Origin of the sequence: Muricoccus harenae (assembly GCF_009848505.1) — a bacterium.
In the GTDB taxonomy this organism is placed as follows: Bacteria; Pseudomonadota; Alphaproteobacteria; order Acetobacterales; family Acetobacteraceae; genus Roseomonas; species Roseomonas harenae.
Genome location: NZ_WWDL01000003.1, coordinates 54243 through 166233 on the forward strand (window position 1 = coordinate 54243; position 111991 = coordinate 166233).

The window sequence follows — 111991 nt, forward strand, 5'->3', positions numbered from 1 at the left end:
GGTGGTTGAGCATTGGCCGGCCGGCGATCGGATGCAGCGCCTTGGGCAGCGCCGAGCGCATCCGGGTGCCGAGTCCGGCGGCGAGGAGGATGGCGGCCCTTTGCATGGGGGGGATAAGCCCCAGGGTGGCCCCGTTCCGCAAGGGCAGGCCGCCTCAACTCGCATTGCGGGCTGTAATCCGGGGTGGCATGGGGGGCGCCATGGACCGCATCGCCCTCTTTGACCTCGACGGCACGCTGCTGGACAGCGCGCCCGACCTCCATTCCGCGCTGGACCGGCTGATGACCGGCCAGGGGCGGCCGGGCTTCAGCCGGGACGAGGTGCGGCGGATGATCGGGGATGGGGTGACGGTGCTGGTCCAGCGGGCCTGCGCCGCGCGGAACCTGGCCTTCTCGCCGGAGCTGGTGGCGGTGTTCCTCGAGGATTACGAGGCGCATGCGGCGGATGAGACGCGGCCCTTCGCGGGGATTCCGGAGGCGCTGGCGGCGCTGAAGGCGGCCGGGTGGAGGTTGGCGGTCTGCACCAACAAGCCGGAGAAGGCGGCGCGAATCATCCTGGACGACCAGGGGCTTTCGCCGCTGCTTGAGGCGGTGGGGGGCGGCGACAGCTTTCCCGTGCGCAAGCCGCATCCGGGGCATCCGCTCGGCATCCTGGCGCGAATGGGGGCGGAGGCGTCCCGCGCCGTGCTGATCGGGGACCATCACAACGACACGCGGGCGGCGAAGGCCGCGGGAATCGCGGCGGTCTTCGCCTCCTGGGGCTATGGCGAGCCGGAGATGGCCGAGGGCGCGCCGGTGGCGGCCGCACCGGGCGACCTGCCGGGGCTGCTGGCGGGGCTGGGGATCGGATAGCTTCCCCCGTCCGCGGGCGGCGATGCTGGGTGACCGGGCCGGAGACCTCGCCCGCGCGTTGAAGACCCGCGCGTTGAAGACAGGACGGCGATCGCCATCTGTAACTCGGTCGATACCAAGCGGGTCGGGAGCGACGATGGCGAACGGATGGGCTCCGGACGGAGCCGTGCAGGATCAGATCGACGATACCGTCACCGATGGGGTGATGAGGGCGCGTGCCCGCCTTCCGACGGGGGAAGCAGGACTGCATTGTCTGGAATGCGGCGATGATATCCCGGAAGCGCGCCGCCTTGCACTGCCCGGCGCGCGAACCTGCATAACGTGTCAGTCGGTGCTTGATCGCCGTCCGGCGAATTTCGGGTTCAACCGCAGGGGCAGCAAGGACAGCCAGCTCAAGTAACGAGCGGACTGGGACCGGGATCAGTTGCTCGCGGCGCGGAGCTGTCCGGGTGGGCCGTAGCTGGCCAGGCGGGCAGTGACGGTGCCGAACCAGCGGTTGGCGGATTCGATGCGGACCGGCAGGGGCGGCAGGCCGGGCTGGAGTTCGGCGAGCCAGGCGACGCCGGATTGCGGACGGCGGGCCGCTTCCAGATCCTCGCCCTTGCGGAAGCCGGCGAGGAAGCGGCCCTCGAAGGCGCATTTCAGGGCGACGCCGGACCAGTCGTCCCGGGCCGGTGGGAAGCGGTCGCGGCCCTGGGGGGCGGCGGCCATCTCGCTCAGGCGGCGGCCATCGAAGACGCGGGCCGTGCCGTTGCAGGTGCCCTCCCGCCGGACCTGGCGGATGAGTTGGGCGATGGCGGAGAGGTTGTCGATGGTGTCGCGCCGCGCGGTCTCTGGAACCGGTTCGCGCTCCTCGTCATTGGGTGGGACCATGGTGCGGATGACGGGCTGGCCGCCGGGCCATTCGACCACGGTGCGCCGGGGTTCTCCGCGCCAGACGCCTTCGGAGACGTAGCGGCGGGGCCGGGCCGTGTTGCCTTCCCAAACGCCTTCGACGCGGGTGGTGCTCTGGCCGCCGCCGAAGGCGGAGACCACGCCGCGGAGGCGGGAGCGGAACTCGACGGAATAGCCCTGCTCGGTGATGTCGATCGTGGTGTTCAGCTCCATGATCGTCAGGCCGGCGGCATGGACCGTGTAGGTGGCGGCGATGGGTTCCGCTTGGGCGCCCATGGTCGGCACCAGCAAGGCGCAGGCCAGGAGGGCGGTTCGGCCGTGCCGTCGGGGGGTCATGCCATGCCTTGCATCGGGATTCGTGGAAGATCGGATCTGGGCGGAAGTTTCGCCAGAGGTCGCCTTGACAGGGTCCGCACCGCAGGGATATCCCCCGCCCACTCCGGGCGCGTAGCTCAGCGGGAGAGCATTCGCTTCACACGCGAAGGGTCACAGGTTCAATCCCTGTCGCGCCCACCACCGCCCCTCACCGGGCTGGTATCCGCCGGAAAATTCCCCTTCCAAACGACGCCGCCGCCACCCCGCCCCCGGGATGGCGACAACAGTTCTGCGCGCGCTTTCTCGAAGAAAAAGAAAGGGGGTCCGGGGGAATTCCTTCCCCCGGCCTTCCTGTTACTGCTGCTGCGCCGGCTGCTGCTGGGTCCTGTCCGGGCGATGCCCGCGGGCGTGCTGCGGCCGGATCTCGTCCCGGCTCAGCGCATTGTCCGCATTGGCATCGCGGGCGCGGAACATGGCGTCCGCGAAGGGGCGGAGCTCCGTGAGGGTGACCTTGCCGTCGCGGTCCGCATCGATGGCGCGGAAGAAGCCCTGGCTGCGCTGCTCCATCCGGGCCAGGCGGCCGGCCGGCGGGGCCGGGCGGTCACCGCGGCGGCTGGCCATCTGGCCTTGGGCGTAGCTGTGGAACTCCTCCCAGCTCACGCCGCCATCCTTGTTGGCATCGGCCGCGGCGAAGCGGGCGGAGAGGCCGGTCCAGGCCTCGTCGGCGGTGACGCGGCCATCGTTGTTGGTGTCGGCCTGCTGGAAGAGCTGGCCGCCGCCGCGGCGGGCGGGCTCCTGGGAAAAGGCGGGAGCGGTGGCGCCAAGGGCGCCGACGCCGAGGGTGACGACGAGGGCGGCGAGGGTGATCTTGCGGTTCACTTGGGTGTCCCTCCTTGAGACAGGAGGAAGATGGCGCACGAATGTAACAGGCAGAGGCCGGGCGCGTGAGGAAGGGTGACCCGGCTGTGGCGTCTTTGGGGCAGCCGCTTCCGCGGTGCTTTCCAGAGGGTGGAGCATGGTCCGGCCGGGCGGTTGCCCGGCCGGTTTCATGCGGTCAGCGCGCGGGCGTGCCGGGCTCGCCCAGGTCCCACCAGATGCCGGCGAAAGCGGTGAGGCCTTCGCGCATCATAGCGGGGATGACGTGCTCATCCGGACCGTGCTGCTTGCAGCCGTTGTAGGAGTGGGGAACCCAGACAAGCGGCGTGCCGAGCAGGTCGATGAAGACGTCTCCGGGGAGGCCGCCCGATGCGTTGGGCGTGACCTGGACGCGGGTGTTCAGGGACTTCTCCATGCTCGCCTTGGTCCAGAGCACCCAGGGATTGTCGGGCGGGGTGCGGCTGGCGGGCATGCGGATGCCGGACTTCTCGATGGCGACCATCTGGAAGCCATGCGCGTCGAGATGGGCGCGCAGGGCGGGGACGAATTTCTCCGGGTCGGAATCGCCCGTGTAGCGGATCTGGCAGGCGGCGCGGGCATCGGGGGCGACGGCGTTCACCGGTGCCTCCGGGCGGCCGCTGAGCATGGCGAGGACGATGAAGGAGGCCCAGCCATAGATCTTCTCGGCGGAGGTGAGGCCGGGCTCGCCCCAGCCTTCGTCGATGGTGGCGGCGCCCTCCCCGCCCCCGACCGGGCAGCCTTCGAGGGCGGCGCGGATGGCGGGGGGAACGGATTCCCCCGGGAGCCAGTCGCGGACGAGGATCTTGCCGTTCTTGTCCGTGATGCTGGCGATGGCGTGGGAGAGGATGATGGCCGGGTCTATCGTCAGCCCGCCCCAATGGCCGGAATGCACGCCGCCCTGGCGCAGCTTCACCACAAGGTCGAACATGAAGCTGCCGCGGGAGCCGGCTGCGATGGTGGGAAGCGCGGGCTCCACGCGGGGGCCGTCGGAGGCGATGAGGGCGTCCGCGGCCAGCGCATCCGCCTTGGAGGCGATGAATTCGCGCAAGCCCTTGGAGCCCAGCTCCTCGGACATCTCCAGCACGAGCTTGATGTTGGCGCCGAGCTTGCCGCCGCGCTCTGCGAGCACCGCCTCAAGGGCGGCGAGGTTGATGATGTGCTGGCCTTTGTTGTCGGCGGTGCCGCGGCCGTACCAGAGGCCGTCCTTCTCGGTGAGGGTCCAGGGGTCGAGGCCCTCGGACCACTGGTCGGCGAGGCCGCGCACCGTGTCGCCATGGCCGTAGAGGAGGGCCGTGGGGCGGGAGGGGTCCTCGACGCGGCTGGCGATCAGAATGGGGCCGCAGCCCTCGACCGGGTTCGGGTGGATGCTGGATTCGAAGCCCATGCGGGCCAGCCAGGGCTGGATGCCCTCCTCCAGGTAACGCATGCAGTCCGGAACATGCCCGGGATCCTGGGAGGTGGAGGGATAGGCGATCAGCTTGGCGAGGCGGGCGCGGAAGGCCCCGCTGTCGAACTCTGACTGGGCGCGGGCGATGGCGGCTTCGCGGCTGGGCATGGGCGGGTCCTTGGTTCTCGTTGCCAGTTCCGGTGCGGGCCGCCCGGCCCTTCTGCTGGGGCTTGCGGGTGGCGCTCGCCAGAGGGAATAGGGCGGATCGCGGCGCGGCGCAGCCCCAGGGGCAGCGCCGCATTGCATTCCGCGCCCCGTTCCCGGGGCCGGCGCCGGACAGGCGAAGCATTCGGTATGGGAGTTTTCCCGGCTTGGACGTTCCCGTGATTCCCATTGCCACCGGGCCGGCCCGGCCATTCTCACAGCGGGGCGCCTGATGGCGAAGCGACGGAAGGGCCCGCTTTCGCGCGGGCTCAAGGCGGTGGGGAAGAGCCGGGCTCTGTGGGGCGTGGTGGGCTGGTATCTCGGCCTCTGCCATCGCACTGCGCGTTGGGAGCTGCATGGAACGGAGCCGCTGCGGGAGCTGGCCAGGCGGCCGGAGGGCTTCGTCATGGCCTTCTGGCATGAATGCCTGCCGATCATGCCGCTGGCCTGGGCGCGGTTCTGGGAAGGGCTGGATGCGTCCGTTCCGCGCAAGCCGGGGCTGGTGCTGGTATCGCGCAGCCGGGACGGGACGATGATTTCCTCGGCGCTCGGGAAATACGGGCTGACGGTGGTGGCGGGCAGTTCCTCGCGTGGCGGGCGTGAGGCGGGGCTGAACCTGCTGCGCGGGGTTCGCGCGGGCGGAATCGCAGTGGTGGTGCCGGATGGGCCGCGCGGGCCGCGGCGCGAGGTTTCCGAGGGGCCGGTGCGGCTGGCTGCCATGGCGGGGGTGCCGATCGTGCCCTGCGGGGCCTATGCGGTGCCGTCCCGGCGGATGGGGTCCTGGGACCGGATGATCCTTCCCCTGCCCTTCGCGCGCTGCGTGGCGGTGGTGGGGGCGCCGATCCTGCCGGAGGCGCGGGAGCCCGGGGCGCTGGCCGCTGCGCTGGCGGAATCGCTGAATGGGTGCATGGCGCGGGCCGAGGCGCTGTGCGGGGTGGGCGGCGCTCCCGAGGGGTGACCTGCCGTCGGGATCAGACCTCGCCGCCAAGGCGTGCCTCGCCGTCCCGGCGGGCGGCGGGGCGGAAGGGGATTTTGCGCAGGCCCTGCCCGCCTTCGCGGTGTGCGGGTGGCTCAGGGCTGGCGGGGAGCAGGCAACGGCCGGGACCGAGCGCGGCAAGCAGCCGCTCCGGCGCCATGCCGCAGCCGCCATCCGCGGGTGGGTCCTCCGCACAATGCCAGGCGGGCGGCTCGGCGGGGCCGCATGTGTGCGGCGGCGCTTCGGCGGGCATGGCGGCGAGAAGCGCGAGGCGGATGGCGCCCGTGATGGTCAGCCGCAGCTTCTGGCGCTGATCGAAGGCCTGTTGCTGGGCTGCGCTCCGCAGGACCGGCAGGTGGTTCCAGAAGGCACGTGACACGGCGACGCTCCGTTGAAGCAGACCACTTTCGGGCCGGCGTAACAGCGGTGGGCGCGGGACGGGTGTGCCGGGCGGAACAGCTCGTTGATGGTACGTGACGAACCGGGGCGGGCCGTGCCCGGCGGCCGGATGGACCGCCGGGAGGCCTTGTGATCAGCCCTCGAGGAAGCGGCGGGCGCCTTCGGCCAGGACCTTCATGCCGAGGGCCAGGTCGTCGCGATCGGTGTCCTCGGTCCAATGGTGGCTGATTCCGCCCTTGGATGGGACGAAGAGCATGGCGACCGGCAGCTTGCGGGCGAGGTGCTGGCTATCGTGGATGGCGCCGCTCGGCATCGCCTGGGCGCAGCCGGGAACGATGTCCTGCGCGGCGGAGGCCAGGGCCGATTGCATGGCGGGATCGCAGGGGGCGGGTTCGGCGCGGCTCAGCTGCGTAAGGGTGGCGGGGCAGCGGTCGCGGCGGTTGCTCTCCTGGACGATGGCGCGGAGGCAGGCTTCCAGCCGGTCCATCACCGCAGTGTCGACGTCGCGGAACTGGAAGGTGACCTCGGCACGGGCGGGAATGACGTGGGGCGCGTTCGGGTCGAGCACGATGCGGCCGGTGGTCCAGGTGGTGCGCTCGCCGCAGACGCGGGGGAATTCGGTGTCGATGGCGTGGAGGACGCGCATGGCGGCCACGCCGGCATCGCGGCGCTCGGCCATGGTGGTGCCGCCGGTGTGGTCCTGCTTGCCCTCGAAGGACATCAGCCATTGGCGAACGCCGACGATGCCGGTGACGACGCCGATGCGCATTCCGGCATTCTCGAGCTGCGTGCCCTGCTCGATATGCATCTCGAAGGCGCCCTTGTAGCGGGTAGCGTCGAGGCTGAGGCGTGGCAGGCCGGCGAGGCCTGCGGCGGCGAGGGCGTCGCGCAGGGGCGTGCCGTCGAAGCGGTTGCGGCTTTCGTCGATCTCCTGCTCGGGCAGCGCACCGATCAGGGAGCGGCTGCCGAGGAAGCCGCTGCCGAAATGCGCCTCCTCATCGGCATAGGCGCAGACATCGACGGGGAGGCCGGCGCGGGCGAGCGCGAGCGCGGAGATGACGCCGAGCGCGCCGTCCAGCCAGCCGGCGTGATTTTGCGTCTCGAGATGGCTGCCGGCGAGGATGTGCGGGCCTTCGCCCTTGTGGCGGCCGAGGACGTTGCCGATGCCGTCGATGACGGGTTCGAGGCCGACCTCCGCCATCTGCCGCATCAGCCAGCGGCGGCTTTCCATGTCACCGGGGGAATAGGTCGGGCGGTGGACGCCGGTCCTGTAGGCGCCGATGCGGCGCAGCGTGTCGAGGTCCTGAAGGAAGCGGTCGGTATCGATGAACATGCGGCACTCCAGCCCCCATGGGCGCGGCAGGGTGCAAGCAATGGGTGGGCCAGGGAAGGCCGGCTATCGCCCGGCGCGCTGTCAGCGCGTGCGTGCCGGTCCCGAGGTGCCGCCGCCCTGGGAGCCTGCGATGCTGCCGCCGAGCAGGGCGCCGGCGATGGCCGGCAGGATCAGCCCGGCGATAGGGGCGGCGAGGCCAGTGCCGGTGGCGGGCAGCGTCACCGGTGCGCCGGATGCGGCGGGCAGAGGAACGCTTGCAGGGCGGGCCGCGAGGCGTGGGGCGCCGCGGGGCGGAACGACAATGCTACGGAGCTGTCCCTGGGCGAAGCTGGGCTGGGCCGCAGCGAGAAGGGCGAGAGCCGCAAGGGCCGGAAGGAGTGCGGGCCGGCGCGGCATGATGTCTCCTTCACGGCCGCGCCAGCCCCTGGCGGGTGCGGCGCTGGATTTCGTTCCGCGAGAGTGCTGGGGGATCACGAAACTGTCAACGCGGTGCGTCAGCGGCGTCCGAGCAGGTGCCGGGCGGTGATGACGCGCATGATCTCGTTGGTGCCCTCAAGGATGCGGTGGACGCGGAGGTCGCGAACGATCTTCTCCACGCCGTAGTCGTGCAGGTAGCCGTAGCCGCCAAGGAGCTGGAGGGCTTCGTCCGCGACGCGGTGGCCGGTGTCGGTCGCGAAGCGCTTGGCCATGGCGCAGAAAGGTCCGGCATCGGGGGATTTCGCATCCAGCTTCGCGCAGGCGCGCCAGAGGAGGGAGCGGGCGGCTTCCAACTCGGTCGCCATGTCGGCGAGACGGAATTGCGTGGCCTGGAAATCCGCGATGGGCTTGCCGAAGGCGCGGCGCTCGCGCGTGTAGTCGAGGGCGATGTCGAGGGCGCGCTGGGCGCCGCCGAGGGAGCAGGCGGCGATGTTCAGCCGGCCGCCGTCCAACCCAGCCATGGCCATGCGGAAGCCCTGGCCTTCCTCACCGAGCAGGGCGTCGGCGGTGACGCGGGCGTCCTGGAAATCCATGGCGCGAGTGGGCTGGGCGTTCCAGCCCATCTTCTTCTCATTCGCGCCGAAGGAGAGACCCGGCGTGTCCTTCGGGATGAGGAGGGCGGAGATGCCATCGGGCCCCTCCCCGCCTGTACGGACCATGGTGAGGTAGAGGTCGGAGGTGCCGGCGCCGGAGATGAACTGCTTGGAGCCGTTGAGGACATAGCCCTCGTTGTCGCGGGCGGCGCGGGTGCGCAGCGCGGCGGCGTCGCTGCCCGATCCCGGCTCGGTCAGGCAGTAGGAGGCGATGCGTTCCATGGTGACGAGGGAGGGCAGGTGCTCGGCGCGCTGGGCGTCCGTGCCCCAGCGGTCGATCATCCAGGCGACCATGTTGTGGATGGATAGAAAGGCGCTGGTCGTGGGGCAGCCGGTGGCCAGGGCTTCGAAGACCACCGCCGCATCCAGGCGGGTGAGGCCGGCGCCGCCCGATTCCTCGCGGACATAGAGGGCGGCCATGCCGAGGGCGGCGGCCTGGCGCATCTCCTCCACCGGGAAGTGGCGGGCGGCGTCCCATTCCAGCGCCTTCGGGGCCAGGACATCCCGGGCGAAGTCCTGGGCGGTTTCGCGCAGGGCCTTCGTGTCCTCCGGCAGGTCGAAGGCGCTGGGAGTGTCGAGCGGCATGGCGGTTCCTCGGTGCACTTCGCGGGACAGGTACTGGCGCCCCCGGCTTGTCCGGAGCCTAGCGGGCCTCCATTGGAAGGGCATGTCCCTTCTTGACCGGTTCCGGCTTTCCCTGGCCGCCCGCCTGCTTCCCGCTTTGCTGCTGGTTCTGCCAGCCCTCCCCGCCCGCGCGGCGGGACCGCTGACGGATGAGACGGCAGCGGCGATGGGCAGCTTCCTGCAGATCTGCGCGCGGGTGCTGACGGGTGGCGACAGCGCGGCGGCGGCGCGGGAGGCGGGGTTCACCGCGGTGCCCGCGGCACGCGCCGCGCCGCTGCTGCATGGTGCGACGGGGCAGGTGATGGTGGCGCGCGGGGGTTCGGTTCAGGGAATCGTGCTGATCCTCACCTCGCGCCCCCTCGCCTGCTCGATGCGGCTGCAACGGATGGATGTGGAAACGGCGGAGGCGCTGTTCGTGCGGCTGGCCGAAGGCGTCGCGCGGCCGGGGCTGACGGTGACGCGCGCCTTCGACGGCACGGTGCCGGCGCCGGGCGCGGGGGTGGCGCGGCAGATCACCTATCGCCTGTCCACCGGGGTGGCGGGGCGGCCGGATTTCGCCATGGCCTTCACGGGGGATGCGGATCCGGCAGCGGGGACGCAGGGGGTGCTGACCTTCGGGACCACGGCGCCGCGCCGGTAGAACATCTTTCCGGGAGAGCCGGGTGATGATGGCCCGGTTCAAAGGCCAGGCGCCGCGGATGCCAAGATGATCCTGCCGGTTTTGCCGCCCGGCACCGGGTCCGCCATGCTGGCGGCACGGGGGGAGGTGCGCGAATCCGTCCAGCGCGCCGCCTGACGATATCGAGAATGGAGCCAAGAATGAGCACGAAAGCCCGCAAGACCGCGCTGATCACCGGCGCAGGGCGTAACATCGGCCGCGCCGTTGCCCTTGGGCTCGCCAAGGATGGGTTCGACGTCGTCATCAACGGATCGACGGATCGTGCCGCGGCGGAGTCGGTGGCGGCGGAGGCGCGCGGCTTTGGCGGGCAGGCGCTGGTCCTCATGGGCGATGTCGGGCGGCGGGACGAATGTGCCCGCATCGCATCCGAGGCGCTGGCCGCCTTCGGCACGGTGGAGGTGCTGGTGAACAACGCCGCGCTGCGTCCGCAGAAGCCCTTCCTGGAAATCCAGCCCGAGGATTGGAGCCGGGTGATGGCGGTGGACCTGGAGGCGGCCGTGTGGCTGTCGCAGGCGCTGCTGCCGGGTATGGCCGGGCAAGGCTGGGGCCGCATCGTGAACTTCACCGGCATGAACGCCATCCATGGCTATGCCGGCCGCGCGCCGGTTTCCGTAGCGAAGCACGGGCTCTGGGGCCTGACCAAGGCGCTGGCAAAGGAATTCGCGCCGAAGGGCGTGACGGTGAACGCCATTTCCCCGGGGCCGATCGCCGCAGATGACGACAAGCCCGGCGTCGAGACGCATCGCCACAGCTATGTCTCGAAGGTTCCGGCTGGGCGGATGGGCACGCCGGCCGAGGTCGCGGCCGTGGTGCGAATGCTGGTGAGCGATGGCGGCGCCTATGTGACCGGCCAGATGCTCCAGGTGAACGGCGGCGCTGAGACCTGACGCCGGCACGCGCCACGGGTTGACGGCACCCTCCCCGCCGCCGCGCGGGGAGGCACGGCTCAGTTCGCGGCGGGTGCGGAGGTTTCCAGCAGGGGCTTCCAGCGGGCGATCTCGGCGCGCCAGAAGGCCTGCGCGCCCGCCGGGGTCGTACGCTCGCCGCTGGCGGGGATGCTGCCGAGCTCGACCATACGCCGCTGCACGTTCTCGTCCCGCAGCGTTGCCAGCAGCGCGCGGTTTAGCCGCTCGATTACCGGGCGCGGCGTTCCGGCGGAAGCGAAGAGCATGTTCCAGCCGGACATGCGCATTTCCGGCAGGCCGGCCTCCGCCGTGGTCGGCACATCGGGCAGCGCGGCGGCACGCGCGGGGGTGGTGATCGCATAGCCGCGGACCGCGCCGGCCCGGATCTGCTCGGCGTTATTGGTCGTCTGGTCGCAGCCCATGTCGAGGGTTCCGGCCATCAGGTCGTTCATCACCAGCGCATTGCCGCGATAGGGCACCAGCGTCACCGGCGTGCCGATCGAGGCGAGCAGCAACAGGCTGCAAAGATGACTGGTGGAGCCCACGCCGGCATTGCCCAGGTTCAGGCGCATCCCCTCGCGGCGGACCGTCGCCGCGAGTTCCACCAGGTTCGCCGCAGGAAAGCCGCGGCGCGCGATGATGGACATCGGCACCTCGTTCACCATGCCGATCGCCTCGAGCGCCAGCGGATCGAAGCTGAGGTTACGGAGGAGGGTGGGGATCGTCGCCTGGGCGAGGCTGCCGAAGAGGAAAGTATAGCCATCGGGGCGGGCGGCGGCGACGCGGCCCTGGCCCATCGAGCCGCCGGCGCCGCCCAGGTTCTCCACCACCACGGGCTGGCCGAGATCCGCGCCCAGGGCGGGGGCGATGAGGCGGGCGATGACATCGGCCGGGCCGCCGGGCGCGAAGCCGACGGCCATGGTGATCGGACGCGTCGGGTAGGAAGGCGGCGTTCCCTGTGCGGCCGCGCCGCTTACGAGGCTGGTGGCCAGCGCGACCCCGAGCAGGCTGCGGCGAGCAATCCCGAGCATTGTTTCCCTCCCGGTCTATTCCCGCGAGGTTCGCAGCATCCACCCTGACTGCAAAGGCCCGCTGAAGAAACGACCGCGCAGTCCGGGTGGCCGTCGCCACCCCGGCGGAGATCCGGAAGCAGAGCCTCCGGCGTCACTCGGCCGCCATGGCCGGAACTGGCGCGTCCAGCCGTGCGGCGATGGCGGCAAGGCGCGGGCGGGTCTTCTCGATATTGCGCTCCTTGATCGGCCCGAAGCCGCGGATGCCGCCCCAGGCTTCGACCCATTCGGGGATGGTCGCGTGGGTGGTCGTGTCCAGGCGCTGGAGCATGGCGTCCAGGCCCTGGCGGAACTCGGCGATGAGGGCGCGCTCGGTGCGGCGTTCGGCGGTGCGGCCGAAAGGATCAAGGGCGGTGCCGCGGAGGATCTTGCCGTGCCGCAGGAGCGACATGGCGCGGAACATCCAGGGGCCGAAGTCGCGCTTCACGGGACGGCCGGTGCCGGAATCGGTGCGGGAGAGGATGGGTGGGGCGAGGTGCAGGACCTTGCGCCGCGTGCCGGTGAAATGGCGGTCGAGCGAGGCCTGCCAGGCGGGGTCGGATTGGAGGCGGGCGACTTCGTACTCGTCCTTATAGGCCATCAGGCGATGGAGCTGGATGGCGACGGCGCGGGCGAGGGTTTCGTCGGTGCGGGCGCGGATCCGCGCGACATAGTCAGCGTAGTCCTTCGCATAGGCGGCGCTCTGGTAGGCGGTGAGGTCCGCGACGCGGCGGGCGATGAGGGCGTCGAGGGTCTCCGGCGCGCGGGCTTCAGCGGGGGCTTCGAGGGCGGCGGCACGCCCGAGGGCGAAGGCCTGCTTGTTGCGCTCGATGGCAGTGCCATTCAGCTCCAGCGCGCGCGTGATGGCGGATTCCGAGAGCGGGAGCAGGCCGCGCTGGAAGGCGAGGCCGAGCAGGAAGACGTTGAGGAATATGGCGTCGCCGAGGGTTTCCTCGACGCGATGCGCGGCGGGGAAGGCGATGACGTCGCGCGAGACGGCGCGGAGGTTGTCGAGGATGGCGCCAGCATCGGCGCGCGGGGTTCCGAGGAGGAAGCCGGCGGTGGCGGCGAGCTCGGCGTTGACGACGGTGGCCGTCCGGTCGGGCGAGAGAAGCGGGCGGACGGCGAGGCCATGCGCGCCGATGGCGTCGGCGGCGATGAGCAGATCGGCCTGGCCGGCGCCGATGCGGGGACCTGCCAGGGTTTCCGGCGCGGCGCCCTCCGCGCCGATGCGGAGCTGGGCCTGCACGCCACCGCCCTTCTGGGCGAGGCCGAGCTGATCCATGGTCCGGACGGGGCGGCCGTCGATATGCGCGGCCATAGCGAGGATGGCGGAAAGAGCCGTGACGCCCTGGCCGCCGATGCCGGCGAGGACGATGTTCCAGGCTTCGCCGCGCAATGCGGGCGGCACGGGCTCGGGGAGGTTCGCGGGTGCCGCGGCCGCTTCGGGATGGGCGGCGACCTCCGCGCCTTCGAGGCTGACGAAGGAGGGGCAGAAGCCCTTGAGGCAGGAGAAGTCCTGGTTGCAGGCGCTCTGGTCGATGGTGCGCTTCTGGCCGAATTCCGTCTGCACGGGCTGCACGGCGAGGCAGTTGGATTGCACGCCGCAATCGCCGCAATCCTCGCAGACGCGTGGGTTGATGACGACGCGCCGCGTGGCGGCGGGGGCGGTGCCGCGCTTGCGGTGGCGGCGGCGTTCGGTGGCGCATTCCTGATCGTAGATCAGGACGGTCACGCCCTTGGTTTCGCGCAGCTGCTTTTGCACGGCATCGAGTTGGTCGCGATGGTGGAAGGCGACGGCCTTCGGCACCATCGGGTCGTGCTGGTGGCGCGTGGGATCGTCGGAGACGACGGCGATGGCGGCGACACCCTCCGCCTCCATCTGCGCCGCGATGCGCGATACCGTCATCTCCGCTTCTGGCGTCTGGCCGCCAGTCATGGCGACGGCGCCGTTCACCAGGATCTTGTAGGTGATGTTGGCCTTGGCCGCGATTGCCGCGCGGATCGCGAGGCTGCCGGAATGCGAATAGGTGCCGTCGCCGAGATTGGCGAAGACGTGGGGAGATTCCACGAAGTGCATCTGGCCGAGCCAGGGCGCGCCCTCCCCGCCCATTTGGGTGAACACCTCGGTGGAGCGGTCCATCCAGGTGGCCATGTAGTGGCAGCCGATGCCCGCCATGGCGCGGGAGCCCTCGGGCACCTTGGTGGAGGTGTTGTGCGGGCAGCCCGGGCAGAACCAGGGCTGGCGGAGGGTGATAGGCGGGCGGGCAGCCGCCGCCAGCGCCGCAAGCGTGGCGAGGCGGGCGGCCATGGACTCGGGGCGGGGCTCGGGCGGCAGGCGGGCGTCGAGGGCGCGGGCGACGGCGGCGGCGTCCAGCTCCGTCAGTTCGGATAGGAGGGGAGCGCCGTCCGCGTTGCGCTTGCCAGTGATGCGGGGGGCGTTCGGCTGGCCGTAGAGTGCATCGCGCAGCTGGGCCTCGAGGAAGCTGCGGCGATCCTCGACGACGAGGATTTCCTCCAGCCCATCGGTGAAGGCGCGGGCACCGACGGCATCGAGCGGCCAGGCAAGGCCGACCTTCCAGATGCGGATGCCGAGCAGGCGGGCGGCGGTGTCATCCAGGCCGAGGTCGAGCATGGCTTGGCGCAGGGTGGCATAGGCCTTGCCGCGAGCGGCGATGCCGAAGCGGGCACGCGGGGAATCCAGCACGACCCGGTCCAGGCCGTTCGCCCGCGCGAAGGCGATCGCGGCCGGGAGGCGCGTCAGGCGCAGGCGGCGCTCCTGGGCGAGCACGACGTCGCGCAGGCGGATATGGCGCCCGTCCTCGCCTTCAAAATGTCCTTCCGGGATGACGGGGGTCCAGGCGGGATCGATGCGGAAGGTGGCGCTGGCATCCATGGTGTCGGCGACGCATTTCATCCCGGCCCAAGTGCCAGCGAAGCGCGAGAGGGCGAGGCCCTTCAGGCCGAATTCGAGGATGTCGCCGACGCCGGAGGGATCGAGGAAGGGGATTTCCAGATCCATGAAGGCGTGGTCCGAGGCATTGGCCACGGTGGAGGATTTGGCGGAGGGGTCATCGCCGGCGAGGGCGAGCACGCCGCCAAGGGGCGAGGTGCCGGCCATGTTGGCATGGCGCAGGGCGTCGCCGCTGCGGTCCACGCCCGGGCCCTTGCCGTACCAGATGGCGAAGACGCCGTCCTTCTTGCCGTCATTGAACAGGCTGGCCTGCTGGCTGCCCCAGGCGGCGGTGGCGGCGAGATCCTCGTTCAGCCCGGGCAGGAAGACGACGCCGGCCTCGAGCAGGCGCTTGGATTGCTTCTGCAGTTCCTTGTCATAGGTGCCGAGCGGGCTGCCGCGGTAGCCGGTGACGAAGCCCGCGGTGTCATGACCGGCGGCGCGGTCGAGGGCACGCTGTTCCAGCGGCAGGCGGACCAGGGCCTGCACGCCCGTCATCAGCACGGGTTCTGCGCTGGTTTCCCAACGGTCCTCCAGCCTCAGTGACGTCCGTTGCACGCTTCCCATCGACGGCTCCTTGAGCGCCTTCTGTCCGGGGCTCGTTCTCGGTCTTGATATGGGAGAGGATGGACCGGATTTCGCGGCGGTTTCCTTCCGTTTTCTATTGTGCACCGCCGAAGAGACGGAAGATGCTTCTGCCAGAAGGGGGAAACATGGACGCCACGGACCGGCGCATCCTGCGCGCGCTTTCGCGGCGTGGGCGGCTTTCGAATACGGAGCTGGCGGAGGAGGTGGGGCTTTCCCCCTCCCCCTGCTGGACGCGGGTGCGGCGGCTGGAGGCGGCGGGGGTGATCAAGGGCTATGCCGCGCTGCTGGACCAGGCGGCGCTTGGGCTGCCGGACACCGTGTTCCTGGAAGTGATGATGGAGAAGCATGACGAGGCGGCGCTCCGCCGCTTCGAGGAGGCAGTGCACCAGATCCCCGAGATCCTGGAATGCCACCTGGTAACCGGGGAATACGACTACATCATCAAGGCGGCGGTGGGCGGCACGGCGGGGTACGAGAGCCTGCTGCGCGAGAAGATCTACCGGCTGCCGGGGGTGCGGCACACGCGAAGCGCCTTCACCCTGCGTTGCCTGAAGCGGGAGATCTCGGCGGTGCCATAGGGTGGCGCCTCAGAGCAGGTCGATGCTGGAGACTGTGTAGTGGGAGAGATCAGGGAGCGGCTGGAGCTCGCCGATGGCCATGGCCATGTCCCGGTAGGAGACCGCGCCGCTCACCAGCAGCGCCGTCGAATGCGCCAGTTCTGCGGGTGATGCGTCCCGTTCAAAGGCGGCACGATAATGGCCGGCGGTCCAGGCTTCTTCGCTGAAGCCGGCGTAGAGCGCCTCGTGCATCTCGGTGTTCATCAACGTCTCATAGAGAAGAGCGAGCGCGCCGGGCTGCGTCACCGCGGATTTCCAGATCAGCAGGCTCGCGGCATCCGGCGTGGTGTCGAGCATGGCGTCATAGGCGCGGACCACGGCGGCCGCAGCAAGGTCGGGAACCCAGACGCCGGTCGGGCGGCTGGCTTCGAAGGCCGTGACGGATTCCGGGACCTGGGCGAGGCAACTGGCGATATAGCCCAGCCCGAAGCCGTGGGGCATGATCGCCGTCAGATAGGCCAGGGCCTCGGGTGCCGGAGCCTGGCCAATCAGGCTTGTGTAGACGGCGCTCACTTGCGCCGCCGGTGCCAGGCCCGCCAGCCGGGCCTGCGCCTCCGACGTGGAGAGGAACATCTCGGCCATGGCTTCCAGCGGGATGCCGCTGTTGAGCATGCTGACAAAGGTCGCGACATGCCATCCCCCGGGGCTGAAGCCGATTGTCGCCTCATAGAGGCGGGTCAGGACAGAGGCGGGGGATGCGCCATCCAGTTCCAGGCGGCCATCAGCCAGGGTGAGGCTTTCCACCGGCCTCATCCGGACGGTCGAACCATCGAGCCAGTGGAGGACCATCCCGTCCGGCGCCACATCGATCCGCGCGAGCTCCGCAGCCGAGCGGGTCGTTACGGCCTGACCGCCCGCCGAGACCGCCGTTTCGGCCAGGGATTGCCCCGGGCGCAGGATCTGGCCCGCAGGCTGGGTTGATGCATAGGTGGTGGCCTGCGCGTGGCCTGCCCCGTTGGGGCCCTGGCCGATTTCCGCCTGCGCCTCGCCGAGCGAGTGCATGATTTCGATCCGGGACGCCCTGCCCTGGTCCAGCAACTGCGTACTCCAGCTGAGTTCGGCCGTGGTTGCCGGGCGCTCCAGCGCATGCCGGTAAGCGCTCGCCACGAATTCGGCATTGGACTGTCCGCCGTGCCGGGCCTGGAAGAGGTCGGTGGCGGCGAGGTAGTGGTAGATTCCGCCCAGGGTCACCGCGCCGATGTCGAGCAGCAGGGACCAGCGCGCCAGCGCCGCAGCGTCGGGTGCCGAGTCGAGCACGGCGTCATAGGCGCGCACGATGCTGCGCTGGGTCAGGTTCATCATCCAGACGCCCGAGGGGTTCTGCTGGTCGCTGAAGGCCGCGGCTTCCGGCGTGTCGATCAGCATGGCGGCAAGCTCCGCAAGGGAGGCTCCGCTATTGGCGGCCCCGGTGAGCCAGTCCAGCGCTCCTTGCGGAGGCGAATAGCCGATGACGGATTTATAAATCAGCTGGATTTGCTGCTGCAGGGACAAGCCGCTGGCACGCGAGGCCCAGGTTTTCATGTCCAGCAGCGAGGCGGTCACGGCGAGCATTGGCACGCCCTGCTCCAGTAGCGTTGCCGTATGAGCCACCGACTCGTCGGCGGGGTTGGCGCCCTGGAGCGCCTGATAGGCGCGCAGCGCCCGTGCGGCGGCGGAGGCACCTCCGAACATGAGCTGGCCATCCGGGAAGGCGATGGTCGTCGCACCGCTGAGCAGCGCGCTGCTGCCGTCGTGCCAGGTGACGAGAAGCCCGTTCGCCGTGAAGCCAATGCTTGCCAGTTCGGCGGAGGAGCGCGTGAAGACGGCATCGCCAGTAACGGACATGGCGCCCCAGCTATCCTTCATGCCAGGCATCAGGACGGGCGGCGCATGCGGCGGCTGGGAGGGCGGCGAGCTCGGTGGGCTCACCTGGCCGTCCAGGACCACGACCGGAAGGGACGACACGAAGAGGCCGTTATAGGCCGGATCAGCACTGCTCAGCGTGAAGGAGATGGCGGCGAGATCGGTTCCTTCCAAAACGCCGTCATCCACGGCGGTGACGATGATGGCCCGGGCGGAGTTCCAGTCCTCTACCGTGAAGACAATGCTGCGAGACGGTGCAGCACCGCTGCCGCCGAGGGACAGGAGGAGGTCGGCCCCGCCAGACAGGGTCAGGGTGACAGATGCCTCCGGGCGGCGCGCCAGCGCGACGGTCAGGCTGTCGCCCGCGCCGCCTTCGGCGACGGAGGTGGAGCCGCCCGTCTGCACCAGGGCGAGGCCGGGTGGTGGGCTGGGAGGCGGCGGCGGGGGTGGCGGCGTGTCGTTGTCATGGACAGCGACGTTCAAGCCGACGCCGGTCAGTGAGGCGAAAGCCGGGTCGGCGCTGGTGACGGTGAAGGTGATCCGCGCGATCTCCGTTCCCTCGGCCAGGGCATCATCCAAGGCTGCCACGATGACGCTGCGCGCAGTGTTCCAATCCTGCGGCTGGATCGTGAAGGTGAGGGTCTTGCCGAAGCTGGCGCCGACGATGCCGCCGCGGGCGAGGAGCAGGTCTGTGCCTGCGCTCAGGGTGATGGTGACGGCGGCCGTGGGCATGCGGGACAGGCTGAAGGTGAAGCCTTCATTCGCGCCGCCCTCCGCCACGGCGGTTGTGCTTCCGGTGTGGGTGATGACGACCTGCGCCGCGGGCGGGGGGGGAGGCGGCGTGGATGCAGGCGGCGACGCCGGGGGGGATTCCGGGGGGGATTCCGGGGGTGATTCGGGCGGCGAAGGCGGAGGAGGAGGTGGCGGCGATTCTGGCGGCGATTCTGGCGGCGACGCCGGGGGCGAGGCGGGTGGCGAAGCTGGTGGGGAAGCGGGCGGCCCGTCTTCGTCCGTCGCGTTCACCACGGTGACGCCGATGGTGAAGGCGGCCTCGTTCAGGCCGTCGGAGACGGCGATCATCACTTCGCGCACCGTGCCGCCCTGCCGCAGCAGGTCCACGCCCTCTCGCAGCTTCAGCGTGGTGCCGACGATTTCGAATTCGGCGGAATCCGGCCAGAGAACGCGGTACTCGAGATTGCCCTGCGGGCTGTCGGGATCTTCGGCGAGCAGGCTGCCGACGGCACCGCCGATATCCGTCTCGAGCACCGCGCCGCCGGTGGAGAAGCGAAGGCCCGAGGGGGCGGTGTCGTCCAGGCCGCGAAGGGTGACGGACCAGTCGCCCTCCACCGTCTGCCATGTGCCGCCCGAGAGGACGGTCAGGTCGAAGGAGAGGACAGGATCCGCGCCGGGCGCATAGGCCTCACGGTCCAGCGCCCCCATGGGAGTGATGAGGATCTTGCCCGATGAATCGAGCCGTGCCTGGAACAGGCCGGCAGCCGAGCCGGTTAGGCCGACATCGGTGACTCCGGCGGCGCCGGACAGGGAGAGAGTGGCGGACCAGTCGCTGGCCCGCCCATTCTCCAGGATGGTAGCGGGCATCGTGCCCGCGGCCATGATGGCCATCGGTGGTTCCGCTCACGTCGTTTTGACGAGGACGGAAGGTCCACGGAGGGGTGAAGGCCGGCTTAACGCGCCGGCAGGGCGCCCCTTTCGGGGCGGCGCTGAATCAGGCGGCGGCGGCGCCCGGAAGCTGGGCGTCCATTGCGGCGCGCATGGCGCGAGCCCAGCGCGGGGCGGCGCCGAGCAGGCCGTCGAGCACGCGGATCGGCAGCATCTCGGCGAATTCCAGCGCGGTCAGCGCGCGGGGATCCCAGGAGGCTGCGAGGGTGTCGACGAAATGCTCGCCGGTGTGGTGGCGCTGGACGCGGTCCTCGTTGACCAGCATGCGGATGCGGCGCGCGGCGGTGATGATCCGCGCGGCGGCTTCGTGGCGCAGGCGTTCGGCGAGGTTGTCGTTCGCGATCTCTGCCAGGACCGCGAGCGCGGGATCCTGCTGTCTCATGTGCTCCGGTCCCGTCTGGTCGGGCATCGGCTTTCCTTCCTTCTGTGGCCTGGCTTTCCGGCGGTGGGCGGGGATTTCCGGCTGGCGGATGCGGAACGACAGGGTTGCAAACGCGTCTACCCCGTCCCCCGTTGCAGTTGATGCGCTATATGGCGAGCCATGACCCGCGCCATCCGCATCGCCGTGCTTGTCCTCATCCTTGCCCTCGGGGCTGTATGGGGAGCGGCCTTCTTGGCCCGTCGCCCTGGCGAGGGGGTGGGGGCATCCTTCGCGCGGCTGCTGGGCAATGCGCCGGCGCCCAGTGCGGGCGGAGTGGCGACGGGGATGGGGGTCGCGATCGGCGGGCCGTTCACCCTGGTGGACCAGGATGGGCGGACGGTGACGCAGGACGACCTACGCGGAAAGCTGGCGCTGGTGTTCTTCGGCTTCACCTTCTGCCCGGATGTCTGCCCGACGGAACTTCAGGCGATCGGCCAGGCGATGGACCTGTTGGGACCGCAGGCGGCGCAGGTGCGGCCGGTCTTCATCACCGTGGACCCGGCGCGGGACACGCCAGCGAAGATGAAGGAGTATGTGGGGCTGTTCCATCCCTCCATCACCGGGCTGACGGGAACGCCGGAGCAGGTGTCAGCCGCCGCGCGGGCCTGGCGGGTCTACTACAACAAGGTGACCCCGCCCGGTTCCTCGGACTACCTGATGGACCACTCGTCCTACACCTACCTGATGGGACGCGACGGGTCGCTGCGGGCCTTGTTCCGGCCGGGGATCACGCCGGAGGAGATGGTGACGGCGATTCGGGCAAATCTGGGCTAGCGGCGCGAGTCCCCTTCCGGACGCGGCTCGTCTGAAGGCGGGGGCGGGATCGCGGTATGCGCGATCCCGCTGCTGCGCCTGCGGCCGGGCTCGGTGCCCGCGGCCGGTGCGGCCGGCTATCGCGCCGTGCCGCCGAGGGTGCCGGCGGTGCCGGACGGAGTCGGGGTTGTCGGGGCGCCGCCACGGCCATCCAGCCGCATGCCGGTCGAGCCGCCGGTGGTGACGGTGCCCTGGGTGGTGGGGGTCATCGGGGCGCCGACGCGGTCCCGCTCAAAGACGCCCGGCGTGCTGCCCGTGGTCACGGCGCCCGAACCGGCGCTCGGCAGCGGTGCGCCGCGATCGCGCTCGGACCGGAGGCCCGGCGCGGGATCCGGCGTGCGGTCAGGGGTGCAGGCGGGGAGCAGACCAAGGCTGGTGACCAGAAGAGCGCCGAACAGTACCGGGCGAGCCGTCATCATCTGAACATGTCCTCTCATTGGGCGGCCGCACGACGCGGCAGCCTGGCGACTAGACACAACATACCAGCGCCGGTAACATTAAGTCTTGTTAATATTCCAAACCGGTCATTTGCGGGGTTCCTTCTAAGCGGCCCAGCCCCGCGCGCGACACTGTTGCACGGACGGGGGCGAATGCGGCATGGCACGCGCCATGCCCGACGCCCTCCCCTCCCCCGCCCCCATCTCGCTGGCCAAGGACAAGATCCGAATCCTGCTGTTGGAAGGCATTTCCGACAGCGCGGTCGCGACCTTGCAGGCCGCCGGCTACACCAACATCCGCCGCGAGAAGAAGGCGCTGGACGAGGCGACGCTGAAGGAGGCTATCAAAGGCATCCACATGCTCGGCATCCGTTCCCGCACGCGGGTGACGGAGGCGGTGCTGGACGAGGCCGACCGGCTGATGGCGATCGGCTGCTTCTGCATCGGCACCGACCAGGTGGACCTGGCCGCAGCGCGGAGGCGCGGCATTCCCGTTTTCAACGCACCCTTCTCCAACACGCGGTCGGTGGCCGAGCTGGTGATGGGGGAGATCGTGATGCTGTTGCGCGGCATTCCCGGGCGCTCCAACAGCGCGCATGTCGGCGTGTGGGACAAATCCGCGGCGGATAGCCGCGAAGTGCGCGGCAAGACGCTGGGCATTGTCGGCTACGGCAATATCGGCGCGCAGATCTCGGTGCTCGCCGAGGCCTTCGGCATGCGCGTGATCTATTATGACACCATCCCGAAGCTGCCGCATGGCAACGCCCTGTCGATGCCGTCCCTGCGGGCGCTGCTGGAAAGCGCCGATGTGGTGACGCTGCACATCCCGGAGACCCCGGCGACGCATGGGCTGATCGGGGCGGATGAGATCGCGTTGATGAAGCCGGGCGCGATCCTGATCAACAACGCCCGCGGCGGCGTGCTGGACCTGGATGCGCTGAAGGCGGCGATGGAATCCGGCCATCTCAGCGGGGCGGCGGTGGATGTGTTCCCCGAGGAGCCGGAGAAGAACACGGATCCCTTCACCTCCCCGCTGCAGGGGCTGCGGAACGTGATCCTGACGCCGCATATCGGTGGCAGCACGGCGGAGGCGCAGCTCCGTATCGGCGAGGAGACGGGGCGCAAGCTGTCCGACTATTCCGATACGGGTGCGACACTGGGCGCGGTGAACTTCCCCGAGGCGGTGCTGCCGGCGCGGGCGCGTGGCGCGCGCTTCCTGCATGTGCATGGCAACAATCCGGGCACGCTGTCGGCGATCAACGAGGTGTTCACGCGCTATGGCGCGAACATCGCGGGGCAGTACCTGCAGACGGATGCGGAGATCGGCTACGTCGTGGTCGATGCCGAAGGGCTGCGGGACGCGCAGGCGGTGCTGGAGGAGCTGCGGAAACTGCCCGGCACGGTGCGGGCGCGGCTGCTTTACGAGCGGGGCTGAGCGGCGCCCGCACCGCAGGATGCTTCATGGCGGCCGGGACGACGCCCGGCCGCCACGGAACGAAGGCAATTAGCCGGCGCGCAGGTTGAGGCGGCGGATCATCGCGCCGTCTTCCTCGTACTGCTTGCGGGCGGCGACGGTGTAGTCGGCGCTGTTGAGATAGGCCGGCGTCATGTCGAAGCGGTTCAGCAGCGCGACATGCGCCGGGTCCTCCAGCGCCTCCTTCAGCACACGCTCGAGCACGCTCACCACAGCAGGCTCCATGCCGGCCGGGCCGCCGACGCCGTAGGGTGAGGTGGAGACGATGTCGATGCCTAGATCCTTCAGCGTCGGCACGTCGGGGAAGCTCTTCGCACGCTCGGCGCCCCAGGTGCAGAGCAGGCGGAACTTGCCGTCCTTCACCAGCTCACCCCAGGCGCTGGTCTCGGCGCAGACCATGGTGTCGCCGGCGAGCAGGGACTGCATGTTCTCCGATGCGCCGCGGAAGGGCACATGGGTGAGCTCGATGCCCTCCTTTGCCGCGATCTGCTCCATCGTGATGTGCAGCGAGGTGCCGGCGCCGGGCGTGCCATAGGTGACCTTGCCGGGATTGGCCTTGGCATAGGCCAGCAGTCCCTTGAGGTCCTTCCAGGGGGCGTCGGCGCGTACGGCCGTGCCGAAGAGATAGCCGGTGATCTGCGCGATATAGGTGAAGTCCTTCATCGGGTCGAAGGGCGGGCGCGCGACCATCTGCGGGTATCGGAAGACCGAGATCGGGATCTGGGAAAGGGTGTAGCCGTCAGGGCGCGTGCCGCCGGCCAGGGTTTGCGCGCCGAGGATGCCGCCGGCGCCGGAGCGGTTCTCGACCACCACGGGCTGGCCGAGGCGCTTGGACATGGCATCGGACAGGGCCCGCATCAGCACATCCGTGCCGCCGCCCGGGGACCAGGGCACGAGCATGCGGATGGGTTTGTCGGGGTAGCGGGACTGCGCGAGGGCGGGGCGGGCCAGCAGCGGCAGGCCGGCGGCCAGGCCGAGCGCAGCGCGGCGTGTGACGGGTGGGGTGGGCATGAACGCTTCTCCGGATGGCGGCCGTTCGGCCTGTTCTCGTGGTCGGGCCCATTGGGCCCGAGGCCGATGGAGCCGCCCGGCGCGATGGCCGGGCGGCTGGATGATCAGACCTCTTCGACCAGCCCGCCGGCTTCCATGACGGCGCGCAGGTGATGGTCGGTGTCGCCGAACATCAGCTCGGCGGTGGTGAGGCGCTTGAAGTAGTGGCCGGCCTTGTATTCCCAGGTCATGGCGATGCCGCCATGAAGCTGCACCGCCTCCTGCCCGACGGAGCGGGCAGAGCGGTTCACCTGGGCCTTGGCGGCGGCGATGGCCGGGCGGCGCTCGGCGGCGTCGCTCTCCTCCGCCATCATGGCGGCGTACATGGCCATGGAGCGGGCCTGCTCCACCGCGACGAGCATGTCGGCGGCGCGGTGCTGCAAGGCCTGGAAGCTGCCGATGGCGACGCCGAACTGCTGGCGGGTCTTGAGGTAGTCGACCGTCAGCCGGTGCAGCTCCTCCATTGCGCCGAGGCTGTCGGCGCAGAGGGCGGCGAGGGCCACGTCCACGACATGGGTAGCCAGCGGCAGGCCGCCATCCACTGCGCCGAGGACGCGGCCGGCGGGGACTCGCACATTGTCGAAGGAGATCTCGGCGACGCGCTGGCCGTCCTGCGACGGCATGCCGCGGCGGGAGACCCCCTCGGCATTGCCATCCACCAGGAAGAGGGTGATGCCCTTCTCGTCACGGCGCGCGCCGGAGGTGCGGGCGGTGACGACCAGGAGGTCCGCGGTGTCGCCGCCGAGGACGACGCCCTTCCGGCCATCCAGCACATAGGAGTCGCCGTCGCGCTTCGCGTTGGTGGTGACATCGTGCAGGTCGTAGCGGGACTGCTTCTCAAGCTGCGCGAATGCCATGGTGAGGGAGCCATCCACGATCTGCGGGATGAACTCCTGGCGCTGCGCCTCGCTGCCGCCGAGGCGGAGGAAGCCGCCTCCCAGCACCACGGTGGGGAGATAGGGCGCATTGATGAGGCCGCGGCCCAGCGCCTCCATGACGATCATGGTTTCCACCGGACCGCCACCGATGCCGCCTTCCTCCTCGGAGAAGGGGATGGCGAGTAGGCCGAGCTCGGCGATGCTGCTCCACAGCGCCTTGTCGTCCGGCGCGGCGCCATGCGCGCCGGGGTCACGCGCATTGTCCGCCACGAAGCGGTCGATGCTTTCCTTGAGGAGCCGCTGCTCCTCGGTCAGGTCGAAATCCACGCTGCGTTCCCCTCAGAGACCCAGGAAGGCCTTGGCGATGATGTTGCGTTGGATCTCGTTCGAGCCGCCGTAGATCGAGACCTTGCGGTAATTGAAGTAGAGCGGCGCGGCGGCGTCGGCCCAGGCCGGGGCGACGGCGGGCTCGTTCCAGCCTTCCGGCTGGTCGTGCTCCGGCGCCGGGATCGCATAGGGACCCGCGACTTCCAGCAGCAATTCGGTGGTGGCCTGCTGCAGCTCCGATCCCTTGATCTTCAGGATGGAGGAAGCGGGGTCGGGCTTGTCGGAATCGCGGTGGCGCTGGTTGGCGACGACGCGCATCTGGGTGATTTCCAGCGCCTTCAGCCCGACCTCGATCTCGGCCACGCGGCGGCGGAAATCGGGGTCGTCCCACAGCATGCCGTCACCGGACTCGGTCTCGCGCGCCAGGCGCTTGGCGCGGGCGAGCCGCTGCTTGGAGAGGCCGATGCGGGCGATGCCGGTGCGCTCGTTGGCCAGGAGGAACTTGGCGTAGTCCCAGCCCTTGTTCTCCTCGCCGACGAGGTTCTCGGCGGGCACTTCCACATCATCGAAGAAGACTTCGTTCACCTCATGCCCGCCATCGATGGTGATGACGGGGCGGACGGTGATGCCGGGGGACTTCATGTCGATCAGCAGGAAGGAGATGCCGCGCTGCTTCTTCGCCTCACGGTCCGTGCGGACGAGGCAGAAGATCCAGTCTGCGTGCTGGCCGAGCGTCGTCCAGGCTTTCTGGCCGGAGACGATGTACTTGCCGTCCTTCTTGTCCGCGCGGGTCTTCAGCGAGGCGAGGTCGGAGCCGGCGCCGGGCTCGGAGAAGCCCTGGCACCACCAGATGTCAAGATTGGCGGTGGCGGGAAGGAACTTCTTCTTCTGCTCCTCGGAGCCGAAGGCGGCGATGACGGGGCCAACCATGAAGACGTTGAACTGCAGCGGCAGCGGCACGGCGGCACGCTGCATCTCTTCCGTGAAGATGTAGCGCTGGACGGGGGTCCAGTCCTTGCCGCCCCAGGCCACCGGCCAGTTGGGGGTCGCCAGCCCGGCGGCATTCAGGATGCGCTGGGAGGTGACGATGTCCTCCTTCTCCAGGTGCCGGCCCTCGGCGACCTTGCGGCGGATCTCGGCGGGAATCTTCTCGCGGAAGAAGCGGCGGAGGTCGTCGCGGAAGGCGATCTCCTCAGGGGTGAAGCGGAGTTCCATGGGCTTCCTCCTCAGGCGATCTCGATCAGTCCGGCGGCGCCCTGGCCACCGGCCACGCACATCGTCACCACGGCGTATTTCGCGCCACGGCGGCGGCCCTCCAGCACGGCATGGCCGACGAGACGCGCGCCGCTCATGCCGAACGGATGGCCGATGGAGATGGCGCCGCCATTGACGTTCACCTTGGCGGGATCGATGCCGAGTGTGTCGCGGCAATAGATGGATTGAGAGGCGAAGGCCTCGTTCAGCTCCCACAGGTCGATGTCTTCTACCTTCAGCCCGTGGCGGGCGAGGAGGCGGGGAACGGCGAAGACGGGGCCGATACCCATCTCCTCCGGCTCGCAGCCGGCCGTGGCGAAGCCGCGGAAGATCGCCAGTGGGGCCAAGCCGCGGCGGGCAGCTTCCTCCGCGGACATCAGCACGCTGGCGCTGGCGCCGTCCGAGAGCTGGCTGGCGTTGCCGGCTGTGACGAACTTGCCTTCCTTCACCGGCTTCAGCTTGGACAGGCCCTCCATGGAGGTGTCGGGGCGGTTGCCCTCGTCCTTGGAGAGGGTGACCGTCTCCTGACGCGTCTCGCCGCTCGCCTTGTCGGTGACGTTCATCACTGTGGTGAAGGGCACGATCTCGTCGTCGAAGCGCCGGCCCTGCTGGGCGGCGGCGGTGCGGCGCTGGCTTTCGAGGGAGAACTCGTCCTGCGCCTCGCGGGAGATGCCGTAGCGGGCGGCGACCAGATCAGCGGTGTCGATCATGGTGTCGTAGATGCTGGGCTTGTTCTGCTCGAGCCAGGCGTTGCGGTAGTGGTTCCGGTTCACCGTGGGCTGGACGAGGCTGATGGATTCCACGCCGCCGGCGATGGCGACGGGCATCTTGTCGACGATGATGCGCTTTGCCGCATGGGCGATGGCCTCGAGGCCCGAGGCGCAGAAGCGGCTGACGGTGACGCCGGCGGAGGTGACGGGGATGCCGGCGCGGATGGCGGCATGGCGCGCGACATTGCCGCCGGTCGCGCCCTCGGGATAGCCGCAGCCGAAGACCACCTCTTCCACCGCCTCAGGCTCCAGCTTCGCGCGGTCCATCACGGCGCCGATGGCATGGGCGGCCATGTCGGCGCCGTGGGTGGCGTTGAGGGCGCCGCGATGCGCCTTGCCGATCGGCGTGCGCGCAGTGGAGACGATGACGGCTTCGGTCATGGGGCGGAGCCCTCCTGAGGGGTGCCGGCGGCGCGGGCGCGCTCCTCGGCGACCAATGTGCTGGCCATGAGCTTGCCAGCCGGGGAACGGGGAAGGGTTTCGCGCAGCTCCAGCGCCGCCGGCATCTCGTGCCGGCCGATGCGGTCGCGCAGGAAGGTCTTCAGCGCATCCAGGGTGAGTTCGGGCGCGCCGGGGCGGAGGGTGACGAATGCCTTGGCAGACTGGCCGCGATAGGGATCGGGGATGCCGATGACGATTGCCTCGGTAACATCGGGGTGCTCGTAGATCGCGCCCTCGATCGCGGCGGGATACACGTTGAAGCCACCTGAGATGATCATGTTCTTGCGGCGGTCCATGAGGAAGAACATGCCGTCCCTTTCCATGCGGCCGATATCGCCGGTGAGGAACCAGCCATCGCGGAAAGCGGCCTCGGTCTCGGCGGGCTGGTTCCAGTAGCCGGCGAAGACGGTGGGGCCACGGATGGCAAGCTCCCCGGCCTCGCCGGGCGGCAGCGCGCGGGTGGGATCGTTGAGGGCGACGATGCGCAGGTCCATGCCGGGCAGCGGCAGGCCGATGATGCCAGGGCGCGGGGTGGCGGCGACTGGGACACGGGTGCCGGCGGGACCGGTTTCCGTCATGCCCCAGCCGATGCGCAGGCGCTGGCCGAGCAGTGCTTCCACTCGTGCCGCCACGTCGAAGGGCAGCGGAGCGCCGCCGGAGATGCAGGAGCGCAGCGAGGACAGGTCGTAATCCGCGGCGGCCGGATGGTTCAGCAGCGCGATCCAAAGGGTGGGCACGCCGGAAAGGATGGTGACGCGGCGGGTCGCGATATCCTGCAGCGTCGTTTCCGCATCGAAGCGCGGGCGGAGCAGGACTTCATTGCCCTCGGCCAGGTGACGCAGCAGGACGGTGGTAAGGGCATAGATGTGGAAGAGCGGCAGCACGGCAAGGACGCGCTGCTCGCCCTCGACGAGGACGCCGCCGTCATGCCAGTTGCGATAGATGCTGACGGCGGCGGTGAGGTTGCCATGGGTGAGCATGGCGCCCTTGGGCATGCCGGTCGTGCCGCCGGTATATTGCAGCAGTGCGACGTCTTCGGGCGAGACGGCGGGCCAACTTGCCGGCGGGTCGGTGGCGAGGCCGGAAAGGGATTGGGTGCGGGGATCCCCCTGCCCTGCCTCACCGCCCCAATGCGCGTCCTCGCCGAGGAGGATGCGCTCGGCGGCGCCGTCCTCCAGCAGGTCGAGGGCCGTGGGCAGGATGCCGGGAAGGTCGGTCGTGATGACGGTGCGAGCGCCGCTGTCGGCCAGCTTGTGGCGCAGGACGCGCTTCGCATCGAGCGGGCTGAGATGCACCACCCGTGCCCCGATCCGCGCCAGGGCGAGGAAGGAGACGGGGTGCCAGGGCGTGTTGGGCAGCAGCAGGCCGACGGGCTCGCCGGGGGTGATGCCGAGGCGCAGCAGGCCGGCGGCGATGCGGTCCACCGTCGCGCCCAGGGTGGCATAGGTGACCTGCCGGCCGCGGTATTCGAGGGCGGGGCGATCCGCCCAACGGACGGCGCTGGCATCGAGCAGCGCGCCAAGCGTGCCGATGGCGAGCGGCGCGTCCCAGCGGCAGCCTTCAGGGTAGGAGGCGATCCAGGGGCGGGTGGCGTCGGTGCTCATGCCGCGTCCGGCCCAGCTGTGCAGACCACGGGCGGGCGCCTGCCGCCGATGGGCCCTGCCTTGCCAGCCGCTGTTGGTGCCCATGCCTTGGGCTGGGTCATCGCGTCTCCCGGGGCGGCGATTCTCGCTGTCATTTTCCGCATTGCGGAAATATGTTCTGCCGTCTCAGGACCGATATCGACCAGCGGCCGCGCAGGGTCAAGACACGGCCGATGGGGATGGAAATGCGCAAGCGTCAACCGGCGGAGCCCGCCGGAAGCCAATCCGAGGCCGAGGCGGACCGGCAGTTCGTGGCCGCGATCGCGCGGGGCTTCGACATCCTGCATGCCTTCCGCGCCGAGGACCCGATTCTGGGGAACCAGGAGCTGGCGGAGCGGACTGGCCTGCCGCGCGCAACCGTCTCCCGCCTCACCTATACGCTCACGCGGCTGGGCTACCTGATCTACCTGCCGCGCTTCGCGAAGTACCAGCTCGGGCTTGGCGCAGTGCCGCTGGGGCGGCTTGCGCTGGCCAATATGGCGGTGCGGGGGATCGCGGCGCCGCTGATGCGGCAGCTGGCGGAGGAGACGAATGCCTCGGTCTCGCTCGGCAAGCGGGACGGGCTTTCCATGCTGTATATCGAGCACGTCTCGCCGCGCACCGCGGTGGCGCTGCAGCTGGAGGTGGGATCGCGCGTGCCGATCGGCGTAACGGCGATGGGGCGCGCCTATTACGCGGCGGTGGATAAGGTGGAGCGCGCGGGCATCGATGTCGAACTGGCGGCGCGGATGCCCGAGGACTGGCCACGAATCCGGGACGGTCTGCTCGAGGCGGTGGAAATGCAGGGACGCCTGGGCTTCACGGCGTCGCTCGGCGACTGGAACGACACGGTGCATGCTGCTGGCGCCGCGATCGCGCTGCCGGGCGGCGAGGTGGTCGCCTTCAACTGCGGTGCGCCGGCCTTCATGCTCGACCGCGAGCGGCTGCTGGGAGAGCTTGGGCCCCGACTGAGTGCGGTGGCGCGCCGGATCGAGGTGATGGCGCGCGGGCGGCCCTGAGGCGGTTTCACCCTGTGTGAAGCCGCTTGACCGGGTGCCGGCGGCAACGAACACTTCCCGCATGGCTTCCCATGCGCCGCGGCCGCTGCCGCCCAGCCTCTATGCCGAGACCGCCGCGCCGGCGCCGCCGACGCCGCCCCTGCGGGGCGCTTCGGTGGCGGATGTGGTCGTCGTCGGAGCGGGATTCACCGGACTTTCGACGGCGCTGCACCTAGCGGAGCGCGGCGTCTCCACCATCGTGCTGGAGGCGAATGAGCCGGGCTGGGGCGCCTCGGGCCGCAATGGCGGGCAGGTGAATCCCGGGTTGAAGTTCAGCCCTGATGCGGTGGAGGCGCGTTTCGGGGAGGATCTCGGGCGGCGGATGGTGGCTTTCAGCCATGCGGCGCCGGATTATGTCTTCGAGCTGATCCGCCGGCACCAGATCCGCTGCGAGGCGCGGCAGGGCGGCACGCTGCGTGTGGCGACGGGCGCGCGGGCGGCGGAAGAGTTGCGGCGACTGCATCGCGTCTGCGCGGAGCGCGGCATGCCGGTGGCGCTGCTGGAGGGCGATGCGCTGCGGCAGGCGACGGGAACGGACTTCTATCCGCTGGGGCTGCTGGATCTGCGCGGCGGCGACGTGAATCCGCTGGGCTATGCGCGCGGGCTGGCACGGGCGGCAATGGCGCATGGTGCGCGCATCCATGGCGGCACGCCCGCGACGGCGCTGCGGCGGGAAGGCGACGGGTGGCGCGTGGAGACGCCGGGCGGGAGCGTGCGCGCGGCGCAGGTGCTGCTGGCGACGAACGGCTATACGGATTCTCTCTGGCCCGGCCTGGCGCGGAGCCTGGTGCCGGTGTTCAGCGCGATCCGCGCGACGGAGCCGCTGCCGAAGGAGATCGCCGAAGCAATCGTGCCCTTCCGTGGCTCGGTCTTCGAGACGGGCCGCATCACCGTTTATTACCGCGTGGACGAAGGCGGGCGGCTGCTGATGGGCGGGCGCGGGCCGCAGGGCGAGCTGCGCTCGGTCGATGCGCTGGATTACCTGGTGCAGCATACGGAGCGGCTGTGGCCGCAGCTCCGCGGGGCGCGCTGGGCGCAGGCTTGGAACGGGCAGCTGGCGGTGACGCCCGATCACTACCCGCATGTGCATGTGCTGGCGCCGGGGCTGTTCAGCTGCCTCGGCTATAACGGGCGCGGCGTGGCCATGGCGAGCCATATGGGGCGCATCCTGGCGGCGCGTATTGCGGAAGGCGAGGATGCTGATTTCGACATGCCCATCCTGCCGATGAAGCCGATGCCGATGCACCGGTTCTGGCGGCTGGGCGTCTGGGCGGAGGTCTGGCGCGGGCGGATGCTGGACCGGATGGGGCTGTAGCGCCGCTCAGTAGAGCGGCGGGGTGACGGCCCAGAGGACGACGCAGCGCAGCGGGCCAGGATTGGCGAAGCGGTGCGGCAGGGTGCTGAGGAAGCGGAAGGAATCGCCCGCCTGGAGCAGGGCGGAGACGCCATCCACCTCCAGCTGCAGCACGCCTTCGGTCACCGTGCCGGCATCCTCACCCGCGTGCTGGTAGGGGGCCTCGCCGGAAGAGCCACCGGGCTCCACCGTGATGAGCATCAGCTCGATCTTCCCCTCCCCGTCCGGGCTCAGCAACTCCTTGGTGATGCCCTTGGCGGAAAGGTCCAGCACGCGGCGCTGCGGGCGGCGCTGCACCCAGGCGGGGCCTTGTGGCGCGGCACCGGAGTCGCTGAAGAACCAGCCGATCGGCACGGCGAAGATCTCGGCCAGCTTCTGCAGGGAGCGGATGGAGGGCGAGGACAGGCCGCGCTCGATCTGGCTCAGCATGCCGACGGACAGGCCGCTGCGCGCGGAAAGCTCCTGCAGGGTCCATTCGCGGCGCTGGCGCATGGCGCGCATCCGCTGGCCCAGCACGGGCGCCGCGTCCGTCGCGGTGGTCGGGATGGGAGTATCGGGCATCGATGCGGCCACCATTGAAAAAATCGCCGGGGTATTTTCAATGTGGTTGCAGAGACCCGGCGTGGCGCTAAGCTACCCTCAGGCAGGTTCGGAAAGCAAAGCATGCGCGTTGGGATCGAGGTCGGCGGCACCTTCACGGATCTGGTGGCGGTGGACCAGGGCGAGGTGCGCGTCGTGAAAGTGCCCTCCACCCCGCGCAGCCCGGATATCGGGGCGTTCAATGCGCTGGGCGCCGCGGGGATTGAAGCGGCGGCGGTGACGGACCTGGTGCATGGCTCCACCGTGGCCACGAATGCCATCCTGGAGCGGCGTGGCGCGGCGATCGCCTTCGTGGCGACCAAGGGATTCCGCGACATCCTGTTCATGCAGCGGCATGACCGCCGCAGCATCTACGACCTGCATTACGCCAAGCCCGCCCCGCCGGTGCGCCGGCGCGACTGCTTCGAGGTGGCCGAGCGGATCGGGCCGGACGGGACGGTGATTGCGGCGCTCGACGAGGCGGCGGTGACGCGGGACCTGCTGCCGGCGCTCGCCGCGGGCGGGTACCAGGCCGTGGCGCTCTGCCTGCTGTCCGCCTATGCCTCCCCGGCGCACGAGATGCGGCTGAAGCAGATGATCGCCGCCGCCCTGCCCGGCCTGCGCATCGCCGCGAGCCATGAGGTGGCGCCGGAGTTCCGCGAGTTCGAGCGCGCTTCGACCACCTCCCTCTCCGCCTATGTGCAGCCGGTGATCGACGGCTATCTTGACCGCTTCGAGGCGACGCTGGCGGGCGCTGGCTTCACCGGGCATTTCAGCGTCATGCAGTCCAATGGCGGGCGCATGCCGGCCACGGCAATGCGGAGCAACGCCATCAGCGCGCTGCTGAGTGGGCCGGCGGCGGGCGTCGTCGGCGCAATCCGGCAGGCGGCGCGCTCGGAGCGCGGCAATCTCATCACCTTCGACATGGGCGGCACCTCCACCGATGTGGCGCTGGTGCAGGATGGCGAGGCGGCGCTGGCGCCGGAGACGGAGGTGGACGGGCTGCCGATCCGCACGCCGGTGCTGGACATCGTGACGGTGGGCGCCGGCGGCGGCAGCCTGATCTGGATCGATGATGGCGGGATGCTGCGGGTGGGGCCGCGCAGCGCGGGGGCGGAGCCGGGGCCGGCCTGCTACGGGCGCGGCGGCACCATGCCGACGGTGACGGATGCGCATGTCGTGCGCGGCACGATTCGGCCGGATGCCTTCCTGGGCGGCGGCATGTCGCTGGATGCCGATGCGGCGCATCGCGCCTTCGCGGATGTGGCGAAGCGGTTGGGCACGGATGTGCGTGGCGCGGCCGCGGCGGCGATCCGGCTGGCGGTGGCGAATATCGTGCGCGCAATCCAGCTGGTCTCGACCGAGCGCGGGCGCGATCCCCGCGATTATGCGCTGCTGCCCTTCGGCGGCGCGGGGCCGCTTCTGGCAGCCGAGATTGCGGAGGAGCTGGGCATTCGGGAAATCCTGGTGCCGCCAAATCCGGGCGTGATCTCGGCACTGGGGCTGCTTTCGGCGGATTACGTGAAGCTGCGCGGGATCACCCGGCGCATGGGGCTCGATGCGGAGACGCCTTCGGTCATCGCGGCGGATTGCGCGCGGCTGCGCGAGGCGACGGAGGCGGAATTCGCGGCGCTGGGGCTGACCGGGCCGCTGGAGCACCGGCTGGAGCTGGACATGCGCTTCGTCGGCCAGGCCTTCGAAATCCCCGTGGCCGTGGATCCGGCGGAACTGCCGAGGCTGGGGGCGGCGGATCTGGCCGAACGCTTTGCGGAGGCCCATCGGCGCGTCTACCTGCATGGCGGCGAGCCAGGGCGGAAGGTGGAGCTGGTAGGGATGCGCTTCGGTGTGCGCCGCCGTCTGGATGCGCTGCCGGAGGTGCGGGAGCGCGCCGCGGGGCTGGCGCGGCCGGAGAGTGCCGAGGTGGTGACGGGCGGCGCCACGGTGCAGGCTCGGCTGGTGGATGCTGCGATGCTCGACCTGAACGAGGTGGTGGTCGGGCCAGCGCTCATCGAAGGCTATTCATCGACAAGCTGGGTGCCGCCGGGATGGCGGGGGGCACGGGATGGTGCCGGCAACATGCTGCTGCGGAAGGAGGGCTGAGCTATGCAACTCGATCCCGTCGAATACGCGATTCTCAGCCAGTCCGTGATTGCGGCGGCGCGCGAAATGGGCGTGAAGCTCGTCCGCTCCGCCTATTCCACCATCCTGCGCGAGGCACGGGACGGCTCGGCGGCGCTGCTGGATGCGCGGGGCGGCACGGTGGCGCAGGCGGAGCTGATCCCGATGCAGCTCGGCAGCATTGGGCGGGTGTTCCAGCCCTGCGCCGCGATGTTCCCGCCGGAGACGCTGGAGGAAGGGGACTTCCTCGTCATCAACGACCCGTATTCGGGCGGGCAGCATCTGCAGGATGTGTTTTTCTTCCACCCGATCTTCCATGAGGGAGAGGTGATTGGCTTCGGTGCCTCCGTCGCGCATCACCTGGATATCGGCGGCGGCAGCCCGGGGCTGAATGCCGGGGCACGGGACCTTTATGCGGAAGGGCTGATCATCCCGCCGATGAAGGTGAACATGGCGAGGGACTGGCACGGCGGCGGCTTCGAGCGGCTGCTGCGCGCCAATGTGCGCGTGCCGCAGCAGACCATGGGCGATTTCGACGCGCAGATCGCGGCCAACAACATCGGCGTGCTGCGCATCCAGGAGCTGGCGCGGCGCTATGGCGTCGAGAAGGTGCGCGCCACCATGGCGGGGCTGCAGGATTATTCCGAGCGGCGAATGCGCGCGGCAATCGCCGAGGTGCCGGACGGCACCTATTGGGGCGAGGCGATGCTGGATGATGACGGGATGGGCAGCGGGCCGCTGCCGGTGCGCGCGGCCGTCACCGTCTCGGGCGATTCCATCACGGTGGATTTCGAGGGCACGGCGCCGCAGGTGGGGAGCAACCTGAATGCGCCCTTCGCCTCCGTGATCTCCGCGACCGTCTCCTGCCTGAAGGCGGCGCTGACCAGCCCTGACATTCCCTTCAACGACGGCGCGCTGCGGCCGATCGCAGTGAAGGCGCCGAAGGGCACGCTGCTGAACCCGAACCATCCGGCGCCGGTACGGGCGCGGATGATTTCGGTTTCGCGCGCCTGGAACGCGGTAATGCAGGCAATCTCCCAGGCTGTGCCGGAGAAGGTGATCGCGCAGGGCTATGACACCACCACGGCCTTCTGCCTCTCCTGGCTCGGGCCGGCGGGATGGTCCGTCTATCTGGAGGTGTATGGCGGCGGCTATGGCGCGGGCATCGGGAATGATGGTTGCGACGCGGTGGATAACCCGCTCTCCAACTGCTCCAACACGCCGGTTGAGGCGATGGACCAGGATTTCAGCTTCTTCCGCGTGGTGGATTACGCGCTGCGCCCGGATAGCTGCGGCATCGGCGCGCGGCGCGGCGGGGCGGGATTCAGTCGGAGCTACAGGATCCTCGTGGATGGGCCGATCGTGTCGCATTACAGCGACCGCTTCACCGGGCGCTCCTCGGGCATCTTCGGGGGTGGGCCAGGCGCCAGCGGAAGCTGCCAGGTGCTTCGTGACGGCGAGGTGATCAACCTGCGCAGCAAGGATGCCTTCAACCTGAAGGCGGGCGATCTGATCACGATCAATCTGGGTGGCGGCGGCGGCTATGGCGTGCCGTCGGAGCGTTCGGCCGCACTTATCGAGCGCGACCTCGAGGATGGGATCATCACGAAGGAACTGGCCGAGAACTGGGCGAAGTAGCCCGCGTCACAACCCGAACAGGCGAGGCATGAGCATGAACCGCAGAGAGTTCCTCCAGGCGAGCGCGGCGGGTGCCGCGGCCGTCGCGGCGCCTTCGATCACCCGGGCGCAGGGCGCGCGGGTGTTCAAGTTCAAGCCGAATGCCGATGCCACCATCCTGGACCCGGTGTTCAGCACCGCCTTCTCCACGCGTTACCTGGCGCTGATGAGCTACGACACGCTCTACGGGCTGGATGACGCGCTGAACCCGCATCCGCAGATGGTGGCGGGGCATGTGGTGGAGAATGACGGGAAGCTCTGGCGCCTGACGCTGCGGGACGGGCTGCGCTTCCATGACGGCGAGCCGGTGCTGGCGAAGGATGTGGTCGCCAGCATCAGGCGCTGGGGCCGGGTGGATGTGATGGGCCAGCTCCTGATGGCCGTGACGGACGATCTTTCGGCCACCTCGGACAAGGAGGTGGTGTTCCGCCTCAAGCGCCCCTTCCCGCTTCTGCCGAATGCCCTGGGCAAGAGCACGAGCTACATTCCCGTCATCATGCCCGAGCGGCTGATCGCGGCCGATCCCACCAAGCAGGTGACGGAGGTGGTGGGCAGCGGTCCGTTCCGCTATCTGGCGAATGAGCGGGTGAATGGGGCGCGCTCGGTCTGGGAGCGCTTCGCGGGCTATGTGCCGCGGCCGGATGGGGTGCCGCAATTCACTTCCGGGCCGAAGCATGTGCATCTGGACCGGGTGGAATGGACGATCATCCCGGATGCGCCCACCGCCGCGGCGGCGGTGATGAGCGGCGAGATCGACTGGTACGAAGATGTGCTGCTGGACCTGGTGCCAGTTCTGCGGCGGGATCGAAACGTGGTGCTGGGCAGCTACAACCCGGCCGGCAATATGGGCATCCTGCGGTTGAACCACCTGCAGCCGCCCTTCGACAATCCGGCAATCCGCCGCGCGCTGCTCGGCGCAATCGACCAGTCCGAGATCATGACCGCCGTGGCGGGCACGGACAAGTCGCTGTGGGATACCGGGGTGGGCGTGTTCTGTCCCGACTCGCCGATGGCCTCCGATGCCGGGATGGCCGCGCTGAACGGCCCGCGGGACTATGCGAAAGCGAAGCGGGACCTCGCGGCGGCGGGCTACAAGGGCGAGAAGATCGGCTTTCTCAGCGCCTCCAACTTCTACACCATGAGCCAGCAGGTGGATGTGGCGGCGGACCATATGCGCCGCGCGGGGATGAACGTGGACGTTATCCCGGTGGATTTCGGCGTGTGGCTGCAACGCCGCGCCAGCCGTGCGCCGCTGGACCAGGGCGGGTGGAGCTGCACCACGACGCTGCTGCCGGGATTGGACCTGTGGGATCCGACCTCGCATCTGGCGTTGCGCGGCAACGGGCTGAACGCTTGGCCGGGCTGGCCGACGAGCCCCCAGTTGGAGAGCCTGCGCGACCAGTGGGTGGACGCATCCGACGTGCCGGCGCGGAAGGCCCTCGCGCGGCGCATCCAGGAGCAGGCCTTCCAGGACGTGGCCTATGTGCCCACTGGCCGCTGGCGGGATCTCACGGCCTATCGGCGCAACGTCACGGGCATGCTCTCGGGGATGCCGTTGTTCTACAACCTGAAGAAGGGCTGACGCCCGAATGGAAAGGGGCGCGGATGCCGGGTGGCATCCGCGCCCCTTTTTCATGTCCGGCGCCCCGAGCCGGGGCGCCGGAAAGCGGCCGCTAGTTGCGGCGCTCGTTGCCTTCCTCGCGGATGCGCAGCGGCACGAAGCGCTGGCCCTGCTGGCCCTCGACGAGGAGCAGCGCGCTGGCGCGGTTCTGGCGGCGCAGCGCCTCGATGCGGCTCTGCACCTCCTGGGGGGTGTTCACCCGCTCCTGCTGCACCTCCACGATCACGTCGCCCGGGCGCAGGTCGCGCTCGGCGGCGTTGCCGCCCGGCTCCACCTCGGTGATCACCACGCCGCGCTGCTCGGCGCGCAGGCTGAAGCGCTCGCGCAGCTCGGGGGTGATCGGACCGATCTTCAGGCCCAGGCCTGCGAGGTCCACCGCCTGGCTGCGGGGCTGGGCGGAGGGACCGCCGCGGGCGGATGCCTCGGCCTGGTCGGCGGGAAGCTCGGCGATGGTGACGTTGAGCGTCTCCTCCTTGCCGTCGCGCCAGACGGTAACCGGGGCCTCGGTGCCAACGCGGGTCTCGGCGACAATGCGCGGCAGGGTCCGCATCTCGCGGACTTCCTGGTTGTTGAAGCGCAGGATGACGTCGCCGTTGCGGATGCCGCCCTTGGCGGCCGGGCCGTCCTCCTGCGCGCGGGCAACCAGTGCGCCACGGGCACCGCCCTTGAGGCCCAGGCTTTCGGCGATCTCGTCCGTGACCTGCTGGATGTTCACGCCGAGCCAGCCGCGCCGCACACGCCCGGTCTCCTTCAGCTGCGCGACGATGCCACGGGCCAGGTTGGAGGGAATGGCGAAGCCGATGCCGATCGAGCCGCCGGAGGGTGAGTAGATCGCGGTGTTGATGCCCACCACCTTGCCGCTCATGTCGAAAAGCGGGCCGCCCGAGTTGCCGCGGTTGATGGCAGCGTCGGTCTGGATGAAGTCGTCATAGAGGCCCTGGCGGATGTCACGCGAGCGGGCGGAAACGATGCCGGAAGAGACCGAGGAGGCGAGGCCGAAGGGATTGCCGATGGCGAGCACCCAGTCGCCGACCTGCGCCTCGTCGGAATTGCCGAACTCCACCGCCGTCAGCTGGCGGTCGGTCTTGAGGCGCAGCAGGGCGATGTCGGTGCGCGGGTCGGTGCCCACCAGCTCGGCCGGCACGGTGGTGTTGTCATTCAGGACGACGTTGATCTCGGTGCCGCCCTCAACGACGTGGTTATTGGTGACCACCAGCTTCTCGGCGGCGTCAATGATGAAGCCCGAGCCGAGCGAGGTGCCGCGGCGCTGCTGCGGCGAGGGGCCGGGGCGGCCGGGAATGGCGGGGGCGCCCGGCGGGCGGTTGCGCTCGAGGAAGTCCCGGAAGAATTCCTCGAAGGGGCTGCCGGGAGGCGCTTGGGGGGCATCCGGCGCGTCGGGACGCTGGGCGTTGCGAGCGGTGGGGGCGGTGCTGACCTGCACGCTAACGACGGCTGGCAGGAGCTGCTGCGCGAGGGGACGGAAGGAGGTGGGGGCATCGCGCATCGGGGTCTGCGCGAGGGCCGGGGTCATGGGGGAGGCGGCCAGCGCCGCGATCAGGGCGAGGGTGGTGGCAATGGGGGTGCGGAAGCGCACTGGCGGTTTCCCTTCGGGCTTCAAGTGACAGGCTTCATACGGAACGGGGCGCGGGCCTGGGGCCCCAGGCTCGGACCGGAAGCGTCGGATGCGCAGATTGGACCATTCCGCCCGGCGCGAAAGGGTCTGCCTGTTACAAAGGGCGACAGGGGTCATCACGGGTGGGTGCGAATGTAGCAACTGCCCGCCCCCGGATTGCCGGGAACGGGCCGCTGGAAGGCGCCGGACGGATCAGGGCGTGACCGTCGGAAGCTCGCGGAAGTAGCGGAAGAACTCGCTGTCCGGCGAGAGGAGGAGTCGGCTATCGCCGCCCTCGGAGAAGGCCTCGCGATAGGCCTGCATGCTGCGCCAGAACCGGAAGAAATCCGGATCCTTCTCGAAGGCCGCCGCGGAGATGGCGATGGCCTCCTGCTCGCCCTGGCCGCGCAGGATGTCGGCGTTGGAGGTGGCCTCGGCGAGGAGCACGGTCCGGTCGCGGTCGGCGGCGGCGCGGATGCGGGCCCCCTGCTCGGCACCCTCGGCGCGGGCCTCGCGGGCCACGCGCTCACGCTCGGACTGCATCCGCGAGAGCACCGCCTGGGTGTTCTCCTCCGGCAGGTCGGCGCGGCGGATGCGGACATCCTCCACATCGACGCCGAAGCGCTTGGCCTCCCGATTCACCTGGTCCCGGATCTCGTTCATGATCCGCAGGCGGTCGACGGACAGCACGTTGAGCAGCGCCTCGTTGCCGAGCACGCGGCGCAGGGCGGAGGAGACGATCGAGGCAAGGCGGCCCCGGATGCCATTCTCGGCCACGCCCGCGGTCTGGAAGTAGAGCAGCGGATCGGTGATGCGGTAGCGGGTGAAGCTGTCCACGATCAGCCGGCGCTGGTCGCCCAGGATGACCTCCTCGCCCGACGCCTCGAAATCAAGGAGGCGGCGGTCCAGGGCGATGACGCTCTGGATGAAGGGGATCTTCGCGTGGAGCCCGGGCTCGCGGATGACGCGGATCGGCTGGCCGAACTGCGTGATCAGCACCTGCTGCGTCTGCTGCACGGTGAAAAGCGAGGACGCGGCCGTGACGAGCAGGACCGCCACCGCGATGGCGGCAATGGTGAGGCGGTTCATCGGGCGATCCCCTGCGCAGGACGCGGCGGCTGGGTGACGGCGGCGCCGGCGGCCGGCGGCACGGGATTACGGGCGGGCTGCTGCTGTTGTTGCGGCTGCTGCGCCCGGCCGGAGTCGAGGTTCAACAGGGGCACGAGGCCCTGCAGCCGGTCATCCACAATGATCTTCGGGTTGCGGCGGAGGATTTCCTCCATCGTTTCCAGATAGATGCGGCGCATCGTGACGTCCTTGGCCACCTGGTAGGAGGAAAGGACGGAGATGAAGCGCTGCGCCTCGCCTTTTGCGCGGGCGATCTGGCTGTCCCTCTGGCCCTGGGCTTCTTGCACCATCCGCTCGGCCTCGCCGCGTGCGCGCGGGATGATGTCGTTGCGGTAGGATTCGGCCTCGTTGCGGGCGCGCTCGCGGTCCGCATTGGCGCGCTGGACGTCGCGGAAGGCCTCGATGACGGCGTTCGGCGGATCCACCTTCTGCAGCTGGACCTGGGTGATCTCCACGCCCGCCTTGTACTGGTCGAGGATCGCCTGGGTGCCGAGGCGGACTGCCTGCTCGATCTGCGCGCGCGCTTCGGTGAGGGCGGGCTGGATCGCGGTGCGGCCGATCACCTCGCGCATCATGCTCTCGGCGGCGGACTTCACGGTAACCTCCGGGTTACGCGTGTTGAACAGGTATTCGCCGGCATCGCGAATGCGCCAGAACACGGCGAAGTCGATGTCGATGATGTTCTCGTCGCCGGTCAGCATCATGCTTTCCTCCAGCACGTCGCGGCTGGGGGTGGGGCGCTGCTGGATGGCGCCCGAATCGACGGCGCTGCGGAAGCCGACATCAACGCGGTTGATGCGGGTGACGCGCGGCGTCGTCACGCTCTCGACCGGCCAGGGGATGCGGTAGTTCAGGCCGGGGGGCGTGGTGCGCTCGAAGGCGCCGAAGCGCATGACCACGCCCTGCTCGTCCGGCTGCACGCGGTAGAAGCCCGAGGCGCCCCAGGCGGCGATGGCGAGGACGGCCAGGATGGCGATCCCCTTGCCGCTGCCGCCGCGCGGAAGGAAGCGGCGCACGGCGTCCTGCGCTTGGCGAATTGCATCTTCGATATCGGGGCCACGGCCACCGCCGCCGCCTCCACCGGGCGGCGGCACGCCCCAGGGGCCCTGCGGACGGTTATTGCCGCCGGGCGATCCCCAAGGGCTCGGTCCGCCGCTGTTGTTCCACGGCATGGGCCGTTCACTCTCCCCTAATAAAGGCGCGGCCCCGCCCGCTTGCGCGGGGTGGGGGCCACCCATATGGCGTTCGCAGCCCTCTTCCCCTTGAAGAGGGAAAAGGCCGGGCACGTGCCCATGTTGGCCGAGTGGCAGGGGTTTTCAAGCGATGGTGAGCGGTCTGGAGGCGTCGGTGCGCGATGCGCTGGCGAGGTTGCGTGATCCTGGCACGGGTCGCGACCTTGTGTCGGCGGGAATGTTGGGCGGTGTCACGGTGCGGGACGGGATGGTCCAGGTGGAGATCGCGGTGCCTCGCGAGCGGGCCCGGGAGATGGAGCCGCTGCGCGCTCAGGCCGAGGCTGCGGCGCGCGCGGTGCCCGGCGTGATCTCGGCCACGGCCGTGCTGACGGCGCATCGGGCGGCACCTCCGGGCCCGGCGGCGGGGGGCGCACCCCCCCCTTCCCCGGGCGGCCATGCGCAGGGGGAGCGGCCGCGTGCCGCGATGCTGTTGCAGGAGGTGGGGGCGGTGATCGCCGTGGCCTCCGGCAAGGGAGGCGTGGGCAAGTCCACCACCGCGGTGAACCTGGCGGTGGCGCTGGCGCAGAAGGGGCTGCGTGTGGGGCTGCTGGATGCCGATGTGTACGGCCCTTCCCTACCGCAGATGCTCGGTACGCATGAGAAGCCGCAGGCGCAGAATAATCGGATCATCCCGATCTCACGCTGGGGGCTGAAGGCGATGTCGATCGGCTTCCTGGTGGACCAGGAGACGCCGATGGTCTGGCGCGGGCCGATGGTAATGGGCGCGCTGGAGCAGATGATGTCCCAGGTGGAATGGGGCGCGCTGGACGTGATGGTGGTGGACATGCCGCCGGGCACCGGGGACACGCAGCTGACCATGTCGCAGCGCGTGGCGCTGCGCGGGGCGGTTATCGTCTCCACGCCGCAGGACGTGGCGCTGCTGGATGCGCGGCGCGGCATCCGCATGTTCGAGAAGGTGAATGTGCCAGTGCTCGGGCTGGTGGAGAACATGAGCTACTTCTGCTGCCCGAACTGCAACCACCGCACCGAGGTGTTCGGCCATGGCGGCGCGAAGGCCGAGGCGGCGCGGCTGGGAGTGGAGTTCCTGGGCGAGCTGCCGCTGACGCTGGCGATCCGCGAGCATTCCGATGCGGGGCGGCCGGTGGTGCTGGCGGCGCCGGACTCAGGCGAGGCGGCGGCCTACCGGGCGATCGCGGACCGGGTCTGGGAGAAGGCGAGTGGGCAGGCCACGGCGGGCGGGCCGCGGATCGTGGTGGAGTGAGGGAATGGGCCGGGGGATGACCCCGGCCTTCATCATTTCAGCAGCGCATCCGTCTCGGCGGCCGACGGCATCGAATCCGCCGCCCCCGGGTGCGATACGGCGATGGACGCGGCAGCGGCCGCGCGGCGCATGGCGGCGTCCAGCGGGGCGCCGCGCGACAGGGCGGCGGCCAGTACGCCGCACCAGCAATCCCCGGCGCCGGTGGTGTCGGCCACCCGGGCCGGGATGGCCTCGACGCGCCATTGGGCGCTGCCGGTAGCCGCCTCGGCGCCGCGCTCCCCGAGTGTGACGGCGACGGCGATGCCCAAGGCCGCGTGCAGGGCCCCGGCCGTGGCGGCGCAGCCGAGGCGGGCAGCGAGCCAGGCGGCCTCGTGCTCATTCGTGATCAGCAGGTGCAGGGCGCGCAACACCTCCGGCTCCATTGGACCGGCGGGGGCGAGGTTGAGGATGGGGCGGGCCCCCTCGCCCCGGGCACGGCGGATGAGGGCCGCGATCTCGCCGGGCGGCGTTTCCATCTGCATCAGCAGGATGGTGCCGGGCGCCAGGGGCGGCACCTGGGCAGCGCGGGCCAGGGCATTGGCGCCGGGGGAGACGGCGATCTGGTTGCGGCCCTCCGCATCCACGCAGATGCAGGCTGCGCCGGTGGGCGCTTCGGTTTCGAGCACGGCGGAGAGGTCGACCCCGGCGTTGCGCAGGGCAGAGAGGGCGATGGCGGCCATGGGGTCGCGGCCAACGGCGCCGATGAAGCGCACCGGGGCGCCGTCCCGCGCAGCGGCGACGGCCTGGTTGGCGCCCTTGCCCCCCGGCACGGCGCGCCAGGCACCGCCGAGCACAGTGTGGCCGGGGGCGGGAAGCTCGGGCACGGGGAAGGTCAGGTCGGCATTGACGGAGCCAAAGACGGTGACGGTCATGCCCGCTGCATTCGGGTGGGGCGGCTCCGGTGGCAAGGGGCCCTTCCCTCCATGGCCGGCCGGTTAGGCCTGCTTCGGCTGTCCGTTGGAGGCCATCAGCCCGCCATCTACCGGCAAGTTCACGCCGTTGACGAAACGGGCATCGTTGCTGGCGAGGAAGGCGATGACGTCGGCGACCTCCGCCGGCTCCGCGCCGCGCCCGAGGGGGATGCGGTCGGCGAAGCGCGCCATCAGTGCCTTGTCGGCCTTCATGTCCCTGGTGAGGTCGGTGAAGGTGAGCGAGGGGTTCACGGCGTTCACCCGCACGCCCTGCGGGCCCAGCTCCAGCGCCAGGGAGCGGGTGAGGTTGGACACGGCGCCCTTGGCGGCGTTGTAGAAGCTCATGTTCCAGTCGCCACCGAGGCCGGAGACGGAGGAGACGTTGACGATGGAGCCCTTGCTCTCCAGCAGGTGCGGCAGGGCGGCGCGGGTGCAGAAGAGCACGCCGTCCACATCCGTCGCCATCACGGCGCGCCAATCCTCGATCGAGGCTTCCAGGAAGGCGCCTGTGGGGGCGGCGCCGGCATTGTTCACGAGGATGTCGATTTGGCCGAAGCGGGTGATGGTGTCGGCCACCATCATTTCCACCGCCGCCTGTTCGGAGACATCGGCGATGGAGACCAGGGTGCGGTCCTGCGGCAGGTTGGCAGCGACGCGGACGAGCTTCCGCTCGGTGCGGCCGACCAGCACCACCGAGGCGCCCTCCCGCGAGAGGCGGCGGGCGGTTGCCTCGCCGATGCCCGAGCCCGCGCCGGTGACGATCGCCACCTTCTCCTCGAACCGCATGGCCTTGGCCTCCCGATGCCGTGCCCTGACATCCCTGCAACGCGCGGGGGCGGTTCCGGTATCCGGTGCTAGCGCGCGGTGGAGCGGCCGAGGGCGAAGCCGCCCACCAGGGCGCCGAGGATCACGGCCCAGATATCGCCCAGCACGGCGGCGGCGATGGGGAGGATGACCAGCACCGTCAGCACGATGATGACGACGCCGAGCCAGGAAGGGCCGCCGCCCCAGGCGCGGGTGGCCAAGCCCTGGCGGATCCGGCCCTTGCCGCCCGGGGGCCGGCGGGGCGGGGCCTTGCGCGGGCCGGCGCCGGCCCGGGCTGGTGCCTTGGCCATGCCGGGCTTGCCGCCCGCTGGCCGAGGGTTCGGGGGCTTGCTCATGGGCGCGGCCGGTTGGGCTTGGATCAGGCCTCGCGGCCGAGCATGGCCATCAGCTCGCGCCATTCGCGCTTGGAGAGGCCGCTGCCGGGCTGGTCCGGAGGCTGGCCGTCGAGCAGGCCACGCACCACGGAGAGCATCTGGGCCGACAGGGTGACGGCGCCCATGCGGTAATCGCGGAAGGCCTCGTGGACCAGGGGGACCCAGGCCTTCACCGTGTCGAGCATGGCATCGGCATAGACGCGGATCTCGTACTGGGCATGGGCATCGGCGCGGAGGGAGAGGAAGTTCAGGAGGTTGTGGAGGTCCGACTTCCAGTACCACTGGGTATAGGCGTTCAGCGTCAGGTTCATGCGGGCGAGTTCGCGGGCCAGGCCGCGACGGGTTTCATCAATGACGCGGCCATCGGCGTCCTCGTTCAGCATGTCCAGGTAATGGTCGTAGTTGCGGGTGGCGTCCTCGCGCAGCAGGTCGAGCACGCGGGCGGCCTCCTCACCCTGCAAGACGCTGCCGCGCCCCTGGCGGTTGACAGCCGACTGGGCCGCAAGCTGGTCCCCGGCGGGCAGGTAGAACTCGCGATCCAGGATAGAGTAGCGGGCCGAGTACTCGTTCACATTCGCCATGCGATGGCGGATCCACTGGCGCGCCACGAAGATGGGCAGCTTCACATGGTACTTGATCTCGCACATCTCGAAGGGCGTGGAGTGGCGGTGGCGCATGAGGTAGCGGATCAGGCCGCGATCCTCGTTCGCGGCCTTAGTGCCGCGGCCATAGGAGACGCGGGCGGCCTGCACCACGGCAGCATCGTCGCCCATGTAGTCGACCACGCGGACGAAGCCGTGGTCGAGCACGGGAATGGGGCGGAAGAGGATCTGCTCCAGCCCTGGGGAGACAGGGCGGCGGGTCTCGTGGCGCTGGGCCTCGGCCTCGGCCAGCTCCAGTCGCTGCGTCTCGGTCAGTTCCATCGGGCCCCCCTTGGTCGCGAGGGGTTTACCGGGGGCGCGTCGCCAGCGCCACGGGCTAGCAATCGGCCGTCAAATGCCCTATATGGGTCGGTGCCGCCTTCGGGCGGCTATGGCGATAAACGGCATGTGGAATAAGCGTTGTGGACCCGGGGGCAGTACCCGGCGCCTCCACCATCCTTCCCCCGGGCTTATCGGTCCGGTGCCCCCTTCCAGGGGCGGGAGCATGGGGGCGAAACAGGCTCGACACGCGCGGTAAAGACCTGTCTTTTGCCCGGCATTGTACCGCCGTTATCGGGCTAAATCACAAGTGCCAACGATAATGGTCGCGAGACCATGGCGCTCGCTGCCTAGAGATAGGTAAGCGCCGTCCGGGGGGAACGGGGCAACAGAATCCCCCCACCTTGCTTCGCTGCCCCTCTTGCCATGTCTTGGCTCGCTCCTATGCCGCGCGGGGGGGATGTCATATGTTGCGGCGGATCGAACTCCCGTGACCGGACCAGCCTTGGATAAGATTTGCGCATGAGCGAGCAAGCGCCGCCCCCCGAAAGCCTGCTGCCTTACGACCGCTGGACCGAGGAGGCCATGCGGAACGTGGCCCTTCGCGCGCTGGAATTCGCGGCAAAGAACGGGCTGCCAGGGGAGCATCATTTCTACCTCACCTTCCGTACGGACCATCCGGGCACCAAGGTTCCGGGCCATCTGAAGGCCCGCTACCCGCAGGAGATGACCATCGTCCTGCAGCACCAGTTCTGGGACCTGACGGTGGACCGGACGGAGCAGATGGTCTCCGTCGGCCTGTCCTTCGGAGGGGTGGCGGCTTCGCTGGTGATCCCCTTCGCGGCGCTGGTGGCCTTCTGGGACCCGCATGTGCGCGTGGGCCTGCGCTTCGGCGAGGTGGTCATGCCGGATGCAGAGGGCGACGAGGTGCCGGAGCCGGCGGAGCAGGAGGACCCGCCCGCGCCGCCGGAGGCGGCCGGGACTAAGTCCGATGCGCCGGCGCAGGTGGTGAGCCTCGACGCCTTTCGCCGGCGTCCGACGCGGGAATAGGCAGCCGGCGCTCCCTGCCGGCTTGGCGCCTGGCCCGTCGGGCCGGGTGCCCTCTTCGCCGGGCCGGAGCGTGTTTTCATCTGGGTTCTGCCTGCTGGCGTGCGGCTCTGCGCCGCGCTAACACAGCCCGACAACCCGTTCGTGCGGCCGGAGCCGCGCCCCAAGCCCGCGAGCCCCTGGCCGCTGGAGAGGGGTCGGCCGGGCCCCGCCTCCCCCGCCTTCCGCCTGGCGGGGCCAGAATCCGGAGAGCGCCCCCGTGAGCTCCAATATGCTTGATGCCGTCCAGCCCCCGATCCCGGTGGGCGCCACCCCTGTCGCGACGCATGACGGCGCCGAGGCCGATGCCGGCACGCCCGTCTCCCAGCGCAGCGCGGGCTTCCTGTTCAGCCCGATGTTCCCGCTGGCGGAGGACACCACCCCCTATCGCAAGCTCGACATCCAGGGCGTCTCCACCATCGAGGTGGAGGGCAAGCGCATCCTGAAGATCAAGCCGGAGACGCTGGAGCAGCTCGCCTTCCAGGCCTGCAAGGATGTGTCCCACCTGCTGCGCCCTGGGCATCTGCAGCAGCTTGCCAATATCCTAAAGGACCCCGAGGCCTCGGCGAATGACCGCTTCGTGGCGCTGGACCTGCTGAAGAACGCGAATATCGCGGCCGGCGGGAAGCTGCCCATGTGCCAGGACACCGGCACCGCCATCGTCTTCGGCAAGAAGGGCCAGCGCGTCTGGGTGGAAGGTGACGAGGAGGAGGCGCTCTCCTACGGCGTCCACCGGACCTATACCGAGACGAATCTGCGCTACTCGCAGATGGCACCGCTGACGATGTTCGACGAGGTGAACACCGGCAACAACCTGCCGGTGCAGTTCGACATCTACGCCTCGCCCGGAGACTACCACGCCGACGAGTTCAACCTGCAGTTCATCCTCAAGGGCGGCGGCAGCGCGAACAAGACCTTCCTGTTCCAGCAGACGCGCGCCGTGCTGAACAAGCCGAAGCTGCTCGCCTTCCTGGAGGAGAAGATCAAGACGCTGGGGACGAGCGCCTGCCCGCCCTATCACCTGTCCATCGTGATCGGCGGCACCTCGGCCGAGACGAACCTCAAGACGGTGAAGATGGCCTCCACCCGCTACTACGACACGCTGCCGGAGAAGGGCAGCAAGGCGGGCCATGCCTTCCGCGACCGGGAGCTGGAGGCCGAGGTCCATAAGCTGACGCAGAACCTGGGCATCGGCGCGCAGTTCGGCGGCAAGTATTTTTGCCATGACGTGCGGATCATCCGCCTGCCGCGGCACGGGGCCTCGCTGCCGATCGGCATCGGCGTGTCCTGCTCGGCGGACCGGCAGATCAAGGCGAAGATCACGCCGGAGGGCGTGTTCCTGGAGGAGCTGGAGCATGATCCGGCGCGCTTCCTGCCGGACCAGACGGAGGGCGTGCCCGAGGGCGGCGAGGTCGTTCGGATCGACCTGAACCGGCCGATGGACGAGATCCGCGCGGAGCTTTCCAGGCATCCCGTCTCCACCCGCGTGTCGCTGAACGGCACCATCGTGGTGGCGCGCGACATCGCGCATGCGAAGCTCAAGGAGCGGCTGGATTCCGGCGAAGGCATGCCGGACTACATCAAGAACCACCCGGTCTATTACGCGGGCCCGGCAAAGACGCCGGAGGGGATGCCCACGGGCTCCTTCGGCCCGACGACGGCGGGGCGCATGGACTCTTATGTGGGCGAGTTCCAGGCGGCTGGCGGATCGCTGGTGATGCTGGCCAAGGGCAACCGCTCCAAGGCGGTGACGGAGAGCTGCAAAAAGAACGGCGGCTTCTATCTCGGCTCCGTCGGCGGGCCGGCGGCCCGGCTGGCGCAGGACTGCATCCGCAAGGTCGAGGTGCTGGAGTATCCGGAACTCGGCATGGAAGCCGTGTGGCGGATCGAGGTGGAGGATTTCCCCGCCTTCATCGTGGTCGACGACAAGGGCAACGACTTCTACGACGGGCTCGAGTAAGGGCCGCGCGCCGTTCCGGTCCTTGCCGGAACGGCGACCCCTGTTTCCTCTTCTCGCCCCGTCGCCTTTCGCCCAAGCTTCGCGAAGGGCCGCCGGAATGTGCCGGCGGAAGGTGGGAGCATGTCCATGGTGGAACCGATCAGGATCGGCCAGCTCGAAATCCGGTTCCTGCAGACCAAGGACGAGACCGGCGGCGCGCTCGACATGTTCGAGCTGATGGTCCCTGCCGACGCCAAGGTGCCCGTGCCGCATTACCATCGGGACTGGGACGAAACCGTCTATGGCATCTCGGGCGTGCTGACCTGGACGCTGGATGGCGAGACGCGCGAGTCCGGTCCAGGCGAGACCCTCTTCATCCGGCGTGGCGCGGTGCATCACTTCTCCAATCCCCATGCCGAGACGGCTCGCGTTCTCTCGGTGCTGACGCCGGGGCTGGTGGGGCCAGCCTATTTCCAGGAACTGGCCTCCATCATCGTGCCGGGATCGCCGCCCGATCCGGCAAAGGTCCGCGAGGTGATGCTGCGGCACGGCTTGGTCCCGGTGCCTGACTGAAGGCGGGCCGAGCCTGCCTTTCGCCAGACTGGATTCGCTGACCCTGCGCCGAGGGGCGAGCGGGTGGATCCGCCCTTCGTCCAGGCACCGGCCGCCCTTCCCGAGCCCGGGATCGCCCCCCTCAGTTGACCACCGGGGCCGCTCCCTGCCATTTCCCCCGCGGGCGCAGCCGCGCCGCAAGCATGGATGGCAGAGACGGTGCGACGCCTCATCTCCTCCGGTAGCCCCTTCGAGCGGGAGATCGGCTATTCGCGCGCCGTGGTGGACGGGGACTTCGTCTTCGTCTCCGGCACCACCGGCTATGACTACGCGACCATGACCATCGCCGACGGCGTCGAGGCCCAGTGCGAGCAGACGCTGAAGAATATTTCCGCCGCCCTGGCCGAGGCCGGGGCGCGGCTGGAGGATGTGGTCCGGTTGCTGTTCATCGTGCCTGACCGGGCCGATTGGGAGCCCTGCTGGCCTGTGCTGCGCCGCTATTTCGGCAATATCCGCCCCGCATCCACCCTCATCCATGCCGGGTTGCAGACGCCTACGATGAAGATCGAGATCGAGGCGACCGCGCGCCTCCGTACCCCTCGCCCTGAAGGAAACGCCTGATGCGCTTCGCCGTGGACCGACTGGACCACCTGGTCATCACATGCCGGGACGTGGAGACGATGGCGAGTTGGTACCAGCGTGTGCTGGGGATGGAGATGGACAGCTTCGGGCCGAAGAACCGCACCGCGCTGCGCTTCGGCGGGCAGAAGATCAACCTGCGGCCGCAGGAGGCTACGCAGGAGGACTGGTTCACCGGCCTTGGCGCCGCGGCGGGCGGGAACGACCTGTGCTTCATCGTGACGGTGATGGCCGAGGACGTGGTTAACCACCTCAAGGAATGCGGCGTGACGATCGAGTTGGGACCGGTGGAGAAGGCGGGGGCGCTGGGGACGATCAACTCGGTCTATTGCCGCGACCCGGACGGGAACCTGGTGGAAATCTCCTCCTACGGAGAGTTGCGGTGAGCCTCGCCACGCTCGACACGCCCCGGCTACTGCTGGACCGGACGCGGCTGGAGGCCAATGCCGCGCGGCTGCGCGAGCGGGCGGCGGCGCTGGGGGTGGTGTTCCGACCGCATTTCAAGACGGCGAAGTCGGTGGAGGTCGCGCTGCTTTCCCATGGCGGGGCGGCAGGGCCGGCCACGGTTTCCACCATGAAGGAGGCGGAGGTGCTGGCGGCGGCGGGCGCATCCCGCGACCTGCTGCTGGCGGCCACGATGATCCCTGCCCGGCTGCCGCGCGCCGAGGCGCTGCTGCGGGAGCATGGCGGGCGTCTGCTGCTGGTGGTGGACAGCCCGGAGATGGCGGGGCTGCTGGATGCCGCCGCCTCGGCGCCGAGCGAGGTGCTGGTGGAGGTGGACAGCGGTGAGCATCGCGCCGGCGTACCGCCGGAGAAGGCGCTTGCGGTCGCGCGGGCCATCCATGGCTCGCGGAACCTGCGGCTGGCTGGCGTAATGACCCATGGCGGCCATTCCTACGGGACGGATGACCCCGCGCGCATCGCCGATATCGCGGAGGATGAGCGGGTGGCGGCCGTTTCGGCGGCCGAGGCGATCCGGGCGGCGGGAATGCCGGTGGAGGTGGTTTCCGTGGGCTCCACCCCGACCCTGCTGCATGCGCGGCACCTGGATGGGGTGACGGATGTGCGCGCGGGCGTGTCCCTGTTCTGGGACCTGGCGCAGATGTCGCGCGGAATGTGCGGCTGGGATGACCTGGCACTTTCGGTGCTGTCCACCGTGATCGGGCACAGCCCGGCGGCCGGCGCGCTGATCCTGGATGCGGGGGCGCTGGCGCTGTCCAAGGACATCACGGCCAATGCTTTCGCGCCAGGCACGGCCTACGGCACGCTGGCGGATGCGGAGACGGGGGCGGCGCTGCCGCTGCATGTCACCATCGTGCATCAGGAACACGGGACGGTGCCCGTGCCGGATGAATCCTGGTTCGCCCGCTTTCCGGTGGGGTCGCGGGTGCGGGTCTATCCGAACCATGCCTGCCTCACGGCTGCGGGTGGCTATGGGGCCTATGAGGTGCTGGATAGGGCGGGGGAGCCGGTTGGGCGCTGGTCGCGTATCGATGGGTGGCATTGAACCGGCCTTCCGGGGCTAGGCACGGTTCGGCCGGCTGTCCAACTTGCCGGCCATGACGGAATCCGCGCAGCCCCGCACCGAAACCGACTCCCTCGGCACGATCGAGATCGCGGCCGATCGGCTTTGGGGGCCGCAGACCGAGCGGGCCCGGCGATTGTTCCGGATCGGGTCGGAGCGGTTTCCGCCGCCGCTGATCCGGGCCGTGGGCCTGCAGAAGCAGGCGGCCGCCGAGGCCAACAAGGCGCTGGGGGAGCTTCCCGCCGAGATTGCCGATCCGATTATCGCCGCCGCGCGGGAGATCGCGGCGAACGGGCGGGATGCCGATTTCCCCCTCCCCGTCTGGCAGACCGGCTCAGGCACCCAGACGAACATGAATGCGAACGAGGTGATCTCGAACCGCGCCAACCAGATGCTGGGGCAGGCGCTGGGGTCGCGGAAGCCGGTGCATCCGAACGACCATGTGAACCGGGGGCAATCCTCCAACGACAGCTTCCCGGCAGTGATGCATGTGGCAGCGGCCGAGGCGGTTTCGGGCCGGCTCGTGCCGGCTCTGGAAGTGCTGCGGGCCAGCCTGGAGCGGCGGGCGGAGGAGTGGTCCGGCATCGTCAAGCTGGGACGGACGCATCTGATGGATGCGGTGCCCGTCACGCTCGGGCAGGAATTCGCGGCCTGGGCGCTGCAGGTGGAATATGGCATCGCGCGGCTGAAGGCGGCGTTGCCGGACCTGCTGCGACTGCCCCAGGGCGGGACGGCGGCCGGGACCGGGCTGAACACCCATCTCGACTTCGCACGCATCTTCGCCGAGCGGATGGCGGCACTCACCGGCCTGCCCTTCGTCGCGCACCCCAATCCCTTCGAGGGGATGATGGCGCATGACGCCTTCGTGGCCCTTCAGGGGGCGATGAACACGGTCGCCGTGTCGCTGAACAAGATCGCCAATGACGTGCGGCTGCTGGGTTCCGGACCGCGCGCGGGGTTCTCCGAGTTGGTGGTGCCGGCGGATGGGCTTTCCTCCTCCATCATGCCTGGCAAGACCAATCCGACGCAGTCGGAGGCGCTGACCATGGTCTGCGCCCAGGTGATGGGGAACACGACGACCGTCACGTTCGCCGGCGCGCAGGGGCATCTGGAGCTGAACGTCTTCAAGCCCGTGATCATCCAGGCCGTGCTGCAATCCGCCATGTTGCTGGCCGATGCCGCCGAGAGCTTCGCCCACAACATGGTCGACAAGCTGGAGCCTAACCACGCGCGCATCGCCGAGAACCTGGCGAAGTCGCTGATGCTGGTGACGGCGCTGAACCCTAGAATCGGCTACGACAAGGCCGTTCAGATCGGGAAGAAGGCGCTGGCCGAGAACCTCACCCTGCGCGACGCGGCCGAGCAGCTGGGCCATGTGAAGCCCGAGGATTTCGACCGCTGGGTGCGGCCAGAGGAGATGACGCGCCCCGGCGCAACGCTTGCCGGGGGCGGATGACCGGACATCTGGTCAAGCGGTCCTTCACCCTCGCCGGGCACCGCACATCCGTGGCGCTGGAACCGGAATTCTGGGCGGTGCTGGATGCGGAAGCGGCACGGCGGGGGGAGCCCCTGCTGCGCCTGATCGCCACCACCGACGCCGCCCGGGACGACCCTGCCCTTCCCCTTGCCTCGGCCCTCCGCGTGCTGGCGCTGCGGGTCGTGGGGCGGGGATAGGTCGGGCCGGACCGATGTGGCGATCGTCGCCTTGCTCAGCGCTCCGCACGCCAGCGCAGCCAGCCTGAGAGGTCCGGAACGCGGCGAGGGTCACTGGCGGGGCCGGTGAGGCGGATGCCGACATCAGGGATGGGGTCGGCGGGCTTCTGGGTCGCCGTCAGGTCGAGCGCGGAACGGGCGACATCGACCTCACCGCGCAGGGTCAGGGCGACGCCCTCGCCGCGGGCGGTGCCTTCGGTGAGTGTGGCGCGGCCGGCGGCCAATGTGGCACGGAGCGCCAGCGCCTCGAAGCCGGTTTCGCCCTGCTGCAGGGCAGCCCGAAGGGCGGCGGCGTCGCCCGCGGTTGCAGCGCGGCCGGCCGCGGCGGCGTCCAGGCCGACAAGAGCACCGCGGCGGGCGCTGAGCGTGACCTCTCCGGCAAGGGTAGCGATGAGGGTGGCGGGGCTGCTGCCGGTGGCCGTCAGTCTGGCGTCCAGATCGGCCTCGCCGGAGACAAGGTCGAGCGGCAGGCCGAGGACCGGGCCGGTGACGGTGGCGTTGCGGAGATTGGCGGTGACGGCCAGGCGCGGCGTGTCGGCGGAGGCATCGAGCGTGACGTTGCCGCGCAGGGCTCCATTGTCGAGCGCGGCCTCGATCTCCTCCAGGGACAGGGTTCCGGCGGTGAGGCGCAGGCGGGTGCGCAGATCGTTCAGCGGCGGCAGGCCGGCGGGCTCGATCCGGGTGGCGGAGAGGGCCAGCTCGGCATCGGCGGCGTGCAGGGCGGCGATCGGCAGCGGGTCGCGGCTGCGCCAGCCGATGGTGGGCAGGGCCAGGGTTTCCGTGGCGATGCGGCCGGTGAGGCGCGGGCGGGCATCGAGGGAAAGGGCGAGCTGGCCACTGGCGCGCAGGGAGCCGGCTACCAGGTCGAAGCGGTCCGCGGTGAAGCCCTGGGGACCGGCGGAAAGGCTGGTGACAAGGGAGAGCGAGCCCTGGTCGATCCACTCGGCGGCGGCGATGCCGAAGGCGTCGGAGAGCAGGCGCGGGGCACCGGGGTGGCGCAGGGTAAGATTGCCGTTGCCGCGGCGGCCGGGCAGGTCGAGCGTGCCGGTGGCCTCGAGCCGGGCCTCGCCGATTTCGGCACTGGTCTGCAGGGTCAGGGCCTCGGGGGCGCCGTTGGCAGTGGCGCGGAAGGTCAGCGGCTCATTGGCCAGGCGGGTGCCGTCGGGCCAGCTTCCGGGAAGCAGGGCGGACAAGGCGCGGGAATTGGGGGCGGAAAGCTCCAGCACCGCATCGGAAAGACGCGGGGCGGTGCCGAGCAGGGCCGTGCCGGAGGCGGAGAGATCGGCACCGCCGAGCTGGCCGGCGAGGCGCCGCAGGGTGAGCCGGCCGTTTTCCAGCGCGGCATCGAGGGAGGCGCGTTCAAGGGTCGCGCCACGCCAGCGGGCGCGTTCGGCGGCGAGGCGGAGATTGGCGTCGAGGCTGCCGAGCAGGCGGCTGGCGGCAGGCCAGTCCAGGCCGGGGCGAAGCCAGCCTTCGAGGTCCAGCGTATCCACCGTGAGGCCGAGGCCGAGGGCAGGACGGGCGCCGAAGCGCATCACCCCCGCGCCGGAGACGCGGGTGCCGTCCAGCGTAGCGGAGAGTTCAGGGACGGCGATGGAGCCGGGCTCGAGAACCAGGCGGGCACGCCCTTCCCCCTCGCGGAAGCGCGCCGGGGCGAGCCAGTCGGCGCCGAAGCCGAGCGCATCCACCGTGCCGCGCAGATCGGTGCCGGAGAAGCGGAGGGCAGCTTCCAAGCGGTCTCCAGCGGTGGCGCCATTCAGCTCCACACTGGTGTTGCCGGGCAGCAGGGCGGAGACATCGGAAAGGGTGAGGCGCTCGGCATCACGCGAGACGGCGGCGCGCAGCCGGCGGAGGGGGATGCCACGGAAGCTGGCGGCCTCCGCCGAAAGGTCCAGGCCCAGGGGCATGCCGGCGCGGCGGGTGCGCAGGGCCGCAAGCCAGGGATCAAGGTCCAGGCGGCTGGCGACCAGTGCGGCATCGAGGCGCGGAACCGGGGAAAGGCGGAGCGTGAGGGCGCCGCGGGCCGGGCTGCCGCCGATGTCGATGGTCAGCTCGTCGGCGGCCAGGAGATCGGCGGCGACGGTCATGCGGCCGCGCGCCCGGAAGGGGCCGGGCGGGCCCGGCACCAGCAGGGAGAGGTCGGGGCCCGAGGCCTCCACGCTTCCCTCCACCGTGCCGTCGGGCGTCAGCACGCCGCGGGCAGCGACCGAGGCATTGCCCATGGCGAGGGTGAGGTCGACCGGGGTGTAGCCGTCATAGCCCGGGCGGCCGAGGCTGGTCTCGAAGCGCCATTCCAGCCCGCCCCAGGCGAAGCGGCCGTCGGCGCGCAAGCCCTGGAGGATGTCGCCCGCCGTCAGCCGGGCCTGGACCGCTTCGAGCCGGACGCCGCCGATGATGATGCGGCTGTCCACCAGCTCGGCCGAGAAGCCGGACAGCTCATAGGGAAGGAAGGCGGCATCCGAGGGCGGCCAGGGGAGGCGCAGCTCGGCACCGACGATGGCGACCTCGCGCGGGGCGATGCGGCCGAGCAGCAGGGCGCCGCCATCCAGCCGCAAGCGAAGGGAGCTGGCGGAGAAGGCGAGATTGTTGCCGCCCGGCGTGCTGGGCGGGCCGAGGGTGACGCCCTCGGCCTCCACCACCGGATGGGGCAGGAGGCGGAGGCGCACTGGCCCATGCAGCGTGACGGTGCGGCCGATACGGGCCGAGGCGATCTCGGCGAGCTGGTCACGGCGCCCCGTCCAGTCAGTGAAGAGCGGGGCGACCCAGAGGGCGGCGAGCAGCAGGAGGAGGAGCGCGGCCAGGGATGCGCCGCCCAGTAGGAGGCGGCGCATGTCAGCCTTCCATCCCGGGGGTGGCGCGGCCATGGCTGTTGCAGCCCGGCGCCGTTCCGCTCATGCCCCCAGTTCCGAACAAGACACCTCCGCCGCGTGGAATTCCCGCTGGAACCCCTCGATTCTCGCGGTCGGACCATGCTTGAGGTGAAGGCGTGCGGCAAGGAAGCGCGGCGCTTCCGGCGGGCGTGGAATCCAGGCATAGGCTGGATCGACTCGGGGGACAGCCGGTTTGGGTTTCTGGGGCAAGATCATTGGCGGCGCGGTGGGCTTCGCGATGGGCGGGCCTGTGGGCGCGATGTTGGGCAGCGCTCTCGGCCATGCGGCCGATGAGGGCACGCTGGGGCGTGCGCTGCCGGGCATGGACGGCGCGCGGGTCGCGGCAATGCTGGGCACGCGCGAGAGCCTTTTCGCCGTTTCGGTGGTGGTGCTCTCGGCAAAGATGGCGAAATGCGACGGGCCGGTGAAGCGGGCGGAGATTGATGCCTTCAAGCGCGCCTTCCGCATCCCGCCCGAAAATATGAGCGAGGTCGCGCAGCTTTTTGATCGGGCGCGCGAGAATGCGGAGGGGGCGGAACCCTTCGCCCAGCGGCTGGGCGTGGCCTTCGCGGACCAGAAGACTGTGCTGGAGGATGTGCTCGGGGCCCTGTTCCGGATCGCCGAGGCCGATGGGCCGGTGAACCGGGCCGAGATCGCCTTCCTCGGCCTGGTGCATGCGCGGCTGGGGCTGGATGCGGGCGCCTGGGAGCGGGCGCGGCAGGGGCGCCCTGCGGGCACGGGAATGCTCGTGCCGGAGGGGCCGGATCCCTATGCGGTGCTGGGCCTGTCGCGGAAGTCCACCGACCAGGAGATCCGCGATACCTGGAAGCGGCTGGTGCGGGAGAACCACCCGGACAGCATGACGGCACGGGGGATGCCGGCTGATTTGATTCGCCGGGCGACGGGGAAGGTGGCCGACATCAATGCCGCCTGGGACCGGATCAAGCGGGAGCGAGGGATCTGATGGCGCGCGCGCGGCCCTGGCGGAACGCGGGGGTGGCCGCCGCATGACAGCCCGGCGAGGCCCCCTGCCCCGCCGGCCCGCCGCACGGCGCGGAGGGAGTTCCGTGCTGCCGCTGGTGCCGCAGGATTCCGGGCTGGCCATTACGGAGCTTCCCAGCCCGAACCAGGACGAGCGGCCACCGGACGTGCCGGTGGACATGCTGATCCTGCACTACACGGATATGGAGACGGGGGCGGCCGCGATCGAGCGGCTGCGCGACCCGGTGGCGCGCGTCTCCTCCCATTACGTGGTGGAGGAGGATGGGCAGGTGTTCCGGCTGGTCCCGGAGGAGCGGCGGGCCTTCCATGCGGGGATTTCCCACTGGCGCGGGCATGAGCTGCTCAACGGGCGCAGCATCGGGGTCGAGGTGGTGAATCCCGGCCATTCCTGTGGGTACCGGCCCTTCCCCGCGCTGCAGATGGCGGCGCTGGCGGATCTCTGCCTCGGCATCCTGGCGCGGCACCCCATCCCGGCGCGCAACGTGCTGGCGCATAGCGATGTCGCGCCGGACCGGAAGCGCGATCCGGGGGAATTGTTCGATTGGCAGGGGCTGGCCTCGCTCGGCATCGGGCTTTGGCCGGACGGGGTGGATGGGGGGGACCTGTCCACCGTTCCGGGCGGGATGGTGCGCGCGGCGGAGTTGCTGCGGCGGATCGGCTATCCGGTGGATCCCACACGGCCGGATGTGGCGCTGGTGGCCTTCCAGCGGCATTGGCGGCAGGAGGAATGGGGCGGGCGGGCCGATGCCGGGACGCTGGCACGGCTGGAGTCCGTGGCGGCGCTGGCCGAGGCCGGGTGAGCGGCGTTCCACAGGCGGCGGCGGCCTTCCGCTACGCGGCGCGGACAGGCATGCTGAAACGGGGCGCCGGCGAAGCATAAGCCACTGCTTCCAGCCGAATCTTTGCCCAGATCCATCCCTTTCATGGCGCTGCCGGAGCGGGACAGAATTGGGGTATGACACAGCCATCCCATTTCCGTCGTTCCCTTCTTCTGGCCTCGGCCGGACTTCTCGCGGCGCCGGCGACGCTACGTGCCGCGCCGCCCACCCTGCGAGTGGGCAACCAGAAAGGCGGGCTGCGCTCGCTGCTGGAGGCTTCGGGCGCCGATGCAGGCCTTCCCTACCGGATCGAGTGGAGCGAATGGCCCGCCGCGGCGCCTTTGCTCGAAGCGCTTTCGGCGAATGCGCTGGATGTGGGGACGATGGGGGATCTGGCCTTCCTGACGGTCTTCGCCTCCGGCGCGCCGCTGCGGGCCTATGCGGCGACGCGGGCCGAGCCGCGATCCCAGGCAATTCTGGTGCGTGGGGATTCACCGTATCGCAGCCTCGCGGATCTGCGCGGGAAGAAGGTGGCCGGCAATCGCGGCGGATGGGGGCAGTTCCTGGTGCGCGCGGCGCTCAAGCGCGAGGGGCTGGCGCCGGATTCGGTCGAGCATGTGTTTCTCGGCCCGGCCGATGCCTCCCTGGCCTTCCGCTCGGGAACGCTCGATGCCTGGGCGATCTGGGAGCCCTATGTCTCCATCGAGGTGGAGCGCTTCGGGGCCCGGGTGCTGGTGGACGGCACCGGCCTCACCCCGACGATCAGCTTCCTCGCAGCGCATGAGAAGGCGTTGCGGGACCGCCGGCCGCAGCTGGCGGACCTGCTGCTGAGGCAGCAGCGTGGCTGGGCCTGGGCGGGCCGGCACATTCCCGAATATGCCGCGGCCAATGCGCGGCTGACCCGGCTGCCGGAGGATGCGGTCCGGCGCGCCTTCGGCAATCAGCGCACCAGGGCCATCGCCCTCGATGCGGCGGTGGTGGAAGAATTGCAGGATGCCGCTGACAAGGCGGTGGAGTTCGGGCTGCTCCGGCAGAGGCTTGACGTGAGGGGGGCGCTGGACACTGAGTTCCAGCTTGAGGGGCAGGGGTGACTTATTAACTTATGCTGTCACGCACCTGTCAACTCCCCGCCTGAATCGGGGTTTGGGGCGCAAGACGGCCCGGGGATGCTTGGCAAGGCATACCGGGCCACCGCTGCTTGACCGGTGCGGGGCCGAGTCGCATATCCCGCGTACCAGACGGCCGGGCGACCGCTGCCAGTCCCGCAAGGGGCGGTGGAGGAAAGTCCGGGCTCCACGGGAAGACGGTGCCGGTTAACGACCGGCGGGGGCGACCCCAGGGACAGTGCCACAGAGAAGAGACCGCCCGAGCCGCCGAAAGGCGCCAAGGGCAAGGGTGAAACGGTGGGGTAAGAGCCCACCGCGCCCCTGGCGACAGGGGCGGCACGGCAAACCCCACCGGGAGCAAGGCCGAATAGGGATGGCCGGAGAGGATTCGCGAGGATCCGTCGCCAGGGGCTTCCCGCCCCGCCATCCGGGTTGGCCGCGAGAAGTCCCTGGCAACAGGGACTCCAGAGGAATGGTCGCCTGGTCCGCAAGGGCCGACAGAACCCGGCTTACAGGCCGTCTGGTATTTTTTTCCCCTTTTTTCTTAAGAATGCCCAGTAACCGACTGATATCAGTCGGATTGCGGAGCGTTGCAGTCAAGCAACACTTAGCAATGCACGCGCAATCGCGCTTGTTGACCCAGTTCGACCCATGTTATCCCACGTCATCCCGCAAGGGCCCGGACCTGAGGGGGGCGAGGGGCAGGCGGGATGGTCGGGTGAGCCGGCGAGGTCGGGGGGCCTCGCCGGCCGCTTGATCCGGGAAATCCAACGTCGCCCGGTGCGACCGCGAGGGGGCGGACGTCCAGCGGATGACCCATTTCATGGGCACCTTCACCGGGAAGCTGGACCGTAAGGGGCGGGTATCCGTCCCGGCCGCCTTCCGCGGTGCCCTAGAGCGCCTGGGCACGCTGGAGTTGGTCCTTCGCCTTTCCCATCGCGATCCCTGCGTCGAGGCCTGGCCGCTTCCGGCCTTCGAGAAGATGGCTGGGGGGCTCGACCAACTCGACGTCTTCTCCGACGCCCATGACGACCTTTCGATGAGCCTCTTCGCCGATGCCTTCCCGATGAAGCCGGATGGCGAGGGCCGTGTGGTGCTGCCGCAGGAGCTAATCGACCATGCCGGGCTCAGCGAGGCGGTGACCTTCATGGGTCTGCGCACCTCCTTCCAGATCTGGGAGCCCGAGGCGGCCCGCAAGCGCATCGAGGCTGCCCGCCAGCGCGCCCGCGAGCGCGGGCTGACGGTTCCCTCCCCCATTCCGGCCGGGGGGCGCGCATGAGCGCCGCCTCCCCCTCCCCTTCCGTGCAGCCCGATCCTACCGAGGGCGGCCATGTGCCGGTGATGCTGGCCGAGGTGCTGGAGACGCTCGCCCCGCGCGACGGCGCCACCTATCTCGACGGCACCTTCGGCGGCGGCGGCTACAGCGCGGCCATCCTCTCATGCGCCGATTGCACCCTCTATGCGGTGGACCGCGACCCGGATGCGATCGCGCGCGGCGCTGCGCTGGTGGCCCGTTTCCCCGGCCGGCTGCACCTGGTGGAGGGGCGCTTCGGCGACATGCTCTCGCTGATGGCCGCCCGCGGGATCGAAGCGCTGGATGGGGTTGTGCTCGACCTTGGCGTCTCCTCCTACCAGATCGACCAGGCGGAGCGGGGCTTCTCGCTTCGGGCCGACGGGCCGCTGGACATGCGGATGGAGAAGTCCGGGCCCAGCGCGGCGGAGTTGGTGAACACCCTGCCGGAGCGCGAGCTGGCCGACCTGCTCTGGGAACTGGGCGAGGAGCGGCATTCGCGACGCATCGCGCGCAAGATCGTCGCCGCGCGCGGCGATGCGCCTTTCGAGACGACGCTGCAGCTGGCGCAGGCCATCCACATGGTGATGCCGCGCGATCCCTCGGGCATGGACAGCGCCACGCGCTCCTTCCAGGCGCTGCGGCTGAAGGTGAATGACGAGCTCGGCGAAGTGGAGCGCGGGCTGGAGGCGGCCATGCGCCTGCTGGCGCCCGGCGGGCGCCTCGTCGTTGTCTCCTTCCACTCCCTTGAGGACCGGATCGTGAAGCGCTTCATGCGTGACGCGGCAGGCCGGAAACCTGGGGCTTCCCGCCACGATCCAGCATCGCTGGCGAATGCCACGCAAACGGCGGAATTCCGCCTGCTGACCACCACCGCTCTGCGTCCTTCCATGGCAGAGTCTACGACGAATCCACGCGCGCGGTCGGCCCGACTGCGCGCCATCGAGAGGCGTGCCGCCGCATGATCCGCCCGCTCACCTTCCTCTCGCTCGTGGCTGCGGCCGGGGCTGGCCTTCACCTCTATTCGGTGAAGCACGAGGTTTCGCAGCTGGAGAAGACGCTGCGCGAGACGGTGCGGCAGACCGAGCAGGCGCGGGAGCGCACGGCGGTGCTGCGCGCCGAATGGGCGTTGCTGAACGAGCCCGAGCGGCTGCGCGCCGCCGCGACGCGCAACCTGCCGCTGGAGGTGATGCAGACGAGCCAGTTCGTGCGGGCCGCCGAGCTGGAGCGCCGCCTGCCGGCCGCCGTGGCCTTCGCCGGGGCGCCGAGCCTCTTCGCGCCGCCGCCTGCCGAGCATTCCGGTGAGCAGCCGGCAGCGGTCGCCGTGGCTTCCGCGGCGGGTGCGGGCGGCGTGGCGACGGATGCTGCCGCGGCCGCGCTGACGGCACGGGCGGCGCAGGCGGCCGCTGCCGCGGCGGCACATACCCCAGCGGTCGCGTCCACGGCACAGGCGGCGCCGGCTGCCCCTGCCGCGGCGCCGCGCGCCACGGTGCAGGTGGCAGCGGCGCGGACCGCCCCGCCGCCCGCCGAGCGCGCCGCGCCGGCGCGGGTGGCGGCCGCATCGGCCCCGCAGGTTGCGGCGCTCCGCCCGCCCGAGCCGCGCGAAGTGCCGCGCTCCCTCCCCCGCGCCCCCATCGCCCAGGCCCGGGCCGCGGAGCGCGATGCGGCACCCGAGGCCGATCGCGAGATCAACATCGCGAACCGGTCGCAGCCGGCTGCCCTGCTGCGCACGGCAATGCATGTGCGGCCCTCCGTGCCGCCGCCGCGCGTGCCGGAACTGCCGGCCGCAACGGGCTCGATGCTCGGTGGGATCGGGCGCCCGCTGCTGGCGCCGCCTGTGCCGGTGGCGAGCGCCAGCGCCGCGACCTTGCGCTGAGGGCCTGAATGAACGACCCCGCCGCCCCCGATCCGAACGCCTCCATCGCCTATCACCTGCGCAAGCCGGTGCGCGCCTCGCGTCTGTCCGATCCGCGTTCGGCGCGGATGGGGCAGCCCGACCTCGCGCGGCGCGCGGTGCTGGAGAAGAGCCGAGGTCGGCTGGTGCTGGCCGCCGCCGGCTTCGGCCTGCTGTTCGGGGCGGTGGCGCTGAAGCTGACCATCGCGACGGTGCTGGACCCGCGCGAGCCGCGCCGCATGGCGCGCGACACGGGTTCCGCCCCGACTCCCGAGCCGGTGACGGGACGCGCCGCGATCACCGACCGCAATGGGGAGATCCTGGCGGTCTCGCTTCCGGTGACGGCACTCTATGCCAATCCGCGGCAGATCGAGAATCCGGTGGAGGTCGCGGCGCGTCTGTCGCGCGTGCTGCCGCAGCTCGACAAGGACCGCCTGGTGGGGCGGCTTTCGGGGGAGCGGCAGTTCTCCTACCTCGCGCGCGCCCTGACGCCGCGCGAGAAGCAGGCGGTGAACGACCTCGGCATCGCCGGGCTGCATTTCGAGGAGGCCGAGCGGCGCTACTACCCGCAGGGGCGGGCTGCGGTGCATGTGCTCGGCAATGTGGACGTGGACGGCTCCGGCCTCTCGGGCATGGAGCGCTACCATGACGAGCGGCTGCGGGCGCGTCCGCAGGAGCCGCTCCGGACATCTGTCGACATCCGCGTGCAGCTCGCGCTGCGCGATGCGGTGGCGAAGGCTATCGCCGACTACACCGGCATCGGCGGCGCGGGGGTGGTGCTGGACATCAACACGGGCGAGGTGCTCGCCATGGTGTCCCTGCCCGATTACGACGCGGGCGACATCGGCGGCGCGACGCCGGAGCAGCGCTTCAACCGGGTGACGGTGGGCATCTACGAGCCGGGTTCGACCTTCAAGCTGCTGACGGCTGCCGCGGCGCTGGATTTCGGCACGGCCAGTGTGAACACGAGCAGCTTCAACGCCGCCTCGCCGATCCGCTATGGGCGCTTCACGATCAGCGACTTCAAGGGCAAGAACCGCTGGCTGAGCTTCCCGGAGGTGCTGGCCTATTCGTCCAACCTCGGCGCTGCGCATATGGCGCAGGGCTTCGGGCCGCAGCGCCAGCGCGAGTTCATGCAGCGCATGGGCATGACCTCCCGCCAGGGGATCGAGATCACCGAGACGGCGCTGCCGCTGGTGCCGCCGGCCAATGGCTGGCGCGACATCAACATGATGACCATCTCCTTCGGTCACGGCATCTCGGTGACGCCGCTGCATGTGGTGACCGGCGTCGCGGCGATTGCCAATGGCGGCATCCTGCGCCAGCCGACGCTGCTGGCGCAGCGGCCGGGCACGGTGCGCGAGGGCACGCGCGTGATCAGCGAGCGCACCTCCGAAACCATGCGGCGGCTGATGCGGCTGGTGGTGACCGATGGCTCGGCCAAGGGCGCGGATGTTCCGGGCTATTTCGTCGGCGGCAAGACGGGCACGGCGCAGAAGACCGGGCCGCGCGGCGGCTATCTGGCGAACAAGCGCATCGCGGCCTTCGTAGGCGCCTTCCCGATGAACGCACCGCGCTACGCGGTCTATGTGATGGTGGACGAGCCGAACCCGAATGCCCGGTCGCATGGCTATGCGACGGCAGGCTGGGTGGCGGCGCCGGCGGCGGGCTCGGTGATCGCGCGCATCGCGCCGGTTCTGGGGATGGTGCCGGAGAACCCGCAGGCGCCGGAGATCGTGCAGGCGGTCAGCATTCCGCTGCAGCCCGGGCGCGGGGCGCCGCGCCCGGCAGCCTCGGCCGGGGCGGCCGCGCGGCCGGGGGCGGCTTCCACCCCGCCGGCGGTGCCGGGACGCCCGGCGACGACGCCGGCCATGGCGCCACGCCAGGCGGCCCCACCGATGTCGCCCGCCACCCCGCTGCTCGCACCTCCCGTGCCGCTGCGGGTGACAGAAGTGATGCGGGAACAGGCGGTGAGCCGGGTCCGCTTCTCCATGGCGGCGCAAGCGGCGACGCTCGACCCGCCCCTTCCCTCCCCCACGCCAAGCCATGAGGCTCGATGAGCTGATGGCCCGGCTGGATCCGATCGCGCCCGCTTCCCTCGGGCGCTTCGACTTCCAGCCTGAGATCACGGGGCTGACGGCGGATAGCCGGCTGGTGATGCCCGGTGCGCTTTTCGCGGCGCTACCGGGCGCGCGCACGGATGGGCGGGCGCATATCGAGGAGGCTGTGCAGCGCGGTGCGGCGGCGATCCTCGCGCCGGAAGGCACGGAATGGCCGCCGGGCGTGCCGCCGCGGCCGCTGGTGATGGCGGCGGATCCGCGGCGCGCCTTGGCGCAGATGGCAGCGCGTTTCCACGGCGCGCAGCCGGGGACCGTGGTGGCGGTGACCGGCACCAATGGCAAGACGAGCACGGCCGAGTTCCTTCGCCAGATCTGGGCCGATGCGGGATCCCGCGCCGCCTCCGTGGGGACGCTGGGGCTGGTGGCGGATGGCTTTCCGCCCGGGCCTTCGCTGACGACGCCGGACCCGGTCTCGTTGCATGCGACGCTGGCCGCAGTGGCGCGGGCCGGGGTGACGCATGCTGCGATGGAGGCTTCGTCCCACGGGCTGGAGCAGCGGCGGCTGGACGGGGTTGCGCTGGCGGCAGCCGGCTTCTCGAACCTGACGCGGGACCATCTGGATTATCACGGCACCATCGAGGTCTATCGGGCGGCGAAGCTGCGGCTGCTCGACACGCTGCTGGAGCCCGGGCGGCCGGCGGTGGCCAATGCCGATATGGATGGTGCGACGCTGGCGGCGATCCGCGGCATTGCGGCGTCCCGACGACTGCGGCTGCTCACCGTAGGCGAGGCCGGGGCCGATGTGCGGCTGCTGCGCCATGCGCCCCTGGCAGACGGCCAGGAGATCGAGCTTTCCCTCTTCGGCCGACGCGAGACAGTGCGGTTGCCGCTGGTCGGGCGCTACCAGGCGGACAACGTGCTGTTGGCGGCAGCCTTGGCGGTAACGACCGGCATGGCGGCGGACCGGGTGGTGCGGGCGCTGCCGCATCTGGCCGGCGTGCGCGGACGGATGGAGCTGGCGGCGCGGCTGCCGAACGGGGCCGCTGTCTACGTGGATTTCGCGCATACGGCGGATGCGCTGGAGCGGCTGCTGAGTGCCTTGCGGCCACATGCCGCGAGGCTGCATGTGGTGTTCGGCGCCGGCGGGGATCGTGACCCGGGCAAGCGGCCGCTGATGGGAGCGGCTTGCGCCGCGCTGGCCGACCGGGTGGTGGTGACGGACGACAATCCCCGCGGGGAGGACCCGGCGGCAATCCGGGCGGCGGTGCTGGCCGGCTGCCCCGGCGGGACCGAGATCGGTGGGCGCGAAGCGGCTATTGCCGAGGCGATGGCGGCGCTGGGGCCGGGCGACGTGCTGGCGGTGGCCGGCAAGGGGCATGAGAGCGGGCAGACGATTGGCGGCGTGACTTATCCTTTCGATGATGTGGCGGTGGTGCGGCGGCTGGCGGGCTTCACGCCATGAGCGCCGTGCTGTGGGAAGCGGCGTCGCTGCGTGCGGCGACGGGCGGGGCGGTGCGCGAAGGCGTGTCCGTCTCGGGTGTTTCGATCGACAGCCGGGGCGTCGGGCCGGGCGAGCTGTTCGTGGCCCTGCGCGATGCGCGCGACGGGCATGACTTCGTGGGCGATGCGCTGGCGCGCGGGGCCGGTTGCGCGATGGTGGATCGCGACGTGCCGGGGCTGGGCGCCGATGCGCCCCTGCTGCACGTGGGCGATACGCTGGCCGGGCTGACTGCGTTGGGCGCGGCAGGGCGGGCGCGGTCCGCCGCGCGCTTCGTTGCGGTAACAGGCAGTGTGGGCAAGACCAGCACGAAGGAGATGCTGGCGGCGGGGCTTTCGGCATGCGGCGCCGTGCATGCGGCGACGGCCAGCTACAACAATCATTGGGGCGTGCCCCTCACCCTGGCACGGATGCCGCTGGGCGCCGCCTTCGGCGTGATCGAGATCGGGATGAACACCCGGGGCGAGATCGCGCCGCTGTCGCGCTTGGCGCGGCCGCATGTGGCGGTGGTGACCACCATCGCCCCGGCGCATCTCGGGCGGCTGGGCTCGCTGGAGATCATCGCCGAGGAGAAGGCGGACATCGTCGCCGGGCTGGAGCCGGGCGGGGTGGCGGTGCTGCCGGCCGAGGGGCCGCAGGCCGGGTTGCTGCGGCGGCGGGCGGAGGAAGCCGGGGTTCGCGTAATCACCTTCGGCGAAGGCGCCGGGGTGGATGCGCGGCTGGCGGGCTGGGAGGGCGGCGCGGATCGCCAGTCCTTCCGCGTCGTGCTCGGTGGAAGCGAGATTGCCGTGTCGCTCGGCGTGCCGGGGCGGCACATGGCGATGAATGCCGTCGCGGCCTTGGCGGCGGCGCAGGCGCTTGGGGCTGATCGCGCGCGCTTCGCGGACGGGCTGGCAGGCTTCGCCGCGCTGGCCGGGCGGGGCGCGCGCGTCCCGGTGCCGGTGCCGGGCGGCACGGCGCTGCTGCTCGATGAATCCTACAATGCGAATACGACCTCCATGCGTGCGGCCCTTGCCGTCCTGGCGGCTCAGAAGGGAATGCGGCGGATCGCCGTGATGGGGGATATGCTGGAACTCGGAGACGAGGGCGTCGCGATGCATGCGGCGCTGGCGGAGGATGCGGCGGCGAGCGCCGATCTGGTTTTCACCTGCGGGCCACAGATGGCGGCGCTGCATGATGCGCTGCCTGCGGCGCGGCGCGGCGCGCATGCAGCGGACAGTGCGGCGCTGGCGCCGATCGTGGCCGATGCGCTGCGAGCCGGGGATGCGGTGCTGGTGAAGGGCTCGCTCGGCAGCCGCATGGCGGTGGTGGTGCGGGCGATCAAGGCGAGCGGCGCGCAGGGAGCGGCGGCATGATCCCCGCGCTCCTCGCCGGGCCGGGCGACCCGATCATCTTCAACCTGCTGCGCTACGTGACCTTCCGCGCGGGCGCTGCCTGCATGACGGCGCTGTTTCTCTCCATGATGTTCGGCCCGATGGTGATCCGCTGGCTGCGCGGCTTCCAGCGCGGCGGGCAGCCGATCCGCGAGGACGGGCCGGCGCGGCACCTGGTGGAGAAGAAGGGCACGCCCACCATGGGCGGGGTGCTGATCCTGCTGGCGCTCACCGTTTCCACCCTGCTCTGGGCGGATCTGCGCAACCCGCTGGTCTGGTCGGTGCTGCTGGTGACGCTGGGCTTCGGCGCGCTGGGCTTCGCCGATGACTGGCTGAAGGTGACGAAGCGGAACACCAAGGGCGTGTCCGCACGCGGCAAGCTGGTGGTGCAATTCGGGCTGGGGCTCATCGTGGCCTTCGCCATCCTGTGGTTCCTGCCACCGGGGTTGAATGACAGCCTGACCTTGCCGGTCTTCAAGGAGCTGCTGATTCCCTTCGGCTTCTTCTTCCCCGTCGTGGGGATGCTGGTGATGGTCGGCGCCTCCAACGCCGTGAACCTGACGGATGGGCTGGACGGGCTGGCCATCGTACCGGTGATGATTGCGGCGGGCGTCTTCGCGCTGATCGCCTATCTGGTCGGCAACCGCGTCTTCGCGGATTACCTGCAGCTGCATTTCGTGCCGGGCACAGGCGAGTTGGCGGTGTTCTGCTCGGCGCTGATCGGAGCGGGCCTCGGCTTCCTGTGGTTCAATGCGCCGCCAGCGGCGGTGTTCATGGGCGACACGGGCAGCCTGGCGCTGGGTGGGGCGCTCGGCGCGGTGGCGGTGGCGACCAAGCATGAGGTGGTGCTGGCGATCGTCGGCGGGGTCTTCGTGGTGGAGACGCTCTCGGTCGTGATCCAGGTCTTCTGGTACAAGCGCACCGGGCGGCGGGTGTTCCTGATGGCGCCGCTGCATCATCATTTCGAGAAGAAGGGCTGGGCGGAGGCGACCATCGTGATCCGGTTCTGGATCATCTCGATGATCCTGGCGCTGGTCGGCCTTTCGACGCTGAAGATCCGGTGAGCGGGATGCGCCCCTTCGCCGGATCGCGCATCGCGGTGCTCGGCCTGGCGCGGGCCGGCCTGCCGGCCGCGCAGCGCCTGCGCGAATGGGGCGCGGCGGTGACCGTGTGGGATGATGGGGAGTCTGCGCGGGAGCTGGCCATGGGCGTGGGGCTGCATGTGGAGCGGCCCCAAAACTTCGACATGCTGATGATCTCGCCGGGCATCCCGCATCTAGGACCGCGCGCGCATCCGTTGGCGCTGCGTGCCGCCGAGATCGGCGCGCCGATCCTCTGCGATGTGGAGTTCCTTTACCGGGCGGTGCGGGCGGCGGGCAGCCGCGCGCGCTTCGTCGGCATCACCGGGACGAACGGGAAGTCCACCACCACGGCGCTGCTCGATCACATCGCCCGCGCCGCGGGGATGGTGGTGGCGACTGGAGGCAATCTCGGCCCGCCGGCCCTGGACATGCCGCTTCTGCCGGATGACGGCGCCTATATCCTCGAGATGTCCTCCTATTCGGCGGAGCGGCTGGGCACGGCGCGCTTCGAACTGGGCGCCCTCCTGAATCTTTCGCCGGATCACCTGGACCGGCATGGCGACATGGCCGGCTATGCGGCGGCCAAGGCGCGCGTGCTGAAGGGCAATGACCTCGCGGTGCTCGGCATGGATGATGCGGAGACGCGCGCGGTGGCGGCGGCGCATGTGGGGCAGATGGTTCCGGTCTCCGGGCTCTCGCCGCAGCCGGGCGGCATCTGGGCCGAGGGATCGCTGCTGCGCGGCGATGTGGGGGTGATCGCGGACCTGTCGCAGGCGGCGGCGCTGCCGGGCATCCACAACGCGCAAAATGCGGCGGCCGCGGCGGCACTGGCCTTTGGCCTCGGGATCGCGCGCGAGGTCGTGGCCGCGGCGCTGCTGACCTATCCCGGCCTGCCGCACCGGCAGGAGCGGGTGGGCGCGGTGCGCGGCATCGCCTTCCTGAATGACAGCAAGGCGACGAATGCGGATAGCACCGCCTATGCGCTGGCCTGCCACGACCGGGTGGTGTGGATCGCGGGCGGGGTGCCGAAGGCGGGCGGGATCGCGCCGCTGGCGCCGCATTTCCCCCGCGTGGCCCAGGCGCTGCTGATCGGGCAGGCGGCTGAGGAATTCGCCGCGACCCTCGCGGACCATGGCGTGCCGCATCGGATTGTCGGCACGCTGGAAGCCGCGGTGCCGGCCGCGCTGGAAGCGGCGCGGCGGACCGGGAGCGCGGCGGTGCTGCTGTCACCCGCCTGCGCCTCCTTCGACCAGTTCACCAGCTTCGAGGCGCGGGGCGATGCCTTTCGCGACCTTGTCGCCAATCTCGCCAACCGTGAAGCGGAGGCCGTCTGATGGCCCTGTCGCGCGCCGATACCTCCACCCTGGGCCGCTGGTGGTGGAGCGTGGATCGCTGGACCCTGGCCGCGCTGCTGACGCTGGTCTTCTTCGGCTATGTCATGGTGCTGGCGGCGGCGCCGGCGGTGGCGGAGCGCATCGGCGCCTCCTCCCGCAACATGTTCTTCGTCAAACAGGTGCTGTTCCTGGCTGGCGCCTCGGCGGTGATGGCGGGCGTGTCGCTGCTCAGCCCGAAGGGAGTGCGGCGGCTGGCGCTGCTGGGATTCTTCGGCGCGCTGCTGCTGACGGCGGCGACGCTGGTGATCGGCGCCGAGGTGAAGGGCGCGCGGCGCTGGCTGAACCTGCCGCTGATGGGATCGCTGCAGCCGAGCGAGTTCCTCAAGCCCTGCTTCGCCATCGTCGCGGCCTGGCTGATCTCGCAGGCGAAGCTTGCGGGGCGGAAAGCCTGGATAGGCTGGGGGCTGGCGCTGGGTGCCTATGCGGTGGTGGCGCTACTTCTGCAGCGGCAGCCGGATATCGGCATGCTGCTGGTGGTTTCCGCGGTGTTCTTCTCGCAGGTCTTCGTGGCGGGCATCAACATGGCGGTGGTCTTCGCCCTGGGCGGGCTGGGCGTGGGCGGGCTTTTCTCCGCCTATTTCCTGTTCCACCACGTGCAGAGCCGCATCGACCGCTTCCTCAACCCGGAGGCGGGCAACAACTACCAGGTGGATGTCGCGCTCGAGGCCTTCGGGGCTGGCGGGATGATGGGAGTCGGCCCTGGCGAGGGGCGCATGAAGAACGTGCTGCCCGATGCCCATGCCGACTTCGTCTTCGCGGTGGTGGGCGAGGAGTTCGGGCTGCTGATCTGCCTGCTCATCCTTGGGTTGTTCACCTTCGTGGTGGTGCGCGGGCTGATGCGGCTACTGGCTGAGACCGACCTGTTCGTGATCCTGGCTGCGACCGGGCTGCTGACGCAGTTCGGGCTGCAGGCCTTCGTCAACATGGCCTCCTCCCTGCACCTCATCCCGACCAAGGGGATGACGCTGCCTTTCGTCTCCTATGGCGGCTCCTCGGTGATCGCCATCGCGCTCGGCATGGGCTTCCTGCTGGCGCTGACGCGACGGCGGTTGACGCGGGGCGAGGAAGGGGCAGCCCAGGGAGGGTTCCAGTGAGGGGGCCCGGCGTGAGGCCGGTCGTCATCGCCGCGGGCGGCACGGGAGGGCATTTCTTCCCAGCCGAGGCACTGGCGGCGGCGCTGATCAAGCGCGGCGAGCGGATCGCGCTGATGACCGATGCACGCTCCTCGGCCTATGCGAGCCCGGTCTTCGCCAATGCGGAGCGCTTCGTGCTGAAGGGCTCGGGGCTGGCGGGGCATGGGATGCTGGGTGCCGCGCGCGGCGCGCTGGCGCTGGCGCGCGGAACCTGGGAGGCGCGGCGTCTGCTGCTGGACCTCAACCCTTCCGCGGTGGTGGGCTTTGGTGGCTATCCGTCGGTGCCGCCGGTCGTGGCTGCTCGCTTCCTGCCGGCTTCCCGCCGGCCGACGGTGGTGCTGCACGAGCAGAATGCGGTGCTGGGCCGGGCCAATCGCGGCATGGCGCGCGGCGCGGACCTTCTCGCACTGTGCTTCGAGGGCACGCGGCGCGTGCCGCCGGAGGCGAAGGCCGAGGTGCTGGGAAATCCGGTACGCCCGGCCATCGTTGCGCTGCACGGCCAGGGCTATGTGGCGCCGGCCGATGTGATGCGCGTTTTCGTGCTCGGCGGATCGCTGGGCGCGCGGATCTTCTCGGATGTGGTGCCGGCGGCCATCACGGCGCTGCCGCCGGCGATCCGGCGGCGGATCGCGGTGGTGCAGCAGTGCCGGGAGGAGGATCTCGACCGGACGCGCACGGCCTATGCCGCCGCGGGCGTGCGGGCGGAGCTGGCGCCTTTCTTCGCGGATGTCGCGACGCATTACGCCAATGCGCATCTGGTGATCGCGCGGGCCGGCGCATCGACGGTCGCGGAGATCGCCTGCGCAGGCCGGCCGAGCATTCTGGTGCCGCTTCCGCAAGCCATCGACGACCATCAGAGTGAGAACGCCCGTTCCCTTTCGGCCGCCGGAGCGGCGGAATTGATGTCCCAGACGAACTTCTCGGCGGAATCCCTTGCCACAGCGCTGAAAAATCGTCTTCTCGCGCCGGAAACCCTGGACGAAGCAGCCCGTGCTGCGGCATCCCTGGGACGACCGGACGCGGCCGAGAGGCTGGCGGATCGGGTTCTCTCACTGGTCGACCTGGCATCGCCGCGCGGCGGGGCCGAACCGCCCCTCGGGAAAGCTGCCTGACATGCGCGCCCTGCCGCTCAATATTGGACCTATCCACTTCGTCGGCATCGGCGGCATCGGCATGTCCGGCATTGCGGAGGTGCTGCACAACCTCGGCTACCAGGTGCAGGGAAGTGATATCGCGGAGGGCTACAACGTCACCCGGTTGCGGGAGGCGGGGATCGCCGTGTCCATTGGGCATGACGCGGAGAACCTGGGCGCGGCGCAGGTTGTGGTGATCTCCTCCGCTGTGAAGCGCGACAATCCCGAGGTTCAGGCGGCGCGAACGCGCTTCCTGCCGGTGGTCCGCCGCGCCGAGATGCTGGCGGAGCTGATGCGGCTGAAATGGTCCATCGCGATCGGTGGCACCCATGGCAAGACGACGACGACGAGCCTTGTGGCCTGCGTGCTGGAAGCCGCGAAGATCGACCCGACGGTTATCAATGGCGGCATCATCAACGCCTATGGCACCAACACCCGGCTTGGCGCCGGGGAATGGATGGTGGTGGAGGCGGATGAGAGCGACGGCTCCTTCCTGAAGCTGCCCGCCGTGGTGGCAGTGGTGACCAACATGGATGCCGAGCACCTGGATCACTGGGGCACGGCCGAGCACATGAAGGAGGGCTACGCCCAGTTCGTGGGCAACATCCCCTTCTACGGCTTCGCGGTGCTCTGTGTGGATCATCCCGAGGTGCAGGCGATGATTCCGCGTCTCTCTGACCGGCGGATCATCACCTATGGCTTCTCGCCCCAGGCCGATGTGCGGGCCGAGCGCGTCATCACCGATCGCATGGGCGCGACCTTCGAGGTGGTGGTGCAGGACCGGCTGAACCGCCGCTCCCGCCATCTGAAGCCCTTCCGCCTGCCGATGCTTGGCCAGCACAACGTGCTCAACGCACTGGCGGCGGTGGCCATCGGCGTGGAGATGGAAGTGCCGGAGGAGACGATCCGCATGGCGCTGGCCGGGTTCAAGGGGGTGAAGCGCCGCTTCACCCGCGCGGGCGATGCGGGCGGCATCACGGTGATCGACGATTACGGCCACCATCCGGTGGAGATCGCGGCCGTGCTGAAGGCGGCGCGGCAGGCCGGTGCGCGGGATGTGGTGGCCGTGGTGCAGCCGCATCGCTACTCGCGCCTCGACGCTCTGTTCGATGATTTCTGCACCTGCATGAACGATGCCGGGACGGTGATCATCGCCGATGTCTATGCGGCCGGCGAGCAGCCGATCGAGGGGCGCGACCAGGATGCGCTGGTAGAGGGGCTGCGGGCGCATGGGCATCGCAGCGTCGTGCCGCTGCCCGGGCCGGACCATCTGGCGGAGATGGTGCATGCCATCGCCCGGCCGGGGGATTACGTGGTCTGCCTCGGCGCCGGGAACATTACCAACTGGGCGCATGCGCTGCCGGCCCAGCTGGCGGAGCTGCAGGCGAAGAGCGGGCCGCGCCGGATCAAGGGCGCGGCATGAGTGCCGCCGTCCACATGACGGAAAGCCCCCTCCCCGCCCTTCGTGGGCGCGTGCAGGCGGGTGCGGCGCTCGGACCGGCGACCTGGTTCCGCGTGGGCGGACCGGCGGACTGGCTCGTGCGGCCGGCGGATGTGGACGACCTGCTGCGGGTACTGCGGCGGGCGGAACTGCCGATCACGGTGATCGGGGCGGCCTCTAATCTCATCGTGCGGGATGGCGGCGTGCGTGGCCTCGTGCTGCGGCTCGCGCGCGGCTTCGGCGATGTGGTGGTGGAGGCGGATGGCGTCGTCGCGGGTGCGGCGGCGCTGGATGCGGTGGTGGCGGAGCATGCCGCCGCCGCCTCCCTGTCGGGGCTGGAGTTCCTCTCGGGAATTCCGGGGAGCATCGGCGGGGCGGTGGCGATGAATGCCGGGGCCTATGGCTCCGAGGTGGCACAGGTGCTGGACTGGGCGGAGATCGCGACGGTGGATGGGCTGCTGCGCGTGCGCGCGGCCGATCTGCGGCTTTCCTATCGCCGGTCCCAGATGCCCGCAGGCGGGGTGGTGGTGCGGGCGCGCTTCCACGCGGCGGCGGGCGATGCGCAGGCGATTGCCGCGCGCATGGCGGAGATCCGCGAGAGCCGGGAGGCGACGCAGCCGGTGCGGGCGCGGACTGGCGGTTCCACCTTCGCCAACCCGCCGGGCCACAAGGCCTGGGTGCTGATCGATGCGGCCGGATGCCGCGGCAAGGTGCTGGGTGGCGCGCAGGTCAGCGAGAAGCATTGCAATTTCCTGCTGAACACCGGCGATGCGACCGCGGGTGATCTGGAGGATCTGGGCGAGGCGGTGCGCGCTGCCGTGCTCGCGCATTCCGGCGTGTCGCTGGAATGGGAGATCAAGCGCATCGGGGAGCGTTCCGCATGAGCCGCGTCACGGTCCTTCTGGGCGGGCTGTCCAGCGAACGCGAGGTGTCGCTCTCCTCTGGGCGCGAGATCATCGGGGCGCTGCGCGAGGCAGGGTTCGAGGTCACCGCGGTCGATCCGGGGCCGGATCTCGGTGCGGTGGTGGGCGCCATCGCGGTCTCGAAGCCGGATGTGGTGTTCAACGCGTTGCACGGGCGCTTCGGCGAGGATGGCGCGATCCAGGGCGTGCTGGATTGGATGGGCATCCCCTACACGCATTCAGGGCTGCGTGCTTCCGCCGTGGCAATGGACAAGGCGGCGGCCAAGGCCGCCTTCGCCGCGGCCGGGCTGCCCGTGGCGCCGCACCGGCTGATGCAGGCGGCGGATCTGGCGGATGCCGATCCCTTCCCCTTGCCCTATGTGGTGAAGCCGGTGCGCGAGGGATCCTCCGTCGGCGTCTACATCCTGCGGGAGCATGACAACCGGCGGGCGGAGATCGCCTCCGGCTGGTGCTGGGGCGAGATTATCGCCGAGCCCTATATCCCGGGAAAGGAACTCACCGTCGCGGTGATGGACGATCGGGCACTGGCCGTGACGGAGATCGCCACGGGCCACGCCTTCTACGATTACGACGCCAAATATGCCGATGGCGGCTCACGCCATGCGATCCCGGCGCCGGTGCCGGATGCGGTGCGGGACCGGGCGATGGAAGTGGCCGTCGCGGCGCATGCGGCGCTGGGCTGCCGCGGCGTCTCGCGCGCGGATTTCCGCTGGGATGACTCGCGCCCGGGCGCCGAGGGACTCGTGCTGCTGGAGGTGAACACCCAGCCGGGCATGACGCCGACCTCGCTGGTGCCGGAGCAGGCGGCCTATCGCGGCATCCCCTTCCCCGAGCTCTGCGCCTGGATGGTGCGGCAGGCGCGGCATGACGGGGTGGATCGGGGCGCCGAGGTGCGGCCGCGGGCGAAGGGAATGCGCGATGCCGCGTAAGCTCGCCGCCGGAACCCGCGCCCGGCCGGCACCCCGCGAGATGAAGCGGCCGAGCGCGCTGCGGCTGTGGTTGCGGCGGCGGCGGCCGATGGTGCGGCCGGCGGCCAAGATCGGGGCGCTGCTGCTGCTGTTCGGCGTCGCGGCCTCGGCCGTGGCCAGCCTTGATCCGGCCAGCAAGTTCGCGGCGATGCTGGATGGCGCGGCGACCGATCTCGGCGCGCGGGTCGGCGGGCTGGTGGTGACCGAGGTGCGGATCGAGGGTGCGCGGAACACGCCGGCTTCCCAGCTGCGCCGGGCTCTCGGCGTGAAGGCAGGCGATCCCGTGCTGGGCTTCGCGCCGGAAGCGGCGCGGGAACGGCTGGAGGCGATCGCCTGGATCGAGGAGGCCGAGGTGCAGCGGCACCTTTCCGGCCTGATCCATGTGAAGGTGAAGGAGCGCGCGCCCTTCGCGATCTGGCAGAACAACGGCCGCTTCGCCGTCGTGGACCGCGAGGGGCGCACCGTGGCGACGGACCGGCTGGATGCCTTCGGGCCGCTGCCGCTGATCGTCGGCGCGGGCGCGGAGAAGACGGCGGGGCCGCTCTACGATGTGCTGCGCGAGGCGCCGGATGTGCTGGCGCGCACCCAGGCGCTGGTGCGGATCGGCGAGCGGCGCTGGAACCTGCGGCTGCATAGCGGCACCGACGTGCTGCTGCCCGAGGGGCATGAGGAGGCCGCGGTGCAGCGGCTGATGGAGTTGCAGCGGCAGAACCAGCTGCTCGACCGCCCGCTGCACACGGTGGACCTCCGCCTGCCGGATCGCCTGGTGCTGCGCCCCGTCGCCGCGCCGGAGCCGCCGCCCACCGCGACGCGCGCGCGGGCCGGGAGGAACGGTTGACCGCCGCGCCGCGCCTGCCGGAGGGAGCCGGCGCCCCGCGCGCGCGCCACCCGCGCGCGCGCAGCGGGCCATTCGGCGTGCTGGACATCGGCAGCACGAAGATCGTCTGCCTCATCGCGCGGATCGAGCCGGATGGGCTGCCGCGCGTGCTGGGCCATGGCTGGCAGCGGTCCCACGGGGTGAAGGGCGGCAACCTGATCGACCTGCATGCCGCCGAGCGCGCCATCCGCGCGGCCGTGGCGCATGCGGAGGAGATGGCGGACATCAAGCTGTCCGGCGTCATCGTCAATCTTTCCTGCGGGCAGCCGGAAAGCCGCCAGCACCATGTGCAATGGACCATCGGCGGCCGCGCCGTCACCGAGGCGGATCTGCGCGCCATGGTGTGGGAAGGCCGCCGCCGCATGGCGGAGGAGGGGCGCGAGGCGGTTCACGCCCTTCCGCTCGGATTTACGCTGGATGCGACGCCGGGCGTCGCCGATCCGCGCGGCATGATCTGCGAAAGCCTGGGCGTGCGGCTGCATCTGGTGGATGCCGCCTCGGCCTCGCTGCGCAATCTCGGCACCGGCCTCGCGCGCTGCGACCTGGAGGTGGAGGAGCCGGTTTCGGCGCCCTATGCCGCCGCCCTCTCCGCCCTGACGGCTGACGAGCGGGAGCTGGGCGCCACGGTCATCGACATGGGCGGCGGCACCACCTCCCTCGCCGTGCTGCAGGAAGCTTTGTTGCTGCACACGGCGCAGATCCCCGTGGGCGGCTGGCAGGTGACGAACGACCTGGCACGCGGCCTTTCCACGCCGCCCGACCAGGCGGAGCGGCTGAAGACCATGTATGGCAGCATGCTCGGCACCATCGATGACGAGCGCGAGATGCTCTCCCTCTCCCAGCTCGGTGAGGACGGGGAGATCCTGTCGCGCGTGCCGCGGGCGCAGATGCTGTCGATCATCCGCCCGCGGGTGGAGGAGACGCTGGAGCTGATCCGGGACCGGCTGGCCGAGGCGAATCTTGGCCCCGAGTCAGGACAGCGCGTGGTGCTGACCGGCGGCGCGAGCCAGCTCGTCGGCATGCGCGAGTCGGCGGCGCGCATCCTCGGACGGCAGGTCCGGCTGGGGCGGCCGCAACCGGTTCGCGGCCTGCCGGATGCCTATCTCGCCCCTGGCTTCGCCACCACACTGGGCCTCGTCGCCTGGGGTGCGGGCGAGGGGCGGCCGGCAATGAATTTCGATTACGGCCCGCAGGGATCGCGGGGCGTATTCACGCGTTTCGTCAATTGGCTCCGGGACCGTGTGTGATGCATAAAGGTCTGGGGGCGATTCGCATTCATCGCGTCTTCGAAGGGGGCCTCAAACGATGACGCTGAACCTGACAATACCGCGTCAGCAGCACACAGATTTCACGCCGCGAATCACCGTGATCGGCGTGGGCGGCGCAGGTTGCAACGCGGTCAACAACATGATCGGGATGGGACTCGAGGGCGTCGAGTTTCTTGTTGCCAACACGGATGCCCAGCAGCTGGTGAACAGCCGCGCCGAGCGCCGCGTGCAACTGGGCCCGCATCTGACGCAGGGCCTCGGCGCCGGTGCCAAGCCTGAGATCGGCCGCGCGGCGGCGGAGGAGGCCACCGAGGACCTCGCCCGGCACCTCGAAGGCGTGCACATGATCTTCATCACCGCCGGCATGGGCGGTGGCACCGGCACGGGGGCGGCGCCGGTGATCGCCCGCATGGCGCGCGAGCGCGGCGTGCTGACGGTGGGCGTGGTGACCAAGCCCTTCGACTTCGAAGGCCCGAAGCGCCGCCGTTCCGCCGAGCTGGGGCTCGAGGACCTGCAGCAGTTCGTGGACACGCTGATCGTCATCCCGAACCAGAATCTCTTCCGCAAGGCCAATGAGCGCACGACCTTTGCCGAGGCCTTCAAGATGGCCGACGACGTGCTCTACATGGGCGTTCGCGGCGTGACCGACCTGATGGTCAATCCGGGCCTGGTCAACCTCGACTTCGCCGATATCCGCACCGTCATGGCCGAAATGGGCAAGGCGATGATGGGCACGGGCGAGGCCGAGGGCGAGGACCGTGCTGTGAAGGCCGCCGAGGCCGCCATCAGCAATCCGCTGCTGGAGGACACCTCCATGCGCGGCGCCCGCGGCGTGCTGATCAACATCACCGGCGGCTACGACATGACGCTGTTCGAGGTCGACGAGGCCGCGAACCGCATCCGCCGCGAGGTGGACGAGGAAGCGAACATCATCTTCGGCACCTCGGTGGACGAGACGCTGAACGGGCGGCTGCGGCTTTCCGTCGTCGCCACCGGCATCGACGCGATCGATGCCCAGGCGCAGGCACAGCAGGCCGAGCCGCAGCGCGTGGTGGCGATCGGCGGTGGTGCCGCGGTGGCCGCCTCGCCCCAGCAGCCGCAGCAGGGCTTCCCGCCCGGCGCCCCGCAGGTGCCGTCCATGCGCGTGGGCCAGGTGCCGCCGGGTGCCGGCCGTCCGGCCGTGGCCGCACCGCGCCCGGTCGCCGTGGCCCCGTCTCCGGCCCCGGCCCCTGCGGCCGTGCATGTCCCGGCCCCGGGCAGCAGCCCGCGCCTGCCGATGGGCGTCCGCCGCGCGGCGACGCTCGAGGGCAGCGCTCCGGCCCAGGAGCCGGTGGCGGAGCTGCCGTCGCAGGCCGTGCCGGCGCCGAGCCTGCATGCGGCCCCTGCCCCGCGGATGGCGCCTGCCCCGCAGCCGGCCGCGCCGGCTGGCGGGCTGGGTGGCATCTTCCGCCGCGCGACCGGGATCGGCGGGATGCGCCGGATCCTGCCCGAGCAGGCCGAGGCACCCCAGGCCCCCGCGCAGCGGCCGCAGCCGCCGCAGGAGGACCAGATGGGCCTCGACATCCCTACCTTCCTGCGCCGCCAGGGGAACTGATGGCGGGCCCTTAGGGGCCAGCCGTTCCAAGGGGCCTCGCCGGTTCGCCGGCGGGGCCCTTCTTCGTTTTGGAAAACCCTTTCTGAACAGGGGCTTGCAGCGAAATATGGAGAAACAACGCTTGACTGGAACTGATCATGCTGCGGTGCGACGTTCCCTTCTGCCGGAGCGTTGATGCCGGCGTGGAATGTTTTCAGCCGGGGTACTCTATGGACGGCTTCTTCCCGATCAGCACGGCCCGCGCCCGGACCCTGAAGTCCGCGATCGGCTGCGTGGGCGTGGGGTTGCACTCCGGCGCGCGTGCGACGCTGACGCTGCGCCCGGCCGAGGCGGGTCAGGGTATCGTGTTCCGCCGGACCGATCTCGGCATCGACATTCCCGCCCTGTACGACGCAGTGAGCGACACTCGCCTCTGCACGGCCATCGGCGAAGCTGCGGCGCGGATCGGCACGATCGAGCATGTCATGGCTGCCCTGGCCGCCTGCGGCGTCACCGATGCGGTGGTCGAGGTGGACGGGCCCGAGATCCCCATCCTGGATGGATCGGCCGCCCCCTTCATCTTCCTGCTGGATTGCGCGGGGCTGGTGGACCTGGCCGAGCCGGTCCAGGCCATCGAGGTGCTGCGCACGGTCCGGGTGAGCGATGGCGAAGGTCCGGATGCGGCCTGGGTCGAGCTCTCCCCGGCCGAGGGCCCAGGCTTCCAGGCGGAGCTGAGCATCGATTTCGGCGCCACGGCGATCGGCCGGCAGTCCCTGTCGATGAGGGTCACCGAGGACAGCTTCCGCGGCATCCTGGCTGATGCGCGCACCTTCACTATGGCCGAGGACATTGCCCGGCTGCGCTCCGTGGGTCTGGCCCGCGGCGGGTCGCTGGCCAATGCGGTGGTGGTGGACGGACCGCTGGTGGTGAATCCGGGCGGACTGCGCCATGCCGACGAGTTCGTGCGCCACAAGCTGCTGGATGCGGTGGGCGACCTCGCTCTCGCCGGTGCGCCGCTGCTGGCGCGGTTCCGTGGGCATCGCTCCGGCCATGCGCTGAACAACCGGCTACTCCGCGCCCTCTTCGCCGATCCCCGCGCCTGGCGGCTGGCGGGCGAGGCCGAAGTGCCGGCGGCGGCGGCGGCCAATGCCCGCTTGCCGATGGCGGCCGCGGCAGCCTGATCCGGCGGCCGGGAAGCGCTTCCCGGCCCCTCCTCCGGCCTGCCGTTCCCCCCGCGGCCGGGGCCCCTCGCCTCCCCTCTTCACCTGCTGCGCTTCGTTGGCGCCCGCCATGTCGCGCCACCCGGGCGCGCGTGCTATAGAGCCGCCGCCATGACGATCCGCCGCCTCGCGATCCTTCCCCTCCTCCTCGCCCCGCTGACGCTGGGCGGCTGCGAGAGCCTGAACTTCTGGGACAGCAAGTCCGATGGGCTGCGTCCGCGGGGGGCCAGCTATGCCGACATGTCGCCGGAGGCGGTCTATGCGGCCGGGCTGGAGGCGTTGCGGGCCGAGCGCTACGCCCAGGCGATCGAGTTGTTCGACGCGGTGGAGCGGGACCATCCCTATTCCACCTGGGCCACCAATGCCCGGCTGATGAGCGGCTATGCCGAGTACTCGCGCAACCGCTACACCGAGGCGCTGGGCCAGCTGGAGCGCTTCATCCAGCTGCATCCGGCGCATCGCGACATCGCCTATGCCTATTACCTGCGTGCCCTCTGCTACTACGAGCAGATCGCGGATGCGGAGCGCGACCAGTCCGGCACCGAGACGGCCATGGCCGCCCTGCAGGACGTGGTGAACCGTTTCCCCAACTCCTCCTACGCCCGCGATGCGCGGCTGAAAATCGACCTGGCCCGGGACCATCTGGCGGGCAAGGAAATGAACATCGGGCGCTTCTACCAGAACCGGAAGCTCTATGCGGCCGCGATCGGGCGCTTCCGCGCCGTGGTGGAGCAGTACCAGACGACGAACCACACGCCCGAGGCGCTGCACCGTCTGACCGAGATCTATCTCGCCATGGGGCTGACAGAGGAGGCGCGGAAGACCGCCTCTGTTCTTGGGCATAACTATCCGGGCAATCCCTGGTATCAGGACAGCTACGCGCTGCTGGTGGAGGGCGCCCGGCCGGCGGACGGTCCGGCGCGGCCGGGCATCCTCCGGCGCGCGGTGGACGCGGTCTTCTAGGACAGGCGTGCTCGCCTCCCTCTCCATCCGCGATGTGGTGCTGATCGAGCGCCTGGACCTTTCCTTCGGTCCGGGCCTCTCGGTGCTGACCGGCGAGACCGGCGCGGGAAAATCCATCCTGCTGGACAGCCTGGGCCTCGCGCTGGGGCAGCGGGCCGAGGCGGGGATGGTCCGCTCCGGCCAGACACAGGCTGGGGTGGTGGCCGTGTTCGCGCCTCCCGCCTCGCATCCGGCCCATGCCTTGCTGGCCGAGCAGGGGATCGAGGCGGAGGACCAGATCGTGCTCCGCCGGATCGTGACGGCGGATGGACGCTCCCGCGCCTTCGTGAACGACGAGCCGGTCGGGGTGGCGCTGCTGCGCCGCCTGGGTGCGCTGCTGGTCGAGGTACAGGGGCAGCACGATCAAGTCGGTCTGGCCGATCCGGCGACGCATGGCGGGCTGCTGGATGCCTTCGGCGGGCTGGATGCGCGCCGCGCCACGGTGGCCGAGGCCTATCGCGGCTGGCGCGGCGCGGAGAAGGCGCTGCGCGAGGCGCAGGAGGCTATCGCGGCGGCTCAGCGCGACGAGGAATGGCTGCGCCATGCCGTGCAGGAGTTGTCCGACCTCGCCCCGCAGGAGGGGGAGGAGGATGCGCTGGCGGCCGAGCGCCAGGGGCTGCAGGGAAGCGAGCGTCGGGCGGAGGCGATCGCCTCTTCGCTGTCCGAGTTGCAGCCGCGCGACCGGCGGGGCGGCGGGGCGCCCTCGGCGGCGCTGCGCAATGCAGCGCGGGCGCTGGAGCGGCTGACACCGCCGAGCGACGAGGTGACCGCGGCGCTGACGGCACTGGCCGCGGCGCAGGATGCGCTTGCCGAGGCCGAGAACGTGCTGGAGCGGCTGGCGAGCGATGCGGCGCCCGATCCGCGCCGGCTTGAGCATGTGGAGGAGCGGCTTTTCGCCCTCCGCGCCGCCGCACGGAAGCATGGGGTGGCGGTGGTGGACCTGCCGGCGCATCTGGCGGGCTTGCGCGAGCGCCTGGCCAATCTGGATGCCGGGACGGGCCGCGTGGCGGCCCTCGATGCGGCGGCGCGGGAGGCCCGGGCAGGCTATGTCGCGGCCGCCGGGGCGCTGACGGCGCTGCGGCGGGAGCATGCGGCGAAGCTGGAGAAGGCGGTGGCGCGGGAGCTGGCGCCGCTGAAGCTGGACCGGGCTCGACTGCATATCGAGATCGCGCCGCGCGAGGAGAGTGCCTGGGGCCCGGATGGGCAGGACCGGGTGACCTTCCTGGTGACGACCAATCCCGGGCAGAAGCCGGGGCAGCTGGCGAAGATCGCCTCGGGCGGCGAGCTGTCCCGCCTGATGCTGGCGCTGAAGGTGGTGCTCGCGCGCGGTTCGCCCGTGCCCACGCTGGTCTTCGACGAGGTGGACAGCGGCATCGGCGGCGCTACGGCGGCAGCGGTGGGCGAAAGGCTGGCGCGGGTGGCCGAGCGGCTGCAGGTGCTGGTGGTGACGCATTCGCCGCAGGTGGCGGCGCGCGGGTCCCGGCATTTCCAGGTGGCGAAGGGCATGCGGGGCGAGCGGGCCGAGACACGGGTGGTGCCGCTGGATGCCGGAGCGCGGCGCGAGGAGATCGCGCGGATGCTGGCCGGCGAAAAGGTGACTGAGGCGGCGCGGGCGGCAGCGGACGAGTTGCTGACGGGAGCCGCCTAGCGGCGGGCAGCCGCGCAGCCCACTTGCCATGGCGCGGGCACCACACGGCGGGCACGGCGACGATCGGCTCCTCCCCGATGGACGAGGGCCGGTGGGTCTTGGCCAAGCTTCTGATCCGAACGTGCATTCCGGTGCCCGCTCGGGCAACATATCGCCTCCATCGGGGAGCGGCCGGCGATGGATGACAGCAAGCGCATCGCGGGAACCATCCGCGACTACATCGCCCGCGAGCACATGTCCCGCGACGAATTTGCGTTCCGGACCAAGCTCGGCCGATCCACGGTGGACAAGCTGCTGGTGGGGCTTTTCTCGGAGAGGACGCTCTCCGTCGTGGAGGCGCATACAGGACTGACGCTGCGTTCCTCCGGCAGGCCGGCGGATTCGGTTGACCTGGTTCCGGATACCTCCGACGCGCCACTGCTGGGTGCCGAAGCATCCATCCTGGCGGCGCCACGCCTTCCGAACCGGCCCTCGATCGCGGTCCTGCCCTTCACGAATATGAGCACGGATCCCGAGCAGGAATTCTTCTCGGACGGAATCACCGAAGACATCATCACGGAGCTGTCGCGACTTCGCTGGCTCTTCGTCATCGCCCGCCATTCGAGCTTCAGCTACAAGGGAAGGGCCGTGGATGTCCGCCATGTCGCGAAGGAGCTTGGCGTCCGCTACATTCTCGAGGGCAGCGTCCGCACCTCCGCCACGCGCATCCGAGTCACCGCCCAGCTCGTCGAGGCGGAGATGGGAAAGCACATCTGGGCCGAGCGCTACGACCGCGAGCTGAACGATATCTTCGCGGTTCAGGACGAGATCACCCGGAACGTCGTCGCTGCCATCGAGCCGCATCTCTATGCTGAGGAGGGATTCCTCGCCGCGAGCCGGCCGCCCGAGAGCATCGATGCCTGGGGCCTCGTGGTCCGGGCCATGGGCCTGATCAACCGGATCGGCCGCCGGCAGAACGAACAGGCGCGGGCCCTGCTCGAGGAGGCCGTCCGTATCGATCCGGGCTATGCGCGGGCGCATGCCGTCCTTGGCTGGGCGGTCTGGTGGGCGGCGCGCTGCTATTGGTGGCATGACATCCAGGCGGGCTACCAGCAGGCCGCGCAGCATGCCGAGCAAGCGGTTGCGCTCGATCCCAGCGAGCCATGGGCCCGGATGACACTGGGCCTCTGCCTGAGTGATGCGAGGCGGCATGAGCGTGCGGTGGCGGAACTTCGGGCCGCGCTCGACCTCACCCCAAGTTTCGCGCTGGGACGGACATTCCTCGGCTGGGTCCTGCTCCGCGCGGGACATTTCGAGGAGGCGATCGCGGAGACCGGAAAGGCGGTGCGGATGAGCCCCGCGGACAGCTTCTCGGGCCTCTACACCGCCACCCATGGGCTCGCCCTGCTCGGCTCGCAGCGCTTCCAGGAGGCGCTGCCCTTCCTGCGATCCTCGGTCGCGGCCTTCACCGAGTATTCCGGCCATTACAACACGCTGATCAGCTGCTGCGGCCATCTTGGGCTGCAGGAGGAAGCGCGGGGCTTCATCGAGGCACGGAACAGGGTCGGCCCGCCCATCTGTGTCAGCGTGCTTCGCAGGAACCTGAATGGTTTCGCCCATTGCGGCGTGTTCGTCGAAGGACTCGTCAAGGCTGGCGTTCCGGAGTGAGCCGCGAATGCTGGCTGAGCCATGCGCCGCGAGGCGCCGGGCATCGGGCATGCCAGTGGTCGTCCCCTTCCCCTCGCTGACAGGGATCTGGCTGCCGATCACCATCGGATCGAGCGGCGCAACGACGAGGCATTCCGGAATTTTCCGGAAAGTTTTGGAAAACTCCGGCGATAGCGTCGGAAAGTTTCGCCCGGCAGATTGCATGCACCGGCAACGAACCGGGCAAGCAAGAACATCGACGGGACGAGACAGCACCATGAACATCATCGCATTCGACGCCGCCGCAACGCTCAGCCGCGGGCTGGGCAAGAGCCTGAGCATCACCGTCCTCGCCGCCAGCCTGATTGGCGCGGCGGCCAGCCCCTCCCTTGCCGAGGGCGATTACGTGGCGGGCCCCACCGCCTCGCCGTCCTGGACGCAGGCTGCGTCCCGCACGCCGCTCGCAAGCGTCGCGCCCATCCGGATGCACCGGCTGGCGGGCGGCGATGACCAGTATGTCGTCGGGCCTACCGCCTTCGAGGCTTGGCCGCAGGCCGAGGGCCGCACGCCCCTCGCTGCCCCTGGCATGAACAAGGGGCATTTCGACTTGGCGAGCCAGGGCGGCTGACATCATCCATAGGCCCGGCCCCTGGGAAGGGGTCGGGTCTTCGCTTATCCAGAACCCGCGCTCAGAGCAGCCCCGCCCCCTCGCCGGCGGCACGGCGCGCCTCCCCCGCCAGCCTATCCGCCAGCCTGGTCGGCTCCGGCAGACGATAGCCGGCGAGCCAATCCATCACATGCCGAACCGCCGTCTCCAGCGAGATGCGGTGGCCGGTGGAGACGAAGAGCGGTTGCACGCGGCGCTTGCTGCGGAGGACTGTGGCGATCTGCCGCCCTTTCCAGACCAGCGGCGCCTGACTGCCCGCTTCCTCCCCCAACTCGCCTTCCACCCGGCCGACAAGGATGGATTTGGCGACCCCGATGGTGGACAGGTCCAGAACCACGCCGAGATGGGTGGCGATGCCGCAGCCGCGTGGATGGCTGGTGCCGTGGCCGTCCACAAAGATCAGTTCCGGCCGCCGCGGCAGCTTCGCCACGGCGCCGAGCACGAAGGGGATTTCGCGGAAGCCGAGAAAGCCGGGAATATAGGGGAAGGCGGGGGTGCCCTCCTCCAGGCCGGTTGCCATCGGCCGGGAGCGGGCCTCGGTGCCGAGCAGCACGGCCATGGCCCGCACCCGGTCCGGCGCACCACGCGCGGCGCCGGCGCAGTCCACCCCGGCGACGAGGCGGGGCTGGGCAGGCAGGCGGTCGGCGCTTTCGGCACGGGCTGCGATGGCGTGCTGGGCATCCCGCGCCGCCTCCAGGTCTGCGGGGTGGATCCAGTCCTTTGGCGTCATGCCGGAACAACGCGGGGAGCCGCGTTCCGTGGCAGGGCCGCGCCTGCTATCTCCAACCCATGGCCGAGAAGAACCCCTCCCCTGCCCTGCCGCCCGAGGATCTGACCGAGGAGGAGGCCGCGCGGGAGCTGGAGAACCTGGCCCTCCGCATCGCCGAGGCGAATGCCGCCTATCATGTGAACGACGCGCCGATCATGTCGGACGCCGAGTATGACGCCCTGTTTCGGCGCAACCAGGCGATCGAGGCGCGCTTCCCGGATCTGGTGCGGCCGGATTCGCCCTCGAAGAAGGTGGGCGAGGAGCCGGCGGCCGGCTTTGCCAAGTCACGGCACGGCACGCCGATGCTGTCGCTCGACAATGCCTTCGCGCCCGAGGACTTTTCTGAATTCGCGGCCCGCATCCGGCGTTTCCTGGGACTGTCTGCCGAGGAGGTGCTGCGCTTCGTGGCGGAGCCGAAGATCGACGGGCTTTCGGTGAACCTGACCTATGAGGACGGGCAGTTCGTGCGGGGCGCCACGCGCGGCGACGGGATGGTGGGCGAGGACATCACCGAGAACCTCAAGACGCTGGATGAACTGCCGCGCCAGCTGAAGGCGCCCTTCCCCGAGCGGATCGAGATCCGGGGCGAGGTCTTCATGACCAAGGCGGATTTCCTCGCCTTCCACGCGGAGCAGACGCGGCTTTTCGAGGAGCGGGAGCAGCGGCGCGAGGCGGGGGAGAAGGTGGGCGAGGCCGTTCGCATTCCCGTCAACCCCCGCAACGCGGCGGCGGGGTCGTTGCGGCAGCTGGACCCCAAGGTGACGGCGAAGCGGCCGCTGCGGCTCTTCGCCTATGCGCAGGGGGCCTCCTCCTCGCCTGTGGCGGAGGCGCATTCGGAATATCTGGACGTGCTGCGGGGCTGGGGATTCCGGGTGAACCCGCTGTCCGAGTTGCTGCGGGACGAGCATGCGGCGGCGGCTTTCCAGGCCGCCATGGGCGAGCGCCGGGCCGGGCTCGACTATGATATCGACGGCGTCGTCTACAAGCTGGACCGGCTGGACTGGCAGTCCCGTCTTGGCTTCGTCGGGCGTGCGCCGCGCTGGGCCATCGCCTGGAAGTTCCCGGCGGAGCGCGCCACGACGAAGCTGCTGGAGATCCAGATCCAGGTCGGGCGCACCGGCGCGCTGACGCCACGTGCCGTGATGCAGCCGGTCAATGTCGGCGGGGTGATGGTGCAGCATGCGACGCTGCACAACGAGGACGAGGTCGCGCGGCGCGATGCGCGCGTGGGCGACACGGTGGAATTGCAGCGCGCGGGCGACGTGATCCCGCAGATCATCCGCGTGGTCGATCCCGATCGCCCTGATCGGAGCGAGCCCTGGGTGCCGCCGACGCATTGCCCGGAATGCGGCAGCCCCGCCATCCGCCCTGAGGGCGAGGTGGTGCGGCGCTGCACGGGCGGGCTGATCTGCCCCGCGCAGCAGGTGGAGCGGCTGATCCACTTCGCCTCCCGCAACGCGATGGATATCGAGGGGCTGGGGATCGAGAATGTCGTGCTGCTGCACGAGGCGAAGCTGGTGGAGACGCCGGCCGACATCTTCCGGCTGAAGGATCATGCGGCGGTGCTGCGCGGCTGGAAGGGCTGGGGCGGCAGCGCCAGGGGCGAGTCGAAGAAGGTCGCCAACCTGCTCGCGGCCATCGAGGCGCGCCGCAGGCCAAGCCTGGAGCGCTTCATCTTCGCCCTCGGCATCCGGCGCATCGGCGAGCAGAACGCGCGGCTCCTGGCGCGGCACTACCACACGGCGCAGGCGTGGCGGCAGGCGATGCTGGATGCACGGGTGATCGGCAGCGAGGCGCGGGAGGATCTGGGCGGCATCCAGGGAATCGGTCCCGCCATCGCGCAGGAGCTGGTCGCCTTCTTCTCGGAGAAGCGGAATGTCGATGCCATCGACGACCTGCTGCGGGAGGTGACGCCGGAAGAGGCCGAGGCGGTGGCGGAAGGGGCGCTTTCCGGCAAATCCATCGTCTTCACCGGCAGCATGGAGACGATGACGCGGCAGGAAGCCGAGGCGCGGGCAGAGCAGCTTGGGGCGAAGGTGGTGAAGTCGGTCTCGAAGAAGACGGATTTCGTCGTGGTCGGCGCCGATGCTGGATCGAAGGCGAAGAAGGCGGCAGAGCTGGGGCTGAAGACTCTGACGGAAGCGGAATGGCGGGAGATCGCGGGCTTCGCGGCCGTGGGGGGCGCTGCCCCCTGATCCCCGCCGGGGTGGGCACGCGTCAGATTGGCTCGGCTTCCAGGCGGGCAAAGGCGACGAGGTCGTCGGCTCCGGGGCGGCGCAGCGCGGGATGTGCCGCGGAAGCGCCGGGCGGGGGCGCGGGCCAGCGGCGCAGGTCGATCAGGCGGGTGGCGAACCCGGCCTCGGTGAAGGCGGTGCGGATCTGGGACAGGCCGAGGCGGTTCACATAGAGGCCGCTGCGGGCCACCAGCCCGCCCTCCCAGAAGGAGGGGGGGAAGCGCAGCGTGTTCAGGGCGCCGCCGACATGGTCGTGGAAATCGATGGCATGTACGCCCAGCGCCTGCGGGGCGGAGAGGCGGCGCAGGGCGGCGAGAAGGCCGGGCAGCGCGTCACGCCGCACATGCTCCAGCACCACGTCGGAGATGACCAGTTCCACCGAGGCTTCGGGAATGGTTGAGAGCACCTCGGTGCCACCGAGGAGGTAGGTTGCGCCGCAGGCGGCCAGGGCTTCCTCTCGCGTCGTGGCGCCATCCAGCGAGGGCGCGGGCAGGCCGGCGGCGCGGGCGAGTTCGGCGGTGCGGGCATAGGCGGCGGGATCGGCGGGGGCATCGTCCTCGACATCCGCGAACCAGACTGGGCCGCAGCCGAGGGCGGCATAGGCGGCGGCGCGGGTGACGAGGCGTCCGGGCCCGATCTCCAGCACGCCGCGGGGAGGGCGGCCGTGCAGGGTGGTGAAGCGGGCCACATGGTGCATGGGCTCGCCCAGGACGCGGCTTTCGGCCTCATGGATGAAGCTGTGGCGGTTCACCCCGGCCCGGCGCAGCAGGTCATGCGGCAGGCGCAGCGCGGCGATGGCGAGCTTCGCCGCCATCTTGCTCCACCAGGGAACCCGCGCCCCCGAGGCATAGCCGGGCGGGACGACATCCTGCCGAACCGCATCATCCTGCATGTCGTTCCCCGCGCTCACGCCCCGCTTCTCCCCCAGCGCAGGGTCCGCGGCAACCAACTACGGGATTCAGGAGCGGCGCCCCTGGCCCGTCAGCGCAGAACCGGCTCCGCCTCCGGCGGCAGTAGGTCCGGCGCCGTGCGCGCGGTCCGGGAGGCGTTCCAGACCAGCGCCGCCATCCCGATCACCACCACCGCCGCGACGTAATGGGCCGCCGCGTGCCGGTTGGCCGCCAGCAGGAGCGAGACCAGCAACGGCGTGACGCCGCCGAAGATCGCGTAGGAGACGTTGTAAGAGAAGGACACGCCGGTGAAGCGGGTTTCCGCCGGGAAGGCATGCACCATCAGATAGGGCACCACGGTAATCATGCCGACCGAGGCGCCGGCCAGGGCATAGAGCGGCAGCAGGTTCTCCGGGTTCGCCTCCACTCCGAAGTAGAGCGCGTAGGTGGAGGCAACCAGGGCGAGGCCGCCCACAAGTCCGACACGGAGTGCGCCGAAGCGGTCCAGCAGGGCGCCGGCGACCACGGCCATGACGGTCAGCGCGAAGGTGGCGGCAACGTTGGCGCCGAGGGTGGTGGCAGGCGCCAGGCCATGCATCTTTTGGAACAGGGCCGGTGTCATCAGGATGACCACCACGATGGCGGCGGTCAGCATCCAGGTCACCAGCATCGAGATGATGATGGAGGTGCGCTGGTTACGCAGCATGGTCTTGATCGGCATCTCGCGCTCGGGGCCGGCGCGACGGCGCATCGCTTCGAAGACCGGCGTCTCGTGCAGCCAGCGGCGCAGATACATCGCCACCAGGCCGAAGATGCCGCCGGTGATGAAGGGAATGCGCCAGGCGAAATCCGCCACCTCGGCCGGGGTGTAGGCGAGATTGATGCCGGTCGCCATCAGCGAGCCCAGCAGGATGCCGCCGGTCAGCCCGCCGGTGAGCATGCCGCAGGCCAGGCCGACGCGGCGGGCGGGAACGTGCTCGGCCACGAAGACCCAGGCACCCGGTGCCTCGCCGCCAATGGCCGCGCCCTGGAGCACGCGCATGAGCAGCAGCAGGATCGGGGCGGCCACGCCGATGGAGGCATAGGTGGGCAGCAGGCCCATGATCAGCGTCGGCACCGCCATCAGGAAGACCGAGAAGGTGAAGACGCGCTTGCGGCCGAACAGGTCTCCGAAATGCGCCATGATCACGCCGCCAAGGGGCCGTGCCAGATAGCCCGCGGCGAAGATGCCGAAGGCCTGCAACTGGCTCAGCCATTCCGGCATGTCCGGTGGGAAGAAGAGCTGCGCGATGGCCGTGGCGAAGAAGACGAAAATGATGAAGTCGTAGAACTCAGCGCACCGCCGAGCGAGGCGAGGAAGAGGGTGCGGGCATCCTGACTGGTCAGGCGGCGCGTCTCGGGGCGGTGGTGATCCATTCGTGAGATTCCAGGGGGCAGAGCCGGCGGAAGCTTTCGCGCTGGCAGGATGCGACGACATATTGCGTCGCAGCATGGCCGTACCACCACCGATCGGGCAGGCGAGCCATGTGTTCCGGGCAGCCCGGCATCAAGGTTGCTGATCTGCGGGATCAGGATAACGCGTTCGACCCCTCGCCCACCGGGGAACAGAATGGGTCCATGCCCGTCGATCCCGCCCTTCTCCTCGCTTGCGTCCTGGCCAGCGTCGTGGTGGCGCTGTCGCCGGGACCAGACATGATGTTCGTGCTAGGGCAGACGCTCGCCGGCGGCGCGCGGCGGGGCTGGGCGGCGGCCATGGGGATTTATTGCGGGGCCGCGGTGCATATCCTGCTGGCGGCGCTGGGCGTGGCCGCGCTGCTGGCGGCCGAACCGGCGCTGTTCACCGCGCTGCGGCTGGCGGGCGGGGCCTATCTGGTCTGGCTCGGGGTGCAGGCGCTGCGCGCGGCCTGGATTGGCGCTCCGGCGGTGCTGCCCGAGGGCGTCGCGGCGCGTCGCGTGGTGCTGCAGGGGATGCTGACCAACCTGACCAATCCCAAGGTGGCGCTGTTCTTTCTGGCATTCCTGCCGCAATTCGTGGCCCCAGAGCGGGCGCCGGAATGGGTGCAGATGCTGATCCTGGGACCGGTGCTGCCGCTGGTCGCGGTGCCGGTCTTCGCGGTGCTGATCGCAGGAGCAGCCAAGGCTTCGGCACGGCTGGCACGCTCCGGCCGCGCCGCACGCTGGCTGTACGGCGCGGCCGGGACGATCTTCCTCGGGCTGGGGGCGCGGCTTCTGGTCAGCCGCGGCTGAGGGCCGCGCGCGGTCATGGTCAAGGACAGCACCGAGCCGCGCGGCCGAGGATGTTTCCCTGGAGATGATGGGCATCCTCGTGGCTAACGCGATTGGTCCATGGCGAGGAACTATCGAGGGGTCATGGCCGTTCCGCAAAGGACTGGCGCCTGCGAGGGGGAGCTCAGCCGCGGTCACCTGGCGCATCCGGGATGGATACCGGGCCGGCATCGAAACCATGCCCGGAAGCCCCGCTGACGCCGGGCCGTGGAATGACGAGATTGGTGATCGAGGAGGCCCAGATGAGGCTGAACGAGATCCTGGACGGGTTACGCGAGGACACGGCGGCACAGCCAGCGGTGCACGGTGCCACCGAGGCGATGTTCGCGGAGCTGCGGCGCAACGGCGCCGTCCGCCACGCGCTGTCAGTCGGCGATCCGTTGCCGGACTTCATGCTGCCCGACCCGACCGGCAGTTTCGTGGAGCGGGACGAGATCCTGGCAAAAGGACCTCTCGTGCTGACCTTCTTCCGCGGCCATTGGTGCTCGGCCTGCGAGGCGGCGGTGGATGCGATGCTCGAAGCGCTGCCGGCGATCCGGGAGGCAGGCGCGACGCTTCTCGCCGTGACGCCGGAGACCGGAGGCCACGCGCTGCGCGACCAGGCCCGCACGCCACCTGGGCTGCACATCCTCTCGGATGTGGACAACGGCCTCGCGCTCGCCTGCGGCGTCGCCTTTCGGGTTCCAGCGCATTACCGCGGCATGCTTGCGGCGCATGGAGTGAATCTCGAGGAACGGCAGGGCAGCACGTCCTGGTTCCTGCCCGCCCCGGCGACTTTTGTCGTGGATCGCACCGGGATCGTGCGCTGGTCCTTCGTGGATGTGGACTTCATGCGCCGCGCGGATCCCGCCGCCGTGGTGGAGGCTCTGCGCGCCCTGCCGGGCTGACCATCCTGGCGAGCACGAAGAAGGGCCTTCGTCACGCCGCCGGATGCGCTACCCTGCTGCCCGAGACACGGCGCAAAGGCTGGGCGCATCCCTTGGACCTGACGCAGATCCGCTACTTCCTCGCGCTCGCCCGCACACTGAATTTTACGCGTGCGGCAGAGGCGACGAATGTCACCCAACCGGCGCTGACCCGCGCCATACAGCGACTCGAGGATGAATTGGGCGGGCCGCTGATCCTGCGCGAGCGCGCGCTGACGCAGCTCAGCGAACTCGGCCGCACGATGCTGCCGCTGCTGCAGGCGACCTATGACGCCGCCGAGGCGGCGAAGGCGCGCGCGGCCGATCACCGGCGCGGGGCGGACGAGGCGCCGCTGCGGATCGGCATCAGCGATTCGGTGCATGTCGATGGTTTGCCGCGCGTGTTGCGTGCAGTCGCGGGACGTGTGGGCGAGATGCGCCTGACGTTACGGCGCGGCGGAGTGTCCATGCTGACGGAGGCACTGCTGGGTGGCGACCTCGATGCTGCGTTCTTGCCGGAGGTGGTGCCGCTACCCGAGCGCCTGAACCGCTGGCCCTTGTGGTCGGAAGGTGTCGTCGTGCTCGTGCCGGATGATCATGCGCTCGCGGCCTCGGCAAGCATTCCTGCCTCGGCACTGCATGGAGAGAGCGTGGTGGCGCTGGATGCGTCCCATCCGATCGCGGCAGCGATGCTGCGGCTGGAACAGGAGCACGGCATCCGGCCGCGCCCGGAGCATGCGGCCGATTGCCACTTGGATGCAGGGCTGATGGTGGCAGCGGGAATCGGGCTGGGCCTCGCGCCGGTCGGGGCAGTGTTGCCGGCGGGGGTGGTAGCGCGGCCGCTGGCGGAGCCGGAGATGGCGCATCCGATTGTGCTGAGCACGGCGGCCGGTCGTCCGATGAACCGGGCGGTGAGTGCTTTCGTGAAGCTGGTGCGTGCGGTGCGTTGGGAGGGTGGGCGCATCGCCTCGGCGCCGTGACAGGCGTCGCACCCGGCCGCCCTGGGGGCGGCCGGGTTCGCGTCGGGCAGGCGTGAGGGTTCAGCTGCCCTGGGAGGTGAAGTCGAACGCGCCGATGACGCCGGCCAGCGGCGTGCGGCCGGAGGCGGAGGGCGAGGCGGTGGGGCCTGCAACATACTGGTCGTCACCACCGGCATACCGGTTCTGCACCGCGAAGTAGGAGCCGGCGAGCGGGGTGCGGCCCTCGGACTGGCTCCAGGACTGCGAGGCGGTGGGGCCGGAGATGTAGTCGCCCTCGGCGAAGGAGGGGCCGGCGACGCCACCGACCAGGGCAGTGGCGAGGACGGCAATGGGGAGGATCTTGCGCATGGCGGGGGTTCCTTCTCTGTCTGGGTGGTGCGGCTCGGTGCCGCAGTGATGGATAGGACGAGGCGGGGATGGCCGGCTGTTCCCCCCGGCACACCGCGTCACGCTCTCATCGGTGGAGGCGGCGATGCGCGAGGGACGGGGCCTCAGCTGCTCTGGGAGGTGAAGTCGAACTCGCCGATGACGCCGGCCAGCGGCGTGCGGCCGGAGGCGGAGGGCGAGGCGGTGGGGCCTGCGACATACTGGTCGTCACCACCGGCATAGGGGTGCTGCGTGGCAAGGGCGCCGGCGAGCGGGGTGCGGCCCTCGGACTGGCTCCAGGACTGCGAGGCGGTGGGGCCGGAGACGTAGTCGCCCTCGGCGAAGGACGGGGCGGCGCCGGCGATCAGGGTGGTGACCAGGGCGGCAGCGAAGATCTTGCGCATGGGAGGTTGTCCGTTCTGTTTGGCGCGGCGGGCTGCCGCTTTCCGTGACCCAAACCTGCCCAAACAGCGCCGCCACGGCCAATGCCGGTGCGGCATCATCCCCATTCCGCAGCGGCATCCGCGCGAGGGCGCGGCGTCGCTGCGGAGCTTCATTTTGCCGGGGAGCTTGGTCTGCTTATCGCCGCGCGGCGCATCGCGCCCGAGCGGATCGGCATGCGACAGAACTACTTCCGCGAGTCAGGCGATCATCACCTGCGTTCCCGCATGCACGCGCCGAGACGATGCGGCGCAGGTGCTGCAATCGCCTAAGCGCAGCGCCATTCCGCGTGACATCTTCAGCAGCCAATTTCGCGATTCATGTGACGCAGGGCTGAAGGTTATCATTCGGTAATGGCCACAACCGCATCCACACCAATGCCGTCCACACCAGCGTGAACAGCGGCGATGCTTCATATGACCGGAGGAGATCCGGCGAAGGATGCGTCCTTCGCCGGATCGGTCACGCCGCTAAAGCGGTGCACAGGCGGCGCGGATCCAATCCGCGGTGGCGCCGTCCAACCCCGGGGCGACCTCCACGAGGATGCGCGCGTGATAAGCGTCGATCCAGGCGCGCTCGGCGCGATCCAGCGCCTCGGCATCGATCAGCGCGCGCTCGAAGGGAACGAGAGTGAGGGTCTCGAAGTGCAGCCAGCGCTTCGGACCGCGCGCGCCGGCATCGGCGCGCACGAGCAGCAGGTTCTCGATGCGGATTCCGTAGGCACCGGGCAAATAGAAACCTGGCTCATCGGACAGGATCATGCCCTCGCGCAGAGGGATGCTGGCGGCGTTGCGGGAGAAGGCGGCGGGGCCTTCATGCACCGAGAGGAAGGCGCCGACGCCATGGCCGGTGCCGTGGTCGTAATCCAGCCCGGCCTCCCAGAGCGGGCGGCGGGCGATGGCATCGAGATGTGGGCCCGCGACACCTTCGGGGAAGCGCGTGGCGGCGAGCGCGATCATGCCACGCAGCACCAGCGTGTAGCGGGTGCGCAGCTCCGCGGGCGGCGCGCCGGGGCCGGTCCAGAGGGTGCGGGTGATGTCGGTGGTGCCGTCCAGATACTGAGCGCCGCTGTCGAGAAGGAAGGACTCGTCCGGCTGGATCACGCGGTTCGTGGCCTCAGTGGCGCGATAGTGGATGATGGCGCCGTGCTCCCCGGCGCCGGCGATGGCAGGGAAGGATTCCGCGCGGAAGCGGTCCTCGGCGCGGCGGAAGGCGAGGAGGCGGTCGGCGGCGGCCATTTCGGTCAGCCCCCCCTTTCGGGCTTCCCGCGCGAACCAGGCGAGGAAGCGAGCCATGGCGCGGGCATCGCGGTGATGGGCGGCGCGGGCGCCATTGCGCTCCGCCTCGCTCTTGCAGGCGCGGGGATGGCGGACGGGGTCGGATGCCTTCGCGATTTCGGCGTCGGCCTTGCGCAGCGTTTCGGCGAACCAGACGGGTGTGGCCTCGGGATCGAGGCGGACGATCTTGCCCTTCAGTGCGGCGAGGGCGGCGGGCAGGCTGGCACGGGGCTCGATGGTGACGGCATTGCCCAGGGCCTTGCGCAGGCTGGGGCCGGCCTTGGCGGGATCCATGAAGAGCGTGACGGAGGCGTCGTCCCGCAGCAGGGCGAAGGCCAGGGCGAGCGGGGTGTAGTCGAGATCGCCACCCCGCATGTTCAGCAGCCAGGCGACCGAATGGGCATCGGCCAGGACCACCGCGTTCTGCCCGGCCTCGCGCAGCTCCGCCGCGATCGCCTCTCGCTTCTCCGCGGCGGAGCGGCCGGCGAATTCTTCGGGCCAGGGCTCGGCCGGGGCAGTGGGGGCTGCGGGGCGGTCCGTCCAGATAGCGTCCAGCGGGTTGGCAGGCAGCGGGACCAGGGTGGCGCCCGAGGCTGCCAAGCGGTCCAGCGCGGCCTGCGGGTGCAGCCAGGGGTCGTAGCCAATGCGCTTCCCGGCCGCGTGCTCTTTCAGCCAGGCAACGGGCGGTTCCTCTGTGATGTGGCGGCGTTCCCAGAGGGCGGGGTCGGTCTGCTGGGCGAGTTGCGTGGTGTAGCGGCCATCGGTGAAGACGGCGGCGCGGTCGGCCAGGACGATGGCGAGGCCGGCTGAGCCGGTGAAGCCGGTGAGCCAGGCGAGCCGCTCGCCGGAAGCTGGGACGTATTCGCCAAGGAATTCGTCGGCGCGGGGGATGATGAAGCCGTCCACTCCGGCCCGGACGAGTTCCATACGCAGGTATTTGAGACGACTTTGCGGCAGTTCTGTCACCAGTTCGTTAACCACGACATGTTTCCCCAGGTTTCTATGCGCTCGGCGCATAGCTCAGCCACATGAACAACGCGACATGCGCCGCCCCTGCAGGTCCATATAGCTCTCACCGAAGGCAGCCGGGCAGCGGGGATATGGGTCCCCGAGCGACGGGCGAGCCTCACAACGGACGACAACCGATGAATCCCCGCATCTCCCAGGTGCAGCATCCCGCGCCGATGATGCCCTTCCCCGCGAACCAGCAGCCGATGAGCACCACCGAGCTTCTCCGCCAGGCGAACGAGGCTCGCAACGCCGTGGTCGCCTCCGGCCTGAAGCGCCTGTTCGCCGCCTTTTCCGACTGGATGGAGCGCCGCCGCGCCGAGGCCGAGCTGCGCTCGCTGACCGATCGCGAACTGGCCGATATCGGCCTGACCCGCGCCGAGATCCCCTACATCCTCAGCGGCCAGCGCCAGACCGAGGCTGTGGTGATTGCAGCCCCGCAGGGCCAGCCGGCCCTGCGGCCCGCGAACGACCGCTTCGGTGACCGCGCAGCCGCTTAAGGCGCCTCACCATCGACTACCGGGACGGCGAGTTCCCCCCCCTCTATCCCCTCGCCGTTCTGATGCCCGGCCCGCGCAGCGCCCCCTCCCCCCGGGCGGCTTCGCGGGCCGGTGCTGTTTTGGGGGCAGGCTTCCTCGCGCTGGCCGCGGATGTTGATGTCGGCTAGGGCTTGCGCCGACGCAGAAGGACCAGCCCGATGGACAAGAACGAAATCACCGCCTGGGCGCTCGCCAATGGCTGGGAGGTGATGGGTGGGCATCCCAGCCTCATCAAGCCGGGCTCGCCGAAGAAGGAAGCCATCGTGCGGCTGGTCTGCCTGGCGACGGTGGTGAACCTCGAGGTGAAGAAGCCGGCGGGGAAGTGGGAGAAGGTGGGCGGCGCGCCCTATGCCAAGGTTATTGCCGATCCCGAGGGCGGACCGCCGGACGGGCTGAACTTTGCCGCGGTGCCGAGCATTTCCAGGCTGATGCAGGACAACCGCGACGCCCGGGTCTTCGCGAAGATGCGCTGAGGCAAGGCCGGGGAGTTCCCCGGCCTTTTTCATCAGCTTCAGCCGCGCTTGCGCAGGACCAGGGTGGTCCAATGGCCGAAGTTCAGGCGGCGCTCCAGATGGAGGCCGCCACGGCGATGCGCGGCCATCACCTGCCGGGCCTGGGTGCCGAGCAGCCCGGCCAGGATGCAGGTGCCGCCGGGGCGCAAGTGGCGGGCGAGGTCCCGCGCCATGGCGCATAGCGGGCGGGCGAGGATGTTGGCGAAGACCAGGTCGTATTCGCCCTTCGACACCACCGGCGACTTCCAGCCATCGGCCAGCACCGAACGCACCAGCGGGCGCAACCCGTTGAGCACGGCGTTCTGGTCGGCCACGCGGACGGACCAGGGCTCGATATCCGTCGCGAGGGCGCGGCGGTGCAGCGCGCTGGCGGCAGCCATGGCGAGGATGCCGGAGCCGGCGCCGAGATCGAGGATCCGCAGCCGGTCCTTCGGCAGCGGGCGCATGCGGCGGGCGACGCCCTCGAAGGCGATAAGGCAGCCGCGGGTGGAGGAATGCTCGCCGGATCCGAAGGCGAGGCCGGCATCCAGCTTCAGCACCGTGCGGCCATGCACCTTGCGGTCCGGCAGATGGGTCGGGCGGATGAGAACGCGGCCGCCGATCTCCTGCTCGGGGAAGGCCTCGGCGGTGCGGGCGAGCCAGCCTTCCGATTCCACGGGCGCGCGCTGCGCCTGGAGATCCAGGCCCGTCATCAGCGATGCCAAAGCGAGGGCGGCGGTGAGGTCATCCTCCTTTGCGCCTTCCTCACGCACGCCTTCGACGCGCCAGGTGTCGGTCTCCTCGTCGAGGAAATAGGCGACGGTGCGGCAGACGCGCTGGAGCGCGGCCTCCACGGCCGGGACGGCCTCTTCCGGCAGGGCGTCGAGCCAGACGGTCTCGAGATTCTGTGCGTGGCGTCGCGACATCAGGCGCGCCTCCAAAGGGGTGGCATCAAGCTTCTTTCAGGAAGGTGTCGATCACGCGCTTGGTGCCGGCCTTCTCGAATGCGACCTCCACGCGGTTGTCATCGACCGAGAGGACGCGGCCATAGCCGAATTTCTCGTGGAAGACGCGTTGTCCCACTTGCATCGTATTGGTGCGGGCTGGGCGTTCCTTCACCTCCCATGAGCCCGCCTCGATGACGCGGGGCCGCTGCGAGGTAATCGGGAACTGGCCGGTGAAGACGGTGGGCTTGTCCAGCATGCGGGCGCGTTGCACGGCGCCGCTGCCCTCGCGCTCGATCTGGTCGGGCGGCAGCTCGTCTAGGAAGCGGGAGGGGATGGCCGTGGACCAGTTGCCATAAACGCGGCGGTTTGCGGCATGGGAGATCACCGCCATCTTTCGGGCACGGGTGATGCCGACATAGGCGAGGCGGCGCTCCTCCTCGAGCGACTTGGTGCCGCCTTCGTCGAGCGCGCGCTGGTGGGGGAACAGTCCTTCCTCCCAGCCGGGGAGGAAGACGAGGTCGAATTCCAGCCCCTTGGCCGCGTGCAGCGTCATCAGCGAGACGCGGGCGCCCTCGGAATTCTCGTCATTCTCCATGACGAGGGCGACATGCTCGAGGAAGCCCTCAAGCGTCGCGAACTCACCGATGGCGCGGACGAGTTCCTTCAGGTTCTCCAGCCGGCCCGGAGCCTCGGCGGACTTGTCCTGCTTCCACATCTCCGTGTAGCCGGACTCGTCGAGCATGGTCGCGACAGCGACGACATGCCCTTCCTTCTGCATCAGCGCGCGCCAGCGGGAGAGGCCGTCGAACAGCTCGCGCATGGCGGCACGGGGCTTGGCGCGCATCACCTCGGTGCGGGCGAGGCGTTCGGCGGCGATGGCGAGGGGAATGCCCTGCTCCCGCGCGCCGAGATGCATCTGCTGCAGGGCACCGTCGCCAATGCCGCGCTTGGGCGTGTTCACGATGCGCTCGAAGGCGAGGTCATCGCTCGGTTGGTGCAGAACGCGCATATACGCCATGGCGTCGCGCACTTCGGCGCGCTCGTAGAACTTCTGGCCACCAACGACGCGATAGGGCAGGCCCAGCGTGATCAGCCGCTCCTCGAAGGCGCGGGTCTGGAAGCCGGCGCGGACGAGTATGGCCATTTCGCCAAGGGAGACGCCCTTGCGCTGCGCCTGCTCGATGCGCTCGCCGACCATGCGGGCCTCCTCCTCGGAGTCCCAGAGCGACACGACGCGCACCTTCTCGCCCTCGGAGTCGTTGCGGCCGGAGCGTAATGTCTTGCCGAGGCGGCCTTCATTCTTCGCGATCAGATGCGAGGCGGCGGCAAGGATGGGACGAGTGGAGCGATAGTTGGACTCCAGGCGCACGATCCTGGCGCCGGGGAAGTCCTTCTCGAAGCGGAGGATGTTCTCCACCTCCGCGCCACGCCAGGAATAGATCGACTGGTCGTCATCGCCGACGCAGCAGATGTTGTGGTGCGACTGCGCAAGGAGGCGGAGCCACAGATACTGCACCGTGTTGGTGTCCTGGTACTCGTCCACCAGGATGTAGCGGAAGGCACGGTGGTACTGCGCCAGCACGTCGGGCTGGGTGCGCAGGATCTCCGTCACGTGCAGCAGCAGGTCGCCGAAATCGGCGGCGTTCAGCGCCTTCAGACGGGACTGGTAGCTGTCATACAGGTCGCGGGCGCGGTTGCCGGCATAGTCGCTGTCCTCGACGGGGGTGACCCGCGCGGGGGTGAGGCCGCGGTCCTTCCAGCGCTGGATCACGGCCATCAGCCCCTGGGCGGGCCAGCGCTTCATGTCGACCGCGGCGGCGTCCATCACCTGCTTCAGCAGGCGCATCTGGTCGTCGGTGTCGAGGATGGTGAAGGAGTTCGTCAGGCCGACATATTCGGCATGGCGGCGCAGCATCCGCGCGCAGAGGGCGTGGAAGGTGCCGAGCCACAGCCCTTCGGCGGGGCGGCCGAGGATGGCGGAGACGCGCTCCCGCATCTCCTTGGCCGCCTTGTTGGTGAAGGTGACGGCCAGGACCTGGCTGGGGAAGGCCCGGCGGGTCATCAGGATATGGGCGAAGCGGGTGGTCAGCACCCGGGTCTTGCCGGTGCCGGCGCCGGCAAGGACCAGCAGCGGCCCGTCCACGGTTTCCACCGCCTCGCGCTGCTCAGGGTTGAGCTTGGCGAGGTAGTCGGTTGACGGGACCGCCACGGCGCGGGGGTCTTCGGAGGGGGGCTGGACTGGTGGGAACACGGGGGCGGCTATAGAACGGGACGCGAACCCGCGCCAAGCATTCGGCACGGGAGGGGGTTCCGCCGCTTGCCGCTTCGCCTCGCCCTTGAATGGTCCGCCCGGCATGGAGGCGTGCTGCTCGCCGTCGGGATCTTCGCGGGGCTGCTAACTCCGCCTGTGGCCGCCGCGCTGCATGGCGTGGTGACACCGGTGGTGGCCCTTCTGATGACCCTGGTGCTGCTGCGGGTCGATCCGGCCCAGGTGGTGTCCTATCTGCGGCGGCCGGCGCTGGTGGCGGCGTTGCTGGGATGGCTGCTGCTGGCCTGCCCGCTCCTCGCCTATGGGGTGGTGCGGCTGACCGGGCTGGATGGCCCGCTGGGCGCGGGGCTGGTGATCATGGCCACGGGCTGCGCAGCCACCTCCTCCCCGGCCTTCGCCCGGCTGGTGGGACTCGACGGGGAGGTGTCGCTGGTGGTGGCAGTGCTCTCGACCCTGCTGGTGCCCTTCACCGCCCCTCCCCTCGCCCTGGGCCTGCTGGGGATCGACCTGTCCATTTCCCTGCCGGCGCTAATGGGGCGGCTGGTGCTGCTGGTCGGCCTGCCGCTGCTGCTCTCCGTCGTCATTCGCCGGATCGTGCGGCGGGAGGTGCTGGACCACTGGGGGCGGGCGGTGGACGGAGCCGTGGTGCTGCTCGTGGTGCTTTACGGCTTCGGGATCATGGACGGCGTGCTGGCGCGGCTCCTGGCGGCGCCGGGCTTCGTGCTGGGCGGCGTGGCCCTGGCCTTTGCTGGCGCCTTCGGGCTGAATGCGGTGACGGCGCTGGCCTTCGCCCCGGCCGGAAAGCGGGTGGCGCTTTCGGCGGGGCTGCTCTCCGGGAACCGGAACATGGCGCTGTATTTCGCCGTGCTGCCCGCAGCGACGGATTCGCGCCTGCTGCTGTTCTTCGCCCTGTGCCAGTTCCCGCTGTTCCTCTCCCCCTTTCTGCTGCGACCGGTCTACCGGCGGATGCGGGTGGAGAGCTGAACCGGGTTAGCCGCCCCATTTCGTCAGCATGAAGGCGGCGAGGAAGCCGCCACGTCGCTGGGCCTCGTCCAGCAGGTCGAAGGAAAGCACCGAGACGAGCACGCCGCCGCCAATGCGGTGATGGTCGCGATGAGGCGTCCCGGGAGGTCCGCAAATCAGGCAAGCACCGCCCCAAGCACCAAGGGCACTGCCGCTGAGCGGGCCCCAGAGCACGGCCTGGTACTTGGATGGGCCATGGGTTCGCTCCACCAGGGTGTCCTGCGCTGAACGCGGCGTGGCGCCGGCAGTGAAGGAGGACAGTCCGGGCAGCCAAGGCGGCAAATTGCGTTTTACCCGGGTTATATTGACGACAGAATTTTGCCCGGGCATAAACTGGCAAGACGGAGAACTTGCCATGACAGAACCGGGACCCTCCTGCACCGCCTTCCTCGGCACGCGCCGCCTTGCCTCCGGCGAGCCGGGATCTGTGGCTCTGGCAATCCGGGCGCTTCCGGAAGGATCCGGCCCGGTGCTGGTCTTCGATGACCGGACGGGGCGGATGATGGATTTTGACCTACGTGGCTCCGAAGCGGAGGTGCTGGCGCGGCTGGCGCCGCCGGCCGCAGCGCCCCGCGGGCCGGGGCGGCCCAGGCTGGGAGTGGTGGCGCGGGAGGTGACGCTGCTGCCGCGTCATTGGGACTGGCTGGCGGCCCAGCCGGGCGGCGCCTCCGTGGTGCTGCGTAAGCTGGTGGAGGCGGCGCGGGCCGCAGGCACCGACCGGGCGCGGCAGGCTCGGGAGGCGGCAGACCGCTTTATGGGCGCCATGGCCGGGAACGAGCCGGGCTATGAGGAGGCCTCCCGCGCCCTCTATGCCGGAGACGGAGCGCGCTTCGCCGCGTTGACCGAGGGATGGCCCGCCGATGTGCGGGACCATGCCCGCCGGCTGGCGGCTGAGGGAATCGCGGCCGCGGAGTGCCCTGCGGGCTGACCTTGGGCTGCCGCCGGGACAGAATGGCGGCGGCAAATCGTGTGTCCTTCGATGGAGATGACGATGCAGACCGGTACCTCTCCGCCCTCCACAGCCGGCCTGTGGGTCGGGCGCGTGCTGAGCGCGCTCGTGATCCTGTTCCTGCTGCTCGATGGCACGATGAAGGTCATCGGAAGGCCCGAGGTCGAGGCGGCCATGGCGCAGCTTGGCTATCCGCCGGGACTCGGCGTCGGGCTGGGGCTGCTGATCCTGGGGATCGCGGTGCTCTATGCGGTGCCGGCGACCTCGGTGCTGGGGGCGGTGCTGCTGACTGGGCTGCTGGGCGGAACGATGGCCACACATCTGCGCGCGGGCAGCCCGCTCTTCAGCCACCTGCTCTTCGGTTTTTATATCGGGGTGATCGCCTGGGGCGGGTTGTGGCTGCGGGACGGGCGGCTGCGCGCCGTGTTTCCACGGCAGCGCTGAGTCCCGCAGCGCTGACCCCGAGCGTCAGGCCCGGGGGCGCGCCCCCAGGATATGGGCGATGGCATAGGTCAGGTCCGGGCGGTTCAGTGTGTAGAAGTGGAACTCGTCCACCCCATTGGCCTGGAGCAGGCGGACCTGCTCGGCAGCAACCACCGCGGCCACCATGCGCCGGGTCTCGGCGTCCTCCTCCAGCCCCTCGAAGAGCTTGGCCATCCAGTCCGGCACGCCCGCGCCGCACATGGCTGAGAACTTGGCCACCTGCGCGAAGTTCGTCACCGGCAGGATGCCAGGCACGATCGGCACGGTGATGCCGGCCGCATGGGCGCGGTCGATGAAGCGGAGGAAGGTCGGGGCATCGAAGAAGTACTGGGTGATGGCGCGGGTGGCGCCCGCATCGATCTTGCGCTTGAGGTTGTCCAGATCGGCCTCGGGCGAGGTGGCGGTCGGGTGGACCTCGGGATAGGCGGCGACCGAGATCTCGAAGTTGCCGATGCGCTTCAGCCCGGCCACCAGGTCGGCGGCATAGGCGTAGCCGCCGGGATGCGGAACGTAGCTGGTCTGGCCGGCCGGTTGGTCACCCCGCAGCGCGACGATGTGGCGGACGCCGGCATCCCAGTAGGACCGGGCGACCTCGTCCACCTCCTCCTTCGTGGCGCCGACGCAGGTGAGATGCGCGGCGGGGGTCAGGGAGGTCTCGCGCAGGATGCGGGTGACGGTGGCGTGGGTGCGGGCCTGGGTGGTGCCGCCGGCCCCATAGGTGACCGAGACGAATCGCGGCCGCAGCGGCTCCAGCCGCTGGATGCAGGACCAGAGCTGGGTCTCCAGCGCATCGGTGCGCGGCGGGAAGAACTCGAAGGACAGCAGCGGCGCTGGCATGGCCGTCAGCGACGGCAGCGCGCCGACGCGGGGGCCGGCCAGCCAGTTCTGGAGCGTCTTGGCGGGAGGCGACATCTCGTTCATGGCGCGCTTCTTAATGCAGGTTGGGGTCGCGTCGATACCAGGATGTGGCGGACCGGAGCCCGCGGTACCGGGCCGTCCAGGGACCGGGGGGCTTTCCCGGCTGTGCCGCCCTTGTTTCCCGTATCATGCCGCAGATGCTAACAGCTTGACGACCCTGGATTCCCGGAGCCATGCGCCCCTTCCGCCCGATTGCCCGCTGCCTGCCGGCCACCCTCCTCGCCCTTGCCCTTCTCGGCGGGGCTCTGACGGGCTGTGCCACCCGCCCGCCGGCCGATGATCCGGAGGCGCTGGAGGAGTTCCGCGCCACCAACGACCCGATCGAACCCTGGAACCGCGCGATGTACGACGTGCACCAGGCGATCGACACGGTGGTGCTGCGCCCCGTGGCCGTGGGGTATCGCGCGGTGGTGCCCGGCCCGGTGCGGACGGGCGTGGCGAATGCGCTGAGCAACCTGCGCAGCCCGGTGATCCTGATCAACGACGCGTTGCAGGGCGAAACGCAGCGCTTCGGTACCACCCTGGGCCGGTTCCTGCTGAACACCACGCTCGGCGTGGGCGGCATCCTCGACGTGGCCGAGGATCTTGGCCTGCCGGAGCACAGCGAGGATTTCGGCCAGACGTTCGCCGTGGCCGGGGTGGAGGAAGGGCCCTACCTGTTCATCCCGATCCTGGGGCCGAGCAACCCGCGGGACCTGCTGGGCTATGCCGCCGACATCGCGGCAGATCCCTTCACCTGGCTGACCTTCGGCAACCGGGACCTGGCGGAGACGCTGCAATACATCCGCGCCGGGGCGACGGTGGTCAGCACGCGGGAATCTCTGTTGGACACGCTGGACGACGTGCAGCGGACCAGCCTGGACCCCTATGCCACCCTGCGCAGCGCCTACCGGCAGCGGCGCGCGCACGAGATCGCGAACCGGCCGGGTGCCAGGGAGTCGGCGCCCCAAGGATTGGGAACCGGGCTGGGCGCCGGACTTGGCAGCGCGACTCCCGATACGGCCCAGCCCTGAACCGCGTGCGGGAACGGAAGCGCACAGCACGCGTTGAGGCGGCGATGCCGACGCACCACCTGGGGCGTGACCGGCCGGACGATCGGCCGGCCGCACGCCGCATAGAGAACGAGATTCCTGAGCCGATGATCGAACGACGCACCCTCCTGGCCGCCGGGGCCGCGCTGGTTCTGGCGCGGGCCACCCCCGCCAGTGCGCAGGGGGTGGACACGACGAGGGCCACCGCCTTCATCCAGTCCACAGGCCAGGATCTGGTGGCCGCCATCAACAGCAACGCCCCCGTGGCCCAGCGACGGGAGCGGGTGGCGGCGGTGTTGCGCAACGCGGTGGACGTGGAGGGGGTCGGGCGCTTCATCCTCGGCCGTTGGTGGCGGCAGGCCACCCCGGAGGAGCAGGCGGTCTATCTCCGGCTCTTCGAGGAGATCCTGATCCGCAACCTCTCGGCCCGTTTCGGCGAGTACCAGGGGGTACGCTTCTCCCTCGGCCGCAGCCAGCAGCGGACCGAGGACGACACGCTGGTGAACACCGTCATCGAGCGGCCCAACAGCGCCCCCTTCTCGCTGGACTGGCGCGTGGGCGAGGTGGGCGGGCAGCCCCGCGTGGTGGATGTGATCGCCGAGGGGACGTCCCTGCGGCTGACGACGCGGAGCGAGTATTCGGCTGTCATCAGCCGGAACGGCGGGCGGACCTCGGCGCTGCTGGACGCGATGCGGAACCAGGTGGCGCAGCTGGCGGCCCGCGAAGGACGGTAGGGCGGCGTCGGGAGGCTCTGCCTCCGGACCTCCGCCGGGGCCGCTCCGGCCACCCTGGGCCCGTATTCGCCTGGGGGGACCTCCGGGGCTCAGGCGCCGGTGAGTTCCCGTTCCACGAGGCGCACCAGGCAGCTTGCCCCGATCGGCAGCAGGTCGTCATTGAAGTCGTAGCGGCCGTTATGGACGGGCGTGCGGCTGGTTTCGGATTCGCCCGCCTGGCCGAGCAGGATGAAGGCCCCCGGCGTTTCCTGGAGCATGTAGGCGAAGTCCTCCCCTGCGGTGAGCGAGGGCAGGTCGGCCTTGATGCGCGCGGCGCCCACCACGTCGGTGGCGGCTTCGGCAGCGAGGGCGGCCTGGGACGGCGTGTTGATGGTGGGCGGGTAGGAGTAGTTATGCTCCAGCTCCAGCCGGACACCATGGGCGGCGGCGGTCCCCTCCACCACCTGGCGGAACAGCTTCGCCAGATGGTCATGGGTTTCGGGGCGAAGGGTACGGATGGTGCCCCGCATCTCCACCACCTCCGGCAGCACGATATCGGAGGTGCCGGCATGGAACTGGCCGATGCTGAGCACGGCGGTGTCATGCGGGTCGGTGCGGCGGCTGATCAGGGTTTGCAGCGCGTTGTAGATCTGGACGGCGCAGGGCAGCGGATCGAGGCCGTTATGCGGCTCGGCGCCGTGGCTGCTCCTTCCGTGCAGGCGGATGCTGAAATAGTCCACGGCGGCGAGCACCGTGCCGGGGCGGATGGCGATGGTGCCGAGCGGCATGCTCGGATGGTTGTGCAGCCCGTAGACGGTATCGCAGGGGAAGCGGGTGAAGAGCCCGTCCTTCACCATCTCCAGCGCGCCGGTCAGGCCTTCCTCGGCGGGCTGGAAGATGAAGTGGACGGTGCCGGGAAAGTCGCGCGTGGCGGCGAGATGCTTCGCGGCGCCGAGCAGCATGGCGGTGTGGCCGTCATGCCCGCAGGCATGCATGGCGTGGGGATTGGTGCTGCGATGGGCGAAGTTGTTCAGCTCCGGCATGGGCAGGGCGTCCATGTCGGCACGCAGCCCGATGCTGCGGTTGCCCGGGCGCTTGCCGCGCAGGACGCCGACGACCCCGGTCTGGCCGAGCCCGCGATGCACCTCGATTCCCCAGGATTCCAGCTTCTCGGCCACGATCCCCGATGTGCGGATCTCCTGGAATCCGGTTTCCGGATGGGCGTGGAAGTCCCGGCGCCAGTCCTGCATCTCGGGGCGGAGGGCTTCGATGGAGGCGAGGGTCGGCATCTCAGAACTCCCGGCGATGGCTCGGGCGAGGATGCGGCGCGGCTGGGCGGCAGGCAACCAGGGGCATGGCTGAGGGCGGCCAGGCCAGCAGCCGGGAACGTTGCTTAGCGGAGGCTTTCGAAGACCAGCATACGGTGGCCGAGATTGGTGAACTCACCGGCCGGGGTCATGCCAATATCGGCCATGACGGCACAGGAGGAGACATTGGTCTCCCGCGCGACGGCGATGATGCGCCTGAGGCCGGCGGCGTGGCCGAATTCGAGAGCGGCCCTCGCCGCCTCCCGCGCATAGCCCTGGCCGCGGCAATGCGGCCAGAGCGCGTAGCGCAGGGCAACGCCACGGCCATCCGGGCGCTCCATCAGCCCGGCGATGCCCAGGAACTCGCCATCCTCGGTGCGATGCACGGACCAGGTGCCGTAGCCGCGCACCGCCCAGAAATCGATGTCGTCCTCCAGCTCCTCCAGCGTGCGCTCGGGCGTGCGGACGCCATGCAGCATCAGCCCGAAGACGGCTGGATCCGCCTTCAGGGGGATAAGGTCGGGAAGGTTCTCCTTCCCGACCGGCAGCAGCGTCAGCCGCGGCGTGCGGACGACGCGGGAGGTGACGAGCCGGCTCGCTGGCTGCACGGCGCGCCTACCTCGTGAGGGGGCGGTACTTGATCCGGTGCGGCTGGTCGGCCGCGGCGCCCATGCGGCGTCGCTTATCGGCCTCGTAGGCCTGGTAGTTGCCCTCGAACCACTCGACATGGCTGTCACCCTCGAAGGCGAGGATATGGGTCGCCAGCCGGTCCAGGAACCAGCGGTCATGCGAGATGATGACCGCGCAGCCCGCGAAGTCCTGCAGCGCCTCTTCCAGGGCCCGGAGCGTGTCCACGTCCAGGTCGTTGGTCGGCTCGTCGAGCAGCAGCACGTTGTGCGGGTTCTTCAGCATCTTCGCGAGATGCACGCGGTTGCGCTCGCCGCCCGAGAGAACGCCGACGGGCTTCTGCTGGTCGCCGCCCTTGAAGTTGAAGGCGGCGCAATAGGCACGGCTGGGCACCTGGCGCTTGCCCATGGTGATCAGGTCCTGCCCGTCGGAGATTTCCTTCCAGACGGTGTTCGCATCGTTCAGCGTGTCGCGGCTCTGGTCGACATAGCCGAGCTGGACGGAATCACCCACGATCATGGTGCCCGCATCCGGCTTGTCCACGCCGGTAATCATCTTGAACAGCGTGGTCTTGCCGGCGCCGTTCGGGCCGATGACGCCGACGATGCCGCCGGGCGGCAGCTTGAAGGACAGGTCGTCGATCAGCAGCCGGTTGCCGAAGCCCTTGCGGATGTTCTCGGCGGTGATGACGATGTTGCCCAGGCGCGGCGCGGGCGGGATCTGGATCTCGGTGGGGTCCGGGGCCTTGTCGAGGCTCTTCTGCAGAAGCTCCTCATAGGCCTGGATGCGCGCCTTGCTCTTGGACTGGCGGGCGGCGGGGGAGCGGCCGATCCATTCCTGCTCCTCGGCCAGCTGGCGCTGGCGGGTGCTCTCCTCCTTCTCCTCCTGCTTCAGGCGCTTGCGCTTGGCGGTGAGGTAGGCGGAGTAGTTGCCCTCATAAGGGATGCCCCGGCCGCGATCGACTTCGAGGATCCAGTTGGTCACGTTGTCCAGGAAGTAGCGGTCGTGGGTGACGATCAGCACCGCGCCCTCGTATTCGCGCAGCGTCTTCTCCAGCCAGGACACGCTTTCGGCGTCCAGGTGGTTGGTCGGCTCGTCGAGCAGCAGCAGGTCGGGCTTCTCGAGCAGCAGCTTGCACAGGGCCACGCGGCGGCGCTCGCCGCCCGAGAGGTGCGTCACGGCGCTTTCCGCGGGCGGGCAGCGCAAGGCGTCGAGGGCGATGTCGACGGTGCGGTCGATCTCCCAGCCATTCGCGGCGTCGATCCGCTCCTGCAGATCAGCCTGCTCGGCGAGCAGGGTATTCATCTCGTCCTCGGACATCTCCTCGGCGAACTTCATGCTGATCTCGTTGAAGCGCTCGAGATCGGACATCAGCGTGCCGAAAGCATCGCGAACATTCTCGCCGACGGTCTTGGTGGGGTCGAGCTGCGGCTCCTGCGAGAGGTAGCCCACGCGCACACCCTCGGCCGCCCAGGCCTCGCCGCCGAATTCCTTGTCCTGCCCCGCCATGATCCGCATCAGCGTCGACTTGCCGGCGCCGTTGGGGCCGAGCACGCCGATCTTCACCGTGGGCAGGAAGGACAGGGTGATGCCCTTGAAGACCTCGCGCCCGCCCGGGTAGGACTTGGTGAGATCCTTCATCACGTAGATGTACTGGTAGGCGGCCATGGTGGGGGCTCCGCTGGGCAGGGGTGTGGGCGGGCGATACTGTGCCGGCCTTCTACCGGCGTGGCGGGTCCTCGCCAACCGCCCCTTCCTTGGAGCCGCCATGCGGGACCCGGTCCTCTTCACGCTGACCGTGCTGCTGATCCTCGGGACGCCTGGACCGACCAACACGTTGCTGGCCACCGCGGGCGGCACGGCGGGGTTCCGCCGCGCCCTGCCGCTGGTGCCGGCGGAGGCGGGCGGATACCTGGTCTCGATCCTGGCGATCGGGCTGGCGGTGGGGCCGGCCATTGCCTCCCTGCCCGCCGTGGCGCTGGGCTTGCGGCTGGCGGTGGGGGTCTATCTCGCCTGGCTGGCGGTGAGGCTGTGGCGCCGCGGGGCGGTGGACCTCTCGGTGGTGCCTGTGACGCCGCGCCAGGTCTTCATGACGACGCTGTTGAACCCGAAGGCGCTGGTCTTCGCCCTGGGGGTGATCCCCTTCGGCGCACCCGGCTGGTGGCCCTACCTGGCCGGCTTCCTCGGGCTGCTGGTGCTCGTGGCGCTGTGCTGGATCGGGCTTGGCGCGGCGCTTGGGCGTGCGGCAGGTGCCGCCGGGCGGGCCGGGCTGGTGCCGCGCATCGGGGCGGCAGCGGTCGGCGCCTTCGCCGTGGTGCTGGTGGTGGGGCCGCTGCTGCGCTGAGGAGGCGGTCCGGGCCGCCCCCTCCCCACGTCCTCAGCCGGGGCCGTGACCCCGGCCGGGTCCGCGATCGTCCCTGCCGCGATCGTCCCTGCCCCGATCATCCCGACCGCGGTCACCCCGATCGCCAGGGCCGCGATCGTCCCGGTCCGGACCCCGGTCGCCGAAGCCACGGTCCCCAGGGCCACGATCGGGCCCGCGATCAGGGCCACGCTGCCACTGGCCGGGCGGGCCCCGGTTGTCGTGGCGGTCATCGCGCCGATCGGCTTGGCGGTCAGGCGGGCCGCCGCGCCATTCCGGGCCATGGCCTGGGCGCGGGTCGCGGCGCGGCTCCCGGAAGGCCGCGCGGGGTGGCGGGCCGCCCCAACGGTCGCGGTCGGCATACCAGGAGCGGCCGCGGTAATGGCTGCCCCAATAGTCGCCGAAGCTGAAGGTCACGACCGGCAGGCCCACCCGCGGCGCGTATTCGGGCAGCGGCACGCGGCGGTTCTCATAAAGGTATTGCAGGTAGTTGGCCGAGACCCAGCCGCGCACCTGGCCGAACCCGACATCGCACCAGCTATAGCCCCCCAGGCAGCCGATGATCTCGACCGGGGCACCCGCGGGCACGACCGTGACCTGCGGGTAGTTGGTGCCGGGGCCGGCGCGAAGATTGACATTGCCAGTGGCGAAGCCCGGCGCGGCCGAAGCCGGGTTGGACAGTGCCAGGAGCAGGGCGGCGGCGGCCGGAATGGCAGCGTTTCGCATCGGTTCTCTCCTGTGGGTTGTGGGGGTCAACGCGCCATGGGGCACTCCGATGCGAGGCGGAATTACGGCGCCTCCGCGGCCCGTTTGCGGAGGGGGCGGGCGAAGCTGGCGCCGGACGGGGTGAAGCCAAGTGCCTGGAGGAAGGCCGTGGCGCCCCCTTCCTCTTCCGAATGCGATAGTGCGGCCTCCAGCAGGTCGCAGCCGGCGGCCCGGGCGGCCTGGGCGCCGGCCTTGATGAGGAGGCGGCCGATGCCGTTGCGGCGCTCCTCCTCCGCCACGGCCAGGGCGGAAATGCGGGCCCGCGGGCGGTCGGAGGTCAGGGTCGGGTGCCAGTGCAGGGCGATCACGCCGATGGCGGCGCCGTTCCAGCCGGTGGCGACGAGGACCGCCGCGGCAGGGTCGCGCGAAACGGCATCAAGGCGGGTGGCGATCCCCCGGGACGTGCCACCGAGCAGAATGGCAAGGTCGGCGGAATCGGCCGGCAGCGCGGCGCGGAGATCGACCCCATAGCGGGTTCCAGTTGCCATTCGGCCCTTTCCGGTATCGGCTGTGCCCCGCCAGCCTTGGGGTATGGCGCGGCGGGCGGTCTGCCCGCGGATATTGGGAGTAGGCGATGAAGAAGCACGGTTCCGCCACCTGGCAGGGTGGGTTGAAGGACGGGCGCGGCACGATCTCGACCGAGAGCGGCGCGCTGGATGCGCGGCCCTATGGCTTCGCCATGCGTTTCGAGGGAGTGAAGGGGACGAATCCGGAGGAGCTGATCGGCGCCGCCCATGCCGGCTGCTTCACCATGGCCCTGTCCAACATCCTCGGCTCGGCCGGGCTGACGGCGGAGCGGATGGAGACGAAGGCGGAGGTCACGCTCGACAAGGTGGGCGAAGGCTTCGAAATCACCAAGGTGCATCTGACGCTGCGGGCCAAGGTGCCCGGCGCCGACGATGCCAGGTTCCAGGAACTGGCGGCCAAGGCGAAGGCCGGTTGCCCGGTTTCCAAGGTGTTGAAGGCGGAGATTTCGCTGGACGCGGCGCTGGAGGGCTGAGGCTCCTCCCCTCGCGCCGCCCGTGCTTGACAGGGCGGCGCGGGGTCCTTGGCATGGGCGTTCCGCGATCATGACGGAAGTCCCCATGACCACACGCCGCGCGCTTCTCGGCGCCGCCGCCGGCGCGACGGTGTTCCGCGGCGCCCCCGCCATCGCGCAAGGAGATGCGGCGCATGTGCTGCGCTTCGTGCCGCAGGCGGATGTGACGGTGCTCGATCCGCTCGCCACCACCTCCTATGCGGTGCGCAATCGCGGGTAACTGTGCTCGGACACGCTCTATGGGCTGGATGCCGATTTCCGGCCGCAGCCGCAGTTGGCGGCGGGGCATGACGCTGCCGCTGAACGTGAAGCGGGAGGCCTGATCGGGCGCCCCTCCCCCCTTGCCCATCCGTCTCCTGCCTTCGATCTTGGCAGCACAGGAGATTTGACCATGGACCTCGCCCCCTTCCCCGCCTCGATTTCCCCCGCCGACAGTGCCGCCGATGCCCGGCTGGAGCGGCTGGCGGAGCTGGCCGTGAAGGTCGGGCTCGGGCTTGTGCCGGGGCAGGAGCTGGTGATGACGGCGCCGGTGGAGGCGCTGCCGCTTGCCCGGCTGATCACCGAGCAGGCTTACAAGGCGGGCGCGACGCTGGTGACGACGCTGTTCTCGGACGACCGCTCGGCGCTGCTG

General features: G+C 70.1%; 103 protein-coding genes, 1 tRNA gene and 2 other RNA genes (2 of these 106 only partly in view). 64 read left to right on the forward strand and 42 right to left on the reverse strand.

Annotated features, from left to right (window positions below):
- Nucleotides 1-106: the 5' portion of a bifunctional UDP-N-acetylglucosamine diphosphorylase/glucosamine-1-phosphate N-acetyltransferase GlmU gene (gene glmU / locus GSE44_RS03730; protein WP_159347455.1), read on the reverse strand. The gene continues 1217 nt to the left of window position 1, outside the view; only the first 106 of its 1323 coding nucleotides appear in the window; its start codon is at nucleotides 104-106; its stop codon lies off the left edge, out of view.
- 94 nt (nucleotides 107-200) lie between these two features.
- On the opposite strand from glmU, the gene gph reads away from it, so the two are divergent.
- Together gph and GSE44_RS03740 are read left to right on the forward strand one after the other, a co-directional pair.
- Nucleotides 201-851 carry a phosphoglycolate phosphatase gene (gene gph / locus GSE44_RS03735; protein ID WP_159347456.1) on the forward strand — a complete coding sequence of 217 codons (651 nt, stop codon included), beginning with the start codon at nucleotides 201-203 and terminating at the stop codon, nucleotides 849-851.
- A 136-nt stretch (nucleotides 852-987) separates the two neighbouring features.
- Nucleotides 988-1251 carry a DksA/TraR family C4-type zinc finger protein gene (locus GSE44_RS03740; RefSeq protein WP_159347457.1) on the forward strand — a complete coding sequence of 88 codons (264 nt, stop codon included), beginning with the start codon at nucleotides 988-990 and terminating at the stop codon, nucleotides 1249-1251.
- A 20-nt stretch (nucleotides 1252-1271) separates the two neighbouring features.
- Here GSE44_RS03740 and GSE44_RS03745 read toward each other — a convergent pair whose 3' ends face one another.
- Nucleotides 1272-2081, reverse strand: coding sequence for a DUF3108 domain-containing protein (locus GSE44_RS03745; RefSeq protein WP_159347458.1), 810 nt, complete (start codon nucleotides 2079-2081; stop codon nucleotides 1272-1274).
- Nucleotides 2082-2186: 105 nt separating this feature from the next.
- On the opposite strand from GSE44_RS03745, the gene GSE44_RS03750 reads away from it, so the two are divergent.
- Nucleotides 2187-2261, forward strand: a tRNA-Val gene (locus GSE44_RS03750).
- A 153-nt stretch (nucleotides 2262-2414) separates the two neighbouring features.
- Here GSE44_RS03750 and GSE44_RS03755 read toward each other — a convergent pair.
- Both GSE44_RS03755 and GSE44_RS03760 read right to left on the reverse strand, forming a co-directional pair.
- Nucleotides 2415-2939 carry an EF-hand domain-containing protein gene (locus GSE44_RS03755; protein WP_159347459.1) on the reverse strand — a complete coding sequence of 175 codons (525 nt, stop codon included), beginning with the start codon at nucleotides 2937-2939 and terminating at the stop codon, nucleotides 2415-2417.
- Between the two features lie 175 nt (nucleotides 2940-3114).
- A complete protein-coding gene (locus tag GSE44_RS03760; protein WP_159347460.1) occupies nucleotides 3115-4512 on the reverse strand; it encodes a M20/M25/M40 family metallo-hydrolase in 1398 nt (465 codons plus the stop codon).
- A gap of 268 nt (nucleotides 4513-4780) precedes the next feature.
- Here GSE44_RS03760 and GSE44_RS03765 point away from each other — a divergent pair, with 268 nt between their 5' ends.
- On the forward strand, nucleotides 4781-5506 hold the full coding sequence (locus GSE44_RS03765) for a lysophospholipid acyltransferase family protein (RefSeq protein WP_159347461.1): 726 nt from the start codon (nucleotides 4781-4783) through the stop codon (nucleotides 5504-5506).
- 13 nt (nucleotides 5507-5519) lie between these two features.
- Here GSE44_RS03765 and GSE44_RS03770 read toward each other — a convergent pair whose 3' ends face one another.
- From GSE44_RS03770 to GSE44_RS03785, 4 genes are all read right to left on the reverse strand, one after another.
- Nucleotides 5520-5903, reverse strand: coding sequence for a hypothetical protein (locus GSE44_RS03770; protein WP_159347462.1), 384 nt, complete (start codon nucleotides 5901-5903; stop codon nucleotides 5520-5522).
- Nucleotides 5904-6056: 153 nt separating this feature from the next.
- Nucleotides 6057-7256, reverse strand: coding sequence for a Zn-dependent hydrolase (locus tag GSE44_RS03775; protein ID WP_159347463.1), 1200 nt, complete (start codon nucleotides 7254-7256; stop codon nucleotides 6057-6059).
- An 81-nt stretch (nucleotides 7257-7337) separates the two neighbouring features.
- A complete protein-coding gene (locus GSE44_RS03780) occupies nucleotides 7338-7652 on the reverse strand; it encodes a hypothetical protein (RefSeq protein ID WP_159347464.1) in 315 nt (104 codons plus the stop codon).
- A 98-nt stretch (nucleotides 7653-7750) separates the two neighbouring features.
- Nucleotides 7751-8911 (reverse strand): acyl-CoA dehydrogenase family protein, encoded by a 1161-nt coding sequence (locus GSE44_RS03785; protein ID WP_159347465.1) that lies wholly within the window; start codon nucleotides 8909-8911, stop codon nucleotides 7751-7753.
- An 82-nt stretch (nucleotides 8912-8993) separates the two neighbouring features.
- On the opposite strand from GSE44_RS03785, the gene GSE44_RS03790 reads away from it, so the two are divergent.
- Both GSE44_RS03790 and GSE44_RS03795 read left to right on the forward strand, forming a co-directional pair.
- The gene (locus tag GSE44_RS03790; RefSeq protein ID WP_159347466.1) at nucleotides 8994-9590 is read left to right on the forward strand and encodes an NMCC_0638 family (lipo)protein; all 597 of its coding nucleotides are present in this window, start codon (nucleotides 8994-8996) and stop codon (nucleotides 9588-9590) included.
- A 179-nt stretch (nucleotides 9591-9769) separates the two neighbouring features.
- Nucleotides 9770-10516 carry an SDR family NAD(P)-dependent oxidoreductase gene (locus GSE44_RS03795; protein WP_159347467.1) on the forward strand — a complete coding sequence of 249 codons (747 nt, stop codon included), beginning with the start codon at nucleotides 9770-9772 and terminating at the stop codon, nucleotides 10514-10516.
- Between the two features lie 59 nt (nucleotides 10517-10575).
- Here the strand turns inward: GSE44_RS03795 and GSE44_RS03800 are convergent, their stop codons facing one another.
- A complete protein-coding gene (locus GSE44_RS03800) occupies nucleotides 10576-11565 on the reverse strand; it encodes a tripartite tricarboxylate transporter substrate-binding protein (protein WP_159347468.1) in 990 nt (329 codons plus the stop codon).
- Between the two features lie 133 nt (nucleotides 11566-11698).
- A complete protein-coding gene (locus GSE44_RS03805) occupies nucleotides 11699-15103 on the reverse strand; it encodes an indolepyruvate ferredoxin oxidoreductase family protein (protein ID WP_159347469.1) in 3405 nt (1134 codons plus the stop codon).
- A gap of 146 nt (nucleotides 15104-15249) precedes the next feature.
- Here GSE44_RS03805 and GSE44_RS03810 point away from each other — a divergent pair, with 146 nt between their 5' ends.
- Nucleotides 15250-15702, forward strand: a complete 453-nt coding sequence (locus tag GSE44_RS03810; RefSeq protein ID WP_159347470.1) for an Lrp/AsnC family transcriptional regulator — start codon at nucleotides 15250-15252, stop codon at nucleotides 15700-15702.
- 9 nt (nucleotides 15703-15711) lie between these two features.
- On the opposite strand, the gene GSE44_RS03815 is transcribed toward GSE44_RS03810, so the two are convergent.
- Both GSE44_RS03815 and GSE44_RS03820 read right to left on the reverse strand, forming a co-directional pair.
- Nucleotides 15712-19206: a hypothetical protein gene (locus tag GSE44_RS03815; protein ID WP_159347471.1), complete on the reverse strand. Its 3495-nt coding sequence runs from the start codon at nucleotides 19204-19206 to the stop codon at nucleotides 15712-15714.
- A gap of 103 nt (nucleotides 19207-19309) precedes the next feature.
- Complete coding sequence (locus GSE44_RS03820; protein ID WP_159347472.1) at nucleotides 19310-19672, reverse strand: hypothetical protein; 363 nt, start codon at nucleotides 19670-19672, stop codon at nucleotides 19310-19312.
- Nucleotides 19673-19804: 132 nt separating this feature from the next.
- On the opposite strand from GSE44_RS03820, the gene GSE44_RS03825 reads away from it, so the two are divergent.
- Nucleotides 19805-20458 carry an SCO family protein gene (locus GSE44_RS03825; protein ID WP_159347473.1) on the forward strand — a complete coding sequence of 218 codons (654 nt, stop codon included), beginning with the start codon at nucleotides 19805-19807 and terminating at the stop codon, nucleotides 20456-20458.
- 116 nt (nucleotides 20459-20574) lie between these two features.
- Here the strand turns inward: GSE44_RS03825 and GSE44_RS03830 are convergent, their stop codons facing one another.
- Entirely contained in the window at nucleotides 20575-20916 is a 342-nt protein-coding gene (locus tag GSE44_RS03830; protein WP_159347474.1) for a hypothetical protein, read from the reverse strand.
- 190 nt (nucleotides 20917-21106) lie between these two features.
- On the opposite strand from GSE44_RS03830, the gene serA reads away from it, so the two are divergent.
- Entirely contained in the window at nucleotides 21107-22369 is a 1263-nt protein-coding gene (gene serA / locus GSE44_RS03835) for a phosphoglycerate dehydrogenase (protein ID WP_235924540.1), read from the forward strand.
- Nucleotides 22370-22438: 69 nt separating this feature from the next.
- Here the strand turns inward: serA and GSE44_RS03840 are convergent, their stop codons facing one another.
- From GSE44_RS03840 to GSE44_RS03860, 5 genes are all read right to left on the reverse strand, one after another.
- Complete coding sequence (locus tag GSE44_RS03840) at nucleotides 22439-23419, reverse strand: tripartite tricarboxylate transporter substrate binding protein (protein WP_159347476.1); 981 nt, start codon at nucleotides 23417-23419, stop codon at nucleotides 22439-22441.
- A gap of 104 nt (nucleotides 23420-23523) precedes the next feature.
- Complete coding sequence (locus GSE44_RS03845; RefSeq protein WP_159347477.1) at nucleotides 23524-24663, reverse strand: acyl-CoA dehydrogenase family protein; 1140 nt, start codon at nucleotides 24661-24663, stop codon at nucleotides 23524-23526.
- A gap of 12 nt (nucleotides 24664-24675) precedes the next feature.
- The gene (locus GSE44_RS03850; RefSeq protein WP_159347478.1) at nucleotides 24676-25878 is read right to left on the reverse strand and encodes an acyl-CoA dehydrogenase family protein; all 1203 of its coding nucleotides are present in this window, start codon (nucleotides 25876-25878) and stop codon (nucleotides 24676-24678) included.
- Nucleotides 25879-25889: 11 nt separating this feature from the next.
- Nucleotides 25890-27068 carry an acetyl-CoA C-acyltransferase gene (locus GSE44_RS03855; protein WP_159347479.1) on the reverse strand — a complete coding sequence of 393 codons (1179 nt, stop codon included), beginning with the start codon at nucleotides 27066-27068 and terminating at the stop codon, nucleotides 25890-25892.
- A complete protein-coding gene (locus GSE44_RS03860; protein WP_159347480.1) occupies nucleotides 27065-28732 on the reverse strand; it encodes an AMP-binding protein in 1668 nt (555 codons plus the stop codon). The genes GSE44_RS03855 and GSE44_RS03860 overlap by 4 nt, the downstream gene beginning before the upstream one ends.
- Nucleotides 28733-28956: 224 nt before the next feature.
- Here GSE44_RS03860 and GSE44_RS03865 point away from each other — a divergent pair, with 224 nt between their 5' ends.
- A complete protein-coding gene (locus GSE44_RS03865) occupies nucleotides 28957-29769 on the forward strand; it encodes an IclR family transcriptional regulator (RefSeq protein ID WP_159347481.1) in 813 nt (270 codons plus the stop codon).
- Between the two features lie 61 nt (nucleotides 29770-29830).
- Nucleotides 29831-31123, forward strand: a complete 1293-nt coding sequence (locus GSE44_RS03870) for an NAD(P)/FAD-dependent oxidoreductase (protein ID WP_159347482.1) — start codon at nucleotides 29831-29833, stop codon at nucleotides 31121-31123.
- Between the two features lie 6 nt (nucleotides 31124-31129).
- Here GSE44_RS03870 and GSE44_RS03875 read toward each other — a convergent pair whose 3' ends face one another.
- On the reverse strand, nucleotides 31130-31723 hold the full coding sequence (locus GSE44_RS03875; protein ID WP_159347483.1) for a helix-turn-helix domain-containing protein: 594 nt from the start codon (nucleotides 31721-31723) through the stop codon (nucleotides 31130-31132).
- A gap of 102 nt (nucleotides 31724-31825) precedes the next feature.
- Here GSE44_RS03875 and GSE44_RS03880 point away from each other — a divergent pair, with 102 nt between their 5' ends.
- The 3 genes from GSE44_RS03880 to GSE44_RS03890 are packed head-to-tail and all read left to right on the forward strand — an operon-like array spanning nucleotide 31826 to nucleotide 37118.
- Nucleotides 31826-33841, forward strand: coding sequence for a hydantoinase/oxoprolinase family protein (locus tag GSE44_RS03880; RefSeq protein ID WP_159347484.1), 2016 nt, complete (start codon nucleotides 31826-31828; stop codon nucleotides 33839-33841).
- Between the two features lie 3 nt (nucleotides 33842-33844).
- Nucleotides 33845-35497 (forward strand): hydantoinase B/oxoprolinase family protein, encoded by a 1653-nt coding sequence (locus GSE44_RS03885; RefSeq protein ID WP_159347485.1) that lies wholly within the window; start codon nucleotides 33845-33847, stop codon nucleotides 35495-35497.
- Nucleotides 35498-35531: 34 nt separating this feature from the next.
- Nucleotides 35532-37118 (forward strand): ABC transporter substrate-binding protein, encoded by a 1587-nt coding sequence (locus GSE44_RS03890; RefSeq protein ID WP_159347486.1) that lies wholly within the window; start codon nucleotides 35532-35534, stop codon nucleotides 37116-37118.
- A 91-nt stretch (nucleotides 37119-37209) separates the two neighbouring features.
- Here GSE44_RS03890 and GSE44_RS03895 read toward each other — a convergent pair whose 3' ends face one another.
- The 3 genes from GSE44_RS03895 to hflK all read right to left on the reverse strand — a co-directional run bounded on the left by GSE44_RS03895 (nucleotide 37210) and on the right by hflK (nucleotide 41069).
- Entirely contained in the window at nucleotides 37210-38751 is a 1542-nt protein-coding gene (locus GSE44_RS03895) for a DegQ family serine endoprotease (protein WP_235924541.1), read from the reverse strand.
- A gap of 231 nt (nucleotides 38752-38982) precedes the next feature.
- Nucleotides 38983-39858 (reverse strand): protease modulator HflC, encoded by an 876-nt coding sequence (gene hflC / locus GSE44_RS03900; protein ID WP_159347487.1) that lies wholly within the window; start codon nucleotides 39856-39858, stop codon nucleotides 38983-38985.
- Nucleotides 39855-41069: an FtsH protease activity modulator HflK gene (gene hflK, locus GSE44_RS03905; RefSeq protein ID WP_159347488.1), complete on the reverse strand. Its 1215-nt coding sequence runs from the start codon at nucleotides 41067-41069 to the stop codon at nucleotides 39855-39857. Before hflK ends, hflC begins: the two co-directional genes overlap by 4 nt.
- Before the next feature lie 151 nt (nucleotides 41070-41220).
- Here hflK and GSE44_RS03910 point away from each other — a divergent pair, with 151 nt between their 5' ends.
- Nucleotides 41221-42351: an Mrp/NBP35 family ATP-binding protein gene (locus GSE44_RS03910; protein ID WP_159347489.1), complete on the forward strand. Its 1131-nt coding sequence runs from the start codon at nucleotides 41221-41223 to the stop codon at nucleotides 42349-42351.
- 32 nt (nucleotides 42352-42383) lie between these two features.
- Here the strand turns inward: GSE44_RS03910 and GSE44_RS03915 are convergent, their stop codons facing one another.
- The 4 genes from GSE44_RS03915 to thyX form a co-directional block, all read right to left on the reverse strand.
- Nucleotides 42384-43262, reverse strand: a complete 879-nt coding sequence (locus GSE44_RS03915) for a ribokinase (RefSeq protein WP_159347490.1) — start codon at nucleotides 43260-43262, stop codon at nucleotides 42384-42386.
- A gap of 63 nt (nucleotides 43263-43325) precedes the next feature.
- Entirely contained in the window at nucleotides 43326-44087 is a 762-nt protein-coding gene (locus GSE44_RS03920) for a meso-2,3-butanediol dehydrogenase (RefSeq protein WP_159347491.1), read from the reverse strand.
- Nucleotides 44088-44155: 68 nt separating this feature from the next.
- A complete protein-coding gene (locus GSE44_RS03925) occupies nucleotides 44156-44461 on the reverse strand; it encodes a hypothetical protein (protein ID WP_159347492.1) in 306 nt (101 codons plus the stop codon).
- A 23-nt stretch (nucleotides 44462-44484) separates the two neighbouring features.
- A complete protein-coding gene (gene thyX / locus GSE44_RS03930) occupies nucleotides 44485-45423 on the reverse strand; it encodes an FAD-dependent thymidylate synthase (protein ID WP_159347493.1) in 939 nt (312 codons plus the stop codon).
- A 52-nt stretch (nucleotides 45424-45475) separates the two neighbouring features.
- Between thyX and ssrA the strand changes: the two genes are divergently transcribed.
- The 9 genes from ssrA (at nucleotide 45476) to GSE44_RS03975 (ending at nucleotide 52835) form a co-directional block, all read left to right on the forward strand.
- Nucleotides 45476-45824: a transfer-messenger RNA gene (gene ssrA, locus GSE44_RS03935) on the forward strand.
- Between the two features lie 118 nt (nucleotides 45825-45942).
- Nucleotides 45943-46470 (forward strand): SspB family protein, encoded by a 528-nt coding sequence (locus tag GSE44_RS03940; protein ID WP_159347494.1) that lies wholly within the window; start codon nucleotides 45943-45945, stop codon nucleotides 46468-46470.
- A 391-nt stretch (nucleotides 46471-46861) separates the two neighbouring features.
- The gene (locus tag GSE44_RS03945) at nucleotides 46862-48466 is read left to right on the forward strand and encodes a fumarate hydratase (protein ID WP_201305926.1); all 1605 of its coding nucleotides are present in this window, start codon (nucleotides 46862-46864) and stop codon (nucleotides 48464-48466) included.
- A gap of 120 nt (nucleotides 48467-48586) precedes the next feature.
- Complete coding sequence (locus tag GSE44_RS03950; RefSeq protein ID WP_235924542.1) at nucleotides 48587-49018, forward strand: cupin domain-containing protein; 432 nt, start codon at nucleotides 48587-48589, stop codon at nucleotides 49016-49018.
- A gap of 198 nt (nucleotides 49019-49216) precedes the next feature.
- Nucleotides 49217-49618: a RidA family protein gene (locus GSE44_RS03955; protein ID WP_235924543.1), complete on the forward strand. Its 402-nt coding sequence runs from the start codon at nucleotides 49217-49219 to the stop codon at nucleotides 49616-49618.
- Nucleotides 49618-50022, forward strand: coding sequence for a VOC family protein (locus tag GSE44_RS03960; RefSeq protein WP_159347496.1), 405 nt, complete (start codon nucleotides 49618-49620; stop codon nucleotides 50020-50022). The genes GSE44_RS03955 and GSE44_RS03960 overlap by 1 nt, the downstream gene beginning before the upstream one ends.
- Nucleotides 50019-51143, forward strand: a complete 1125-nt coding sequence (locus GSE44_RS03965; RefSeq protein ID WP_201305919.1) for an alanine racemase — start codon at nucleotides 50019-50021, stop codon at nucleotides 51141-51143. The genes GSE44_RS03960 and GSE44_RS03965 overlap by 4 nt, the downstream gene beginning before the upstream one ends.
- Before the next feature lie 52 nt (nucleotides 51144-51195).
- Entirely contained in the window at nucleotides 51196-52617 is a 1422-nt protein-coding gene (locus GSE44_RS03970) for a class II fumarate hydratase (RefSeq protein WP_159347593.1), read from the forward strand.
- On the forward strand, nucleotides 52614-52835 hold the full coding sequence (locus GSE44_RS03975) for a ribbon-helix-helix domain-containing protein (RefSeq protein WP_159347498.1): 222 nt from the start codon (nucleotides 52614-52616) through the stop codon (nucleotides 52833-52835). The genes GSE44_RS03970 and GSE44_RS03975 overlap by 4 nt, the downstream gene beginning before the upstream one ends.
- Before the next feature lie 35 nt (nucleotides 52836-52870).
- Here the strand turns inward: GSE44_RS03975 and GSE44_RS03980 are convergent, their stop codons facing one another.
- Nucleotides 52871-55705, reverse strand: coding sequence for an AsmA family protein (locus GSE44_RS03980; RefSeq protein ID WP_159347499.1), 2835 nt, complete (start codon nucleotides 55703-55705; stop codon nucleotides 52871-52873).
- A 232-nt stretch (nucleotides 55706-55937) separates the two neighbouring features.
- On the opposite strand from GSE44_RS03980, the gene GSE44_RS03985 reads away from it, so the two are divergent.
- From GSE44_RS03985 to GSE44_RS04105, 25 genes are all read left to right on the forward strand, one after another.
- Nucleotides 55938-56708 (forward strand): TerB family tellurite resistance protein, encoded by a 771-nt coding sequence (locus GSE44_RS03985; protein WP_159347500.1) that lies wholly within the window; start codon nucleotides 55938-55940, stop codon nucleotides 56706-56708.
- Between the two features lie 196 nt (nucleotides 56709-56904).
- The gene (locus GSE44_RS03990) at nucleotides 56905-57546 is read left to right on the forward strand and encodes an N-acetylmuramoyl-L-alanine amidase (protein ID WP_235924552.1); all 642 of its coding nucleotides are present in this window, start codon (nucleotides 56905-56907) and stop codon (nucleotides 57544-57546) included.
- A gap of 155 nt (nucleotides 57547-57701) precedes the next feature.
- The gene (locus GSE44_RS03995) at nucleotides 57702-58655 is read left to right on the forward strand and encodes an ABC transporter substrate-binding protein (protein WP_159347502.1); all 954 of its coding nucleotides are present in this window, start codon (nucleotides 57702-57704) and stop codon (nucleotides 58653-58655) included.
- Between the two features lie 143 nt (nucleotides 58656-58798).
- Nucleotides 58799-59198: RNase P RNA component class A (gene rnpB / locus GSE44_RS04000), an RNA gene on the forward strand.
- A 283-nt stretch (nucleotides 59199-59481) separates the two neighbouring features.
- Nucleotides 59482-59949, forward strand: a complete 468-nt coding sequence (mraZ, locus tag GSE44_RS04005) for a division/cell wall cluster transcriptional repressor MraZ (protein ID WP_159347503.1) — start codon at nucleotides 59482-59484, stop codon at nucleotides 59947-59949.
- Entirely contained in the window at nucleotides 59946-60926 is a 981-nt protein-coding gene (rsmH, locus tag GSE44_RS04010; RefSeq protein ID WP_159347504.1) for a 16S rRNA (cytosine(1402)-N(4))-methyltransferase RsmH, read from the forward strand. Before mraZ ends, rsmH begins: the two co-directional genes overlap by 4 nt.
- Complete coding sequence (ftsL, locus tag GSE44_RS04015; RefSeq protein ID WP_159347505.1) at nucleotides 60923-61837, forward strand: cell division protein FtsL; 915 nt, start codon at nucleotides 60923-60925, stop codon at nucleotides 61835-61837. Before rsmH ends, ftsL begins: the two co-directional genes overlap by 4 nt.
- An 8-nt stretch (nucleotides 61838-61845) precedes the next feature.
- On the forward strand, nucleotides 61846-63915 hold the full coding sequence (locus GSE44_RS04020) for a peptidoglycan D,D-transpeptidase FtsI family protein (protein WP_159347506.1): 2070 nt from the start codon (nucleotides 61846-61848) through the stop codon (nucleotides 63913-63915).
- Nucleotides 63902-65377 carry a UDP-N-acetylmuramoyl-L-alanyl-D-glutamate--2,6-diaminopimelate ligase gene (locus tag GSE44_RS04025; protein ID WP_159347507.1) on the forward strand — a complete coding sequence of 492 codons (1476 nt, stop codon included), beginning with the start codon at nucleotides 63902-63904 and terminating at the stop codon, nucleotides 65375-65377. The genes GSE44_RS04020 and GSE44_RS04025 overlap by 14 nt, the downstream gene beginning before the upstream one ends.
- Nucleotides 65374-66768: a UDP-N-acetylmuramoyl-tripeptide--D-alanyl-D-alanine ligase gene (locus GSE44_RS04030; RefSeq protein ID WP_159347508.1), complete on the forward strand. Its 1395-nt coding sequence runs from the start codon at nucleotides 65374-65376 to the stop codon at nucleotides 66766-66768. Before GSE44_RS04025 ends, GSE44_RS04030 begins: the two co-directional genes overlap by 4 nt.
- On the forward strand, nucleotides 66765-67850 hold the full coding sequence (mraY, locus tag GSE44_RS04035; protein WP_159347509.1) for a phospho-N-acetylmuramoyl-pentapeptide-transferase: 1086 nt from the start codon (nucleotides 66765-66767) through the stop codon (nucleotides 67848-67850). Before GSE44_RS04030 ends, mraY begins: the two co-directional genes overlap by 4 nt.
- A gap of 5 nt (nucleotides 67851-67855) precedes the next feature.
- Nucleotides 67856-69202, forward strand: a complete 1347-nt coding sequence (murD, locus tag GSE44_RS04040) for a UDP-N-acetylmuramoyl-L-alanine--D-glutamate ligase (protein WP_159347594.1) — start codon at nucleotides 67856-67858, stop codon at nucleotides 69200-69202.
- On the forward strand, nucleotides 69199-70356 hold the full coding sequence (locus GSE44_RS04045; protein WP_159347595.1) for an FtsW/RodA/SpoVE family cell cycle protein: 1158 nt from the start codon (nucleotides 69199-69201) through the stop codon (nucleotides 70354-70356). Before murD ends, GSE44_RS04045 begins: the two co-directional genes overlap by 4 nt.
- An 11-nt stretch (nucleotides 70357-70367) precedes the next feature.
- Nucleotides 70368-71507, forward strand: coding sequence for an undecaprenyldiphospho-muramoylpentapeptide beta-N-acetylglucosaminyltransferase (gene murG / locus GSE44_RS04050; protein ID WP_235924544.1), 1140 nt, complete (start codon nucleotides 70368-70370; stop codon nucleotides 71505-71507).
- Nucleotide 71508: 1 nt separating this feature from the next.
- Nucleotides 71509-72951, forward strand: coding sequence for a UDP-N-acetylmuramate--L-alanine ligase (murC, locus tag GSE44_RS04055; protein ID WP_159347511.1), 1443 nt, complete (start codon nucleotides 71509-71511; stop codon nucleotides 72949-72951).
- Nucleotides 72948-73853, forward strand: coding sequence for a UDP-N-acetylmuramate dehydrogenase (murB, locus tag GSE44_RS04060; RefSeq protein ID WP_159347512.1), 906 nt, complete (start codon nucleotides 72948-72950; stop codon nucleotides 73851-73853). The genes murC and murB overlap by 4 nt, the downstream gene beginning before the upstream one ends.
- The gene (locus GSE44_RS04065; protein ID WP_159347513.1) at nucleotides 73850-74821 is read left to right on the forward strand and encodes a D-alanine--D-alanine ligase; all 972 of its coding nucleotides are present in this window, start codon (nucleotides 73850-73852) and stop codon (nucleotides 74819-74821) included. Before murB ends, GSE44_RS04065 begins: the two co-directional genes overlap by 4 nt.
- A complete protein-coding gene (locus GSE44_RS04070) occupies nucleotides 74811-75698 on the forward strand; it encodes a cell division protein FtsQ/DivIB (protein WP_159347514.1) in 888 nt (295 codons plus the stop codon). Before GSE44_RS04065 ends, GSE44_RS04070 begins: the two co-directional genes overlap by 11 nt.
- Nucleotides 75695-76984: a cell division protein FtsA gene (gene ftsA, locus GSE44_RS04075; protein ID WP_159347515.1), complete on the forward strand. Its 1290-nt coding sequence runs from the start codon at nucleotides 75695-75697 to the stop codon at nucleotides 76982-76984. The genes GSE44_RS04070 and ftsA overlap by 4 nt, the downstream gene beginning before the upstream one ends.
- A 58-nt stretch (nucleotides 76985-77042) precedes the next feature.
- Nucleotides 77043-78599: a cell division protein FtsZ gene (ftsZ, locus tag GSE44_RS04080; RefSeq protein WP_159347516.1), complete on the forward strand. Its 1557-nt coding sequence runs from the start codon at nucleotides 77043-77045 to the stop codon at nucleotides 78597-78599.
- A 209-nt stretch (nucleotides 78600-78808) separates the two neighbouring features.
- The gene (lpxC, locus tag GSE44_RS04085) at nucleotides 78809-79759 is read left to right on the forward strand and encodes a UDP-3-O-acyl-N-acetylglucosamine deacetylase (protein WP_159347517.1); all 951 of its coding nucleotides are present in this window, start codon (nucleotides 78809-78811) and stop codon (nucleotides 79757-79759) included.
- 150 nt (nucleotides 79760-79909) lie between these two features.
- Nucleotides 79910-80761, forward strand: a complete 852-nt coding sequence (locus tag GSE44_RS04090; RefSeq protein ID WP_159347518.1) for an outer membrane protein assembly factor BamD — start codon at nucleotides 79910-79912, stop codon at nucleotides 80759-80761.
- A 7-nt stretch (nucleotides 80762-80768) separates the two neighbouring features.
- Entirely contained in the window at nucleotides 80769-82448 is a 1680-nt protein-coding gene (gene recN, locus GSE44_RS04095; RefSeq protein ID WP_159347519.1) for a DNA repair protein RecN, read from the forward strand.
- 177 nt (nucleotides 82449-82625) lie between these two features.
- Nucleotides 82626-84095, forward strand: a complete 1470-nt coding sequence (locus GSE44_RS04100) for a tetratricopeptide repeat protein (RefSeq protein ID WP_159347520.1) — start codon at nucleotides 82626-82628, stop codon at nucleotides 84093-84095.
- A 256-nt stretch (nucleotides 84096-84351) separates the two neighbouring features.
- The gene (locus GSE44_RS04105; RefSeq protein WP_159347521.1) at nucleotides 84352-84702 is read left to right on the forward strand and encodes a hypothetical protein; all 351 of its coding nucleotides are present in this window, start codon (nucleotides 84352-84354) and stop codon (nucleotides 84700-84702) included.
- A gap of 61 nt (nucleotides 84703-84763) precedes the next feature.
- Here the strand turns inward: GSE44_RS04105 and GSE44_RS04110 are convergent, their stop codons facing one another.
- Nucleotides 84764-85471, reverse strand: a complete 708-nt coding sequence (locus GSE44_RS04110) for an endonuclease V (RefSeq protein WP_159347522.1) — start codon at nucleotides 85469-85471, stop codon at nucleotides 84764-84766.
- Between the two features lie 59 nt (nucleotides 85472-85530).
- Between GSE44_RS04110 and ligA the strand changes: the two genes are divergently transcribed.
- Entirely contained in the window at nucleotides 85531-87705 is a 2175-nt protein-coding gene (gene ligA / locus GSE44_RS04115; RefSeq protein WP_159347523.1) for an NAD-dependent DNA ligase LigA, read from the forward strand.
- 22 nt (nucleotides 87706-87727) lie between these two features.
- On the opposite strand, the gene GSE44_RS04120 is transcribed toward ligA, so the two are convergent.
- Nucleotides 87728-88654: a hypothetical protein gene (locus tag GSE44_RS04120; protein WP_159347524.1), complete on the reverse strand. Its 927-nt coding sequence runs from the start codon at nucleotides 88652-88654 to the stop codon at nucleotides 87728-87730.
- 71 nt (nucleotides 88655-88725) lie between these two features.
- A complete protein-coding gene (locus GSE44_RS04125) occupies nucleotides 88726-90126 on the reverse strand; it encodes an MFS transporter (RefSeq protein ID WP_235924545.1) in 1401 nt (466 codons plus the stop codon).
- A 125-nt stretch (nucleotides 90127-90251) separates the two neighbouring features.
- Here GSE44_RS04125 and GSE44_RS04130 point away from each other — a divergent pair, with 125 nt between their 5' ends.
- The 3 genes from GSE44_RS04130 (at nucleotide 90252) to GSE44_RS04140 (ending at nucleotide 92805) form a co-directional block, all read left to right on the forward strand.
- The gene (locus GSE44_RS04130; protein WP_159347525.1) at nucleotides 90252-90881 is read left to right on the forward strand and encodes a LysE family translocator; all 630 of its coding nucleotides are present in this window, start codon (nucleotides 90252-90254) and stop codon (nucleotides 90879-90881) included.
- A 281-nt stretch (nucleotides 90882-91162) separates the two neighbouring features.
- The gene (locus GSE44_RS04135) at nucleotides 91163-91807 is read left to right on the forward strand and encodes a peroxiredoxin-like family protein (RefSeq protein WP_159347526.1); all 645 of its coding nucleotides are present in this window, start codon (nucleotides 91163-91165) and stop codon (nucleotides 91805-91807) included.
- 92 nt (nucleotides 91808-91899) lie between these two features.
- Complete coding sequence (locus tag GSE44_RS04140) at nucleotides 91900-92805, forward strand: LysR family transcriptional regulator (protein WP_159347527.1); 906 nt, start codon at nucleotides 91900-91902, stop codon at nucleotides 92803-92805.
- 60 nt (nucleotides 92806-92865) lie between these two features.
- On the opposite strand, the gene GSE44_RS04145 is transcribed toward GSE44_RS04140, so the two are convergent.
- The 3 genes from GSE44_RS04145 to GSE44_RS04155 all read right to left on the reverse strand — a co-directional run bounded on the left by GSE44_RS04145 (nucleotide 92866) and on the right by GSE44_RS04155 (nucleotide 95870).
- A complete protein-coding gene (locus GSE44_RS04145) occupies nucleotides 92866-93153 on the reverse strand; it encodes a hypothetical protein (protein ID WP_159347528.1) in 288 nt (95 codons plus the stop codon).
- 143 nt (nucleotides 93154-93296) lie between these two features.
- The gene (locus tag GSE44_RS04150; RefSeq protein WP_159347529.1) at nucleotides 93297-93575 is read right to left on the reverse strand and encodes a hypothetical protein; all 279 of its coding nucleotides are present in this window, start codon (nucleotides 93573-93575) and stop codon (nucleotides 93297-93299) included.
- A gap of 507 nt (nucleotides 93576-94082) precedes the next feature.
- On the reverse strand, nucleotides 94083-95870 hold the full coding sequence (locus tag GSE44_RS04155; RefSeq protein WP_268893620.1) for an aminopeptidase P family protein: 1788 nt from the start codon (nucleotides 95868-95870) through the stop codon (nucleotides 94083-94085).
- 164 nt (nucleotides 95871-96034) lie between these two features.
- Between GSE44_RS04155 and GSE44_RS04160 the strand changes: the two genes are divergently transcribed.
- Complete coding sequence (locus tag GSE44_RS04160) at nucleotides 96035-96397, forward strand: DUF1127 domain-containing protein (protein WP_159347531.1); 363 nt, start codon at nucleotides 96035-96037, stop codon at nucleotides 96395-96397.
- A gap of 197 nt (nucleotides 96398-96594) precedes the next feature.
- Complete coding sequence (locus GSE44_RS04165) at nucleotides 96595-96909, forward strand: hypothetical protein (RefSeq protein WP_159347532.1); 315 nt, start codon at nucleotides 96595-96597, stop codon at nucleotides 96907-96909.
- A gap of 38 nt (nucleotides 96910-96947) precedes the next feature.
- Here GSE44_RS04165 and GSE44_RS04170 read toward each other — a convergent pair whose 3' ends face one another.
- Both GSE44_RS04170 and GSE44_RS04175 read right to left on the reverse strand, forming a co-directional pair.
- Entirely contained in the window at nucleotides 96948-97853 is a 906-nt protein-coding gene (locus GSE44_RS04170) for a 50S ribosomal protein L11 methyltransferase (RefSeq protein WP_159347533.1), read from the reverse strand.
- Between the two features lie 25 nt (nucleotides 97854-97878).
- The gene (locus GSE44_RS04175) at nucleotides 97879-100083 is read right to left on the reverse strand and encodes an ATP-dependent helicase (protein ID WP_235924546.1); all 2205 of its coding nucleotides are present in this window, start codon (nucleotides 100081-100083) and stop codon (nucleotides 97879-97881) included.
- A 108-nt stretch (nucleotides 100084-100191) separates the two neighbouring features.
- Between GSE44_RS04175 and GSE44_RS04180 the strand changes: the two genes are divergently transcribed.
- Nucleotides 100192-101127: a hypothetical protein gene (locus tag GSE44_RS04180; protein ID WP_201305930.1), complete on the forward strand. Its 936-nt coding sequence runs from the start codon at nucleotides 100192-100194 to the stop codon at nucleotides 101125-101127.
- Between the two features lie 6 nt (nucleotides 101128-101133).
- Here GSE44_RS04180 and GSE44_RS04185 read toward each other — a convergent pair whose 3' ends face one another.
- Entirely contained in the window at nucleotides 101134-101376 is a 243-nt protein-coding gene (locus tag GSE44_RS04185; RefSeq protein ID WP_159347535.1) for a hypothetical protein, read from the reverse strand.
- 145 nt (nucleotides 101377-101521) lie between these two features.
- Between GSE44_RS04185 and GSE44_RS04190 the strand changes: the two genes are divergently transcribed.
- Together GSE44_RS04190 and GSE44_RS04195 are read left to right on the forward strand one after the other, a co-directional pair.
- Complete coding sequence (locus GSE44_RS04190; protein WP_159347536.1) at nucleotides 101522-102094, forward strand: DUF2239 family protein; 573 nt, start codon at nucleotides 101522-101524, stop codon at nucleotides 102092-102094.
- 63 nt (nucleotides 102095-102157) lie between these two features.
- Entirely contained in the window at nucleotides 102158-102559 is a 402-nt protein-coding gene (locus GSE44_RS04195) for a DoxX family protein (protein ID WP_201305921.1), read from the forward strand.
- Between the two features lie 24 nt (nucleotides 102560-102583).
- On the opposite strand, the gene metF is transcribed toward GSE44_RS04195, so the two are convergent.
- The gene (gene metF / locus GSE44_RS04200; RefSeq protein ID WP_408015088.1) at nucleotides 102584-103510 is read right to left on the reverse strand and encodes a methylenetetrahydrofolate reductase [NAD(P)H]; all 927 of its coding nucleotides are present in this window, start codon (nucleotides 103508-103510) and stop codon (nucleotides 102584-102586) included.
- 179 nt (nucleotides 103511-103689) lie between these two features.
- Between metF and GSE44_RS04205 the strand changes: the two genes are divergently transcribed.
- Nucleotides 103690-104529 carry an MlaA family lipoprotein gene (locus GSE44_RS04205; RefSeq protein ID WP_159347539.1) on the forward strand — a complete coding sequence of 280 codons (840 nt, stop codon included), beginning with the start codon at nucleotides 103690-103692 and terminating at the stop codon, nucleotides 104527-104529.
- 44 nt (nucleotides 104530-104573) lie between these two features.
- Entirely contained in the window at nucleotides 104574-105281 is a 708-nt protein-coding gene (locus GSE44_RS04210; RefSeq protein ID WP_235924547.1) for an MlaC/ttg2D family ABC transporter substrate-binding protein, read from the forward strand.
- Between the two features lie 89 nt (nucleotides 105282-105370).
- Here GSE44_RS04210 and GSE44_RS04215 read toward each other — a convergent pair whose 3' ends face one another.
- From GSE44_RS04215 to ettA, 3 genes are all read right to left on the reverse strand, one after another.
- Entirely contained in the window at nucleotides 105371-106549 is a 1179-nt protein-coding gene (locus GSE44_RS04215; RefSeq protein ID WP_159347540.1) for a M20 aminoacylase family protein, read from the reverse strand.
- A gap of 104 nt (nucleotides 106550-106653) precedes the next feature.
- Nucleotides 106654-107175 (reverse strand): GNAT family N-acetyltransferase, encoded by a 522-nt coding sequence (locus GSE44_RS04220; protein WP_235924548.1) that lies wholly within the window; start codon nucleotides 107173-107175, stop codon nucleotides 106654-106656.
- A 7-nt stretch (nucleotides 107176-107182) separates the two neighbouring features.
- Nucleotides 107183-108862, reverse strand: a complete 1680-nt coding sequence (gene ettA / locus GSE44_RS04225) for an energy-dependent translational throttle protein EttA (protein WP_159347542.1) — start codon at nucleotides 108860-108862, stop codon at nucleotides 107183-107185.
- A gap of 100 nt (nucleotides 108863-108962) precedes the next feature.
- Here ettA and GSE44_RS04230 point away from each other — a divergent pair, with 100 nt between their 5' ends.
- Nucleotides 108963-109538 (forward strand): LysE family translocator, encoded by a 576-nt coding sequence (locus tag GSE44_RS04230; RefSeq protein WP_159347543.1) that lies wholly within the window; start codon nucleotides 108963-108965, stop codon nucleotides 109536-109538.
- 33 nt (nucleotides 109539-109571) lie between these two features.
- Here GSE44_RS04230 and GSE44_RS04235 read toward each other — a convergent pair whose 3' ends face one another.
- Together GSE44_RS04235 and GSE44_RS04240 are read right to left on the reverse strand one after the other, a co-directional pair.
- Complete coding sequence (locus GSE44_RS04235) at nucleotides 109572-110282, reverse strand: SH3 domain-containing protein (protein ID WP_159347544.1); 711 nt, start codon at nucleotides 110280-110282, stop codon at nucleotides 109572-109574.
- Nucleotides 110283-110344: 62 nt separating this feature from the next.
- Nucleotides 110345-110809 (reverse strand): GNAT family N-acetyltransferase, encoded by a 465-nt coding sequence (locus tag GSE44_RS04240; protein ID WP_159347545.1) that lies wholly within the window; start codon nucleotides 110807-110809, stop codon nucleotides 110345-110347.
- Between the two features lie 86 nt (nucleotides 110810-110895).
- Here GSE44_RS04240 and GSE44_RS04245 point away from each other — a divergent pair, with 86 nt between their 5' ends.
- From GSE44_RS04245 to GSE44_RS04255, 3 genes are all read left to right on the forward strand, one after another.
- Nucleotides 110896-111321, forward strand: coding sequence for an OsmC family protein (locus tag GSE44_RS04245; RefSeq protein ID WP_159347546.1), 426 nt, complete (start codon nucleotides 110896-110898; stop codon nucleotides 111319-111321).
- A gap of 85 nt (nucleotides 111322-111406) precedes the next feature.
- Nucleotides 111407-111580 (forward strand): hypothetical protein, encoded by a 174-nt coding sequence (locus GSE44_RS04250; RefSeq protein WP_235924549.1) that lies wholly within the window; start codon nucleotides 111407-111409, stop codon nucleotides 111578-111580.
- Nucleotides 111581-111751: 171 nt separating this feature from the next.
- Nucleotides 111752-111991: the 5' portion of an aminopeptidase gene (locus GSE44_RS04255; protein ID WP_159347598.1), read on the forward strand. The gene runs 1026 nt beyond the window's last position; the window shows 240 of its 1266 coding nt (coding positions 1-240); the start codon lies at nucleotides 111752-111754; its stop codon lies beyond the right edge, outside the window.

Coding starts and splice junctions, on each gene's coding strand:
- gph (WP_159347456.1), top strand. CDS start 201: ATGGACCGCATCGCCCTCTTTGACCTCGACGGCACGCTGCTGGACAGC.
- GSE44_RS03740 (WP_159347457.1), top strand. CDS start 988: ATGGCGAACGGATGGGCTCCGGACGGAGCCGTGCAGGATCAGATCGAC.
- GSE44_RS03745 (WP_159347458.1), bottom strand. CDS start 2,081: ATGACCCCCCGACGGCACGGCCGAACCGCCCTCCTGGCCTGCGCCTTG.
- GSE44_RS03760 (WP_159347460.1), bottom strand. CDS start 4,512: ATGCCCAGCCGCGAAGCCGCCATCGCCCGCGCCCAGTCAGAGTTCGAC.
- GSE44_RS03765 (WP_159347461.1), top strand. CDS start 4,781: ATGGCGAAGCGACGGAAGGGCCCGCTTTCGCGCGGGCTCAAGGCGGTG.
- GSE44_RS03775 (WP_159347463.1), bottom strand. CDS start 7,256: ATGTTCATCGATACCGACCGCTTCCTTCAGGACCTCGACACGCTGCGC.
- GSE44_RS03780 (WP_159347464.1), bottom strand. CDS start 7,652: ATGCCGCGCCGGCCCGCACTCCTTCCGGCCCTTGCGGCTCTCGCCCTT.
- GSE44_RS03785 (WP_159347465.1), bottom strand. CDS start 8,911: ATGCCGCTCGACACTCCCAGCGCCTTCGACCTGCCGGAGGACACGAAG.
- GSE44_RS03790 (WP_159347466.1), top strand. CDS start 8,994: ATGTCCCTTCTTGACCGGTTCCGGCTTTCCCTGGCCGCCCGCCTGCTT.
- GSE44_RS03795 (WP_159347467.1), top strand. CDS start 9,770: ATGAGCACGAAAGCCCGCAAGACCGCGCTGATCACCGGCGCAGGGCGT.
- GSE44_RS03800 (WP_159347468.1), bottom strand. CDS start 11,565: ATGCTCGGGATTGCTCGCCGCAGCCTGCTCGGGGTCGCGCTGGCCACC.
- GSE44_RS03805 (WP_159347469.1), bottom strand. CDS start 15,103: ATGGGAAGCGTGCAACGGACGTCACTGAGGCTGGAGGACCGTTGGGAA.
- GSE44_RS03810 (WP_159347470.1), top strand. CDS start 15,250: ATGGACGCCACGGACCGGCGCATCCTGCGCGCGCTTTCGCGGCGTGGG.
- GSE44_RS03815 (WP_159347471.1), bottom strand. CDS start 19,206: ATGGCCATCATGGCCGCGGGCACGATGCCCGCTACCATCCTGGAGAAT.
- GSE44_RS03820 (WP_159347472.1), bottom strand. CDS start 19,672: ATGCCCGACCAGACGGGACCGGAGCACATGAGACAGCAGGATCCCGCG.
- GSE44_RS03825 (WP_159347473.1), top strand. CDS start 19,805: ATGACCCGCGCCATCCGCATCGCCGTGCTTGTCCTCATCCTTGCCCTC.
- GSE44_RS03830 (WP_159347474.1), bottom strand. CDS start 20,916: ATGATGACGGCTCGCCCGGTACTGTTCGGCGCTCTTCTGGTCACCAGC.
- serA (WP_235924540.1), top strand. CDS start 21,107: ATGCCCGACGCCCTCCCCTCCCCCGCCCCCATCTCGCTGGCCAAGGAC.
- GSE44_RS03840 (WP_159347476.1), bottom strand. CDS start 23,419: ATGCCCACCCCACCCGTCACACGCCGCGCTGCGCTCGGCCTGGCCGCC.
- GSE44_RS03850 (WP_159347478.1), bottom strand. CDS start 25,878: ATGGAACTCCGCTTCACCCCTGAGGAGATCGCCTTCCGCGACGACCTC.
- GSE44_RS03855 (WP_159347479.1), bottom strand. CDS start 27,068: ATGACCGAAGCCGTCATCGTCTCCACTGCGCGCACGCCGATCGGCAAG.
- GSE44_RS03860 (WP_159347480.1), bottom strand. CDS start 28,732: ATGAGCACCGACGCCACCCGCCCCTGGATCGCCTCCTACCCTGAAGGC.
- GSE44_RS03865 (WP_159347481.1), top strand. CDS start 28,957: ATGCGCAAGCGTCAACCGGCGGAGCCCGCCGGAAGCCAATCCGAGGCC.
- GSE44_RS03870 (WP_159347482.1), top strand. CDS start 29,831: ATGGCTTCCCATGCGCCGCGGCCGCTGCCGCCCAGCCTCTATGCCGAG.
- GSE44_RS03875 (WP_159347483.1), bottom strand. CDS start 31,723: ATGCCCGATACTCCCATCCCGACCACCGCGACGGACGCGGCGCCCGTG.
- GSE44_RS03880 (WP_159347484.1), top strand. CDS start 31,826: ATGCGCGTTGGGATCGAGGTCGGCGGCACCTTCACGGATCTGGTGGCG.
- GSE44_RS03885 (WP_159347485.1), top strand. CDS start 33,845: ATGCAACTCGATCCCGTCGAATACGCGATTCTCAGCCAGTCCGTGATT.
- GSE44_RS03890 (WP_159347486.1), top strand. CDS start 35,532: ATGAACCGCAGAGAGTTCCTCCAGGCGAGCGCGGCGGGTGCCGCGGCC.
- hflC (WP_159347487.1), bottom strand. CDS start 39,858: ATGAACCGCCTCACCATTGCCGCCATCGCGGTGGCGGTCCTGCTCGTC.
- hflK (WP_159347488.1), bottom strand. CDS start 41,069: ATGCCGTGGAACAACAGCGGCGGACCGAGCCCTTGGGGATCGCCCGGC.
- GSE44_RS03910 (WP_159347489.1), top strand. CDS start 41,221: ATGGTGAGCGGTCTGGAGGCGTCGGTGCGCGATGCGCTGGCGAGGTTG.
- GSE44_RS03915 (WP_159347490.1), bottom strand. CDS start 43,262: ATGACCGTCACCGTCTTTGGCTCCGTCAATGCCGACCTGACCTTCCCC.
- GSE44_RS03920 (WP_159347491.1), bottom strand. CDS start 44,087: ATGCGGTTCGAGGAGAAGGTGGCGATCGTCACCGGCGCGGGCTCGGGC.
- GSE44_RS03925 (WP_159347492.1), bottom strand. CDS start 44,461: ATGAGCAAGCCCCCGAACCCTCGGCCAGCGGGCGGCAAGCCCGGCATG.
- thyX (WP_159347493.1), bottom strand. CDS start 45,423: ATGGAACTGACCGAGACGCAGCGACTGGAGCTGGCCGAGGCCGAGGCC.
- GSE44_RS03940 (WP_159347494.1), top strand. CDS start 45,943: ATGAGCGAGCAAGCGCCGCCCCCCGAAAGCCTGCTGCCTTACGACCGC.
- GSE44_RS03945 (WP_201305926.1), top strand. CDS start 46,862: ATGTTCCCGCTGGCGGAGGACACCACCCCCTATCGCAAGCTCGACATC.
- GSE44_RS03950 (WP_235924542.1), top strand. CDS start 48,587: ATGTCCATGGTGGAACCGATCAGGATCGGCCAGCTCGAAATCCGGTTC.
- GSE44_RS03960 (WP_159347496.1), top strand. CDS start 49,618: ATGCGCTTCGCCGTGGACCGACTGGACCACCTGGTCATCACATGCCGG.
- GSE44_RS03970 (WP_159347593.1), top strand. CDS start 51,196: ATGACGGAATCCGCGCAGCCCCGCACCGAAACCGACTCCCTCGGCACG.
- GSE44_RS03975 (WP_159347498.1), top strand. CDS start 52,614: ATGACCGGACATCTGGTCAAGCGGTCCTTCACCCTCGCCGGGCACCGC.
- GSE44_RS03980 (WP_159347499.1), bottom strand. CDS start 55,705: ATGCGCCGCCTCCTACTGGGCGGCGCATCCCTGGCCGCGCTCCTCCTC.
- GSE44_RS03990 (WP_235924552.1), top strand. CDS start 56,905: ATGCTGATCCTGCACTACACGGATATGGAGACGGGGGCGGCCGCGATC.
- GSE44_RS03995 (WP_159347502.1), top strand. CDS start 57,702: ATGACACAGCCATCCCATTTCCGTCGTTCCCTTCTTCTGGCCTCGGCC.
- mraZ (WP_159347503.1), top strand. CDS start 59,482: ATGACCCATTTCATGGGCACCTTCACCGGGAAGCTGGACCGTAAGGGG.
- rsmH (WP_159347504.1), top strand. CDS start 59,946: ATGAGCGCCGCCTCCCCCTCCCCTTCCGTGCAGCCCGATCCTACCGAG.
- ftsL (WP_159347505.1), top strand. CDS start 60,923: ATGATCCGCCCGCTCACCTTCCTCTCGCTCGTGGCTGCGGCCGGGGCT.
- GSE44_RS04020 (WP_159347506.1), top strand. CDS start 61,846: ATGAACGACCCCGCCGCCCCCGATCCGAACGCCTCCATCGCCTATCAC.
- GSE44_RS04025 (WP_159347507.1), top strand. CDS start 63,902: ATGAGGCTCGATGAGCTGATGGCCCGGCTGGATCCGATCGCGCCCGCT.
- GSE44_RS04030 (WP_159347508.1), top strand. CDS start 65,374: ATGAGCGCCGTGCTGTGGGAAGCGGCGTCGCTGCGTGCGGCGACGGGC.
- mraY (WP_159347509.1), top strand. CDS start 66,765: ATGATCCCCGCGCTCCTCGCCGGGCCGGGCGACCCGATCATCTTCAAC.
- murD (WP_159347594.1), top strand. CDS start 67,856: ATGCGCCCCTTCGCCGGATCGCGCATCGCGGTGCTCGGCCTGGCGCGG.
- murC (WP_159347511.1), top strand. CDS start 71,509: ATGCGCGCCCTGCCGCTCAATATTGGACCTATCCACTTCGTCGGCATC.
- murB (WP_159347512.1), top strand. CDS start 72,948: ATGAGTGCCGCCGTCCACATGACGGAAAGCCCCCTCCCCGCCCTTCGT.
- GSE44_RS04065 (WP_159347513.1), top strand. CDS start 73,850: ATGAGCCGCGTCACGGTCCTTCTGGGCGGGCTGTCCAGCGAACGCGAG.
- GSE44_RS04070 (WP_159347514.1), top strand. CDS start 74,811: ATGCCGCGTAAGCTCGCCGCCGGAACCCGCGCCCGGCCGGCACCCCGC.
- ftsZ (WP_159347516.1), top strand. CDS start 77,043: ATGACGCTGAACCTGACAATACCGCGTCAGCAGCACACAGATTTCACG.
- lpxC (WP_159347517.1), top strand. CDS start 78,809: ATGGACGGCTTCTTCCCGATCAGCACGGCCCGCGCCCGGACCCTGAAG.
- GSE44_RS04090 (WP_159347518.1), top strand. CDS start 79,910: ATGACGATCCGCCGCCTCGCGATCCTTCCCCTCCTCCTCGCCCCGCTG.
- GSE44_RS04100 (WP_159347520.1), top strand. CDS start 82,626: ATGGATGACAGCAAGCGCATCGCGGGAACCATCCGCGACTACATCGCC.
- GSE44_RS04105 (WP_159347521.1), top strand. CDS start 84,352: ATGAACATCATCGCATTCGACGCCGCCGCAACGCTCAGCCGCGGGCTG.
- GSE44_RS04110 (WP_159347522.1), bottom strand. CDS start 85,471: ATGACGCCAAAGGACTGGATCCACCCCGCAGACCTGGAGGCGGCGCGG.
- ligA (WP_159347523.1), top strand. CDS start 85,531: ATGGCCGAGAAGAACCCCTCCCCTGCCCTGCCGCCCGAGGATCTGACC.
- GSE44_RS04125 (WP_235924545.1), bottom strand. CDS start 90,126: ATGCTGCGACGCAATATGTCGTCGCATCCTGCCAGCGCGAAAGCTTCC.
- GSE44_RS04130 (WP_159347525.1), top strand. CDS start 90,252: ATGCCCGTCGATCCCGCCCTTCTCCTCGCTTGCGTCCTGGCCAGCGTC.
- GSE44_RS04135 (WP_159347526.1), top strand. CDS start 91,163: ATGAGGCTGAACGAGATCCTGGACGGGTTACGCGAGGACACGGCGGCA.
- GSE44_RS04145 (WP_159347528.1), bottom strand. CDS start 93,153: ATGCGCAAGATCCTCCCCATTGCCGTCCTCGCCACTGCCCTGGTCGGT.
- GSE44_RS04150 (WP_159347529.1), bottom strand. CDS start 93,575: ATGCGCAAGATCTTCGCTGCCGCCCTGGTCACCACCCTGATCGCCGGC.
- GSE44_RS04160 (WP_159347531.1), top strand. CDS start 96,035: ATGAATCCCCGCATCTCCCAGGTGCAGCATCCCGCGCCGATGATGCCC.
- GSE44_RS04165 (WP_159347532.1), top strand. CDS start 96,595: ATGGACAAGAACGAAATCACCGCCTGGGCGCTCGCCAATGGCTGGGAG.
- GSE44_RS04170 (WP_159347533.1), bottom strand. CDS start 97,853: ATGTCGCGACGCCACGCACAGAATCTCGAGACCGTCTGGCTCGACGCC.
- GSE44_RS04190 (WP_159347536.1), top strand. CDS start 101,522: ATGACAGAACCGGGACCCTCCTGCACCGCCTTCCTCGGCACGCGCCGC.
- GSE44_RS04195 (WP_201305921.1), top strand. CDS start 102,158: ATGCAGACCGGTACCTCTCCGCCCTCCACAGCCGGCCTGTGGGTCGGG.
- metF (WP_408015088.1), bottom strand. CDS start 103,510: ATGTCGCCTCCCGCCAAGACGCTCCAGAACTGGCTGGCCGGCCCCCGC.
- GSE44_RS04205 (WP_159347539.1), top strand. CDS start 103,690: ATGCGCCCCTTCCGCCCGATTGCCCGCTGCCTGCCGGCCACCCTCCTC.
- GSE44_RS04210 (WP_235924547.1), top strand. CDS start 104,574: ATGCCGACGCACCACCTGGGGCGTGACCGGCCGGACGATCGGCCGGCC.
- GSE44_RS04215 (WP_159347540.1), bottom strand. CDS start 106,549: ATGCCGACCCTCGCCTCCATCGAAGCCCTCCGCCCCGAGATGCAGGAC.
- ettA (WP_159347542.1), bottom strand. CDS start 108,862: ATGGCCGCCTACCAGTACATCTACGTGATGAAGGATCTCACCAAGTCC.
- GSE44_RS04230 (WP_159347543.1), top strand. CDS start 108,963: ATGCGGGACCCGGTCCTCTTCACGCTGACCGTGCTGCTGATCCTCGGG.
- GSE44_RS04235 (WP_159347544.1), bottom strand. CDS start 110,282: ATGCGAAACGCTGCCATTCCGGCCGCCGCCGCCCTGCTCCTGGCACTG.
- GSE44_RS04240 (WP_159347545.1), bottom strand. CDS start 110,809: ATGGCAACTGGAACCCGCTATGGGGTCGATCTCCGCGCCGCGCTGCCG.
- GSE44_RS04245 (WP_159347546.1), top strand. CDS start 110,896: ATGAAGAAGCACGGTTCCGCCACCTGGCAGGGTGGGTTGAAGGACGGG.
- GSE44_RS04250 (WP_235924549.1), top strand. CDS start 111,407: ATGACCACACGCCGCGCGCTTCTCGGCGCCGCCGCCGGCGCGACGGTG.